At 41.2% G+C, this 84937-nt stretch carries 76 protein-coding genes (1 of these 76 running past the window's edge); 48 read left to right on the top strand and 28 right to left on the bottom strand.

The window, feature by feature from the left end; genetic code table 11:
* Window positions 1–161 precede the first annotated feature (161 nt).
* A complete protein-coding gene (locus tag FRX45_RS23780; protein WP_152268321.1) occupies window positions 162–3587 on the bottom strand; it encodes a leucine--tRNA ligase in 3426 nt (1141 codons plus the stop codon).
* A gap of 260 nt (window positions 3588–3847) precedes the next feature.
* Between FRX45_RS23780 and FRX45_RS10280 the strand changes: the two genes are divergently transcribed.
* The 4 genes from FRX45_RS10280 (at window position 3848) to FRX45_RS10265 (ending at window position 8224) form a co-directional block, all read left to right on the top strand.
* Window positions 3848–4720, top strand: coding sequence for a cell division protein FtsX (locus FRX45_RS10280; RefSeq protein WP_152268320.1), 873 nt, complete (start codon window positions 3848–3850; stop codon window positions 4718–4720).
* Window positions 4721–4747: 27 nt separating this feature from the next.
* Window positions 4748–5779, top strand: coding sequence for a phenylalanine--tRNA ligase subunit alpha (pheS, locus tag FRX45_RS10275; protein WP_152268319.1), 1032 nt, complete (start codon window positions 4748–4750; stop codon window positions 5777–5779).
* 115 nt (window positions 5780–5894) lie between these two features.
* Window positions 5895–6863, top strand: coding sequence for an NAD-dependent epimerase/dehydratase family protein (locus FRX45_RS10270; RefSeq protein WP_152268318.1), 969 nt, complete (start codon window positions 5895–5897; stop codon window positions 6861–6863).
* 134 nt (window positions 6864–6997) lie between these two features.
* On the top strand, window positions 6998–8224 hold the full coding sequence (locus FRX45_RS10265) for a carboxypeptidase-like regulatory domain-containing protein (protein ID WP_152268317.1): 1227 nt from the start codon (window positions 6998–7000) through the stop codon (window positions 8222–8224).
* Window positions 8225–8309: 85 nt separating this feature from the next.
* On the opposite strand, the gene FRX45_RS10260 is transcribed toward FRX45_RS10265, so the two are convergent.
* Window positions 8310–9260 carry a UDP-3-O-(3-hydroxymyristoyl)glucosamine N-acyltransferase gene (locus tag FRX45_RS10260; RefSeq protein ID WP_152268316.1) on the bottom strand — a complete coding sequence of 317 codons (951 nt, stop codon included), beginning with the start codon at window positions 9258–9260 and terminating at the stop codon, window positions 8310–8312.
* A gap of 403 nt (window positions 9261–9663) precedes the next feature.
* Here FRX45_RS10260 and FRX45_RS10255 point away from each other — a divergent pair, with 403 nt between their 5' ends.
* From FRX45_RS10255 to FRX45_RS10235, 5 genes are read left to right on the top strand one after another with little or no spacing between them, the layout of a single operon-like run.
* A complete protein-coding gene (locus FRX45_RS10255) occupies window positions 9664–10293 on the top strand; it encodes a pseudouridine synthase (protein WP_226805200.1) in 630 nt (209 codons plus the stop codon).
* Window positions 10294–10322: 29 nt separating this feature from the next.
* Window positions 10323–11198 (top strand): YicC/YloC family endoribonuclease, encoded by an 876-nt coding sequence (locus FRX45_RS10250; protein ID WP_152268315.1) that lies wholly within the window; start codon window positions 10323–10325, stop codon window positions 11196–11198.
* A 15-nt stretch (window positions 11199–11213) separates the two neighbouring features.
* A complete protein-coding gene (locus FRX45_RS10245) occupies window positions 11214–11705 on the top strand; it encodes a gliding motility lipoprotein GldH (protein ID WP_193311655.1) in 492 nt (163 codons plus the stop codon).
* Entirely contained in the window at window positions 11705–12688 is a 984-nt protein-coding gene (locus tag FRX45_RS10240) for a sensor histidine kinase (RefSeq protein WP_152268313.1), read from the top strand. Before FRX45_RS10245 ends, FRX45_RS10240 begins: the two co-directional genes overlap by 1 nt.
* A gap of 6 nt (window positions 12689–12694) precedes the next feature.
* On the top strand, window positions 12695–13405 hold the full coding sequence (locus tag FRX45_RS10235) for a response regulator transcription factor (protein ID WP_152268312.1): 711 nt from the start codon (window positions 12695–12697) through the stop codon (window positions 13403–13405).
* A 269-nt stretch (window positions 13406–13674) separates the two neighbouring features.
* Here the strand turns inward: FRX45_RS10235 and FRX45_RS10230 are convergent, their stop codons facing one another.
* Window positions 13675–14532, bottom strand: coding sequence for a TlpA family protein disulfide reductase (locus FRX45_RS10230; protein ID WP_152268311.1), 858 nt, complete (start codon window positions 14530–14532; stop codon window positions 13675–13677).
* A gap of 330 nt (window positions 14533–14862) precedes the next feature.
* Between FRX45_RS10230 and FRX45_RS23270 the strand changes: the two genes are divergently transcribed.
* Window positions 14863–15012, top strand: a complete 150-nt coding sequence (locus tag FRX45_RS23270; protein ID WP_193311654.1) for a hypothetical protein — start codon at window positions 14863–14865, stop codon at window positions 15010–15012.
* Here FRX45_RS23270 and FRX45_RS10225 read toward each other — a convergent pair.
* The 3 genes from FRX45_RS10225 to FRX45_RS10215 all read right to left on the bottom strand — a co-directional run bounded on the left by FRX45_RS10225 (window position 14989) and on the right by FRX45_RS10215 (window position 16484).
* Complete coding sequence (locus FRX45_RS10225) at window positions 14989–15498, bottom strand: SRPBCC family protein (protein ID WP_152268310.1); 510 nt, start codon at window positions 15496–15498, stop codon at window positions 14989–14991. The genes FRX45_RS23270 and FRX45_RS10225 overlap by 24 nt on opposite strands.
* A 63-nt stretch (window positions 15499–15561) precedes the next feature.
* Window positions 15562–15951 (bottom strand): VOC family protein, encoded by a 390-nt coding sequence (locus FRX45_RS10220; RefSeq protein ID WP_152268309.1) that lies wholly within the window; start codon window positions 15949–15951, stop codon window positions 15562–15564.
* Window positions 15952–16055: 104 nt separating this feature from the next.
* The gene (locus FRX45_RS10215; RefSeq protein WP_152268308.1) at window positions 16056–16484 is read right to left on the bottom strand and encodes a DUF1761 domain-containing protein; all 429 of its coding nucleotides are present in this window, start codon (window positions 16482–16484) and stop codon (window positions 16056–16058) included.
* 83 nt (window positions 16485–16567) lie between these two features.
* Between FRX45_RS10215 and FRX45_RS10210 the strand changes: the two genes are divergently transcribed.
* The 6 genes from FRX45_RS10210 (at window position 16568) to FRX45_RS10185 (ending at window position 23970) form a co-directional block, all read left to right on the top strand.
* A complete protein-coding gene (locus FRX45_RS10210) occupies window positions 16568–17647 on the top strand; it encodes a sensor histidine kinase (RefSeq protein WP_226805198.1) in 1080 nt (359 codons plus the stop codon).
* 1 nt (window position 17648) lies between these two features.
* Window positions 17649–18398, top strand: a complete 750-nt coding sequence (locus FRX45_RS10205) for a LytR/AlgR family response regulator transcription factor (RefSeq protein WP_152268307.1) — start codon at window positions 17649–17651, stop codon at window positions 18396–18398.
* A gap of 201 nt (window positions 18399–18599) precedes the next feature.
* The gene (locus FRX45_RS10200; protein ID WP_152268306.1) at window positions 18600–20999 is read left to right on the top strand and encodes a hypothetical protein; all 2400 of its coding nucleotides are present in this window, start codon (window positions 18600–18602) and stop codon (window positions 20997–20999) included.
* Window positions 21000–21166: 167 nt separating this feature from the next.
* Window positions 21167–22033, top strand: a complete 867-nt coding sequence (locus FRX45_RS10195; RefSeq protein ID WP_152268305.1) for an OmpA family protein — start codon at window positions 21167–21169, stop codon at window positions 22031–22033.
* Window positions 22034–22230: 197 nt separating this feature from the next.
* Window positions 22231–22791, top strand: coding sequence for a hypothetical protein (locus FRX45_RS10190; protein ID WP_152268304.1), 561 nt, complete (start codon window positions 22231–22233; stop codon window positions 22789–22791).
* 87 nt (window positions 22792–22878) lie between these two features.
* Window positions 22879–23970 (top strand): hypothetical protein, encoded by a 1092-nt coding sequence (locus tag FRX45_RS10185; RefSeq protein ID WP_152268303.1) that lies wholly within the window; start codon window positions 22879–22881, stop codon window positions 23968–23970.
* 168 nt (window positions 23971–24138) lie between these two features.
* Here the strand turns inward: FRX45_RS10185 and FRX45_RS10180 are convergent, their stop codons facing one another.
* Window positions 24139–24708 (bottom strand): DUF1579 domain-containing protein, encoded by a 570-nt coding sequence (locus FRX45_RS10180; protein ID WP_152268302.1) that lies wholly within the window; start codon window positions 24706–24708, stop codon window positions 24139–24141.
* A 136-nt stretch (window positions 24709–24844) separates the two neighbouring features.
* Here FRX45_RS10180 and FRX45_RS10175 point away from each other — a divergent pair, with 136 nt between their 5' ends.
* Entirely contained in the window at window positions 24845–25879 is a 1035-nt protein-coding gene (locus tag FRX45_RS10175; protein WP_152268301.1) for a ThuA domain-containing protein, read from the top strand.
* Between the two features lie 40 nt (window positions 25880–25919).
* Here FRX45_RS10175 and FRX45_RS10170 read toward each other — a convergent pair whose 3' ends face one another.
* Window positions 25920–26903, bottom strand: coding sequence for an ABC transporter ATP-binding protein (locus tag FRX45_RS10170; protein ID WP_152268300.1), 984 nt, complete (start codon window positions 26901–26903; stop codon window positions 25920–25922).
* A 276-nt stretch (window positions 26904–27179) separates the two neighbouring features.
* Between FRX45_RS10170 and FRX45_RS10165 the strand changes: the two genes are divergently transcribed.
* A complete protein-coding gene (locus FRX45_RS10165; protein ID WP_193311653.1) occupies window positions 27180–28331 on the top strand; it encodes a serine hydrolase domain-containing protein in 1152 nt (383 codons plus the stop codon).
* Between the two features lie 213 nt (window positions 28332–28544).
* Window positions 28545–29519, top strand: coding sequence for a magnesium/cobalt transporter CorA (corA, locus tag FRX45_RS10160; protein ID WP_152268298.1), 975 nt, complete (start codon window positions 28545–28547; stop codon window positions 29517–29519).
* Between the two features lie 208 nt (window positions 29520–29727).
* Here the strand turns inward: corA and lysS are convergent, their stop codons facing one another.
* The 3 genes from lysS to FRX45_RS10145 all read right to left on the bottom strand — a co-directional run bounded on the left by lysS (window position 29728) and on the right by FRX45_RS10145 (window position 34994).
* On the bottom strand, window positions 29728–31272 hold the full coding sequence (lysS, locus tag FRX45_RS10155; protein ID WP_152268297.1) for a lysine--tRNA ligase: 1545 nt from the start codon (window positions 31270–31272) through the stop codon (window positions 29728–29730).
* A gap of 61 nt (window positions 31273–31333) precedes the next feature.
* Window positions 31334–32254 carry an NAD(P)H-binding protein gene (locus FRX45_RS10150; protein WP_152268296.1) on the bottom strand — a complete coding sequence of 307 codons (921 nt, stop codon included), beginning with the start codon at window positions 32252–32254 and terminating at the stop codon, window positions 31334–31336.
* Window positions 32255–32315: 61 nt separating this feature from the next.
* A complete protein-coding gene (locus tag FRX45_RS10145) occupies window positions 32316–34994 on the bottom strand; it encodes an MGH1-like glycoside hydrolase domain-containing protein (RefSeq protein WP_226805196.1) in 2679 nt (892 codons plus the stop codon).
* A gap of 248 nt (window positions 34995–35242) precedes the next feature.
* Here FRX45_RS10145 and FRX45_RS10140 point away from each other — a divergent pair, with 248 nt between their 5' ends.
* The 3 genes from FRX45_RS10140 to lptC are packed head-to-tail and all read left to right on the top strand — an operon-like array spanning window position 35243 to window position 37930.
* On the top strand, window positions 35243–35971 hold the full coding sequence (locus FRX45_RS10140; RefSeq protein ID WP_226805194.1) for a type III pantothenate kinase: 729 nt from the start codon (window positions 35243–35245) through the stop codon (window positions 35969–35971).
* 16 nt (window positions 35972–35987) lie between these two features.
* Window positions 35988–37259 (top strand): hypothetical protein, encoded by a 1272-nt coding sequence (locus tag FRX45_RS10135; protein WP_152268295.1) that lies wholly within the window; start codon window positions 35988–35990, stop codon window positions 37257–37259.
* The gene (lptC, locus tag FRX45_RS10130; protein WP_193311652.1) at window positions 37259–37930 is read left to right on the top strand and encodes an LPS export ABC transporter periplasmic protein LptC; all 672 of its coding nucleotides are present in this window, start codon (window positions 37259–37261) and stop codon (window positions 37928–37930) included. Before FRX45_RS10135 ends, lptC begins: the two co-directional genes overlap by 1 nt.
* A 17-nt stretch (window positions 37931–37947) precedes the next feature.
* Here lptC and FRX45_RS10125 read toward each other — a convergent pair whose 3' ends face one another.
* The 4 genes from FRX45_RS10125 to FRX45_RS10110 form a co-directional block, all read right to left on the bottom strand.
* A complete protein-coding gene (locus tag FRX45_RS10125) occupies window positions 37948–38493 on the bottom strand; it encodes a CvpA family protein (RefSeq protein WP_152268293.1) in 546 nt (181 codons plus the stop codon).
* Window positions 38494–38519: 26 nt separating this feature from the next.
* Window positions 38520–38972, bottom strand: coding sequence for a GatB/YqeY domain-containing protein (locus FRX45_RS10120; RefSeq protein ID WP_152268292.1), 453 nt, complete (start codon window positions 38970–38972; stop codon window positions 38520–38522).
* 133 nt (window positions 38973–39105) lie between these two features.
* Complete coding sequence (gldC, locus tag FRX45_RS10115) at window positions 39106–39444, bottom strand: gliding motility protein GldC (protein WP_152268291.1); 339 nt, start codon at window positions 39442–39444, stop codon at window positions 39106–39108.
* A gap of 37 nt (window positions 39445–39481) precedes the next feature.
* Window positions 39482–40567: a glycosyltransferase gene (locus FRX45_RS10110; RefSeq protein WP_152268290.1), complete on the bottom strand. Its 1086-nt coding sequence runs from the start codon at window positions 40565–40567 to the stop codon at window positions 39482–39484.
* A gap of 219 nt (window positions 40568–40786) precedes the next feature.
* Between FRX45_RS10110 and FRX45_RS10105 the strand changes: the two genes are divergently transcribed.
* The 5 genes from FRX45_RS10105 (at window position 40787) to FRX45_RS10085 (ending at window position 46479) form a co-directional block, all read left to right on the top strand.
* Window positions 40787–42055: a T9SS type A sorting domain-containing protein gene (locus FRX45_RS10105; protein ID WP_152268289.1), complete on the top strand. Its 1269-nt coding sequence runs from the start codon at window positions 40787–40789 to the stop codon at window positions 42053–42055.
* 98 nt (window positions 42056–42153) lie between these two features.
* The gene (locus tag FRX45_RS10100) at window positions 42154–42840 is read left to right on the top strand and encodes a DUF4290 domain-containing protein (protein ID WP_152268288.1); all 687 of its coding nucleotides are present in this window, start codon (window positions 42154–42156) and stop codon (window positions 42838–42840) included.
* Between the two features lie 85 nt (window positions 42841–42925).
* Window positions 42926–44230 (top strand): UDP-N-acetylglucosamine 1-carboxyvinyltransferase, encoded by a 1305-nt coding sequence (gene murA / locus FRX45_RS10095; RefSeq protein ID WP_152268287.1) that lies wholly within the window; start codon window positions 42926–42928, stop codon window positions 44228–44230.
* A 59-nt stretch (window positions 44231–44289) separates the two neighbouring features.
* Complete coding sequence (gene gmk, locus FRX45_RS10090; protein ID WP_152268286.1) at window positions 44290–44862, top strand: guanylate kinase; 573 nt, start codon at window positions 44290–44292, stop codon at window positions 44860–44862.
* A 324-nt stretch (window positions 44863–45186) separates the two neighbouring features.
* Window positions 45187–46479, top strand: coding sequence for a hemolysin family protein (locus FRX45_RS10085; RefSeq protein ID WP_152268285.1), 1293 nt, complete (start codon window positions 45187–45189; stop codon window positions 46477–46479).
* 12 nt (window positions 46480–46491) lie between these two features.
* On the opposite strand, the gene FRX45_RS10080 is transcribed toward FRX45_RS10085, so the two are convergent.
* The gene (locus FRX45_RS10080; protein ID WP_152268284.1) at window positions 46492–48078 is read right to left on the bottom strand and encodes an FMN-binding glutamate synthase family protein; all 1587 of its coding nucleotides are present in this window, start codon (window positions 48076–48078) and stop codon (window positions 46492–46494) included.
* A 419-nt stretch (window positions 48079–48497) separates the two neighbouring features.
* On the opposite strand from FRX45_RS10080, the gene FRX45_RS10075 reads away from it, so the two are divergent.
* On the top strand, window positions 48498–49505 hold the full coding sequence (locus FRX45_RS10075; protein ID WP_152268283.1) for an aspartate-semialdehyde dehydrogenase: 1008 nt from the start codon (window positions 48498–48500) through the stop codon (window positions 49503–49505).
* Between the two features lie 61 nt (window positions 49506–49566).
* Here FRX45_RS10075 and FRX45_RS10070 read toward each other — a convergent pair whose 3' ends face one another.
* The 3 genes from FRX45_RS10070 to ligA form a co-directional block, all read right to left on the bottom strand.
* Window positions 49567–50235, bottom strand: a complete 669-nt coding sequence (locus FRX45_RS10070) for a DUF2461 domain-containing protein (protein ID WP_152268282.1) — start codon at window positions 50233–50235, stop codon at window positions 49567–49569.
* Window positions 50236–50368: 133 nt separating this feature from the next.
* Window positions 50369–50932, bottom strand: a complete 564-nt coding sequence (locus FRX45_RS10065; protein ID WP_152268281.1) for an NUMOD4 domain-containing protein — start codon at window positions 50930–50932, stop codon at window positions 50369–50371.
* Between the two features lie 102 nt (window positions 50933–51034).
* Window positions 51035–53143: an NAD-dependent DNA ligase LigA gene (ligA, locus tag FRX45_RS10060; protein WP_152268280.1), complete on the bottom strand. Its 2109-nt coding sequence runs from the start codon at window positions 53141–53143 to the stop codon at window positions 51035–51037.
* Between the two features lie 187 nt (window positions 53144–53330).
* Between ligA and FRX45_RS10055 the strand changes: the two genes are divergently transcribed.
* On the top strand, window positions 53331–54971 hold the full coding sequence (locus FRX45_RS10055; RefSeq protein WP_152268279.1) for an amidohydrolase: 1641 nt from the start codon (window positions 53331–53333) through the stop codon (window positions 54969–54971).
* A 19-nt stretch (window positions 54972–54990) separates the two neighbouring features.
* On the opposite strand, the gene FRX45_RS10050 is transcribed toward FRX45_RS10055, so the two are convergent.
* The 3 genes from FRX45_RS10050 to apaG all read right to left on the bottom strand — a co-directional run bounded on the left by FRX45_RS10050 (window position 54991) and on the right by apaG (window position 57586).
* Entirely contained in the window at window positions 54991–55851 is an 861-nt protein-coding gene (locus FRX45_RS10050; protein ID WP_152268278.1) for a DNA adenine methylase, read from the bottom strand.
* 110 nt (window positions 55852–55961) lie between these two features.
* On the bottom strand, window positions 55962–57032 hold the full coding sequence (locus FRX45_RS10045; RefSeq protein WP_152268277.1) for a fatty acid desaturase family protein: 1071 nt from the start codon (window positions 57030–57032) through the stop codon (window positions 55962–55964).
* Between the two features lie 167 nt (window positions 57033–57199).
* Window positions 57200–57586, bottom strand: a complete 387-nt coding sequence (gene apaG, locus FRX45_RS10040) for a Co2+/Mg2+ efflux protein ApaG (RefSeq protein WP_152268276.1) — start codon at window positions 57584–57586, stop codon at window positions 57200–57202.
* Between the two features lie 162 nt (window positions 57587–57748).
* Here apaG and FRX45_RS10035 point away from each other — a divergent pair, with 162 nt between their 5' ends.
* Both FRX45_RS10035 and FRX45_RS10030 read left to right on the top strand, forming a co-directional pair.
* The gene (locus tag FRX45_RS10035; protein ID WP_152268275.1) at window positions 57749–59200 is read left to right on the top strand and encodes an isocitrate/isopropylmalate family dehydrogenase; all 1452 of its coding nucleotides are present in this window, start codon (window positions 57749–57751) and stop codon (window positions 59198–59200) included.
* 222 nt (window positions 59201–59422) lie between these two features.
* A complete protein-coding gene (locus FRX45_RS10030; RefSeq protein WP_152268274.1) occupies window positions 59423–60076 on the top strand; it encodes a hypothetical protein in 654 nt (217 codons plus the stop codon).
* A gap of 113 nt (window positions 60077–60189) precedes the next feature.
* On the opposite strand, the gene FRX45_RS10025 is transcribed toward FRX45_RS10030, so the two are convergent.
* Window positions 60190–61836 carry a peptide MFS transporter gene (locus FRX45_RS10025; RefSeq protein WP_152268273.1) on the bottom strand — a complete coding sequence of 549 codons (1647 nt, stop codon included), beginning with the start codon at window positions 61834–61836 and terminating at the stop codon, window positions 60190–60192.
* 204 nt (window positions 61837–62040) lie between these two features.
* On the bottom strand, window positions 62041–63549 hold the full coding sequence (locus FRX45_RS10020; protein ID WP_152268272.1) for a peptide MFS transporter: 1509 nt from the start codon (window positions 63547–63549) through the stop codon (window positions 62041–62043).
* A 159-nt stretch (window positions 63550–63708) separates the two neighbouring features.
* On the opposite strand from FRX45_RS10020, the gene purD reads away from it, so the two are divergent.
* The 7 genes from purD (at window position 63709) to FRX45_RS09985 (ending at window position 72028) form a co-directional block, all read left to right on the top strand.
* On the top strand, window positions 63709–64989 hold the full coding sequence (gene purD / locus FRX45_RS10015) for a phosphoribosylamine--glycine ligase (RefSeq protein ID WP_152268271.1): 1281 nt from the start codon (window positions 63709–63711) through the stop codon (window positions 64987–64989).
* Between the two features lie 213 nt (window positions 64990–65202).
* Complete coding sequence (locus FRX45_RS10010; RefSeq protein ID WP_152268270.1) at window positions 65203–66228, top strand: rod shape-determining protein; 1026 nt, start codon at window positions 65203–65205, stop codon at window positions 66226–66228.
* A gap of 87 nt (window positions 66229–66315) precedes the next feature.
* A complete protein-coding gene (gene mreC, locus FRX45_RS10005) occupies window positions 66316–67164 on the top strand; it encodes a rod shape-determining protein MreC (RefSeq protein ID WP_152268269.1) in 849 nt (282 codons plus the stop codon).
* A gap of 2 nt (window positions 67165–67166) precedes the next feature.
* Window positions 67167–67697 carry a rod shape-determining protein MreD gene (locus FRX45_RS10000; protein WP_152268268.1) on the top strand — a complete coding sequence of 177 codons (531 nt, stop codon included), beginning with the start codon at window positions 67167–67169 and terminating at the stop codon, window positions 67695–67697.
* Window positions 67698–67707: 10 nt separating this feature from the next.
* Window positions 67708–69891, top strand: a complete 2184-nt coding sequence (gene mrdA, locus FRX45_RS09995; protein WP_152268267.1) for a penicillin-binding protein 2 — start codon at window positions 67708–67710, stop codon at window positions 69889–69891.
* On the top strand, window positions 69891–71234 hold the full coding sequence (gene rodA / locus FRX45_RS09990; protein WP_152268266.1) for a rod shape-determining protein RodA: 1344 nt from the start codon (window positions 69891–69893) through the stop codon (window positions 71232–71234). Before mrdA ends, rodA begins: the two co-directional genes overlap by 1 nt.
* Before the next feature lie 47 nt (window positions 71235–71281).
* Window positions 71282–72028 (top strand): MBL fold metallo-hydrolase, encoded by a 747-nt coding sequence (locus FRX45_RS09985; RefSeq protein WP_152268265.1) that lies wholly within the window; start codon window positions 71282–71284, stop codon window positions 72026–72028.
* A gap of 57 nt (window positions 72029–72085) precedes the next feature.
* On the opposite strand, the gene FRX45_RS09980 is transcribed toward FRX45_RS09985, so the two are convergent.
* Entirely contained in the window at window positions 72086–72769 is a 684-nt protein-coding gene (locus FRX45_RS09980) for a zinc metallopeptidase (protein WP_152268264.1), read from the bottom strand.
* A 599-nt stretch (window positions 72770–73368) separates the two neighbouring features.
* Here FRX45_RS09980 and radA point away from each other — a divergent pair.
* The 5 genes from radA (at window position 73369) to FRX45_RS09955 (ending at window position 78495) form a co-directional block, all read left to right on the top strand.
* Window positions 73369–74739 carry a DNA repair protein RadA gene (gene radA / locus FRX45_RS09975; RefSeq protein ID WP_152268263.1) on the top strand — a complete coding sequence of 457 codons (1371 nt, stop codon included), beginning with the start codon at window positions 73369–73371 and terminating at the stop codon, window positions 74737–74739.
* 12 nt (window positions 74740–74751) lie between these two features.
* Complete coding sequence (locus FRX45_RS09970; protein WP_152268262.1) at window positions 74752–75450, top strand: ComF family protein; 699 nt, start codon at window positions 74752–74754, stop codon at window positions 75448–75450.
* A 17-nt stretch (window positions 75451–75467) separates the two neighbouring features.
* On the top strand, window positions 75468–76856 hold the full coding sequence (locus FRX45_RS09965) for a hypothetical protein (RefSeq protein WP_152268261.1): 1389 nt from the start codon (window positions 75468–75470) through the stop codon (window positions 76854–76856).
* 53 nt (window positions 76857–76909) lie between these two features.
* Window positions 76910–77422 (top strand): glutathione peroxidase, encoded by a 513-nt coding sequence (locus FRX45_RS09960; protein ID WP_152268260.1) that lies wholly within the window; start codon window positions 76910–76912, stop codon window positions 77420–77422.
* Between the two features lie 122 nt (window positions 77423–77544).
* The gene (locus FRX45_RS09955; RefSeq protein WP_152268259.1) at window positions 77545–78495 is read left to right on the top strand and encodes an aldose 1-epimerase; all 951 of its coding nucleotides are present in this window, start codon (window positions 77545–77547) and stop codon (window positions 78493–78495) included.
* A gap of 114 nt (window positions 78496–78609) precedes the next feature.
* On the opposite strand, the gene FRX45_RS09950 is transcribed toward FRX45_RS09955, so the two are convergent.
* Window positions 78610–79044: a LexA family protein gene (locus FRX45_RS09950; RefSeq protein WP_152268258.1), complete on the bottom strand. Its 435-nt coding sequence runs from the start codon at window positions 79042–79044 to the stop codon at window positions 78610–78612.
* Window positions 79045–79117: 73 nt separating this feature from the next.
* Here FRX45_RS09950 and FRX45_RS09945 point away from each other — a divergent pair, with 73 nt between their 5' ends.
* The 4 genes from FRX45_RS09945 to FRX45_RS09930 all read left to right on the top strand — a co-directional run bounded on the left by FRX45_RS09945 (window position 79118) and on the right by FRX45_RS09930 (window position 82522).
* On the top strand, window positions 79118–79732 hold the full coding sequence (locus FRX45_RS09945) for a 2'-5' RNA ligase family protein (RefSeq protein WP_152268257.1): 615 nt from the start codon (window positions 79118–79120) through the stop codon (window positions 79730–79732).
* 176 nt (window positions 79733–79908) lie between these two features.
* Window positions 79909–80205, top strand: a complete 297-nt coding sequence (locus FRX45_RS09940) for a GxxExxY protein (protein WP_152268256.1) — start codon at window positions 79909–79911, stop codon at window positions 80203–80205.
* 259 nt (window positions 80206–80464) lie between these two features.
* Complete coding sequence (locus FRX45_RS09935) at window positions 80465–81574, top strand: PA0069 family radical SAM protein (protein ID WP_152268255.1); 1110 nt, start codon at window positions 80465–80467, stop codon at window positions 81572–81574.
* A gap of 114 nt (window positions 81575–81688) precedes the next feature.
* Window positions 81689–82522, top strand: a complete 834-nt coding sequence (locus tag FRX45_RS09930; protein WP_152268254.1) for a Fic family protein — start codon at window positions 81689–81691, stop codon at window positions 82520–82522.
* 26 nt (window positions 82523–82548) lie between these two features.
* Here the strand turns inward: FRX45_RS09930 and FRX45_RS09925 are convergent, their stop codons facing one another.
* Window positions 82549–84108 carry a glycoside hydrolase family 10 protein gene (locus FRX45_RS09925; protein WP_152268253.1) on the bottom strand — a complete coding sequence of 520 codons (1560 nt, stop codon included), beginning with the start codon at window positions 84106–84108 and terminating at the stop codon, window positions 82549–82551.
* A gap of 38 nt (window positions 84109–84146) precedes the next feature.
* Window positions 84147–84602: a MarR family winged helix-turn-helix transcriptional regulator gene (locus tag FRX45_RS09920; RefSeq protein ID WP_152268252.1), complete on the bottom strand. Its 456-nt coding sequence runs from the start codon at window positions 84600–84602 to the stop codon at window positions 84147–84149.
* Window positions 84603–84842: 240 nt separating this feature from the next.
* On the opposite strand from FRX45_RS09920, the gene msrB reads away from it, so the two are divergent.
* Window positions 84843–84937: the 5' end (the start) of a peptide-methionine (R)-S-oxide reductase MsrB gene (msrB, locus tag FRX45_RS09915; protein ID WP_152268251.1), read on the top strand. Its footprint extends 385 nt past the window's final position; 95 of the gene's 480 nt are visible here — the first part of the coding sequence; the start codon lies at window positions 84843–84845; the stop codon falls past the right edge of the window.

Here is an 84937-nt window from a genome sequence, read left to right as displayed (position 1 = left end):
TTACTAATTCCTTAATCGCTTTCTTTTTTAATTCCTCAGAGAAAATCCGATGCTCACGGATTTCTAATTTTGAGTTAACTTGCCGCATAAGTGACTGTTTTTTGTCAACCTATTTTAGGCATACACAACTTGTAACCTGTAACTTGTAACTTGTAACCTACCTACACCACCACGTTAATCATCCTGTTCTTTACGTAAATAATTCTTTTGGGTGATTTGCCTTCCAGCCATTTTTGTACTACAACATTTGCAAGTATCATTTCTTCCACCTGCTGCTGGGTGGCATCCAACGCAATAGTGATATCTGTACGGGTTTTGCCATTAATAGCTACCGGGTACGATTTAGATGATTCTATTATATACTTTTCTTCAAACACCGGATAAGGAGCATCCAGCACATTGCCACTATTGCCCAACCGTTGCCACAGCTCCTCTGCAATATGCGGCGCATAAGGTGTTAACAACACCAGTATATTTTCCAGTATCTCTTTTTTATGGCATTGCAAATCGGACAGTTCGTTTACCGCGATCATAAACGCGCTCACGGCCGTATTGAAAGAAAAACGTTCGGTGTCTTCTTCTACTTTTTTTATGGTGCGGTGCAGTGTCTTCAATTCTTCAGTAGTAGGTTGTTCTTCTGTCCAAACTTTCCCCTTCTGCTCATCATAAAACAAGCGCCATAATTTTTTCAGGAAACGGTGTACGCCTTCAATACCCTTGGTATCCCAGGGCTTGCTTTGCTCTACCGGGCCCAGGAACATTTCATACATGCGGAAAGTGTCGGCGCCGTATTTTAAAACCAGCTCATCGGGATTAACCGTGTTAAACTTGGATTTGGACATTTTTTCTACTTCCGCTCCACAGATATACTTGCCATCTTCTAAAATAAATTTAGCATTGGCATATTCACCATTGCGCCATTTTTTAAAAGCTTCAATATTTAGTTCAAGGCCATCGACAATGTTTACATCAACATGAATAGGTGCCGGAATTAGATCTATTTTTTGCGCTATATCTGAAAAATCCATGTCATTATATATATCAGGAAATTTAAGCCTGATTAAATCCTTAATTGAGTTTCCTGGGCTTTCAGATTGCTCAGCTTCTGTTAGAACATTTCTAGAAATAAATATTTGTTCGGATTTGCCAGAAGTATTGCTTTTCAAATCCACCCTATACACAAACCTGCTGCTTCCCTGTATCATTCCCTGGTTCAGCAATTTTTTAAAAGGTTCATTAAAACCGATATAGCCCAGGTCGTATAAAACTTTTGTCCACATGCGGCTGTAGAGCAAATGCCCAACGGCATGCTCGGTGCCTCCGATGTACAGGTCTACCTGGTTCCAGTAGTCGGAGACTTTCCTGTCACAAAAAACCTCGTTATTATGCGGATCCATATACCGCAAAAAATACCAACTGCTGCCCGCGTAGCCGGGCATGGTATTGGTTTCAAGATGCTGCGCTGTCCACGTTTCAATATTGGCCAAAGGGCCCTCACCTTCCGCCCCGGGCTTATACGATTCCACATGCGGCAGTTCTAACGGCAGCTCACTTTCATCCAAAGGATAAGCAATGCCCTGCCCGACTGCGTCATTCAGGCTGGCACCCTTCCACACTATGGGAAACGGCTCGCCCCAGTAACGCTGGCGGCTGAACGCAGCATCCCGCATTTTGTAATTCACCTTTCTTACCCCTTCTTCATTGTCTTCTAACCATTGTATCACTACTTCAGCGGCATCCTTCATTACAATTCCATCCAAAAAACCGCTGTTTTGCAATATCGCTTCTTTGGTAGGATTGGCTTCTTCTCCATTATAATAATCACCTATAATATTGGTAACGGGTATATTAAAATGCTTTGCGAATTTATGGTCGCGTTCATCACCGCATGGCACGGCCATAATAGCGCCGGTACCATAGCCGGCTAATACATATTCACTGATCCATACCGGAATGTGTTTCCCGCTCAACGGATTAACAGCATAGGCGCCTGTAAAACAACCGGTGACCTTTTTTTCGGACATGCGTTCCCGCTCGCTGCGGCTTTTTACATAGGCCACATATTCCTCCACCGCCGCTTTTTGCTCTGCCGTGGTTATTTGCCCCACCAGTTCGTGCTCCGGCGCCAGCACCATAAAATCCACCCCAAATATGGTGTCGGGGCGGGTAGTGTAGACCTTCACCCCCGCCTCTCTTTTTGCCTCATCCCCTAACCCCTTCTCCTTACTGAGAAGGGGAAGCCCGGCATGAGTACTGCTATTTTTCTTTTGAACTTGTATTTCATCTTTTATTTTTCCAATTACACTGTGGATATCGTTCAACACTTCATCATTACTAAATCTTATGAGATTTAAACCAAATTCCTTTAAATAACCTGTTCTTGCTTCATCATATATTTTTTGTTGCTCCACATTATGGTATTCACCATCTACTTCAATAATTAATTTTACTTCCAGCAAAGCAAAGTCAACGATATATCCCTGAACAGCATGTTGCCTCCGGACTTTTACACCCAATTTATTGTTGCGTATATTCTGCCATAATGCATCTTCGGCTGCTGTCGGATTTTGCCGGTTCAGCCGTCCGTATTCTTTTAAAATATGCCAGTTTGTATCTGCCGTTTTGAGAAACCTGCCTGTACGGGGGGAATCAGCATCGCCCCTCTCCGGGAGGAGAGGGGATGGGGGTGAAGCGAGAGAAAATTTAATCTCCGCTCCGCTGCTTTTGCCAATCCAGTTGGTCTGCATTTCTTTCATGGCATCGCTCCATTCCAGGGTATCAAGGTCACCCTGCAGGCGGTCGGCATATTCCGTTATCCGCAAATACCATTGCCGCAATTTTTTCTTCACCACCGGGTAACCTCCGCGTTCACTTACTCCATTTATTACTTCATCATTGGCCAGTACGGTTCCCAGGGCTTCGCACCAGTTCACTTCACCATAGCCGCAGTAAGCCAACCGATATTCCATCAGGATGGCCTGCTGTGTTGCCTCATCAAACCCCTTCCAGTCGGAAGCAGAAAAGATTTGAGATTTGAGATTTGGAATTTGAGATTTAGGATTAGGTATGGGATGATTGCCATTCCCTTCCGTTTCAAGAATTTTAATCAGCCCATCTATGCTTTCAGCCTTTTTTGTATCCCTGTTGTACCAGCTTTTAAACAATTGCAAAAAAATCCATTGTGTCCATTTGTAATATGAGGGATCGCTGGTACGGATCTCCCGGCTCCAGTCGTAACAAAATCCAATATTATCTAACTGCTTTCTGAACGTATTAATATTATTTTCGGTTGATACAGCGGGGTGAATGCCATGATCAATGGCGTATTGCTCAGCAGGCAGGCCAAATGCATCATAACCCATTGGGTGCAATACATTAAAGCCTTTCAGGCGTTTGTAGCGTGCAAAAATATCACTGGCAATATAGCCCAAAGGATGACCTACATGTAAGCCCGCACCACTCGGATACGGAAACATATCCAATACATAGTATTTAGGTTTGGAAGCATTATTGCTTACCTTATATACACCTTCCACTTTCCATTTCTGCTGCCAGCGTTGCTCTATTGTTTTGAAATTGTATTCCATAATGTTAAAAATCCCTTATCGTACAAAGTAAATGGCTGTTGTAAAAAATATTCAATTCACTCAGCCGTTAAGTGGGGGGCAAATTTACGGAATGCAGCTATAAAACCGTTATTTTTGCCCAACCCTGACCGTACCTTCACTACGTTTGTAGTAATAAAAATGGAAAGTTGCATTATGTTTGAAAGATGAAAGGCGAAAGTTGCTTTTTCTCTTTTTAAACAAAATGCTATCATTTACAGAACTTATTTAATCCTGTTTCAATGATTGAAATCAGTAAAACTTCCATGAGAAGGAGTAAACCTTCTTATTTCTTTAGTATTCTTGGTGTAGCTTCTTTGCTCATCCTTGTAGGCATCTTAGGCTGGTTTGTAATTAATGGAAGTAAACTCGAACGTTATTTCCGCGGAAGTGTGCAGGTACAGGTATACCTGCGTGAAAATGCCCCCCAGGCAGATATAGACAGTTTAATCTCTTATATCAGGTCGAAACCATATGCCTCAGCAGCCGAGCATGTTACCAAAGAGATGGCTAAGGATAAATTTATAAAAGACGGTAATGAGGACTGGAATAAAGTGCTGGATTATAACCCACTGCCCGCAAGTATTGATTTTAATCTTAAGTCGGAATACGTTAATAAAGACACCCTTACCAATATAACGGCAGATCTTTCACAAAACATTATTGTTAGCGAGATCAGGTACCCCAATGAAGTGGTGAGCAACCTTAATAATGTAGTGCGCAAGGTAGGATGGGTTTTAATAGGTGCGGTAACATTACTGGGCATACTGGTACTCATACTTATTGATAATACGATTAAACTGGCTATGTTCAGCAATCGCTTTTTAATTAAAACCATGCAAATGGTAGGGGCTACCCGCTGGTTTATTTCCAAGCCTTTTGATTTAAAAGCAGTGGTGAACGGCTTTGTAAGCGCCCTTATAGCCATAGTGGTGGTGCTCATCTTTATTTTTAGTGTTGAAAAATGGCTGCCCGAAATTAAAGCACTGCGCGATTATACCCTGCTGGCCATTTTATTCCTGGGACTCATTATTATAGGGATCGTTATTACCTTCATCAGCACCCATCGGAGCGTAACCAAATACCTGAAGATGAAACTGGATGACCTGTATTAAAGATTTTCCTTTTCTTATCTTCGCGCAATGGAAGCGTTGTTACAAAAAATTGAGGCATACCGCCAGGAAATAAACGACTATGCCGGTACCGGTGCAGAAGCTGCAGAACAGTTTCGCATTACTTATCTGGGTACCAAAGGTTTGATAAAAAACCTGATGGGTGAGATGAAGCATTTGCCTGCAGACCGCAAAAAGGAATTTGGCCAGATATTAAACGACTTTAAACAATTTACAGAAGCCAGGTATAGCGCTCTTAAAGAAACAGGGTCGAACGGGCAGCAATCATCTGCTGCCGCTATTGATCTGAGCCTGCCGGGTGATACTATTCCTGTGGGTAGCCGCCACCCCATCAGCATGATGCGTAATCGTATCGTTTCCATCTTCCAGCGGCTGGGATTTTCAGTTGCCGAAGGTCCTGAAATTGAAGACGACTGGCACAATTTTACCGCGCTCAATTTACCCGAATATCATCCAGCCCGCGATATGCAGGATACTTTTTATATTTCAACCGATCCTGCGTGGCTTTTGCGTACACACACCAGCAATATCCAGATCAGGGAAATGGAAAAAGGTATTTTGCCTTTGCGCATTATCTGCCCGGGAAGAGTGTACCGCAATGAAACCATCAGCGCCCGGAGTCACTGCTTTTTTCACCAGGTAGAAGGCTTATACATTGATGAAAATGTTTCCTTCGCCGACCTGAAGCAAACCCTTTACTTTTTTGTAAAGGAAATGTATGGCAATGATGTAAGCGTACGTTTCCGTCCAAGTTATTTCCCTTTTACCGAACCAAGCGCCGAAATGGATATCAGTTGCCAGTTGTGTAAAGGCAAGGGCTGTAATGTATGCAAATACACCGGCTGGCTGGAAATACTGGGATGCGGTATGGTGCACCCTAAAGTACTGGAACACTGCAATATTGACCCTGCTAAATATACCGGTTTTGCATTTGGAATGGGTGTAGAACGCCCCGCTCTTTTAAAATACGGCATTAATGATATCCGCCTGTTCAGTGAAAATGATGTGCGTTTTTTGAAACAGTTTACCGGAGTGGTGTAGAAATTAATGGGAAATGTGAAAATTTTGGAATGTGAGCATCTCAAAGCTGCCCGCCGCGGCAGATCAATAAATCTCAAACTTGTCCGCCGTGGCGGATCATAAATCTCAAATCCAAATGGTTTTTGTTACGGGTGGCACAGGATTATTGGGTAGCTATCTTCTGCGCGAGCTCGTTGCCCGTGGAAAAAAAGTAAGCGCATTATACAGAAAAGAAATTCCTCAAACCAGTTACTCAAATCAGGTGCATTGGATACAGGGCGATATTCATGATATCGTATTGCTTGAGGAAATAATGCTGCAGGTAAAACAGGTATATCATTGTGCAGCTACAGTATCTTTTAATCCTAAAAAAAAATACGAACTGCTTAAAGTAAATGCAGAAGGTACTGCCAATATTGTAAATGCAGCGCTTAAGGCGGGCATACAAAAACTAGTGCATGTAAGTTCCGTATCGGCAATGGGGCGTAAACGTGACGGCATGCTGGTAACGGAAGAAACGAAATGGGAGGAAGAAAGCAACAATTCCAACTATGGCCGCAGCAAGTATTTTGCTGAACTGGAAGTTTGGCGGGGTATAAGCGAAGGATTGAATGCAGTAATTGTAAACCCTACTTTTATTTTGGGTGCAGGAAACTGGGAAACAGGGTCATCGGCCATTTTTAAAAAAGCCTGGAAACAATTTCCCTGGTACACCGAAGGTATCAGTGGTTTTGTGGATGCCGCTGATGTTGCAAAAGCCATGATATCGCTCATGGAAAGTGGTATTACCAATGAAAGATTTATCATTAGTGCGGAAAACTGGCCCTTTAAAAAAGTATTCACAGAAATGGCACTCGCTTTTCACAAAAGACCACCTCATAAAAAAGCAGTGCCTTACATGGCCGATTTATTATGGCGTATAGAAAAATTTCGTGGCTTTTTTACAGGAAGTGAGCCCCTGCTTACCAAAGAGGCGGCGGATACTGCGCGGCGGAAGGTTTACTTTGATAGCAGTAAACTCCTGGGCGTATTGCCCAATTTTAGCTACAAACCATTGCAGCAAACCATTGAAGAATACTGTGATGCGTATAAAACCATGCAATAATTGCAGCGCGTTAATGTTATTATATATTTTACATAAACCGTAAAATGGCAGGGCATTTGTCATTTGAACGACTACGGTGAGCAATTGAACAGCCGCTGTATCATACATTATAAGCACTTAATAATTATTACCTAATGATAAGAATAGTAAAATTATTACCCATACTGTTTTTCCCTATTGTTGTTTTTGCGCAAAATAACTTTCGGGTTGCGGGAAGAGTAATAGACTCCACCACACAGCAACCTTTGCAGGGCGCTTCGGTATTTTGCCAGAATACCACCATAGGAACAGTGACCAATGCGAACGGAGAATTTCATCTTACCTTAAGTAACGGTGGTTACGACCTTGTGGTTTCTTTTATGGGACTTGAAACACAGTCTATACGCATCAGCAATACCATGCCTGAAGCTACGGATCTTATCATAGCACTACAACAAAAAGAAAAGAGCCTCGAAGAAGTGGCCATTGTGGCAACCAATGAAGTAGCCAACGGTTGGGAAAAATATGGACAATTCCTCACGGACAATTTTATAGGTAAAACAATCAACAGCAAAGAATGTGAGATTGAAAACCCGGAAGTACTTCGTTTTTTTTATAGTAGAAAAAGAAAGCGGCTGAAGGTTACCAGTGATTCTGTTCTTGTCATCAATAATAAAGCACTGGGCTATACCATTAAATATCAACTGGATTCCTTTGTGCATGAGTACGACAATGGAAAAACACTATATGCCGGCTACCCTTTTTACGAGCAAATGGAAGGCAGTGAAGAGGAAATGCTGGTGTGGAAGGAAAAAAGAAAGATGGCATACAATGGTTCGGTGCTCCAGTTTCTTCGTGCATACCACGACAGTACATTGAATGGCGATGGTTATAAAGTTGAGCTCATAGATGATGGATCCACCCAGCCGTCTCCCATATACAATCCTTATGATACTGTTTACTACGACACATTAGATTTTAAAAGAGTAGGACTCTATTTTCCAGGGAAACTGAGGGTAGTATATTCAAAAGAAAAACCTGATCCTGCTTACCTGGCAGCAAATAAATTACCCATGAGCACTCCCATCCAGATATCCATACTGGATTTGGCCAATGGAATTATCATTGAAGAAAACGGGTATTTCTTTGATCAGAAAGATGTGCTTACATTGGGTTACTGGGCCTGGGAAAAAATGGCGGATTTTCTTCCCTATGATTATCACCCGGACAGAGATACCATTGAGGAGATGAGAGCAAGGATTAAGGAGAGGAGAGCAAGGATGGAGGAGATGCGGGCTAAGATGAACAGTGAGCCCGAGCCTGAAAAAGAAAAAGAAGAACCAGTGGAAGAAACCGTTCCTGAGAACAATATTCAGTGGTGAGAGAAACGTGAGAGATGAATAGTCGTGTTACGTTTATCATCTCACAAGGTGAATAATGAATTTTCCATTGCCCATTCACTATTGCCTATTCACTATTATTCATCACCTTCTTCCATATTTCCGGTATGCGTTTTATCCAAACCAGTTCGCGTTTTTTTATCCCTGCGTCATCCGCGGGGGAGCCAAAGTAGGTTTTTCCTTTTTCTAATAAACCTCCAACACCGCTTTGTGCAAGTACCGTTACATAATCTTGTATAACTAATGTTTTGCTTACACCCACCTGCCCCCATAATGTTACGCCATTCCCGATTTCAACACCGCCCGCTATACCTACCTGCGCCGCCAGTAAACAATTTTTACCGATAATGGTATCGTGGCCTACATGCACCATATTATCCATTTTGGTGCCGCGGCCAATTACAGTATCATTGGTTACACCACGATCAATGGTACATCCAGCTCCAATTTCCACATCATCTTCTATTACCACACGTCCGCAACTCTCCATTTTCTTATACCACACTTCCCGGTTTTTTTTGCTGTTATAATAAAAAGCATCAGAGCCAATGACCGTGCCCGGCTGTATGATTACATTATTACCAATTACACAATGATCCAAAACGCTAACATTGGGATGAATGATGCAATCGCTGCCAATAGTCACATGGTTACCAACAACTGCGCCTGGTGCAATGATCGTTCTTTCTCCAATGAGCGCTGAATCGCTTATTGCTTTTACGGCAGGCGTGTATGGCCTGAAATGGCGGACGATTGTAAGATATGCCTCAAAGGGCTGTTCTGTTACCAGTAATGTTTTGTGTTCCGGAAAGTCGGCTACACTATTAATAATAATGCAGGTTGCGGGTGAGTTAATGCACTTAGCGTAATACTTTGGATGATCTACAAATACAATATCGCCGGGTTCTACCCTGTGAATTTCATTTATGCCCGTTACAGAACCGTTAATATTACCTAAGGGTTTTGCGTTTATTAACGCTGCAATCCATTGAACGGAAACCGGAGATGGAAATTTCATGCGGGAAGTTTTGGCAAAAGTAAAGCAGCTTAAACAACTTCAGTAAAGTAAATTAGAGAACAGCTTTGGTTCCTTTAGCAAAATGACAAAATAAATGAATCGCTGCTGATGCAGTGGTACCAACAGTTTACAAAAAGAATCGCGCTTCTGCATTCAGCCGGTGATTTTATAAAGGAGATGAAAATCTTTTTTGAGCCGTATCATACTAACTGTAACACCATGCCGTCAAAAATTTAAAACCAGGGTTTTTTATTGACGTCTTTTTTAAAAACCGGTGATATCCACAAGCCGGTGAATGAAAATGTGTATAAAAATTAATCGAAAATTTTTCTTGTTAGAAAAAATTATTTTTAATATTGTGTAGGGAAATTTATTTCCCGGTACTTACTAACCCATCCATATAATGAAGTCTCCCGCAAAACGGGAGGCTTTTTTATTTGTCATGCAATACAAATACTACATCATTTACAAACCTTACCTGGTACTATCGCAGTTTACTTCTGCCGGTGGTAAACCATGTCTGAAAGATTTTTTTCAGGTAGAAAAAGATATATACCCAGTGGGAAGATTAGATTACGACAGCGAAGGTTTGTTGATTTTAACCAATGACCCTTCGTTAAATCATCGTTTGTTACATCCGCAGTTCGTGCACGAAAGAGAATACCTGGCGCAGTGTGAAGGATTGATAACAACCGAAGCAGTTCAACAATTAATTCCAGGTGTGCCTGTTAATATCAATGGCGCCGACTATCGCACCAAACCATGCAAAGCAATCCTTTTAAAGGAAGCACCACAGCTACCAGATCGCAATCCTCCCATACGTTTTCGCAAAAACATTCCAACTTCATGGATAAGACTTACCCTCACAGAAGGGAAAAACAGGCAGGTAAGGAAAATGATGGCCTACACGGGCTTCCCTGTGCTCCGGCTCATTCGTTGCCGCATTGAAAACATCCTGTTAATGGACATGCAGCCGGGGGATATGAAATCCTTGTCGCAACGCACAATCTATCGCCAACTCTTCGGAAAATAAATTACCTTGCCACCTAAACATTTGCAGATATGCTAAAGTCAATGACGGGTTTTGGCCGTGCGGAACAAACCATTGGGAAAAAAACTTTCCTGGTAGAGATCAAATCGCTGAACGGAAAACAATTTGAGATTTCACTGAAGCTGCCATCTTTACTGAGACCTTATGAATTTGATATCCGTAATATGCTTTCGGAAAATTTGCTCAGGGGCAGCATTGATTGTTTGATAACGCTTAAGCAAAATGGCGCCGCCAAGCCTGTTGTGATCAATACCGAACTGGCAAAATCATATTATCATTCATTAGCAGAGCTGGCCGAAAACCTTAACTTAGACACAGGCTCCATTTTAAGTTCACTGCTTAAATTGCCCGAAGTGGTAGTCCCTTCTACCGAAGTATTGGATGAGGACGACTGGAAGGGTTTTCAGCAGGTTATGCTCAGCGCAATAAAAAATATTAATGATCACAGGATAAATGAAGGCGCTGTTCTTGAAAAAGATCTCACGCAGCGCATTAACAATATCCGGGATCAGCAGAAAAAAGTGATTGAATTAGAACCCTTGCGCCAGCAAAAGATACGTGAAGGACTGGAAAAGTTGTTGGAAGAAAATGTAGGAAAGGATAATTTTGACAGCAACCGCCTGGAGCAGGAAATGATATACTATATTGAAAAGATTGACATTAGTGAAGAACAGGTGAGATTACAGAATCATTGCGACTATTTTCAATCATTGCTAAAGGAAAATGGCGAAGCCAAAGGAAAAAAGCTTTCTTTTATTTTACAGGAAATAGGAAGGGAAATAAATACAACAGGGGCCAAAGCATACGATGCTACCATTCAAAAATGCGTGGTACTAATGAAAGATGAACTGGAAAAGGCCAAAGAGCAGGTTTTAAATGTTTTGTAAGTAAAAAATATGTGCTTGAAAAACAGGTTTGTTTCAGCAGTGTTATCCGCTGTAATTGTTTCGGGTTTGGTTTTGTGTGGTACAGCATGCAAAACCATTGATGTTTTTGAAAAGAATGTCAGCATCCCGCAGCAGCAATGGGAGCGTTCCTTTCAACCCGTTATTGTATTTAATATCAGCGATACCACCGCTTTGTATAATATATATGTAACCTTACGCCATACACATGCCTATAATTATAACAATATCTGGCTAAACGTTAATTACCAGCTTCCGGGCGATACATTAAAACAACAAAGAGTTGATATACCCCTTGCTGATAACAATAAAGGATGGCTGGGTACAGGTATGGATGATATTTATGAAGTGAGGAGACTGATTACCCCGCAGCCTTACCGGTTTAAAAACTCCGGCGAATGTACTTTCACACTTGAACAGATCATGCGCGAAAGCCCGCTGAAGTATGTTATGAATGCGGGTATACGCGTTGAAAAAGTGAACCGGTAATGGCAAGCTTATACAAAAGAAAAAAACTTACGGTTATTACCATTGTATACTGGTTCCTGCTCACCTATATTGTTACCGCACTCATATTCTGGTTTCTGTCGCTTGTAAGACAAAGTACACAGATGTCGGAATACAAGTTGCTGCAGTTAAAAAAGGATGCGCCCGACTACAGCACCAGGGTAAATGAAATTGAGGATGAAGAAAGAAGGAAAATAGCACAATACATTGGCGAAGGTTCTACTTTTTTACTGCTGATACTGGTGGGAGCGGTTTTTGTTTACCAGGCCACACGAAGGCAGATCTTGCTTAATACGCAGCAGCAAAATTTTATGATGGCCATCACCCATGAATTAAAAACGCCAATTGCCATAACAAAGCTCAATATCGAAACACTGCTCAAAAGAAAATTAGAAGAGTCTCAGCAGGAAAAGCTTTTAAACAACGCATTGCAGGAATCTAACCGGCTTAACGATTTGTGCGATAATATTTTACTCGCCTCTCAAATAGATGCGGGTGATTACCTGCCGGATAAAGAAATGATAAACCTGGGTGAGTTGGTGCAGGAAAGTGCGGCTTATTTTAAAACCCGGTTCCCGTACCAGCTCATTGAAGAAACCATAGAAGAGAACATATATGTAAAAGGCGATCGTTTGTTGCTTCAGTTAGCGGTGAATAATTTAATTGAAAACGCCATTAAGTATTCAGGAAAACAAAAACCGGTAACCATTCTTCTGCAGAAAAGCAATACGGAAACACAATTGCTGGTAAAAGACCTGGGCAAAGGCATAGCCAGACAGGAAAAGAAAAAAGTATTTGAGAAATTTTACCGTGCGGGTGATGAAAATACGAGGAATACAAAAGGCACAGGGCTGGGATTATATCTTACTAAGAAGATCATCAAAGATCATAACGGAAATATAACGGTGCAGGATAATACGCCTTCCGGCTGTATTTTTGCAATATCATTACACACAACATCCTGATGGATTATGGGCACAACTACCGAAGAGGGATATATTTTACTGGTAGAAGATGAAGAAAATTTGCAGGAAGCGCTAAAACTTAACCTGGAACTGGAAGGATACGAAGTTACCTGCGCTGGCGATGGGGCCGAAGCTTTGAAAAGGATCGGAGAAGAATATTTTGACCTGATCATTATGGATGTGATGTTGCCGGAAATAGACGGGATTGCAGTTACCGAGAATGTACGCCTGAATAATAACGATGTTCCCATACTAATGGTTAGCGCTAAAGGCAGCAGCGCCGAAAAAGTGCTGGGTTTAAAAAAGGGAGCGGATGATTATATTACCAAGCCCTTTAACTTAGAAGAGCTTTTGTTACGGGTAAAAAAACTGATCAACAAAAACAAAAGGTTACAGGATAAGGAAACAATAGGAGACCACTACCAGTTTGGGAAGAATACAATAGACTTTAAAGCGCAGTCGGCCACCAATTACCGGGGTAAGGTTATTGAGTTGAGCCGTAAAGAAGCCATGCTGCTGAAGCTGTTGCTCGAAAACAAAAACGATGTGGTGCCCCGCGAAAAAATATTACAGGCTGTTTGGGGTTACAATGTATATCCCACTACCCGTACGGTTGATAATTTTATACTAAGCTTCCGGAAATACTTTGAAGAAGACAGCCGTAACCCGCGCTATTTTCATTCTATAAGAGGTGTGGGGTATAAGTTTACGAATTAGTGTCGTGCCGGGGTTTTCATCTAAAGCCATGCGGGCAGCTATGAAACCCTGGCACTGAAATGCTATATTTTTCAAACAACACAATCGCATTGTGCCTGTAGCTTAACCTAATGCACATGGCCAACACCGTGAATATGTGTTGTGCCGGTGTTTTATGTAAAGCCATGTGGGTTGCTATGAAACCCTGGCACTGCGATACAATATTTTTTCAAACAACTTAATCGCATTGCGGCAGAGAAATTGTAGTTTCTTCATGGGAGACTAAAAAATCAATTCACCTTATTTTTAAGTTTCTCCAACGCCGGTATTAAATCATGAACATCGTTAACATAGGTTACTACTTTGCCTTTTTTATCTAACAGAATATGGGTAGGATAGGTATCTACATGCAAAGCGTCTGATATAAAATCTTCTGCATCGGGGATCACTAAATAATCAAATCTTCTCTCTGAGAGAAACGATTTAAGTCTCTCTTTCGAATCAAAAGCAAAACTTATAAAAACAATATCATCTTTATACGGTTTATTCTGCTCAACAAGTTTGTTCAACTCCGGAAACTCTTTAATGCAGGCTACACAACTTATAAACCAGCATTTTATCACAACTATTTTTCCTTCAAAAAAAGCATTGTCGTATAGGTCTCCATTGATGTCTTTGAAAGTAAATGCTGGCATTGGCTTGCCTTCCATTCCCATATAAAATGATGTTTTCCCCGCATAATTTTTAATATCCCTGATGATTTCCGGATTGGTATCACCGGGCATTTTGAAAAGCATATAAGTAGGCACAGTGTCAATCTTCACAGGCATAAATTCTCCTGTTACTAACAAACGCAAAAATGAGTCTTTGTCTATAGCTGTAAAAGAACTATCTAACCCAATAAAGTCCCTGGATAATTTTATATTATAATACCTGTACGTATAATATGAACGAAAGTCTTTTGAAAGCCCTTTTACTTTTACATTAAAAGAGGACTTAGAAACATGTTTTTTTTCATATACAGAGCCGCTGTTGCATTGAGTAAGGGCTACAATTAAACACAGTAAAATATTCGTTTTTAAAAATGAACCCTTTGTAAATTCAGTACGGGCGATCCTTTTAAAAAAAGCATGTTGATTACATTTCATTGCCACTGAAATTTTAATTTTCTTAGCTCATTCGTTTGACAATCTATGCCTTGTTCATCTTTCTCTTTATACTAACAAGGCTCAGTATTGTTCATTTCATTGGTGGGGATGCTTAAAGTTAATAAAATAATTGCTGCCTGTAGTTTTTGTCATCAACGGATTTTGGACTACCCGGCAGAGGGTGTGCAGTCCGGAAGCTGAATGCTTCTCTTTAGTGTCGTGCCGGGGTTTTCATATAAAGCCATGTGGGCGGCCATGAAACCCTGGCACTGAAATGCTATATTTTTTTAAACAGCACAATCGCACTGCGCCGGGGGTAACTCAATGCACATGAAAGCAAGGGAATCTATTCCAAAAGGAATGTTGTACATTATTAATCGTATAAGTGGCATGGAATTGGCGCCCGTTAATGAAATGGTTGGTGTAAATATTATGCCCATCGTAATGCAGCAAGCATCACGAATTCATCATCCGTTGTAATTTTTCATTCTTATTTCTCAAATCAATACCAGCTTCCATCAACGATTTCAGGTTGGCAAGATAGAAAGTCCATCCCTGCATACAACCCACATGAAAATTGGATTTGCTCCTGTCGTCCACCGCGATATTATATTGTGTAAGTTCCACTATTGTTTCTCCTTCCTCTGTGCGAAAGGCAACGCTTACATGCATTGGCGATCCTGCTGGTCCGCCGAAAGTAAATTCGAAGAAATCTTTTCCATTGGCCTGTAGTACTTTGCCATATTCCACCACGCTATCGGGATAGCCAAACCATTGCCATTTATAGCTATCACCCTGCTGCACCGGCTCATCTGCCTCAAGCAGCACATTGCTCCTGCTGTATTCACTCAACCGCAGGAACCAGCTTTCAATACCTCTCCGGGTAGCCCATGCCTTGTACAATGCTTCAGGGCTGGCGCTTACATTAATGCGTAATGTAAAGCGTGTCCAGTCGTAATCTGCCATTATTTATTTTTTTGTTTCTTTTTTTCTCTCCTTTCACTTCTCACTATTCACTATTCACAATTCTTATTGAGGGCTGGAATGTAAACCAATCCGGTTCCCTTCAGTATCAAGAAATAAGGCCATATAGCCATATTCTGGCGTAATTTCGGTTTTGGGCATCAGCACTTTGCCTCCCGCCGCTTCTACCCGATCTAAAACGATCTGCAGATCTGGGCTTCCGTTTAAATAGATCAGTGGTCCATCGGTAGCGGAAGGCTTATGAGAGCCGCCACTATCTACCACGGCGCCGCCCACTCCCGACATCATATCCGTTAATGCAAACATGCGCATTTTTATTTCAGGCATATCCATGGGAATAAGCTGCGTATCGAATATCGTTTCATAAAACTTTGTTGCCCGGTTTAAATCAGTTGCAGGAATTTCAAACCAACTGATTGCATTTGTAAATGTCATAATAGAAATGTTTTAGTTATAGTTTATGCGTATCCGCCGTAGTTAATAACAGCAGCCTGGCACAGCCTCTCACTTCTCACCTTTCACAACTCACTACTACCATCTCACCTCCATGCGCCTATTATTGCGCCCATTAAGGTAAGCGCCACCACGCTGTAAAATCCATTGATCAGTATCAGCCGCCAGCGTTTCAGCTCAAACAGACTATGAATGGCAATGGCGCAGAAAGTCCATACGCCTGCCAGAAAACCAGCAGTCGCTCCCCAGGCAACATCCGTTTTTTGACCACAATCTGCCGGACAGTTACCGGGTGTATCGGCAAGAAACATACCGAGATTGGCGGCCATCAGCAGGGAAAAGATAAGCGTCCAGCCGAAAATCTTTCCTTTATTACCCCGCTTTATCTGTTCTTCCGAGAGGTTATTTGCTTTCATCCATGCTTTTCCAAACAGGTTGGGCGAATACCATATCCCGCCTACAACAAACGAAGAAATGCCGGCAACCAATACCGCCAGCCAGTTAACTGATCCCATACAGCGTAAGATTTATTGTTCGAAATGTTATTCTATCGAATCTAATGTTGATTTTTACAGCATAAAAGCAAACCCGGACGAAATTGGAAAAGAGGCAGACCAATATCAGCGTTTCACCGACAAAGCCAATCCCTCATCCGTTAAAGATCAATGATATCGGATTCAGACTTGTTCTTGCTCCTGTTTTTGGTATTGCGATACCATTGATAAGTGGGATGATTAATGTGAACAATTTCACCCACTGGCAGGTTAAATTCAGTTTCCTGTATACCATTCTTATCGCTTTTGTTATATGGGAAGGCAACCGTTACCTGCATTTTTCATTGCGGAGCTATTTTAACTGGTACAATAAACCCATACATAAAATTGCAGTGGTATTAATCGCTATATCCTTCTACACCGTTCCGGTTTCGGTGCTGCTGCTATTGGGATGGTATACCCTTTTTGGAAATGGCCAGCCAAACCGCCAGGTAATTGTTATTTCAACACTCATCATTATGATCTGCGTTATTTTTATCGCGCATGTATATGAAACGGTTTTCCTGGTAAAAGAATCAGAAAATGAAATACTCCGCAACGAGCAATTGGAAAGAGCAAAAGCAGAAGCGGAACTGGAAACATTAAAAAGCCAGATAGATCCGCATTTTATTTTTAATTCTTTAAATACGCTTTCGCATCTTATAGAAGAAAAACCTGCTAAGGCCAAACTGTTTAATGATCATTTGGCTGACGTATACCGCTACATCCTGCAGCATAAGGGTCAGGAACTGGTACTGCTACGGGATGAAATGCATTTTTTGCATGATTATTTTTCTTTGCTGTGTATTCGTTTTGAAAACGCTGTTCAGTTAAAATCAGAAATAGATGAATCGCAATATGAAGCCTGGCTTATTCCTCCTATCTCTTTACAGCTCCTGGCCGAAAACGCGATCAAGCACAATGAGTTTTCAGACAGCAGCCCTTTGGTAATTCATGTACAATGGAAAGAAGAAAGTTTAATGGTGAGCAATAGGCTGCATAAAAAAGAGCTGCGAAAAGAATCTTCAAAAACAGGTTTGAGCAATTTAAATGAGCGGTATAAATTAATCGCACGAAAAGAAATTACAGTTACAACCACTGCAGATTTTTTTGTTGTTCAGTTACCCCTGCTCAAAATGATATAATATGAGAGTTATCATTATTGAAGACGAAAAGCCGGCCGCACAAAAATTACAAAAAGCCATTATAAAATGTAATGGCAATATTGAAGTTTCCGCCATTTTAAGCAGTACAAAAGATGCCACGGCATGGCTTCGGGAAAACGCATTACCGGAACTGATCTTTATGGATATTGAGTTATCCGATGGACTGTCTTTCAGTATATTTGAGGAAGTAACCATTACCTGTCCGGTGATATTTACTACCGCTTATGATGAATACTGGCAGGAAGCTTTTGAGCATAACAGCATTGACTACCTGCTAAAACCCATACGACAGGATAAGCTGGAAACAGCATTGAAAAAATACGAAACACTGAAAAAGTATTTTACGCTCAATTATCAAAAACTAAAACACTGGCAGTCTGAAAGCAATGAATATAAAAAACGATTCCTCGTGAAAAAGGGGCAGGATTATATAAGTATTAAAACAGAAGACATTCCTTACTTTTATGCTACGCACAAGCTGGTGTGTATGGTAGATAACAAAAGTCAAAAATTTATCCTTGATCAATCGCTTGCCGACATTGAAAAGCGATTAGACCCTTCACAATTTTACCGGGTTAACCGCAAATACCTCGTTAATATGACTGCTATAAAATTGATGAAAACATATCCCAAAGGCAAATTAAAACTGGAGGTAGCACCCCCGGTTAATGAAGATATTATAGTAGCACAGGAAAATGTAAGCGCCTTTAAAGAATGGATAGGCCGCTAATGCAGGCCCTGCTCTAAGATGTAACATTTTACTGTGCAACGCGTTATGCTATATTGCTGTCTGTTACTTGCATATTTGCCATTATAGTATGGCAAAATATTAACAAAACACACTATAAAAACAATCCTCTATTCGGTAATTTTAAATTAAACTAACAGTTATAAGTTTAGTCATAACAGCACACAATTAAATGTTCACAATATGAAAGCATTATACACCCTGATAACCGCCCTGCTTTTTGGACTGGTATTACCAGTTGCCGCTACCGCTCAAAATGAGTGGCCAAAAACCATTACCGGTCCCAATGGCAGCCTCATTAAAGTGTATCAATGGCAGCCTGAATCCTTTTCAAACGGAACACTGGAGGCTAATGCAGCCATATCCGTTGCCGAAAACGGAAAAGATGAACCGGCATTCGGAATGATCTGGCTAACCGCTTCAACAAATGATAATGGCCAACAGGTAATTATCCGTTCAGTTGAGGTGAATGCTATCAAACTTCCTGATGAAACGGACGAAAATAAATTGGCAGCCTTGCAAACATCCATTGCCAATGGAATGTCAAACCAAAATTTTTCCATTCCGGCAAGTGAGATAAATAATGCTTTACAAACCAATCAGGAGCAGGAAAAAATTTCAGGTAACCTGAATAATAATCCTCCAAAAATTATGTATTCCGATAAACCTTCACTGCTCGTTGTAATAGATGGAGCACCCAGGCTACAGCAAAACAGCAAATGGGGAGTGGAAACGGTAATCAATACACCATTTATCATTGTAAAAAATAATAATAACAAATTTTACCTGTATGGCGGAAAGCATTGGTATGCTGCTCCATCGGCTACAGGCCCTTATGCTATAACTACAAGTGTTCCGGCTAATCTCGAAAAGATCCAATCCGAAATTACACAGGCCAATAAGGACAATAAAGTACAACAGGAAGAGAACGATTATACTATTTCAAACATTATAGTAAGTACGGAACCTGCTGAATTATTACAATCTAATGGGGAGCCTAATTTTACTCCCGTACAACAAACCAACCTGCTGTATGTAAAAAATTCCAACAATGATATTTTCATGGATGTCAGCAGCCAGCAATATTATGTATTGCTTTCGGGCAGGTGGTATAAATCACAAACATTAAGCGGTAAATGGAATTATGTTGCTTCGGATAAATTACCTGCCGATTTTGAAAAAATACCTGAAGGGTCGCCAAAAGACAATGTGCTGGCCAGCGTGGCGGGTACCATTGCAGCCAAAGATGCAGTAATGAATGCACAGGTTCCGCAAACAGCTAAAGTTGACCGTAACAACGCCAATGCTGATATACAGTATGACGGTAATCCTCAATTTGATGATATTGATGGTACGGATATGGCGTATGCCGTGAATACGCCGGATTATGTGATACGCTGGAGAGGCACTTATTATGCTGTGGACAATGGCGTATGGTTCCAGTCTTACAGCGCAAACGGACCATGGGCCGTAAGTGCCGACCGCCCTTATGCAGTTTCGCTTATCCCGCCACGTTACCCTGTATATGCCATGAAGTATGTATATATATATGATGTAACGCCGGATTATATTTATATGGGCTATACCCCCGGCTACCTGAATACCTTTGTTTACGGACCCACTGTTGTATATGGAACAGGATATTATTATCGCCCCTGGTATGGCAGTCATTATTATGCCCGTCCCTACACCTGGGGTTTTAACATGCATTACAATCCATGGACTGGATGGGGTTTTGGATTCAATTATAATATGGGATGGTTTCATATGAGCGCAGGTAATTATAGCCCATGGGGTTGGGGCGGATGGTGGGGACCATCAATATACCGCCCTTCTTATTGCTGGACACCCTACTACGGTGGGTACAGGCACGGCTATTACGGCAATAGTTATTACAGGAGCAGAAACACTGTTATTATAAATAATGTTTATCACAACAATAATATTTACAACCGGCGCAGAGATGTGGTTACAAGAGATAACCGCAGAGCCGTATCATATAACAGAAATGCGCAGTCTGCACCGGTAAGAAGATTTAATAATGCAAGGCCTTCGGAAAGGAATGTAACCAGGAGTGCAAATACATCTTCGCGCCCTTCAGTAATAAGAGATAATGGCTCCGGTTCACCGCGCAATTCATCCGGCCGTATTTCGGGCAATAACAACAGGGCTACATCAAGACCTTCCAGAACCTTTACTGAACGTTCCGCTTCAGGCAACAATGACCGTGCTACCACGCAACGGCCTTCCGCAAGAACCAATGCCGGAAGTAACAATGGTGTTAACAGGCAATTGGCTGAACGAAGAGATAATACAAGTACACAGCCTTCTACTGTTGCCAGGCCGGGAACAGTTCGTACACAAACACAGCAGCAACCTGCTGTACGTTCTTCGCAAAGAAGAGCACCCAATACAATCAGCGAAAGATCGCAGCCCGTTCGCAGAAATGTTGAACAGGCACCACGCTCTTCCGCCCCGCAAAGAGTACAAAGACCTGCTACCAGCAGCCCTTCCAACAGGAGCGAGGGTACCCGCAGCAGCAGATCATCCGGTAACGGTGAGCCAAGAGCAAGAAGAGGATAATTTACTTTAATATACAAGTGATAAGGTAAAAAGAGAAAGAATATTAGCTCATTCTTTCTCTTTTTTATTAAAAATGATAGCTTTGTGCGATATTTTCAACCTTTGAAACGATTTTAATCATCTTGATAACATATCTTTACCAATAACATCTCAAAAAACAATTCAAAATGAAATTGAAGTATTTTTTACTCTTGGCCATTGCCCCGGCTTTTCTATTTTCCTGTGTAAGCAGTAAAAAATTTAAAGCGGCACAGGCTCAATTAGATTCTCTGAATCAGGCCCACACTAAGCTACAAGGCGATTTCAAAATTTGCGAAGACGACAAAGCAGAAAATGCCCGCAAAAGCGCAGCTTACCAAAGTGAAATTGAAGCGCTGAATAAGCAACTTGCATTTCTTAAAGAGAACAGCACTACAACGTTAAAGCAACTGGAAGATCTTTCTGTTATCTCCAGTGCCCAGGCCGAAAGCATAAAGAAATCGCTCGAAAATATCGGCGCAAAAGATGCTTATATCCAGGATCTGCAATCGGCTATGGCCCGCAAAGATTCGCTGAATATGGCATTGGTAATGAACCTGAAGGGTGCCATAGGCAATTTAGATGATCAGGATATTAATGTTAAAGTAGATAAAGGCGTTGTGTTCATTGATATTTCTGATAAATTATTATTCAGAAGCGGCAGCTATGTTATTACCGACAAGGCAAAAGAAGTATTGGGTAAAGTAGCGCAGGTTTTGAAAAATCAGCCAGACCTTGAATATATGGTTGAAGGTCATACCGATGATCTTTCATACAGTAAAGGTGTATTGTTAGACAACTGGGATCTGAGTGTTAAACGTGCTACTTCAGTAGTAAGAGTATTACAGAAACAATACGGCATTGCTCCTGCCCAGTTAACTGCAGCCGGACGCAGCGAATATGTTCCTGTTGCTGATAACAATACCGCAGAAGGAAGAGCAGCCAACCGCAGAACAAGGATCGTTGTACTTCCGCAATTAGACCAGTTCTTTAAACTGCTTGAACCCAAACAATAAGCTATTATAATGTTTTTTAAAAAGCCATCCGATGCCCGGATGGCTTTTTGCTTTTAGCCTTTAAATTAGCAGTAAACTGCTTTAGAAAGACAATTGTCAGGCTACATCATTTTCTCTGTGGAAATAAAATTATAGAAACAGCGAATCGTTCTTGCCATTTGTCTTACTTTGTATCACCAAAACCTATACTGACAAGATTGAAAAAAGCTGCCGCTATACTACTCTCTGCTTTATTATGCTTCAACTGGTACGGTTACCGGCTTGTAACAGATTACCTGCAATACCAGGCAGACCTGCAATTAGAAGTAAGGCTGGATAATAATGATTATGACGAGTCACAACTTATAGAATTGAGAATACCACTACATCTTCCTTATCATAACGACTGGAATTATTATGAACGATACGATGGTGAGATTGAGTTCAAAGGCATCCATTATAAGTACGTAAAAAGAAAGATAGAAAGAGGCGACCTGGTATTATTGTGCCTTCCGGATAATGCAAAGCAACGCATCCAGTCTGCAAAGGAAGCATTTTTTAAGCTCGTAAACGATTTGCAACAGGATACAACAGGTAAAACAACGAATCCGGGTAAATCATCAGTTCAGAAAAATTTCTTCAGCGACTATCACCAGGAAAAAAACAACTGGACAATTCCGGCGTTGCAGACGGGCAGCGCTGAATATAATGATACAAAATTTTATTTCCTTTCTGCCGTCAATAAGCTTAAGCCCGAACAACCTCCCGAGTGTTTATGACGAATAAAAATAGTCGGATATTTTCTTTCTTTACCATTTACTGTCCCTTTAAATATTCATCTGTTTATTGTTGTAAAATTATTCTGTATGAAAAAGATAGTTGCGCTGGTCGCATCCTTTATATTTTTTGCTTCATTGAAAGTTCAATCGCAGGGCTGCGTGGCTGTACGCAGCACAGGCGGCGTTTGTATGCTGGACGGATCCCACGATACGGTTAGAACCAACTGGGAATTATACGCCAATAACCGGTATTTCCGGTCATTCAGACATTTTCGCGGATCTGAAGAAGAAGAGAACCGTGTGAAAGAAGGCACGGAAGTAATCAACCACAGCTATAGTCTCGACCTCACGCTGATCAGGAAACTGCACAATGGCTGGTCAGTAGGTTTCAATCTGCCCATTAACTCCAATGCCCGCTCTTCCATGTATGAACATGGTGGCAATGGCGGAGGCGCCGATGGAAGACACAAAACCCATTCTTTTGGAATAGGGGATATCCGGCTGACCGTGTATAAATGGTTACTGGATCCTGCTGTTGCCAAAGCCAATGTGCAGATCGGCGTTGGTATTAAACTACCTACCGGCGATTATAAATATCAGGACTATTTTATTAAGAACGACAGTACCAGGTTGTTGGGACCGGTAGATCAGTCCATTCAATTGGGTGATGGCGGAACCGGCTTTACAACAGAATTAAATGCCTATTATAATATCAGTCATAGAATTGGGTTGTACGGAAATGTATACTACCTGTTTAATCCACGGGAGCAAAATGGTGTATCTACCTCAAGAGGCGGAGCCACAGCGGCGAGCAGTATATTGTACCGCAGCGATGTAATGAGTGTGCCCGATCAGTATATGCTTAGAGCAGGCATCAATGTTAACTTCAACAGGCTCACCTTGTCGGCCGGCGTGCGTGATGAATGCGTACCTGCCCGCGATGCTATAGGTGGCAGCGATGGTTTTCGCAGACCGGGATATATTGTTTCTGTAGAACCAGGCTTACAATACCACATCAAAGGAGGCATGCTGTATGCTTTTGTTCCTGTTGCTGTTGTACGCAACCGTACGCAAAGTGTGCCGGATAAAATCCGCACGGCTGAAACCGGAACCTATACAATTGGGGATGCCGCTTTCGCAGATTACCTGGTGAATATTGGTTTGGCAATACAGTTTTAACCTGTTGCTATTCATCATGTATGTGGCTACAGTATTCTGCTTTCCCTGAGAATATAAAGCCAGGATTATCCGGCAATGGGGTGAAAATGCGAATGCACAGGAAAAATATACCAACAAACCCTGAAGTATTTATATGCTTCAGGGCTTGTTGATAATGGTCATTGGTCCTTATTTTCGGGTAAACTTAATTTCCATACTCTTAAATTCTTTACCATCCTGCTGCATAAACATCTCCATCAGTTGCGTATTGTCGTCTATCCATTTAAATGTTTCCCTAACCTGCATTTCTTTACCGGTAGAGGGATCAACCGAAGTGCCTGTAAAATTGATGATTTTCATTTGCGGGTCCCATTTGCCTTCCATATGCATAATACCGGTACCCATGTTATCTACCCAGGAACTTTGAAAAATTTTCTTTGCATTATCGTAACCCACCAAACTATATCCTTCAAATGGCTGACCCATAAAACTACCGCTGTGTTTTGATTCCTGGTAACGCCCTCCCATTATCATTTTATTTACCGCTGTAGCCGTGCTTTTAGATGGAGGCGCCCCGGGAGCCATCCACGTGGTTATTTCTTCATTCCACTCTCCGTCATCTTTTGCAAGCATCTGGTGCATTTCACCAGGCGTCATATAGGCCATCCAGGCCTTTGAGGCAGCATCATCCTGGGCCATTAACTGACCGCACATGATGAGCAAAAAAATTGCGCAGCAACTGGTAGTTATCTGTTTCATAAAATGTGTTTTCTTAAAGTTACAAAATCACTTTTTCATTTTTTGGGGGAAATAACCCGGAATTAAAAACACTTGTTCGGGTACCAGTATGATTTGGTTAAAAACCCGTAATTTGCCGAAGCGCTAAATTTATAACATGAAACAAATCTTCTCCTTAAGCTCCTGCATTTCCCGCATATTTGCCGTAATTATTTTCTGCACTTCCTGCACACTGGCGCAACAGCCTAAACAATGGGTTACTTATGCAGGCGGCGAAGGCCCGGGTAAAGGAAAACATATCGTACTGATAAGTGGTGATGAAGAATACCGCTCCGAAGAAGCATTGCCCATGCTGGGAAAAATACTCGCCAGCAGGTATGGATTTAAGTGCACGGTATTGTTCGCTGTTGATCCAAAAACAGGCCATATTAACGTGGAGACACTTGATAATATCCCGGGACTTGAAAATCTGCAAACCGCCGACCTGATGGTGATCTTTACCCGGTTCAGAGAATTGCCCGACCAACAAATGAAATACATTGATAACTATATACGGCAGGGTAAACCGGTTATGGGATTACGTACTGCAACACATGCTTTTTACTATAAAAAGAATCCCAGTAATCAATATGCAAAGTATTCATTTAATAGTAAGGTAAAGGGCTGGGAAGATGGTTTTGGAAGAAGAATTTTGGGCGAGACCTGGATCAATCATCATGGAAAACATGGAAGTGAAGGCACACGCGGGCTGATTAATGGTATAGTAAAAGATGAAAAAAATCCTATTCTCAATGGAGTTTCAGATTTATGGGGACCAACAGATGTATATACGGTAAGAGAATTGCCGGGTGATACCAGAGTTCTGGTATATGGGCAATCCACCAATGGATTATCGCCAGACAGTAGTGTCAATCTAAACAAATCCATTATGCCGGTGTCGTGGATCAGGACTTACAAGGGGGAGAATGGCCAAACAGGAAGGGTTTTTGCCAGCACGATAGGTTCTTCTATTGACTTTAAAAGTGAAGATCTTCGCAGATTGTTTGTCAATGCAGCTTTTTGGTGTATGGGTATGGAAAGTAAAATACCCGAAAAAACTGATGTAAATGTTATAGGAGAATACAATCCTACTATGTTTGGCTATGATCTGTTTAAAAAAGGAGTATTCCCTTCTGCGCATGAGTTAAAATAATTTTAGCTTGAATGAAAGCTTTCATCATTTGCAATTATAGCTAAACATACCAAATTGCCCTGGTATTTAAAGAAATATATACCGTATCGCCAATGGGTGGAGGATAACCCTCCGCTTTTACTGTAATTTTATCTCCTGAAAGCAATATTTCTATTTCATAATGACTTCCAAAAAAGTATACGGCATTTACTGTTCCTTTGAGTGACCGCTTCCCTTCTGCAACTATTTTAAAATGCTCTGGCCGCACAAATATATTTTTCCCATCAGCTTCAATTGGAGCAGCTTCTAAAAGGGGTTTTGCCTGTTCAGGGTCAATGACATAGTATTTCCCAAATAAGGCCGCCGCATATTCAGTAACAGGACGCTGGTATATCTCTGCGGGTGAACCTTTCTGAATAATTTGTCCGTCTTTCATTATAAAAATTTCGGCTGCCCAGGGAAGTGTATCGCCGGGATCATGTGAAACCAGTGTACAGGTAATATTCAATCTTTCACCAATATCGCTGATAACGGATTTCAGTATGTTTTTATGAATCAGGTCAAGATTTGAAAATGGTTCATCTAATAATAAAAGTTTGGGTGAAGTGGTAAGTAACCTGGCCAATGCAATTCTTTGTTTCTCTCCGCCTGATAATTCATCCGTTTTTCTTTTCAGTAAATTGCTGATCCTGCATACTTCGTATAAAGTTTCGGCTTCACCGGGCAATAATGTGTTTGCATAACTCAGTATCTCTTCTACCCTGTAGTTATTGCGCAATTCAAATTGCTGTGATAAATAAGCGATTCCGGGATGTCCCGGTATTAATTTTTCATAAGGCCCTTTTACTCTTTCATTTTCAAATAATACCTCACCTGCATCAGCCTGAATCAATCCTGCTATAATTTTCAGCAATGTGCTCTTGCCTGATCCCGAGGCGCCTGCAATAGCAATTTTTTGCAAATGTTGTTGGCTAAAACTAATGTCGCGCAATACAAAATCATCTCCTTCCTGCTTGCGGATTTCCGATATTTTTAATAAAACCATATAACCAGAACCATGTTTTTAAATGCAGCACTAATTTTTGTGTCAGGATTTTTTATGCTACGCTGTATATGCATATGGAATTTACTATTTCGGTGCAAAGATAGCATTTGCCTTTAGTGTGCGGCTATTTGAGCAATGGCACTTATAACTATTCGTAATATCAATCATAAATTGCCAGGCTTCCTATTTTGCATGACGAAGCAATACTTGTTAATCACCTTTACGTGGTATAGGAACCAAAAAGAGATACGCGTACTTTACAGGAAACCATTCTTCATGAAATCTTACACTATCCTGCTAATGGGCTGGCTCTGGCTGTTTAATGGCGCCACCTGCAAAAACGCCAATACGCCTTATCCATTAGGCGGTCGTTTCTGTAAAGGAGATAGCTGCATTATTCTGGATACACTTTCTAAAAATATACAGGCAGAACTGGATGGAAAAGTTGTGAAATATGCATTTGTGCTTCGGCACGGCCTTGGATCTGTTGCTCATGCTGCCGGTAAAAAAAGAACTACCACTGATCCTCCCGAGCAGGAATTTACCGTAGATGACCGGTTTAATCCGGCCAGCGTTACCAAAACAATAACCGCTGTTGCCGTATTGCAGTTATTAGAAAAGAAAAATCTGTCTATCCAGGATAAAATTTGGAATTACCTGCCGGCATCATGGACCATCCCTAATACAATAAAGGAAATTACTTTCAGACAGATACTACGGCATACCGGGGGCATAAGAACAGATGTTGGAAATAGCCTTGCCAATGTAAAAACAGTAGTTGAAAGCGGCATTAAACTTTCTGATACTACCGGATGCGATGGTGGCGCAAGCTGCTACCGAAATGTTAATTATGCCATTTGCCGGGTATTGATCGCTTACCTTGATGGTTATGTTCCGGTTTCATCGCCTTATAATAGCAGTATAGAGGAAGCAGAGATCAGTAAACGCTTTACAACATATCTGCAGAAAAATATTTTTGATAAGATTGGTATCAGCAATATTACTTTTACTCCTGCCACTAAAAGCACTTTATTTTACCCGTTTCCATCAGGCTCATTTAACGGAACGGATTATGGAGACTGGAACCTGACTGGCGGGCCTGCTGGCATTCAATTATCCACCAACGAAATATCTACCTTTTTAATGCAATTACGCCTGTCAACCATTTTACTGTCAGAAAAAATGAGAACTGCGATGGATGACAATTCACTGGGATGGGATGTACCCTGGACGAACTGGAATATAGATGGCGATGTATTTTATGGCAAGGGTGGCTTTTTTCCCGGCGATGCCACTCATGGCCAATTGAGCAGTGAGATTATGGATTTTAAAAATGGATTGCAGGTTACCATCGTTCTTAACGGAACACTCAGCGCTCCGGAAGTTGTGGCAATCGCTTACAAAAAATCATGGACCAAAAAGATATGATAACAATATAGTTGCATTCTGAAAACGGTTTCCTTACACGGGAAATCCGGCACAATTGTTTTCTTTTGCTATGCAGGATTTCAACACTCCAACAATTTCAGTCTGCTGCTCCTCTCCACATTTACCAGCGAATCCTGTTATAATTTATTCAATCTGTTTATTTTTCCCGAACTTTCTATAATTAATAATATTGGTCCTTTCAACTGAAAATATATGAAAGAGATTATTAATTGCGCTGCTTATGCAGGTGGTCGAAGACTTGCCGATATTGAATTAAATAATGTACATGATATCCTTAAAGAAAAGGATAAGTTCGTATGGATAGGATTATATGAACCATCAGAAGAAATACTCAGCAAAGTGCAGGATGAATTTAATTTACACGACCTGGCTATTGAAGATGCACACCGGGCACACCAGCGCCCTAAAATAGAATTATACGGCGATTCTATTTTTGTGGTGCTCCGAACAGGACAAATGAACCAGGAGCGTCATATTGAATTTGGCGAAACGCATTTTTTTGTTGGAATGAATTTCATTGTCAGCATCCGGCATGGCTCCTCAATTCCTTATACCGAAGTGAGGTCGCGTTGTGAAAAAATGCCTGATTTATTGGGTAAAGGACAGGGGTTTGTATTGTACGCGATTATGGATTTTATTGTTGACAGGTATTTTCCTGTTGTAGATGAGTTGGAACAGGAGTTGGAAGTAATTGAGGACAAAATATTTAAAGGAAAGCCCAGCCGGGAAACCACAGAACAGATATACGAGTTAAAGCGGGAATTGCTGGAAGTAAAAAGAGCGGTGTCTCCGTTGATAGATATTTGCAACCGCCTGATGCAGTTTGATATCAAAAGCATATCAAATGAAACACAACCTTATTTCCGCGACATCTATGACCACGCTGTACGTATTAATGAAATGATAGATAATACAAGGGAGTTATTAAATACTGCGCTGGAAGCAAATTTTTCTTTAATATCCATATCTCAAAATGATACATCAAAAAAATTTGCGGGATGGGCTGCAATCATTGCTATGCCAACAATGATCGCCGGATTTTATGGCATGAATTTTAAATTTATGCCTGAGCTCGACTGGCATTATGGATACTACGCTGTAATTATTATAACTATTGCAGTCTGCAGCTTGCTCTATTATTTTTTCAGAAGGTCGGGATGGTTATAGCGAGAAAATACAGGCATTTAGCGCGTAGAATACAAAGCACCAAAACCCAGATAACAAGAACCAAATGAAAATACAGATGCTTCGTCCCTCAGCATGGCAGGAAAATCCGAAGCATTAAATCCGAAATCCGAAACGATAAGCCCGGATTGAAACGGATACTCCCTGCACCTTGCAACCTGTACCCTGCAACCTGAACCAATCTCAAATCTTAAATCTCAAATCTCAGATCCTCTCCCTCCCTTTTCTCGGGCCGCATCTGCGGAAAGAAAAGCACATCCTGTATAGAAGGTTGATTGGTTAACAACATGCACAAACGATCTATGCCTATACCTATGCCCGCAGTGGGAGGCATGCCGTATTCCAGTGCTCTCAAAAAATCGTGATCAATAAACATGGCTTCCTCATCGCCACGTTCCATCAGTTTTACCTGTTCTTCAAAACGTTCGCGCTGATCAACAGGATCGTTAAGCTCGCTATAGGCATTGGCTATTTCCTTTCCGTTGATCATGAGCTCAAAACGCTCTACCAGTCCCGCTTTACTGCGATGCTTTTTAGTGAGCGGACTCATCTCCACCGGGTAATCAATAATAAATGTGGGCTGTATATAATGCTTCTCGCATTTTTCACCAAAGATGTTGTCAATGAGCTTTCCGCGCCCCATGCCCGGCGTAGTTTCTATATGAAGCTTTTTACAGGTATCTCTTAATGCTGCTTCATCCATTTCACTAATGTCAATGCCGGTATGTTCTTTTACGGCTTCATAAATGGAAACCCTTTTAAAAGGCGCTTTAAAATTCAGCATTTTATCACCCACTGGTACATCGGTAGTATTATGCAAGGTAATCGCTACCTGTTCCAGTAAGTTTTCGGTGGTATTCATCATCCAGAAATAGTCCTTATATGCCACATAAAATTCAAGGATAGTAAACTCCGGATTATGGGTCCGGTCCATTCCTTCATTACGGAAGTTTCGGCTGAACTCATATACCCAGTCGAAGCCACCCACGATCAATCTTTTTAAATACAGCTCATTGGCAATACGCAGGTACAGTGGAATATCTAATGCATTGTGGTGTGTAATAAAAGGACGTGCGGCGGCGCCTCCGGGAATGCTTTGCAATACAGGTGTATCTACTTCAAGCGCTCCATGCTCATTCAAAAAATCACGGATGGTATTGATCATGGTGGTGCGCTTAATGAAAGTATCTTTCAATTGCGGATTAATGACCAGGTGGGCATAGCGCTGACGGTACCTGAATTCCGGATCGGTAACCGCGTCAAAACTTTGTCCTTCCGCTTCCTTTACTACCGGCAAAGGTTTGAGTGATTTGGAAAGTATAATGAAAGCGGTAACATGAATAGAGGTTTCTCCGGTTTTGGTAATAAAGCCATATCCTTTTACACCAATGATATCACCTATGTCTAATAACTTTTTCCATATCGTATTATACAGTGTTTTGTCTTCGCCGGTGCATATATCATCACGCTTTACATAAATCTGTATCCTGCCCGAATGATCCTGTAGTACGGCAAAAGAGGCTTTTCCCATATCGCGTATGCTCATAATGCGGCCGGCGAAACTAATATCGGTAAACCTGTCCTTATTTTCTTCGGAAAAATTATTTTTTATATCTGTTGCCGTGTGGGTAACAGGAAAAGCTTCGGCGGGATAAGGATCAATACCCAGCTTTTCCAGCTCCTGTCTCTTTTCTCTCCTGATGATCTCCTGTTCAGATAAATGTGCTATACTCATTGCATTTCCTTTTTTCAAAAGTGCAGCAAAGGTACTGGTTAAGCGGAAGCCCGCAAAGATTTTAGCGTTGCAACTCCTGCAACAGTAACCGTACCGCTTCTTTAGGTATAACCGGTGTGTAAGAAAAGCGTTGATTAAACTTGCTGCTGTCAAAAAAATAATCACGGTCATACTGGTACACCATCTCCTTAATTTCCTTTAATACCGGCATAAAAACACCCAGCAATCCCAGCATGGTTTTAGATAAAATACTATAGCGGGGTTTCGCATTCATTTCTGCTGCCAGCAGTTCAATCCATTGCCGGCCGGTTAGTTTAGTGGCGTCTGTAGGCAAATGCCACACCTGGTTAAAGGCATCGGGCGTATTACCCAATATAGCTGTACCTTTTGCCGCATCAGATACAAAAGTAAAATTGTGTATTTTATCTGCATTTACCAGCCAGTTTGCTTTTTTGCCCTTTAGCAGGTTGTCTGTAACCAATTGATGCAATACGCTGGATTTACCATTGGTGAAATCTGCCGACCGGGCAATAAGTGCAGTAAGATTTCCCTGCTTTACCTCATTCATCAGCATGTCTGCTACCTGTTGCCGGATTGCTCCCTTTTTACTGGTGGGGCGAACAGGTGTTTCTTCCGTCATGTGCTGCAAATGATCCCTGTCGTACATATATACATTATCAAAGAAAACCAGCCGGGTATTGTGCTTTTTGCAGGAATCAATTACATTGCGCATGGTAGCAGGCCATCGTTCTTCCCATATTTTTAAGCGGTACGGAAATCCTACAGTAAGATAAACTACTTCGGAGCCTTTTACAGCTTTATCTACCTGGGCTGCATTGGTAATGTCGGCCGGGAATAACTCGTCGCCGGAATTAATTTTTTGTGGTGTACGGCTCACCAACCGGATGGCATCTGTATAAGCGGGAAGGAATTTTGCGAGTTCAACACCTATGGAACCTCCTGCACCTAAAATAGTTTGCATGATATATCGTTATGAATAAAATGAAAAATAAACGATCCTTCGTTGCATTTCATCAGCCGGCCTAAGGCTTTGATTGTTCTTCTGCAATAGCGGCTTCAGATGCCAGGTCGGTTTTATGTTTTCCACTGCTGTGATGCAGTTCATTGATTAGTTCGGCTACCAGCGAAGTCCATCCGGTTTGGTGGGAAGCGCCCAGCCCGTTGCCCTCATCGCCATGAAAATATTCGTAAAAGAGCACCAGGTGTTCATTGCCCGGCTTTTGATAAAACCAGTTGTGCTGTCCGAATAATTTCCTTTTTCCGGCATCATCCTTTTTAAAAATACTTATTACCCTTTTTGTGAGCTCATCCGCCACTTCACCCAGCGATAATTGTATACCAGAACCTACTGGACATTCCACTTTTAAATCGCTGCCGTAAAAAGCGCCGTACTTGCGAATGGATTGTATGATCAAATAATTAATAGGCATCCACACTGGTCCGCGCCAGTTTGAGTTACCACCATAAAAATCGGAAGTAGAATCTCCGGGATCGTATTGTGCAGTATAATTAATGCCATTGATCGTAATACTGTATGGATCTTTTTCGTGATGCTTTGACAGCGCCCGGATGCCTCCTTCGGAAAGAAATTCATCTTCATTGAGCAAATGTTGCAGCAAATACACAAGGCGCTCCCTTGGTACTAATGACAACAGCATGGCTTCTCCATCGCTTTTCTCCTCATTGGGCCAAAATTTCCCGTTTTTTTTCCGGTAGTTTTCAAACCAGCCGATTCGTTTTTTAAAGTCTTTTAATTTATCAAATACTTTTTTTTCTATGGTGGATACGGCAAATAAGGTGGTGAGCCCAACAATTGATTGTATGCGCAACTGCAAAGGCTCGGATCCGGCTATGGACAATATATCATAAAAAAACTTGTCTTCTTCATTCCACAATCCATGTTCATTAATGGCTTCCGCAATCAGCACAAACTGTTCAAAAAACTTGGTCGCTGTATCTTCAAAAGCAATATCATGCACGGCAATCTCCAGGGCCATATCCAGCATATTCAGCGCATACATGCCCATCCAGCTTGTGCCATCGGCCTGCTCCAACTGCATGTTGCTGCCCAATTGCGAACTGCGGTTAAATACGCCAATATTGTCCAGTCCCAAAAAGCCGCCTTCAAAAAGATTATTACCGCTCATATCTTTGCGATTCATCCACCAGGTAAAGTTGATCAGCAGTTTTTGAAAAACTTTCTTCAAAAAATCAATATCTCCTTTACCATCATTTTTCTTTTCAATATAATATACCTGCATGGCTGCCCATCCCTGCACAGGAGGATTAACATCACTAAAATTCCACTCATAGGCGGGCAACTGTCCGTCTGGCTTCATATACCATTCCCGCATGATCAGCAATAACTGGTTTTTAGCGAAACAGGGATCAGCTACTGCCATCGAAATACAATGAAAAGCCAGGTCCCATGCCGCGTACCACGGATATTCCCATTTATCGGGCATAGATATTACATCCTGGTTTTTAAGATGCTTCCAATCGTGATTGCGCCCGTTTTGCTTGCCGGCACTTACAGGAGTTATTCCGTCACTTGTGGTAAGCCATCGTTCCACATCGAAATGATAATACTGCTTGCTCCACAACAAACCCGCAAGTGCCTGCCGCTGTATTTTGGCCATGTCTTCATCCATCTCCGCAGGTAATATTACTCCGTAAAAATCATTGGCTTCATTCTTACGCGTTGCAAATACTTTTTCAAAACCCCTTGCAAAAGCATTATCCAGCAGTTGGTTGGTGAATCTGCAATAAATGGTTTTTGTTGCACCTGCGGGAATTTTTAATTTATATACAGGAGAAAATTTAGTTCCTGATTTTTTATCACGCAATGCCTGAATATTTTTCCCATCAATAATGGCATCATGAAAAGCATCTTTTACAAAAACCGTTGCATTAGGTGTTTCATTGACTTTCTCCGTATTGGTTTCGTTTTCAGTAAACAGGCAATCCTGCGGATTTTGAAAATAGAAGTAATAGTTTCCCAGTTTATAATGGGAGGCCTGCACTGCATTTTTATTTAAATATTTTATCGCAGGTTTTACATCCGCACCGGCATAGGCCCAGCGATTATAAAACCAAAGCGTTGGCAATACGGCTATAGCGCAAGGCTTATCAGCACGGTTCGTAACTTCAATTTTAATAAAAATATCCTGCGCGTTTTGCTTTGCATAAGTAACCAGTATATCAAAATATTCATTGTTGTCAAATACACCAGTGTCTAAAATTTCATATTCGGTTTCCTGCTTTGATCTTTTGGCGTTTTGTTCCAATAAATCGTCATAAGGAAAAGCCTGCTGGGGATATTTGTATAAATATTCCATATAGTAGTGAGTAGGAATATTATCTAAGTAATAGTACAGCTCTTTTACATCTTCGCCGTGGTTCCCTTCACTATTACCTAACCCAAAGAGTCTTTCCTTCAAAATTTTATCCTTGCCATTCCATAAAGCAATGCCAAAACAAAGGTTACCGAAAAAATCGCAAATGCCGGCCAGTCCATCTTCTCCCCAGCGGTAAGCACGGGTGTGCGAATGGCTAAAAGGAAAATAATTCCAGGCATCGCCGGTAGTACTGTAATCTTCGCGCACGGTTCCCCATTGGCGTTCGCTCAAATAAGGGCCCCATTGTTCGAGCGGAATAGGTTTTTTAGCATTAACGGAAAGACGTTGATGTTCTGCTGTCATAGCCTTTTTTTATAAGATATTAGCCTGACTGATCACCATTTTAATGGATGCAGTGCAGTATTACACGGTTAAAAACCAGTTACCGGCAAACAATTTTTAAAAATAATTCAAAACGCAAAATTAATGGTTATGCCGCATAAGGAGGCGCACCAGTTAAAAGCTTCAAAGCTGGGGTTTAAATCAATTTATTATTTTAAAATATTTTATCAGACTTTTGGTGCTATCGTTGCTTCCCTAACCTAATATTTATGATGCGAATGATAACAGTTTGTTTTGATTTTGGCAATACAAGGCTTAAATACGCTGTATTCAAGGAACGCGAACTGCAATTTGTAGAAGTGTTGAATGATGCGGAACCTGGTACTATTGCCCGCTTGCTCCAGCAAATTCAGCCCCAGAAAACTATTTTATCTTCAGTAATCAATCACAATATTGAAATAGAAAATATTCTATCTGAACATTCCCGGTTCCACCTGCTTTCAAGTTTTACACGGCTACCCTTTACAGCACCGGTTACAAAACCTGAAACCATTGGTGCCGACCGGCTGGCTTTATCTGCAGGAGCCGTTTCTTTTTTCCCCGGAAAACATAATCTTGTGATAGGTTTAGGCACCTGTATCACCTATAATTTTATCAGCAAATACAACCAGTTTTTGGGAGGAGGCATCTCTCCGGGTATGGAAATGAGGCTTAAATCGCTTAGGGATTATACAGCCAAATTACCCTTAGTAAAGGCAGATTGGAATTTTCCTTTGGTGGGATATGATACAAAAACCAATATAACCAGCGGAGTAATACTGGGTATGGCAAAAGAAATTGATGGTATAATTGACGCATATTCAGAGCGGTATAACAACTTTAACGTGCTTTTAACCGGGGGCGATTCACCCTATTTTGCTCAAGTGCTGAAAAATAAGATATTTGCAGACCCTCATTTAATTTATAAAGGCTTGTATGCGATCAGTGAGTATAACTAACTGCAGAAAACTTTTTTTGTTCAGTTCAATTTTCCTTCTAAAATATGGTGCTGCTTCCGCGCAGGAAAATTCGCCCTATTCACGGTTTGGGCTGGGAGATATTGTGCCAGGCCAGAATATTGTAAACCGTGCAATGGGGGGCGTTGCGGCTTCGTATTATGATCCGGTAACCGTAAACTTTGTTAATCCGGCATCATATGCCCGCTTAAAATATACCACATTTGATGTGGGTCTCGATTATACAGGGCGCACCCTTAAAGCCACCAACCCGGTTCGTACGCTCAACTCGGGTTATCTTATACCCTCATATATCCAGGTGGGGTTTCCATTGTCAAAAAAGAGAAACTGGGGAATGAATATCGGGATGAGGCCACTAACCCGTATCAATTACGAGTTACAGCAAACTACCCGTTTGCCCGGTATAGACAGTGTGCTTACCTCATTTAGCGGACAGGGTGGTTCTTACCAGGCTTACTTGGGAACCGGTATTGGCAGTAAACATTTTACCGTTGGCGTAAACGCGGGGTATACATTTGGCAGTAAAAACTACGTTACAGAACGTATTTTAATAAATGACAGCGTTTTGTATGAAAAAGGGAAATGGGCCGACAGTACTTTTTTTGGTGGCTTTTTTGTACATGCTGGAGCGCAGTATTCAACCCGCATTGGTAAGAACCTGACACTCAAGTTGGGCGCCTATGCACAGTTTAAAAATTCATTGAACGCCTCAAGGAAAATCATCCGCGAAAGCTTCGAGTATACAGCTTCCTCCGGTGAAATACAAAAAGACAGTGTATATATTTCAGATGACAACAGAGGCAAAATTATAGTGCCCGCTACTTATGGAGCAGGCATTACCATTGAAAAAGATCTTACCTGGTCGGTAAGTGCTGAATATAGTTTGTCGCAGTGGTCGGATTACCGGTATTACGATCAAAAAGACCAGGTAAAAAATAGCTGGCTGTTCAGGCTGGGCGGATCGGTGATACCGAATTATAAAAGCACCAGCTACTGGGCGCAGGTCCAATACCGCGCAGGTTTTTATATGGGACCAGATTATATAGCAGTAGACAAGAACCTGCCTGTATATGCCATAACATTCGGCGCTTCCTTCCCAGTACGTAAGTATGGCTATAGTTTATATTCCGGTCAGTATACCAGCATCAATACCGCTTTTGAAATTGGCGCCCGCGGTAATAAAAGCAACTCACTCCGCGAAAACTTTTACAGGATTTCCATCGGGTTATCTTTGAGCGATATATGGTTTATCAAACGCACATACCAATAATGCGTATCGCAACCGGGCGTAAAAATTTTTATATTTGGATATGCCTTTGTTTACCGCTTCTTTTTTTGCCTGGCTGCGAAAACAGTGAGCAGGAGATAAGGGAACTTACACAAAAAAAGATTGGGGTTGACGAGGCAAGAACGATTGAAACTTATTTTAGCCAGGCAGGCAAGATGCGGGCCAAGCTTACTGCTCCTTTAATGTACCGTTACCAGGATACTTTGCCAAGGGTAGAATTCCCAAAAAGTTTACATGTTGATTTTTATAATGACTCTCTGGAGGTAGAAAGCGTGCTGGATGCTCTATATGGACGCTATATTGAAGGACAAAAGAAAATGTACCTTAAAGATAGCGTGGTGGTGATCCAAAAATTTAACCAGGACACCCTGCGTTGCCAGGAATTGTGGTGGGATCAGAATAAAGAAATATTTTATACCGATAAACCGGTAAAGATCACAAAAAAAGATGGCACCGTTCTTCCGGGCCAAGGATTAGAAGCTTCGCAGGATTTCAGGAATATAAAAATCATTAATCCTTCACAGGGCATACTTCCTGTTCCGGAGTCGGAGTTTACAGGTGTTGCTACAGGAGATAGCACCGTTGTACCCGATAGCACTTTTGTACGGGATAGCATACGGCCTGTTACAGATACGGCAAAAAAACAGCCTTAATAAAGAACACCTTCCTTTTATTTATTGCCTGAAAACGCTTTTTCAATCTTGTCAAAAAAGGTTTGCAGTTCGTGGAAAGTATTTTTAAATGTGGGTATTATTGCGCCCAACCCTTCTATTAAAGCCGGAGCTATTCCTGCAGTAAGCGCATAAGCATGGCTGTTTGATAATGTTTCGGGATTGATTAAATGCATTTTGTCTGCATAAAACAACAGTATGCTGCCCAGTAGTATGTACATGCCGGTATACAACAAAGCGCCACCTAAACGATTCACCCAGCCTAACAAAGTAAAATCAAATATATTTTCTATCGCTTTGCCTGCCCACTGTACCAGTAACACTACTATTACAAATACAAGTATAAAAGAAATCAGGGGCAGCCATTTGGCGTTGATGCCCGTATGTTCCTGCATATATACCGCAACTACTGCTGATAATTTTAGCGCTGCTGCCAGTCCGATGAACCACCCGGCAAATGAAAACAATGCCATTACAATGCCCCGCATAGCACCTTTAACTACTGCTATGATTAATGCAACCACAAATACAATATCAATCCACATGTATAGTTGTATTATTCATGACAATATCATTTTGCCAATAAGCTTTTTACAGCGGCGCTAATACTTTTGCCATCTGCCTGCCCGGCCAGTTGTTTGGTTGCCGCAGCCATCACTTTACCCATATCTGCAGGAGAAGCCGCGCCCGTGTCGGCAATAATTTTAATCAATGCTTCCTTTAATGCTTCTTCACTTAATTGTTTCGGAAGGAAGGCTTCTATCACATCAATTTCTTCCTGCTCTGTTTGGGCAAGGTCTGCACGATTTTGTTGCTGGTAAATTTCTAATGAATCTTTGCGTTGCTTTACCAGCTTCTGTAATAATTTAGTTTCATCCGTTTCTGCCAACTGTCCTCCCGCACCTTCGGCTGTTTTAGCAATAATAATAGCGGCTTTTATGGCCCTCAGCCCCCGCAATTTATTCGCGTCTTTTGCCAGCATGGCCGTTTTGATCTGGTCGTTTACAATTTGTTCCAATGCCATATTTATGTTTTTATATTGTTAGTACTGTATCAGATGTGAAACGTGAGAAGATAGAGGGGAACAGGCAATAGTGAATTCCACCCTTCTCACCTTTCACTTCTTACCTCTCACTGCCATTCACCACCTCTGTCACCTAACTTTTTTCCAGCAGTTCCCGGGATCTTTTATAAAAATCGTCTGCGAATAATTTTATCGCTTCCACCAGTTCGGTTTGACCCGTAGCCCGCCGGTAAGTATCTGCCATGGTCATCAGCGTTTGGTGAAAAAAATCACCCATTTCATCTACCATCATATCTTTGGTCCAGAGGTCAATACGTAATGCGGATTTTTCCTGCCCGTCCCAAAAAGCCAGCATCATGGCTTTGGATTGCTGCGGATCTGCTGCGCTGCTACTACTGGCCTTCCATGAAATCTGCTGCGGGATCTTATGCGGGTCGAGGGTAACGTCAATAGTAATTGTTGATTTTTGCATGGCTACTTTTATAAAAATGATGCAAAGGTAAGTGGATTTATGTGGTAACTACCTGCTGAATATAATTCCAAAGCCTCTCCATTGCAATTGCTTCGTTAAGCGGCAAAACCTGCTCCCGTCCTTTGCTGACAAGTGTATGTCTTAATTTTTCATCTTTGTATAAGTTCATCATATTAGCGGCAAGCTCTTTAATAATATCCGCGGGGTTATAATACAACACGGCATCACCACCTGTTTTGGCAAGAGCTTCTGTTTTGGCAGCAATAACAGGTGTACCGCATTGCAGCGCCTCCGCCAGTATAACCCCTGTTTCATCAACGCCAGGCAAACAGATCATCGTCATGCACGATGCCAATACATCTGCATAACCGGCATCATTAAGCGTATTTCCTATGAGCTTTATATCATCCCGGTATTTATATGTTTGCAGCAGATCCTGTATTCTTTTATCATGCAAAAGGTTTCCCCATAAAATGAGTTGCATATTACTTTGCTGCCATTTTTTGAATTGGGAGAAAGCCTTTAATGTAGCGATGATATGATGATGGGGGGTGGATAATACAGGCATCAAAAAGTATTCCCTGCCATCTGTATACTTATTCTTCACTGCTTCTCTTCTCTCCCAGTCAACAGGTTGATACATTAAACCAGGCGCCTGTGGCAATATAAAAACAGCCGGTTCCGGTACGGTTTCTTTAACCAGCTTTTCTTTCATGAAAACCGATGAAGTAACGATACTGCACCGTTTACCGCTACGCAAATACCTGGCTGCGGCTTTAATTGTTTTGATATCAGTAGCATCGGATATGATAAGGATTTGATGTATACGCGTTGGCAACAGGCAACCGTTGAGTGAGATCAGTATATCTGCTCCGTTTTTTTTAATTACCGATATCACTTTATGATTGCACCATATATTACTTACAGGTCTTGCAAAAAAAGGAACCGGCACAGAAACAAATAACCCATTACCAGGTAATGACAGTTCGTTACCACAAGATAAAAAAACAAAAGAATCAGAAACATGCTGCCGGCAAAGCGCACAAATGATATTGTGAATAAACCCCTCAAAATTTTTCTCCTTTGGTAAAAAGCCAACACCCCCGTATATGGTCACTTTCATGATTCTCAATTGATTAAAATAAACACATTTTTAAATATCATTCCATATGAGTTTGCAAGGTAATTATCAGGCCTGCGCGGCGTTATTATTAGTGTATTATTGCAAAGGTAATCCGCTTGCTTATTCCCGGTAAAATATCCTTGATGGAGATATGATACCGGGTAATATCCAAAAGAATTTCCTTTATATCCAAACCTATCGTAAACTAAATCCATACCTATGAGGCTTAGAATTCTACGCATTTGCTTAGTTATAGTATATGCTTTGCTGAACTGGAATAAGGTATCCCACGCACAATGTCCTAATGGAGAACCGTTTCAAACTGTAACTTACACCTATACTACAAACCTTGCCAGTTTAACGGATTCCCTTTATTACCCTTACAAATTCAATCCCTCAATGGGCACTCTCATGGGTGCAGATCTCACTATATCAACCTTGGGAAATGCTATACTTGAAGTAGTGAATGATGTGGGGGCGCCGATAACATATAAAATTACTTACTACAGAACTGATTATATAAGAGGTCCGGGATTAGGGGCGGGAATCATGCTTGATACCACCATAGTATATAACAATATCAACATTGGCGCCAGTGATAATCCTGCCGTAGAAACCAGTACGCCGCCATGGGCAAGCAATGGACCAAATGATGATTATAGTAATGCATGGGGAAAAATACAGGCAGCGCCAACTGAACCTTTATCCAGCCCCTCTACGCCGCGCGTTTTTACTCAATCCATTGCTCCCGAAGATTTTGGGGCATTTACCGGAACAGGATCAATCAAATTCAAATACGATGTGCTGGCATCCCTTTTGGCGCAGGGCTTTGGAGGAAGATATACGCAAAGAATTGTTACCCTCAATACACAGGTATCTATCAGCACTACCTATACCTATTGCCCCATGAGCGTACTTCCTGAAGGAAAGCTTACATTTTTGGCGCGTAAAATCAATAACAGCAATATTGAATTAAACTGGATAAAGGAAAGGGAGGAGAACAATATCATATATACGCCTGAGGTAAGCATTAATGGTTACGACTTTAGCAGTATCGGCACCATGCAAAGCCAAATGCCGGCTTCACACAGCACTGTTGTGAAATATGAGTTTGATTATGCTGTTCCGGCATCAGCTAACGGCAAAATTTATTTCCGCTTAAAGCAAACAGATGCACGGGGCAAAGTACAGTATTCTGCTATTACTTCGGTTAATGTAGAAACCCTGCAACAATCAGCATTCAGCATCTTTCCCAACCCTGCAGAAAAGGAAATTACCCTGCAGTTCAATAGTATACAAAAACATAACCTGCAGGTTGAGTTGGTAAACAGTACGGGGCAGATAGTGGAAAAAAGCAATATGGCTCCAAATGGCGGGCGGCAACATAAACTCACATTAATGAAAAAATACCAGTCCGGACTATATTTTGTACTTGTAACCAATACCGCTACAAGAAGTCAGCATATAAGCCGTTTGCTAATCAGGTAAAGCTATATACCGGTATAATCGTATAATCCTCACAAAAGAGTTGGTAAGCCCCGAAAGTTGCCAACTCTTTTGTATTTTTGTCAACATTGAATTTACACATGGAATATAATACTACAAGGAATCATCTTATTATGAAGGAATATGGCCGTCATATTCAGAAGATGATTGATTATGTGATAACGATTGAGGACAGGGATAAAAGGCAAAAAAATGCCCATTCGCTTATTGAACTGATGGGATTTCTAAACCCGCATCTTAAAAATGTAGAAGATTTCCGGCATAAGCTATGGGATCATCTTTTTTTAATATCCGATTTTAAGCTGGATGTTGATAGTCCGTATCCTATTCCCACACGGGAAACTTTAAAACCCAGGCCCCAGGTATTACCTTATCCTAAAAAATACCCCAGGTATTCACATCTGGGAAAGAATCTGGAGTTGGTCATTAACAAAGCGCTGAAAGAAGAAAACCCGGAAAAGCGCTCGGGTTTTGCGAATTCTATCGCTTATTATATGAAACTTGCCTACAACACATGGCATAAGGAACTGGTGCATGATGATGCTATCCGCAGTGAATTAAACGCCATTACCGATGGGCAGCTTGAATTTACCACTACTCCATTTGTAAAGGCTTATCGGGAAAGAGACAGCAGGGAAAGCAACCGCTTTCAGCGCGGAGGAGGCAAAGGTGGTTACCAGCAACGCAATAATGGAGGCGGAGGTCGTAATGAACGTAACGACCGTAATGGCAAGCCGGGAAAACATTATAAGAAAAGATTTAAATAAACCAAACTGGTAATCTCAAAAATAAAAGAACCCCGGCGCATGAACACAATGCCGGGGTTTTATATTTGCATTCATTCTATTTAATATGCATTCATTTGAAGTAACAGGTGGAAAAAAACTTAAGGGTGAAATAATCCCGCAAGGCGCTAAAAACGAAGCGCTCCAAATTATTAGCGCCGTATTGCTTACCCCTGAAAAAATAACCGTACATAACATACCTGATATATTAGATGTGAACCTGCTGATAGAGCTACTCGGGGAAATGAATGTAAAAATCGAACGTCACAACAGGCATTCCTGTTCTTTTACTGCGGATAATGTAAATATTGATTACCTGCATAGCGAAACTTACCGTAAAAAAAGCGGCAGGCTGCGCGGTTCTGTTATGCTGGCTGGTCCCCTGCTTGCCCGGTTTAAAAAAGCGTTTATTCCAAAGCCGGGAGGCGATAAAATTGGAAGAAGGCGTTTGGATACTCATATTATTGGTTTTGAAAAATTAGGCGTACAATTCGATTATCATCAACAAGACGGATTCTTTCACCTCAAAGCGCCTTCTTTGAAAGGCACGGATATGCTGCTTGATGAGCCTTCCGTAACAGGAACAGCCAATATTGTGATGGCCGCCGTACTGGCAAAAGGCACTACTACTATTTACAATGCCGCCTGCGAACCCTATGTTCAACAACTGTGCAAAATGCTAAACCGGATGGGAGCCCGCATCAGCGGTGTAAGTTCCAATTTACTGACGATTGAAGGCGTAGATCATTTGGAAGGAACAACCCATACTATGCTGCCGGATATGATTGAAGTGGGTTCTTTTATTGGGTTGGCGGCCATGACACAAAGCGAGATTACCATAAAAAACGCGGGTATAGCGCATTTAGGACAAATACCCGAAAAATTCCGGCAGTTGGGTATTCAATTGGAATGTAAAAACGATGATATCTATATTCCTGAACAGGAGCTTTATGAGATACAAACATTTTTAGATGGCTCGGTAATGACCATTTATGATCACCCCTGGCCTGGTTTTACACCCGATTTGCTAAGTATAGTATTAGTGGTGGCTGCCCAGGCCAAAGGTTCGGTACTGGTGCATCAGAAAATGTTCGAGAGCCGTTTGTTTTTTGTTGACAAACTTATTGATATGGGTGCACAAATTATTCTTTGCGATCCGCACCGGGCCGCAGTAATAGGGCTGGGGCGGCAACACCATCTGCGGGGTATTACTATGAGCAGTCCGGATATACGCGCCGGCGTTGCATTGCTTATTGCAGCGCTCAGCGCCGAAGGCAAAAGCACCATCCAGAATATTGAACAAATAGACAGGGGATATCAATACATTGATAAACGACTACAACAGTTGGGTGCGCGAATACAGCGCATTTAAAAGCAGTGTTGAATTTTGGATCCTGGAATTTCACCGATATAAACCGGTTTTTAATAGACATGAATCAAAATAAGATCATTATTATTACAGCTCCTTCGGGTGCAGGTAAAACCACTATTGTACATTACCTGCTGCAAAAATATCCTCATCAACTTTCATTTTCTGTATCTGCCACTACCCGACCGCCAAGAGAGAATGAACAAAACGGTAAAGATTATTATTTTTTGAATAAGGAAATATTTCAACAAAAAATACAACAGAACCAATTTGTAGAATGGGAAATGGTATATGAAGGGAAATATTATGGCACTTTACAGGCTGAGCTGGAACGCATCTGGAAAACAGGAAAGATACCTGTACTGGACATTGATGTAAAAGGCGCATTGCATATACAACGCCGTTATCCCGAATCTTCGTATTCTGTTTTCATTCAGCCACCTTCGGTAAAGGAATTAAAAAACAGGCTCGAAAGCAGGGGAACGGAAACCCTGGAATCGCTCGAGGCAAGAATAAATAAAGCATCCTACGAATTATCCTTTAAGGATCATTTTAATTATACTATTGTAAATAACAATCTTGAAGATGCCTGCCGGGAAGCAGAAAAGATAATCACAGCTATCGTTAGAGGATAAAGGTGAATAGGCAATGGCGAATTTTAACCCTCACTATTGACCCTCGTGAAACGATAAACGTGAGACGATAAAAAAACTACTTATCTCTCATCATTCAATTCATCTCTCACGTTTCACATTTCAGGTTTGACACAGCAATACAATAAGTTTCCTGATTTTAGTACTATAATTCTGCTTTTTCTAAACACTATATATCTTCCGGTTCCGTTTTGTTTATGCTATAAAAAAGATGTCATATTGCAATTATATACAATATACCCCTTGTGAGATTTACATTTCCTCTTATTAAACAATTATTAATCAATTTATTATATTTGAAGATATATGGCCGATGTTGATATATTAAAATTAGTGGGTATTATTCTAACCTTACTGCTGGTTGGCTTTTTTGCCGGTATTGAAGTAGCATTTGTATCGGCCAATAAGTTTTCTTTTGAACTCAAAAGAAAGCAAGGATTACGCAGCGGCAGAATATTATCGCAATTACTGGAACAACCTGTGAAGTTTATAGGAACAACTTTAGTAGGGCTTAGCATGGTAGTTGTGATATATGGTTTGCTGGTAGGTGAATTTCTTTCGCCTTTGTGGGATTGGATTGAAAAGCATCTTGCCACATCATTTTCCGCCTATGTAAAATACCTCAGGCTTATTTTTGAAACCCTGCTTTCCACTTTAATTCTTCTCATTGTTCAATTTTCTTTTAAGGCTTTATTCAGGGCAAAGAATGATTCTGTATTATCCATTTTTGCCCAGTTGGGCATACTCGATTTTTTTCATGGCATTCTCTATCCTGTCGCATCTTTTTTTATCAGCATCTCGGAATGGATACTTACCTATTTATTCAATATCAGGATATCAGATCAGAAAAAAGCCGCTATTTCGCCCGTTGACCTGGAACATTTTATTCAACAGCACAAAGATCAGTCCGATGGTACCCATGACATGAATACCCAGCTTTTTGAGAACGCACTACAGCTTCCTTCCGTTAAAATACGTCAATGCCTGATACCACGCAAAGAGATAGAATCTGTTGAGATGAATACCTCAATGGATACCGTAAAGCAAAAATTCATTGACACCAAATTAAGCAGGCTGGTAGTATATGAAAACAATATTGATAATATCCGCGGATATATTCACCAGATTGAACTTTTTAAAAATCCTTCCGGTATACAATCTATTTTATTGCCCATTCCGGCGGTTCCGGAAAGCATGAGTGCCATGGACCTGATCAGCAAATTCACTAAAGAACAAAAAAGCATTGCATGGGTAGTAGATGAATTTGGAGGTACCGCAGGCATTATTACTATGGAAGATTTGCTGGAGGAAATTTTTGGTGAAATACGCGACGAATATGACACAGATAAATTTGTTGAAAAACAAATAGCTGAAAATGAATTCATTTTTTCAGGAAGGCTTGAGCTTGATTATTTAAATAAAAAATATCATCTCTACTTTGGCGAAACAGAGTCGGAAACCCTTTCAGGCTATATCATTCATCACCACGAAATGATACCAAAAATTAAGGAAAGAATCATTATTGACAGTTACGAATTTGATATCATTAATGTTAGCGACACCCGCATTGAGATGGTGAAAATAAAAAGACTAAAGTAATCCTCCGGCAGTTTATTGCCACGTATCCGCTTTTGCCATTTCCAGGTCCTGTTTATACTTTTCAGGTATATTGCCATTCAGGAGGCAACCGGGTTGCAGCGATGGAAAGATATCTTCAAACGTTCTTACCTCATTCATAAATACACGGCGGTAAATATGTGAGCGGGTCAGTTGTTTGTAATCGTCCAGACCTGCGGCCCCGGTAAGTTCTATAAAAGAGTTTACGGTATCTTCATGATAATTGGCAACCCTGTGTTTTTTATCGTCTACTACCAATCCAATGGTTAACTGTGGATCCTGCGTGGCAACCCCTGTAGGACACTTATTTGTATTACATACCAGGGCCTGTATACAACCCAATGCCATCATCATAGCCCTTGCGCTGTTGCAACCATCTGCGCCCAGGGCAATAGCCCTTAATATATGAAAACCCGATAAAATTTTTCCTGAAGCAACTATTTTGATATGCTGCCTTATCCCAAAACCTACCAGCATATTGTGTACAAAGGCCAAACCATCCATTAACGGAGCTCCTACATAATTGGAAAATTCCTGGGGCGCAGCGCCGGTGCCACCTTCACCACCATCTACAGTAATAAAATCCGGATAGATATCCAATTCAACCATTGCTTTACAGACACCTGCAAACTCACTCTTTTTTCCAACGCATAACTTGAACCCTGTGGGCTTTCCGCCGGATAGCTCCCTGAGCTGCTGTATAAATAATATAAGCGCTTTCGGAGAGTTAAAGGCACTGTGGTAAGGTGGTGAATAAACCGTTGTACCTGGCTGCACATGACGAATAGTGGCTATTTCAAGCGTATTCTTTTTTGCCGGCAAAATGCCGCCATGCCCCGGTTTTGCACCTTGCGAAAGTTTGAGCTCTACCATTTTAATTTGCGGCCTGTCAACATTTTTTTTGAATACTTCTGCTGAAAACCGGCCATCTTCATCCCTGCAACCAAAATATCCTGTTCCTATCTGCCATATAATATCACCCTCATGTTTGAGATGATAGGAACTGATGCCTCCTTCACCTGTATTGTGCGCAAACCCTCCTATTTTGGCCCCGGCATTTAAAGCTTCAATAGCATTAGAACTAAGGGATCCAAAACTCATAGCCGACACATTTAAAATGCTGCATGAATAAGGCTGCCGGCAATCTTTATTACCAATAAGTATTCTTGGATCGTGATCCAATGTATTAAAATCTTTGGGCGCTATAGAATGACTCAGCCATTCATATCCTTCTTCGTACACATTGAGCTGCGTACCAAAAGGCATGGTATCCATTTGCTGTTTGGCCCGCTGATATATAGTTGAACGGTCAATGCGGTTAATAGGCCGCCCGTCAATATCCGACTCTATAAAATATTGATACATTTTAGGCCGGATATCCTCCATCCAGTAGCGCAACCGCCCCACTACAGGATAGTTACGCATAATAGAATGCCTGGTCTGCACCATATCATAAATGCCCATTACAACGAGCAGAACCACCATAACAAAAACAATCAGCCACCATTGACTTACCGCATAAGATAAATAACCTGTTACCAGCATACAGATCAAAGCGGTAATAATAAACCCTTTTCGCATGCTTTTTAAAAAATTTGATTAAGGCAAATGTATCGAAATAAAGAGCCCTAAAAAAGCCATCCTCTTTTAACAGCATGCTGGCAGAGAAACAACAGATAAAGAGCATGGAAAGAGTGAAAAAAGCATTTTGCAGTAATGAAACCGGGTACAGCCCAAACAACAAATGAATAGCGGGAGTGCACTTGCTATACGCTACAGAATACTTATGTTTATATTTTTGGAAGAATCGTAACTGCTGATTACCTTTGCTGCCACTATGTTACAATTAAAGAAGCATACCAAACGCACAAAGAAACAGTTCCTGCAAAGGAAGGGTTAAAGAGTGTATGGTATGACCGAATATATTCAAGGCCTTTCCGGAACAGGAAAGGCTTTTTTAATGCGATGTATCAAAACTAAAACCATAAAATAAACCAAAAATGAAAGTTGCAGTAGTAGGCGCCACAGGATTAGTAGGCACTAAAATGTTACAGGTTCTGGCAGAAAGGAATTTCCCGGTAACAGAATTGATTCCTGTTGCCTCGGAAAAATCTATTGGCAAGGAAGTAGCGTTTAAAGGCAAAAAATATAAGGTGGTAAGCGCTGGCGATGCCATTGCGGCAAAACCCGATGTGGCCTTGTTTTCAGCGGGTGGAACCACTTCCCTTGCATTAGCGCCGCAATTTGCGGCGGCAGGCATTACCGTTATTGACAACTCTTCTGCGTGGCGTATGGATCCCTCTAAAAAATTAGTAGTGCCCGAAATCAATGCCGACGCCTTAACGAAAGAAGATAAGATCATTGCCAACCCGAATTGCTCTACCATACAAATGGTAGTGGCACTCAATCCCCTGCATAAAAAATACAACATACAAAGAATTATAGTAAGTACTTACCAGAGTGTTACCGGCACTGGTGTAAAAGCCGTGGAACAAATGCTGGGTGAAAGAAATCATGCGGTTAAAGGGGATAACAACGAATACCCGATGGCGTATAAATACCCAATTGATTTGAACGTAATACCTCAAATTGATGTGTTCCTTGACAACGGATACACCAAGGAAGAAATGAAAATGGTGAATGAAACCCGAAAGATATTAAGAGATGACAGCATTCGGGTAACCGCAACAACGGTTCGCATCCCGGTTATGGGCGGACACAGCGAAAGCGTAAACATAGAATTTGAACATGATTTTGATCTGGCAGAAGTAAAAGAAATACTTAGCAAAGCACCCGGCGTAGTAGTGGTTGATGATCCTTCCAATGCGCTGTACCCCATGCCTAAAGATGCACATGAAAAAGATGATGTATTTGTGGGAAGATTAAGAAGGGATGAATCGCAGCCCAACACGCTTAACATGTGGATCGTTAGCGATAATCTGCGCAAAGGCGCAGCTACCAATGCGGTGCAGATTGCGGAATACCTGGTGGAAAATAATTTATTATAATTGTGTAACTCCGGTTAAGGGCTGTTTTAAAAAGGCTTTATAAGCCGATTTAAAACAGTCTTTATTCTTCTATAGTACGATTCAAAAACCAGATCAGTGGCTGTATGGCGCTGAAGGCCTGCACAGTTTGCTTTAGCAGGTTTTTAGAACTGAGGGCCGCATCATCAATTGCCTGCATTGCAATCCAGCTTTTTAGCTTAAGGTATTGTGCCGCGGGATTATCTTTAGCATATCCCTTAGGTACATTCACCAAAGTGATTTCCGGTTCATTATCCAGATCACTGTAAATGGTTTTGAATTTTTTTGCTGTAATTATTTTTTTAAACTCCGGCCAGCAATAATCAATTTCCTGCCTTATTTTTTGCGTTTCAGCCGGCATGGGCATCCAAATACCGCCGCCCACAAAACTATTACCAGGTTCCAGGTGAAAATAATAACCTCCAAAAATGGATTTTTTACCCCCCCGGTTAATACTGGCTGCAAAATTTTTTTTGTAGGGTGTTTTATTTTTGCTGAAGCGGATATCCCTGTTAATACGGAATAAGCATTGCTTTGCAATTAAAGGTGCTATAGAAGGATCGGTTTTGCCAAATGCATTAATAACCGATTGAATAAAATCTTCGTAATCTTTGCGGGCAACTTCGTATTCCTTTCTGTGTAAATCGAACCAGGGTTTATTATTGTTTTTGGAAAGATTTTTAAGAAACCGCACTGTAGCTGGTTGTATCATTGGGGTACGATTAGTGAATCTCAATTAAAGCAAAGATAAGGAAGGTTAAATAACTCAACGGCAAAAACGCCGGAAGATAGACCTGGCAAAATGACAAGACACCCACTACTCACCATTCACTACTGACTACTCACTATTTCACCCGCGCCCAGTTTTCACCACTCTTAATTCTATACAGCGTCATTTCGCTCACATCGTACTTTTCGGCCAGTTGTTTATAGGTAAGCTTGCGTTTGGGATCGGCAATGGTTTTTTTGATAGCGCTTACCTGGTTGGTATTGAGTTTTAAACCGGATGACCGGTTTGCCTGTATTTTTTTATAAGCGATCTTAGCAGGGCTTTTTTGCTGGTGATGGCTTACTTCGCTTAAAGTTGCCCATTTCAGGTTGGAGGATTTATTATCCGTTTTATTGTAGTTAAGATGGATGACAAACTGGTGCTTGGGCGAAGGCTTTTTACAAAACAAACGTGCAATCTCACGATGAATATATAGGGTGCCCTTATTGTTGGGGCGATGGAGATTCAGGCTCCTGTAACCCGTGGTGAGCGATCCGCTGAGCAACTGGCCATCAGCATAAATGTCGTCAGTATAGCTGGCTACTTTACCATGGTTGGAGACGGCATATTTTTTACGAAGCTGCTTCCATCCGGAGAACTGCAATGGCTTCCATGTTTCCCCGGGAATTTTCTTTATCATGAGGAGATGTTTTTAGGTATTATAAATTTACTAAATTAGAATGGCTTCGCATATTTATTTTTATACCCCTACTTTCTGCCATGGTTACCCTACAAAAAGCCGTTATTTAGCCGCCCCGTTGATCATCCTCAAAAACTCATCTTCGCTAATGATTTTTATAGTAGCTATCTTTTTTGCCTTTTCGAACTTGGAGCCCGCATCCTCACCCACAACAAGGTAATTTAATTTACTGCTTACACCGCTAAGAATAGTGCCGCCATTTTCTTCCACTGTTGCTTCAGCTTCGCTTCTTTTAAGTTTATTGAGTGTACCTGTAAAAAGAAAGGTTTGCCCGCTAAGCGTGCTGCTGGTGTGCAGCTCTTTCTTTTCATTTTTAAGCTGCAATCCTATATCTTCTAACCGTTGCAGCAATTGTATGTTTTGATCGTTATGAAAAAAACGGTATACGCTATCCGCAACTTTGGGACCAACATCTTCCATTTCCTGTAATTGCTCAACACTAAAATGGGTATAATCCAATAAATGGTTTACCTCCTGTGCCAGTACTTTGGCTGTAGTTTCGCCTATATAACGGATGCCAAGCCCGTATATCAAACGGTGAAGCGGTTGTTTTTTTGATGCTTCTATGGCTGCCTGCATATTGGTTACACTCTTTTCCCCAAAGCCTTCTAACTTCCTGATCGCCTCGAATGGCAGGTGATAAATGCCGGGAATATCTTTGAGGTAGTCCAGGGCATAAAATTTTCTTACAATCGCATCACCCAAACCACGGATGTCCATCGCATCCTTGCTGTTGAAATGAATGATGCGCTCTACAATCTGAGCCGGGCAATTATTGCTGTTGTTGCACCGCCATACGGCTTCATCCTGTGGTTTCTCCAGGGGATAAGCGCATACAGGGCAGGATACCGGAAAATGAATAATCGCTTCGCTTCCCGTTCGGAGTTCCGGAAAAGATTTAACCACCTGCGGAATCACATCACCTGAGCGTTCTATTAAAATGGTATCTCCCAACTGCAAATTCTTTTCCTTAATATATTCTTCATTATGCAGTGAAATACTGGTTACGGTAACGCCACCTACCTGCACAGGATCAATTTTTGCAACAGGCGTAACAGCACCTGTTCTGCCTACCTGAAACTCTACTGCCTTCAGCTTACTTGTACCCTGCCGGGCTTTAAATTTATAGGCAATGGCCCAACGGGGGTGGTGTGTGGTCATTCCTAATTTTTCCTGCATTTCAAGCTGGTTTACTTTAATTACCATACCGTCAATTTCATAGGGCAACCCGTCTCTTTGCTGTTCAAATGCTTCGCAATATTCAACTACGGCAGCTATCCCTTTAAACACTTTCTTTTCTTTTTCGGGACTCCGGAAGCCCAGTTCCCATAACATTTTTAATGAACCGCTGTGCGTTTGTAATGCAGGAGGGGCCTCGTGCTTTGACAAAAGACTTACATCACTTATATGATAGAGGAATGCTTCTAAGTTTCTGCGGCTTACTTCTTTAGGATCTTTAATACGCAATGAACCGGCGGCAGCATTTCGTGGATTGGCCAGCCTGGCTACGCCCTGGTCCTCCAACATATCATTATAGGCCTTAAAATGATTTTTATTCATCAGTACCTCACCCCGTACTTCAATTTGCTGTATTCCAAAGGAAGAAAAGCTCGCCGATAATGGCACTGACCTGATCTGCCGGATATTGGTCGTAATATCGTCTCCCACTACTCCATCACCACGGGTGGCGCCGCGTACCAGTAAATCGTTTTCGTATATCAATGAAATGCTGGCTCCATCAAATTTAGGTTCAACACAATACTCCATTACCTCCAACCGGCTTAGCTCCCGTGCTTTGCGGTCAAAATCAACCAGGTCTGCTGCATCGTACGAATTATCAAGCGATAACATGGGTACCAGGTGCTGCACTTTGGGAAAATCTTTTATCAATCCTTTTGATACCCGTTGAGTAGGCGACCCGGCTATGATCAATCCGGGATTTTCAGTTTCTATTTTTTCCAGGGCCTTGTATAACTGATCATATTCCGTATCAGCAATTAAAGGATCATTCATCACATAATAGCGGTATTCGTGAAAACGCAGCACGCTGCGCAATTCATCAATTGCCGGTGCATCAATTCCCTTATTCATATGTTTCAAAAAAGAAATGGTTTGTTGCTGCAATTGCTGCGTTTGTTCTTTATTATACATAGCGTATATTTTTCTACTGTAAAAGTATGGCAAAGGAGTTAAGCGAAATAAGATTTGAAATTTGTTTTTTCCCTTCCCCTGACGGCGTGGGCTTGTTGCTAACACAATCTCCTTTGGCTCGCAATTCCGTGTATGCAGTTTCTGTTTGTTTTTATATTGTACTATTTTTATCAGATCAATCCTTTTTATGAAATTGCTTTATATCCTCATTGCATTATGCAGTATACTATCCTGTAACACCAAAACCAGGGTTGATCTGATTGTGCACAATGCAGTAGTATATACGGTTGACAGTAACTTCAACATAGCAGAGGCTTTGTCTGTAAGCGGGGGAAAAATAGTAGCTACAGGCAGCAATGAAAATATTCTTAACCACTATACTTCAGATCATATAACAAATGCGCGGGGGAAATCCATCTACCCTGGATTTATTGATGCCCATGCTCACTTTTATGGATATGCGCTGAGCTTGCAGGAAGTGGATCTTACAGGAACAAAAAGCTGGGATGAATGTATAGAGCGGGTAAAGAATTTTGTAAAAACGAAAGCAATTCAACCTGACCAATGGATCATTGGCAGGGGTTGGGACCAGAACGACTGGCTGGATAGATCTTTCCCGGTAAAAGACAGGCTGGATGAAATATTCCCGCAGAACCCCGTCCTTTTAAGCCGTATTGACGGTCACGCGGCTATTGCAAATCAGGTAGCGCTTAACAAAGCAGGCGTACAACCCGGCGATACCATTGCAGGCGGACTCGTTGAAGTAAATAAAGGCCAGCTAACCGGTGTTTTAATTGACAATGCAATAAACAGGATAAGTACTATTATTCCTGAACCTGGCATGCCGTTTTTAAGAACGGCTTTTACGCAGGCAGAAGATAATTGTTTTGCCAGCGGATTAACCACTATTGTTGATTGTGGCTTATTGCGCAGGCAGGTTATTCAGATAGATACCCTGCAAAGGAGCGGGACGCTCCGCATGAAGCTGGTAGCTTTGCTATCGGACAGTCCTGAAAATTTTGATTATTACCTGCGTGAAGGTCCTTATAAAACAGACCGGCTGAACGTAAACGGATTTAAGTTATACGCAGACGGTGCATTGGGCTCAAGAGGAGCATGCTTATTGCAGCCGTATCATGATAAACCTGGCTGGAGTGGTTTTTTGCTTGGTAATGCTGATCATTATGAGCAGGTGCTAAAAAAAATATATAACTCATCCTTTCAGGCATGCACACACGCCATTGGCGATTCGGCCAACCGTACCATTCTTAAATTGTATGCAGGTATTTTAAAAAATAAGAACGACCGCCGCTGGCGTATTGAACATGCACAGGTTATTGACAGCAACGATTTTAAGTGGTTTGGGCGGTATAGTATAATTCCTTCCGTTCAACCCACGCATGCTACTTCGGATATGTATTGGGCAGCAGATCGTTTGGGCGGCGAACGCATAAAAGGGGCTTATGCCTACCGGCTGTTGTTGCAGCAAAACGATTGGGTAGCGCTTGGAACAGATTTCCCGGTGGAAGATATCAGCCCGTTTAAAACATTTTATGCGGCAGTAGTAAGAAAAGATGCCCAACATTTTCCACCCGATGGCTTTCAAATTGAAAACGCATTAACGAAAGAAGAAGCTTTGAAGGGCATGACGATATGGGCAGCCAAAGGCAGTTTTGAAGAAAAAGAAAAAGGAAGTCTTGAAAAAGGAAAATGGGCCGATTTTATTATTACCGATACCGACATCATGCATTGTGATCCGTCAGATATTTTAAAAATCAAGGTGCAATACACTTATGTGAATGGAGAAAAGGTATATGAGAGAGAATAAGAATTGAGGTTGCTAATAATTAATAAACAGGCTGTCCCTCAATTTTAAAATTCTTACTGAAGATCAATATCTCTTTAGAGCTTTTATCATTGCTCATACCGTATTTCCAGTTGGGTGTAAGAATATGAAACCCTTCATACATTTCCCTGATCGGCTCACAATCATTATACGATAATATCCAATTTTCTCTTTGTGTTAGTATCTTCGCCAATGCTTCATGATCAAAACCCTTATGCGCATCGCCTTTCCTGCCATACAAAGAATTCCCGATCAGGTATGGCGGATCAAGGTAGGCGAATGTATGCGGATGATTTACGAGCGATTGTTTAAAATCACCTTTTGTAACGCTAACATTCGGATTATAAAAATTCCTGAGCCTTTCAATTGCCGTTTCAGTAAACCTCGGATGATCCGGCGACATGCCTCCTGAAAGCGTTGAGCCCGAAAAAGAAGAACGGTTTAATACATAATATACTGCTGCCCTTTGCAATTTGGTTCTGAAACGGGTTTGTGTTTTCTGCAGTTCATAAAAGCTGTGTTTGGGAAGCGGGAAATATTTTTCAACCTCCCCGGCCAATTCCAGGGGTTTCGCAATAAGACATTGCCAGAATTCTACCAGCGGAGAGAAAACATCATATCCGTATACTTTTGTTCCCTTTGACGCGGCAGCCAGTTCAATGGAACCACCGCCAAAAAAGGGAGATAAGAGTTTGTCAAGCCGTTGAGGAAAAAACTGTGTAATGAAATCTACACCCCTTGTTTTTCCACCCGGATAACGTAATAGTGAACGGGAACTGTAATTATTTTTAACATCCGCTGCGCAATTACCAGGCAATTCAGATGCATTCAAAACCGTATCCTCAATTTTTACAGTGTTCATCCCAATTCAAATATTCATCGAATATAGGAAAGTTCGTTTCAAATTTAAACAGCAAAGGTGACAACTTTACGTGTCACCTTTCTATATATTACCATTTAGGAATAATCAAATTATGGCTTTTGCCCCAGTTGTTTCATGAATCGGTAGTGCGATGCCACCGCGGAGCCCAATGTTGGAAAATAAATATATTGCAAATCAAATTGCTTGCAGGTTTGTTCAACAATTTTACTAATGGCAGGGTAATGCACATGACTGATGCGCGGAAACAAATGATGTTCTATCTGGAAATTCAATCCACCTACAAGCCATGAAAGGAATTTATTGTTCGCTGCAAAATTGGCTGTGGTTTTTACCTGGTGAATGGCCCACTCGTTCTCAATTTTTTTAGGTTCAATACCAGCCACTTCAAATTCTGCATGCTCTACCACGTGCGCCAGTTGAAATACCACTGCAAGGGTTAATCCCAAAACAAAATGCATCACCAGGAACCCTAACAGCCACGGTTGCCAGCCTACTACTATTATAGGAATAACTATGGTAATGGCGATATACAACAACTTGGATATCCAGAACGTAAGATGCTCTCTCATATCCATCGGCTTTAAGGGCGTTGTATATACTTTACGTGTAACATATTTAATATAGTCGGTTATAAACAACAGAAAAAGAGAAGTAAACCCGTAAAGAAAAAACATATAAAACTGCTGATATCGGTGAATGGGTTTCCAGGTTTGTGTGGAACATTCACGCATAAAAGGCATATTATTGATGTCATCGTCAATACCATCAATATTGGTATAGGTATGATGTACAATATTATGCTTCAGTTTCCACAAAAATGCATTCCCGCCCAGGGCATTCATACTAAGTCCGAACAGGTCGTTTACCCACTTGCGGGTTGAATAGCTGCCATGGCAGGCATCGTGCATGATATTAAAGCCAATACTGGCAAGTGTAAATCCGAATAAGCCACTCAGCAAAATCCCTGTAAAAAGGTTAAGCGGAAGCAATAACAGCGAAAGATATATTAATATAGCAGCCGGTATAAGCACCGCCGATTTTAAATACAACTTCCAGTTACCGGTTTTTTGGATATTATTGTCAGTAAAGTACTGATCCACGTTTGCCTTTAGCGCATTGAAGAACACTTTGTTCTTATTATTGAAAGTAACCTTGTACATTTATTTAATTTTTCCTGATATGAATGGTATTGTACCGTGCAATTAATGAATAACGTTTGTTGGGGGAATAAATTTCAAAATCTATCTCACCTTTTCTCCTCTTGCTCAATAAATATTGATTTTACAGGCGGATGGGCAAAGATACGGCTTTTATAGTGAAAAAGATGCTAATTCATCTTAAAAGGAACGATCATGTCAAACACCGGTATTTTAACATCGAACTGCTTTTTGGAGGCTATATTTTCCATTACATAGGTACCATACATTTTACCCATTTCTGTGCGCAGGTTGCAGCCACTAACATATTGATATTGCTCACCCGGATTAATTTGAGGTTGTACACCCACAACACCTTCCCCTTCTACTTCCCGCTGAGTGCCATTGCTGTCAAAAATATACCAATGTCTCCGCAACAACTTTACAGGAAACGCATTATTATTCTGCAATGTAATGCGGTAGGCAAACATAAACTCACCACTTACGGGATTACTGTAATCCGGCTGGTAGAATGTTTCAACCGTTACTGTCACCCCTTCCGTTACTTTTGATGCCATTGCCTTACCAAAGTTTGCCTTAAAAGTAGCAAAAAACAATGACAGGCTGGGGAATTAGTGAGAATTTTCTGTAGTAATTCAAAACCCGTTTACCTTTGCCGGGCAAATCAAATGCACTTTTTACCCCATATATTTTTTTTTTAATATAAAACACCTTTAATTATGAAAATTGCCGTAGCCAAAGGAGATGGAATAGGCCCAGAAATAATGGACGCCACTTTAAGCATATTTGCCGCCAATAAAGTTCCTCTTGAGTATGGGTTTGTAGATATGGGGAAATGGGTTTTTGATAAAGGCTTTTCTAATGGAATGACTCCTGAAGCCAAGCTTACTATTGAAGATCTTGGACTTTTGTTTAAAGGCCCAATGGAAACACCTAAAGGCAAAGGGGTAAAAAGCATAAATGTAACTGCCCGAAAAACCTGGAACACCTTTGCGAACAAGAGAGTATTTCAAACCTTACACGGAGTAGATACCGTTTTTTCGAAGGCGGGAATACCTATTGATATTACTGTAGTAAGAGAAAACATTGAGGATACATATGGCGGTATTGAACATATGCTTACACATGATGTAGCTTTAAGCCGGCGCTTTATTACCCGTCCGGGAAGTGAACAGGTGATAAGGTACGCTTTTGAAATGGCAAGATTAAAAAAAGCCAGGCGCGTTAGCTGCGGGCATAAGGCCAACATTATGAAAATAACAGATGGCTTATTTTTAGAGTGTTTTTACGAGGTGGCAAAAGCGTATCCCGATCTGAAAGCAGATGATATTATTGTAGATGATCTGTGCATGAAGTTGGTAACCAAACCAGATACTTTTGATGTGGTGGTGCTCACTAATTTACAGGGAGATATTGTATCGGATTTATGTGCTGGATTGGTAGGAGGATTGGGTTTTGCACCCTCAGCCAATATCGGCGACCATATTTCTATTTTTGAAGCGGTGCATGGTACTGCACCGGATATTGCAGGTAAAAACATAGCAAACCCTACAGCTTTAATACTAAGTGGCGTATCCATGCTGTTGCACCTGGGGCTAACGGAAAATGCAGGACTAATAGAAAATGCCCTGTTGTATACTTTAGAAAGCGGCGTACATACCGGCGATTTCGGGGATAAATCAACGCCGGCTGTAAATACTACGGAATTTGCTAATGCGATCATAAACAATCTCGGTAAAAAGCCTGAATTCAATGCCAAGCCTGTTGTACCCAACAAACCTGGTACACCTGCTCCGTTTAAGCTACAGCAAAATGCCATGATGGTGTCAAAAGAAATAGGAGATGAAAATATTGTGGGTGTTGATCTTTTTATAGAAAGTGATGAACAGCCACAGGCAATCGCTACCAAATGCGAACGGCATGCCGGCGTTAAATTCAAATTAGTGAACATCAGCAACCGGGGCACACAGGTATGGCCTACCGGCTCTGTGTATACCAACCTGGTGAATTTATACAATGTGCGATTTGAAAGCCTTGATGACGAACCTCTTACCCAGCAGGATGTATTGGGGCTATATGTGAGCCTGAGCGGCAACTTTAAAATATGCTCCTCCGAGTTACTGAATATGTGGGGAGATAAGAAGGCATACAGCCTGGCGCAGGGACAATAAGAAACTGAGCCATGAGCCCTGAGCTTTCAGTTCAAGGCTCATGGCTTTACACCAATACCTTATACCTTACACCTCATACCTTACTCCTCTTTACGTTAAATAAGGTTAATGGTTTTCTCAGCCATACGCAGTAAACCAGGCATTTTATACAACCGGCCGTTTTACGGTTAAACTTTGAAAAAAGTATGAGGTCTACCATGTATCAATAAAAACTATTCATACATGAAAAAAATCACGCTAAGTATACTGGCACTTTCATTGGTGCTCACAGCCATCCAGGCACAGGAAAAAACAAATGAAGCTGGTAAGAAAGAAGCTAAGGAATATCGGCATCACCCCGGTAAACACAGAAAACAGCACCATGCTGATTTTAAAAAATTAAACCTCTCCCAGGAACAACAGGATAAATTAATAAACATTAATAAGGACTACCGTGCAGGTGTAGCCGATCTTAAAAAGCAAGAAGCTACTACTACCGTAAAAGATTATAAAGCACAGATGCAGACTTTAAACAAAAAACGGCGTAGCGAGGTGGATAATGTATTCACAAAAGAACAGAAAGATCAGTTGCAGCAAATGAGAACGGAACGAAAAAGAAAATTTGATACGGCAGATAAAGGAAGAACAGAGAAAATGAAATCTGCCTTAGGATTATCAGATGACCAGTCTGCAAAACTAAAAGCACTGAGAGCAGGTACCCAGGAAAAAATTAAAGAAATACGTGCCAACAAAGCTTTATCAGATACTCAGAAAAAAGAGCAGGTTGTAGCAGCTTTTAAAAAACAGCACGAGGATATGAAATCCATTCTTACCCCCGAACAGATAAAAAAGATGGAGCATTTCAAATCCAGGCGTATCAACAGAATGTCTAAATAAAAATAAGTAACAGGGGCGGTGTATAGTAACCGGCGCCAAAAGTGCCGGTTACTTTTATTATGGAGCTGAACCGGGATTATTTCGCTACTTCAAATCAAAAAATATTATCCTTTTTAATTTACTCCTTTTTCCTTTAAAACGGCGTTTAGCCAGCGAAGCATAGCAAAACAAACCAGGGCAGCCACCATAAGCAATGCAAAATTGAGCCAGAAATAATTGGCTTTATGATCATACTCGTCCCACAAGGTTGCCAGCACACCCGATAGTTTATTGCCTATGGAAGTAGAGAGAAACCACCCTCCCATCATTAATGCAGTTATGCGTGAAGGGCTCAGTTTGGATACAATGGATAATCCCATAGGGCTCAAAAACAACTCGCCAACCGTAATCACGCCATAGCTTACAATCAACCACCACGTGCTGGCTTTCTCCACGCCGTTATTACCTGCATACACTGCTCCAACCATTACCAGGGCCGATAACCCTGAAATAAAAAGACCCCATGCAATTTTTGTAGCTGTTGTAGGTTCGCGGTTCCTTCTTCTAAGCCAGGTAAAAAAAGCAACAATCAGCGGCGTAAAAATAATAACCCAGCCGGGATTAATGGACTGGCTGAGATTGGTAGCCCATACGCTGATACTGCCGCGGGGCTCAGGTATTGATTCCGGTTTCATATTTTTAAAATAGGAAGGATAATCAAAGGTTCTGGGGATCTTTCCATCTTCCTTTTGCAAACGAAACTGTTCATCATATAATGGCACAGAATCCTTTGTGTAAACCAGGGTTTGTGAAAGTCTTAATGTTTCAAAAACCTTCTGCGGAGTACCTTTTACCTCGCGGTTGGTATACCGGTCGGCCCATGTATTGAGTGCAGAACCGTTTTGTTTAAATACCGCCCAAAACAATATCACTACTGTAAAAATGGCCAGCAAAGCGAGTATGGGCCGCTTCTCCTCTTTTGCGGCTTTGGCATATAATGATGTATAAAAATAAATAACCGGTGTACAGGCGAAAATGAATGCATCGGTAGAAGGTGAACCGAATAAAGTAGCATTCCAAATCAATCCCGGCAATACCCATCCGGCGGCGCCGGCAACAACCGATGGCACAAGAATCAGCAAAACAATGCGGGTAAAAGACATATCGCTTTGCTGAACCCCTTTTTTTATATCAAATGCGGCATAATGCTTTGTACCTGTTAAAAACACCACTACGCCTATAAACATTCCAATCCCGGCTGCAATAAAAGCATAGCTCCATCCCATCATAACATAGAGTGCAGCTCCAAAGAAATTGCAGATAAATGCACCTACATTTATGCCCATATAAAAGATGTTATACCCTTCATCTTTTTGTGCTTTATAGGCCGGAGTTGAATATACATTACCCAGAAGTGTAGAAATATTGGGTTTAAAAAATCCGTTGCCCACAATTACAAGTGTCATGGAAACATACAGCATCACAAGATTATGAACCGACATCAAACAGTACCCAACGCCCATCATTAACCCCCCGATAATAATAGATTTTCTATAGCCAAGATAGCGGTCGGCGATCAATCCGCCCAGAAATGGTGTAAAAAAAACAAGCGCGATAAATGTACCGTACAAATCGGCGGACTCGGCTTCCGTCATACCATATCCTGTTTTTACATCTTTCAGGTACAATGTAAAAATGCCGATCATCAGGTAATAGCCAAAACGTTCCCACATTTCTGAAAAAAATAAAAAGGGAAGCGCTTTGGGATGTTTTTTCCACATATGCCAGTGTTGAAGTTTATAGTGTTTTGTCAATCGTGAAACGTGAGAAGCGACACCTCTTTCACCTTTCCCCCATCCGAATGGCATTCCGCCCCGCCTGAATGGCTCAGTCGCCAGGCGGGCGGGCTATCATTCTTCACCATAAAATACAGACATTATTTGTTTGACTTAATATATAGTATTGCGTACAAAAAAAGGACTTAATTATTTGTCCTGGTGCATCATATACTGCAACTTTTTAGTAAGGAGGAATAATAGCAAAGAGGCAATCCCCGCCATAAATACAAACAACATGAAGAACTCATGCATATTATGCATTTTATAGCCTAAAAAAGAGGTGGTTTTTCCGGCTTCAGGATACAATGCACTTAATACACCTGCAAGTTTATTGGCAGCGGCATTGGCAAGAAACCAGACGGCCATTAACAGAGAGGCGAATTTAAAAGGCGCTAATTTATTAACGAGGGACAAGCCGATAGGCGACAGGCACAATTCGCCCCAGGTATGTAGCATATACATCCCCGTTAGCCATATCATACTCACTTTAATACCCGGCTGCACATCTTTTACACCAAATGCTATCCATAAATATCCTATAGCCAGCAGCAATAAACCCAATGCCATTTTTGTAGGAGAAGCGGGTTCCTTCTTGCCCAGTTTGATCCATAACCACGCGAACAACGGTGCAAATGCCACTACAAAAAGGGAATTCAGGGATTGAAAAAAACTGGCAGGTACAACAAAGAAGCCCATATCCCTTTTTGTTTGCTCCTCTGCAAAAAAAGTTAGTGAAGCCCCGGCCTGCTCAAATGCGCTCCAAAAAAAGATAACAAAAAAAGCCACGATAAAAATGACGCCTATCTGCTGTTTTTCAATGCCATTTAATGTTTTATCGGAAAAAATAAGAAATGCAATAAACAACACCGCAGCTAAAAGTAAATAGGTGAGATAATTTACCACTTTGGCATCTATATAAAGCAGCCCAATCATTAAAAAAGACATTAAAATCAATCCGCCAACCACCACCACAGGCCTGGTTGCTATTTTGGGTGCGTCCTTAGGCACCAGCCCAAGCACTTCTCCCTTCGGGTTTAATACATATTTATGATGAAACAATTTCTGAACCACCACACTTAACAGCATGCCAATGCCGGCAGCCAGGAAAGCCCATTTAAAATCGGCAGGGTTGCCGGTATCGCCAACCAAACCACAGATAAAAGGACCGATAGCTCCGCCCACATTAATGCCCATGTAAAAAATGGTATACGCCGCGTCAATTCTGCGATCGCCTTTAGGATACAACTGTCCTACAAGAGAAGAAATATTGGGTTTGAAGAAACCATTGCCCGCTATCATAAAGCCAAGCCCCGAAAAAAACAATAAAGACGATAATTGTGGCGAGCTTTCATACAGGTGCCCGCAAAAAAATAAAATAAATTCACCAATAGCCATTACCAGTCCGCCTGCAATAATAGACATCCGGTTGCCCCAGTAACGATCTGCAATATAGCCACCCAGTAAGGGCGTTAAATAAACAAGACTGGTATAACTTCCATACAGGTTGGAAGCGAAAACTTTATCAAACAAAAGCGCTTTGGTCATAAAAAGCACTAAAATGGCCCGCATACCATAATAGTTAAAGCGCTCCCACATTTCAGTTGCAAACAAAACGTATAATCCTTTAGGGTGTCCCTTTGAAGCTGTTTGATTCATTCATCAATGGTTTTATGGATGTAATGTTCCTGATCTGCACCTCAATATAATGCTTATTTTGGGACAGCTATTACTTAGAATACTTCCGCTTGTAAAAAAAATGAAGTTTTAAAACAACATCGTTCTATTTTCGCAACTCTTTACTATAAGTTTATTGCTATGAATATTTTATTATTAGGCTCCGGTGGACGCGAACATGCTTTTGCCTGGAAAATGAGTCAGAGCAGCCGATGCACAAAATTATTTATCGCCCCGGGTAATGCAGGCACCAGCCTTTGTGGTACCAATGTGGAGCTGGCAGTCACAGATTTTGATGGAATAAAACAATTTTGTATTGAACATACCATTGAAATGGTAGTAGTGGGTCCGGAAGAACCCTTAGTGAAGGGCATTTATGATTATTTTAAAAATGATCCTGCTATTCAGCATATTTCTGTAATCGGACCCTCAAAAGCAGGCGCAAATTTAGAAGGCAGCAAAGCCTTCGCCAAAGCATTTATGCAGCGGCATAAAATCCCTTCTGCCGCTTATAGGGAATTTAATGCAGATAATTATGAAGACGGCATTGCCTACCTGCAATCACATGCCACGCCAATTGTATTAAAGGCCGATGGACTGGCGGCAGGCAAAGGCGTGATCATTTGCCAGAATCATGTAGAAGCAATGGCTGAATTTGAACTGATGATCCAGCAGGCCAAATTTGGGGATGCCAGTAAAAAGGTAGTAGTTGAGGATTTTCTTTCCGGAATAGAATTAAGCGTATTTGTACTAACAGACGGAGAACATTATGTACTACTGCCGGAAGCCAAAGATTACAAACGGATTGATGAAGGAGATAAAGGGCTGAACACCGGTGGCATGGGTGCTATTAGCCCTGTACCCTTTGCCACAGAAACATTTATGCAAAAGATAACCAGCACCATCATTGATCCTACGATCAGCGGGTTAAAAAAAGAGCAGATTGAATATGCGGGATTTATCTTTTTTGGGATAATAAAGGTAGGAGACGACCCCTATGTTATTGAATATAACTGTCGTATGGGCGATCCCGAAACGGAAGCCGTGTTGCCCAGGTTAAAAAATGACCTGGTAGAATTGTTTGAGGCTACGGCCGCAAAAAAGCTGCATGAAATAAAGCTGGAAACAGATAACAGGCAAACGGCAACGATAGTAGCCGTAAGCGGGGGCTACCCGGGTGAATATGAAAAGGGACTGCTCATTGATGGGCTGGATTTGCTCCAGGAAGATGATGCTATTGTATTTCATGCCGGCACCAAACAGGAAGATGATAAAACAGTTACCAACGGGGGAAGAGTATTGGCTGTAACCTCTTTTGGAAATACTTTGCAAAAAGCTGTTGAAAAATCAAGAGCTATCCTTGATATTGTTGAATTCGATGGCATGCATTTCCGTTCGGATATAGGATACGAATTTTATTAAAATGCGATAGCCCACTGACAATCGCGTACATAAGCAGCCACCGGCAACAATCACAGCCGGGAAAATAGCAATCATTAAGCGGTAGCCCGCAGATATGAAAAAAAATTATTTCCCTCAAAGTCAATAAAAATCAAGGTTTTGCCGTTGTATTTCAAATTATTTACAACAACTTTGCAAACATTATTTTAGAACCACATTTCTCCAATATCAATTATGGGTCTTTTCAACTGGTTTACACAGGAAATTGCTATAGATCTGGGAACGGCTAATACCCTTATTATTCATAACGATGAGATAGTAGTAAATGAACCTTCTATTATAGCATTAGACAGGAATAATCCTAAAAATGTACTTGCGGTGGGCAAAAAGGCATTGATGATGCATGAAAAAACCCATGAAAGTATACGCACAATACGTCCTTTAAAAGATGGGGTGATAGCCGATTTTAACGCGGCCGAACTAATGATAAGGGAACTGATCAAAATGATCTATCCCAAAAAGCCCCTGTTTCCCCCAAGCTGGCGGATGATGATCTGTATTCCTTCGAGCATTACCGAAGTGGAAAAACGTGCGGTAAGAGACAGTTCGGAGCAGGCAGGCGCCAAAGAAGTATATTTATTGCATGAGCCCATGGCGGCAGCCCTGGGAATAGGTATAGATGTGGAAGAACCGGTGGGGAATATGATTGTAGATATTGGCGGCGGAACTACGGGTATTACGGTTATTGCGCTGGCAGGCATTGTTTGCGATCAGTCCATTAGAATTGCCGGCGATGAATTTACCGCAGATATTATGGAAGCGCTGCGTCGCTACCACAGTTTGTTGATTGGAGAAAGAACAGCAGAACAGATAAAAATACAGATAGGAGCTGCAATGAAAGACTTAGACAATCCTCCCGATGACCTTCCGGTTAATGGGCGCGACCTGGTAACAGGTATACCCAAGCAAATTATGGTGAGCTACCAGGAGGTTGCTGAAGCTTTGGATAAAAGTATTTTCAAAATTGAAGAAGCTATTCTTAAAGCATTGGAAACCACTCCTCCTGAACTGGCTTCCGATATTTATCGCAGGGGAATTTACATTACAGGTGGTGGTGCGCTCCTTCGCGGTTTAGATAAAAGATTAAGCCAAAAAATTAAATTACCCGTACATGTAGCCGATGATCCTTTAAAAAGCGTGGTAAGAGGAACGGGCATTGCGCTTAAAAATTATCAACGCTATCCCTTTGTAATGAGATAATAACACTATTGCTGATTCTACACCTCCCTCTGTGAAAACATTTTTACCGGCGGTATTCAAACTGTAGAATTGTAAAAACACAACCAAGTGCGAAATGTTTTTCTTTTTGTCAGGCGTTATTTTAATTTCCTCATCTTTATTATAATGCAGGCGGTTGCCCTGTATATGCTGTTTCATTATAACAGGTTTCATGAAGCGGCATTTATGGGTGTTGCAGGCGAAGTAACCGGCAAAATAAGCAAACAATACAACACCGTTGAGTACTATTTTCAACTCCAAAAAACCAATGCATTACTTGTTGAAGAAAATCAAAAGCTTCGTAATTTATTAAAAGATGATTTTCTCCCCGCAGACACTACTACCAAAATTGTAGTGGATTCTATAAAAGTAGATTCGCTTGAACAATACCGGCGATACTTGTATTTTCCTGCCAAGGTCATTAACAATTCTGTTACTTCACAAACCAATTATTTAACTATAAGCCGTGGAACCAACCAGGGAATCACCAAAGATATGGCTGTAGTTAGCCCCGCGGGAGTTGTTGGAACCGTAGTAAACGTAAGCCCGAATATGGCTACAGTAATGAGCCTATTACACCGGCAAAGCCGCATAAGCGCCAGCCTGTTAAAAACAGGTGAAACGGGCAGTGTGGAATGGGATGGCAAAAATCCCCAGCTTCTTACCTTCAGAAATATTCCCAAATCGGCCCAGGCAAAGAAAGGCGATACCGTTGTAACCAGCAGGTACTCTACTTTCCCTCCCGGGCAGCCTATAGGTGTTATTGTTGAAATTGTAAGCCAGGCAGGCAGTAACTTTTATTTGATGAATATAAAACCATCCACTAATTTTTTTAATATTCAATTTGTATATGCCGTAAAAAATTTGCAAAAGGAGGAACAGGACGCCTTAGAAAAAGCAACACGCAAACAGGAGTAAAGATGAGTGAACTATTGAAAAATATTATCCGTTTTATAATTTTTATATTATTCCAGGTATTTATCCTGAATAAAATACCACCTCTTCACCAGTTTATTACACCTTACCTGTATTTCCTTTTTATACTATGGCTGCCTTTTAAAATACCAAGGCTTTCATTAACCTTAGCAGGCTTTTTGTTTGGGCTTAGTCTTGATTTTTTTACTAAAACACCCGGGCTTCATGCCGCTGCCTGCACCTTAGTAGCTTACCTTCGTCCTTTTATGATCAATATTCTTATTTCAAAAGAAGATTCAGACTTTAATTATATTGCTCCCGCACCTTCCAGCATGGGATGGTCTCCATATATTGTGTATGTGCTGGTATTGTCTTTTATTCATAATGTTTACCTTGTTTTTTTAGAATGGCTGCAATTTGCAAATTTTTGGTACTTCTTAGGCAAGGTTATAGCTACTACAGGCGTTAGCTTTTTATTGATCATGATCACGGAAATACTATTTTACAGGAAACAGAAGTTCAGGACAAACATATAGGGGGATATTTATGCCTGCGTTTAATCAATCACGACAAACTATTATAAGGCTCATTTTTGCGGCCACTTTTTTAATTATTGCGGGACGCTTGTTTATACTTCAGGTGGTTTCTGATAAGTACAAGTTATTGGCGCTCGATAATGCAGTATACAAGAAAGTGGTATATCCCGACAGGGGAATTATTTTTGACCGGAATAACAAAGCCATCCTGAACAATACTATCATTTATGATCTTACTGTTACTCCTTACGAAGTAAGAAAGGTAGACACCTTTTTTTTATGTAAACTTTTAAGTATAGATACAGCCGAATTCAGGGAAAGGATAATTACAGCTATCATCAAAAACGGGCGCTACCGGCCTTCTGTTTTTGAAGGGTTGCTTTCACTTGATCTGCAGGCCAAATTAGAGGAGAATATCTGGCGGTTCCCCGGATTTACACTGATTGAACGACCAATAAGAAATTATCTGTATAATGCCGGCGCCCATTTGCTGGGCGATATTGGCGAGGTAGACACAGCCATTATCCGGCGAAGCAATTATTTTTACCAGATGGGTGATTTTGTAGGCAGGTCGGGGCTGGAGCAATATTATGAAAGTGTGCTGATGGGACAAAGAGGTATTCAAAACCTGATTAAGGATAACAGAAACCGTTTACAGGGATCGTGGGAAAACGGTAAATACGATACCGCTGCATCGGCCGGCCGCAACCTGTACACTTACTTAGATATTGAACTACAGCAGTTAGCCGAAAAACTAATGGCCAATAAAGTAGGCAGCATAGTAGCTATTGATCCCCAAACAGGGGGCATTCTCACTATGGTGTCGGGACCTTCATTCGATCCGAATGACCTTACAGGGAGTACACGCCAGAAAAAATACGCAAACTTAGCATTAGATGTATCTGCACCACTTATGAACCGTGCAACAAGAGGTATGTATGAGCCGGGCTCTACATTTAAACCTATTGGCGGACTGGTTGCGCTTGATATGGGGGTTATCACTGCCGACTATGGTGTAGCATGTAACGGCGCCTATCATGGATGTGCAAGATTAGTAAGATGCGAACACCATAATCCAGGACATGCGGCCAATATGCGCCTGGCATTAGCCAATTCATGCAACTCTTATTTCTGCCAGATATACAGGCTAACACTGGATAATTCCAAAGACAGAAGTGTAAAAAAAGGGTATGCCCGCTGGGAAGAATATATGAATGCATTTGGCTGGGGTAAAAAATTAGGTATAGATCTCCCCAATGAATTGCCTGGCAATATTCCGGATACCACTGAATATGATAAAGACTACAGGGGATCATGGAATTCATGCACCAATGTTACCCTGGGTATAGGGCAGGATAAAATGCAGGTAACTCCTGTTCAATTGGCCAATGCCATGTGCATCATTGCCAATAAAGGCTATTATTACACCCCGCATTTTGTTGAAAAAATTGAAAACGAAACCGCAAAGGATTCTATACTTAATAAATTCAGGGAAAAACATGCAGCGCTCACGCATATACCAAATGAAGCATACGAAGCCATTCATGCCGGCATGCAGGATGTGGTGGAAAGCGGAACGGCCAGAAGTGCAAAGGTTCCGGGCATAAGTATTTGCGCTAAAACGGGAACTGCTGAAAAATATACTATTCTGGATGGTAAACGCATCAAACTTCCCAATAACTCAATGTTTGTTTGTTTCGCGCCACGTGAAAATCCCAAAATTGCCATTGCCGTAGCAGTTGAAAATGCAGGGTTTGGTTCTACATGGGCATCTCCCATCGCCTCCTTTTTGATAGAAAAATATCTTACAGATTCTATACGAACCGACCGGATGAAAGAGGTAGAAAGAATATCCAATACCAACCTTATGCCTTCCTACCTTAAACGCAAACAATTCATTGCGGATTCTACAAGAGCTTATTTTTATTTTAACCTGAGGAAAGACAGCAGTTACATCAAAAAATATCTAAGGGGATATACAATCAAAGAAAAAAAACCTGTAAAAGCAGCTCAGCCTGTAAAAGTAAAAGCATCTGAAGAAACCGTGAACAACAGGAAGGCACAAAGACCTGCCGACACTTCTTCAGCACATGCTTTTCCGGATAACAAGATCATACATATTAAAAGACCGCCCCGTAAGGCAGATACAATATGGATCAATGATGAGAAACACCTGAAAAACCAAGCGTCCTGATGAGAACCAACAACAATGAAATATCGAAGGGTATAGACGGCTTGCTGCTATTGCTGTATATATTATTATGCCTTGTAGGCATTGTAAGCATTTTTGCCGCCACTTATAATGAAGGTGAAAATATAGTGGATAGTTTCATTTCTTTTAGAACCGATTATGGAAAACAAACTATGTTTTTTTTGTTTTCCCTTTTTGCAGGCGTTGTAATACTATTAACAGACAGCAAGTTTTTTACGGCAACAGCCAATTTATGGTATACGGCAGGTATATTTTTATTATTGCTGGTTTTTCCATTCCACTCAAACATTAAAGGAACCGAATCCATCATTAAATTCGGTAATGCCTTTCAGCTACAACCCATACAGCTATGCATAGTGTTTGCCAATCTTGCCCTGTCAAAATATATGTCGCGCATTGAAACCGATTTCACCAAACTCCGGTCGCAGTTAATCGCTGCATCTATTGTAGTGGCGCCGGCTTTGCTGGCTATATTGCAACAAGAAACCGGGCTGGCACTGGTATATTTTTCATTTTTCCTGGTAATGTTTCGCGAAGGCTTACCTGCTATTGTGCTGGTAATAGGATTTTCATTTGCTATACTGGTAGTAGCTACCTTATTAATGGATCCCAATATACTTGCGCTCATTCTTACCGGCATTGGGCTGCTTGCCGCTTATTTTATGCGCCGGCAAATTAAACGCTACAAATCTGTATTGTTCTGGATCATTACCATCTGGGCCATTTGTGTAAGCATACAGCGCTTTGCTGTACCTTTTATTTTTGATCATGTATTACAACCATACCAGGTAAAACGCATATACGATACCATTGGAAAGGATTATATTCCTAAAGACGCTGCTGCGCTTGCCGATATTGAAAAGAATACCCCCCAAAAAAGAGATGCCGGAAACTATAACGTAAAGCAAAGTAAAATTGCAATAGGCAGTGGCGGTTTGTTGGGAAAAGGACTTTTAAAAGGCACTCAAACCCGTTATGCTTTTGTACCTGAACAAAGAACAGATTTTATTTTCTGTACCATTGGAGAAGGCTTTGGGTTTGTGGGCAGCATGATATTCTTATCCATTTACGTTATTTTGCTTTTCCGCATTGTTACTATTGCAGAAAGGCAGCGAAGTGCGTTTAGCCGGTGTTATGCTTACGGAGTGGCTTCTGTACTTTTCTTTCACATCGCTATCAATCTTTGCATGACAATGGGCCTGGCGCCTGTAATTGGTATCCCGCTTCCTTTTGTAAGTTACGGGGGTTTATCTCTGGTAACTTTCAGCATTATGATATTCATACTGCTTCGTTTGGATAAAGACAGGCAGATGGTGCTCAGGTAATTTCAATTTGAAATCTCAAATTTGAGATTCGTTAATACATTTGCCTTATGAAAATTATTCCACTAAGCGAAGGCAGTTTTACCATTGACCAGTCTAAATTATTTGTTCCCTTCAATCTTACTAATGATGATCTTCAGCAAAGACCTGCGGGAAGCCTGCTCGTGGAAATTCAACCCTTTGTCGTAGTTACTTCAAAAGATATTTTATTAATAGATGCGGGATTGGGGTTTTTAAGTGCCGGCGACACGCTTCAAATTCATCAAAACCTCATTAACAATGATATTAATCCATCAGATATCACCAAAGTACTGATGAGCCACCTGCACAAAGATCACGCGGGTGGAGTGAGCTTAAATGATACAATGCTTAACCAGCGTTTCCTGAGTTTTCCTAATGCCACCTATTATGTACAACAGGAGGAATTATCGTTTGCATTGCAAAAAGGATTGCCATCGTATATACCCGGCGAAATCGAAATACTGCAGCATGCAGGCAATGTACATTTTTTACAGGGAGATGGCGTTATTGATGATTATATCCGTTACGAGGTTACCGGCGCTCACAGTCCCTGGCACCAGGTATTTTGGATAGAAGAAAACGGGGAAACTATTTTTTTCGGGGGTGATGACGCCCCCCAGTTGCACCAGATGAAAAGCAGGTTTGTAGCCAAATACGATTATGATGGGAAAAAATGCATGGAGCTGCGGCAACAATGGTGGCAGCAGGGCCAACGGGAAAAATGGACCTTTCTTTTTTATCACGATGTAAAAAACCCGGTGTGGAGCTTTAAATAAAGACAAAAGCACTCCCGGTTGCCGTGCCGGGAGTACATATAATAAAATAAAAATTATTTAACTTCTCCTGTTGCCAGCGTATATAAGTATATATTGAGCAAGGGTAACTATAGAAGCTATCGCCGCAACTACATAAGTCATGGCAGCCCACTTTAAAGCATCTTTCGCCATGGGAAATTCCTGCCCATTGGTAACATTGGTTCTTTGCAGCCAGGCTAAGGCCCGTTTGCTGGCATCAAACTCTACCGGAAGGGTTATAACAGAAAAGATGGTAGTAAGCGCAAATAAAACAATTCCTATCAATAATAGCGAGGGAAACACCTTGATGAGGAGTATGCCACCAATTAAAACCCACTGTACCAGCACAGAGCTGTATTGCACTGCAGGCACCAGGCGGCTTCTTAACATTAGCCACCTGTAGGAAGTAGCATGCTGAACGGCATGACCGCATTCATGGGCGGCCACCGCTGCGGCTGCCACAGACACCCCATTATACACATCCGGACTAAGGTTTACGGTTTTATTCAATGGATTATAATGGTCGGTTAAAAAGCCATTTGAGGCGTTAACGGCAACATCATATATTCCATTTTCTTTTAACATCTTTTCTGCCACTTGCCTGCCACTTAAGCCACTTGTAAGTCCTACTTTACTGTAACCGGCAAATTTTCCTTTTAAGCGCATGCTTACCAGCATACTGATACCCACAAAAATGAGCGATACCACCCAAATTGATCCCATAGTTTTTGAATATTTATTATGCGTTAAATACAGCAAACTACCTACCATTTAAGATTATTGACATTAAATCCGGGAAACAAATGTGTATGAAGTCTTTTTGTCAGTTGCATTAGTTTAAAAAAAATATAACTGCCAACTTGACGAAATTTACTAAGCTTCGGGCAATTTAAAAAAAACCATAACATACTGATTAACATATAATTATAATGCGCAAACAGGCTGTCCTGTGGTATGAAAAGTTATTCACAGGGGCCAAAATTAATTTTGTTATGTTTAAGCAATTTGTAATTTAGTGCAAGAATTTAATGGGTTAGTAAGTACTAAAGGGTCGGCGAAAGCTGACCCTTTAACTTTAAAATACTTTTCGTTTTTATCTGCATGTTTTCTTTGTAAAATATTTTCTGCGATCTTTTTAAAAATTTTACCCGTCTTTAAATTTTAATTGCTGTAATTCTCATTTGCATATTCATCAATGATCTTTTCTTCAGCATAAAGTCAAATTTTAATGATTGACCAAAGCCCATTTTTTACTTTACCTATACTACGATACAATCAAACATATCCATTTCCGGTTTCTTCCCTCTCCGTATCTTTAGCACATGAGCAAAATAAAAACTGCTTTCTTTTGTAGTAATTGCGGCTATGAATCTGCTAGATGGACAGGAAGATGTCCTTCATGCAGCGAGTGGAATACTTTTGTGGAAGAGCTTATTGAAAAACCTTCTAAAAATAATAAGGGATGGAAAGGATACAGTGAGAATGGAAGCGAAGTAAAAACAATTGCGCTGCACGAAATATCAGCGGCGGAAGAGAAAAGGATTATTACACCGGATGCAGAGCTGAACAGGGTTTTAGGCGATGGCATTGTAACAGGAAGTCTTGTGCTGGTAGCAGGTGAACCGGGCATTGGTAAATCTACGCTGTTTCTGCAAAACGCATTATTGCTGAAAGACGTGATTACTTTATACATCAGTGGAGAAGAAAGTGAACAGCAAATTAAAATGCGGGCCGATCGCCTGAATATCAAAAATGAAAACTTTTACCTGCTTACCGAAACATCAACACAAATTATATTCCAGGAAATAAAAAAACTAAAGCCGCAGTTGGTAATTGTTGATTCCATTCAAACTTTACATTCTCCATACATTGAATCTTCCGCAGGAAGCGTATCGCAGATCAGGGAAAGCGCTTCCGAATTTCAACGCTTTGCAAAAGAAACCAACACACCTGTTTTTTTGATTGGACACATTACCAAGGAAGGAAGTATTGCCGGCCCTAAAATTTTGGAGCATATGGTTGACACTGTACTTCAGTTTGAAGGCGATCAGCATTATGCTTACCGGATTTTACGTACGCTCAAAAACCGTTTTGGCTCCACTTCCGAATTAGGCATTTACGAAATGACAGGAACCGGTATGCGCCCGGTATCTAACCCTTCCGAAATACTGATTACCCAAAAAGAAGAACAATTAAGCGGTATAGCCATTGCAGCTACGCTTGAAGGGCAACGGCCTTTATTGATAGAAGTACAGGCGCTTGTTACCCAATCGGTGTATGGCACCCCTCAACGAACAAGCAGCGGGTTCGATCTGCGCAGACTTCAGCTTTTGCTGGCTGTTTTGGAAAAAAGAGGCGGATTTCATTTTGGAATGAAGGATGTATTTGTGAATATTGCAGGCGGACTAAAAGTAGAAGACCCTTCCATAGACCTGTCCATGGTAAGCGCTTTGCTGAGCTCTTATGAAGATATTTCCCTTCCGCATCAGATTGCTTTTGCCGGCGAAGTTGGGCTGAGTGGTGAAATAAGGGCGGTAAACCGGATAGAGCAGCGCATTGCAGAAGCCGAAAAACTGGGTTTTGAAAAAATGATCATCAGCAAATACAATCAAAAGGGCTTAAGCAAACAACATTTTGGCATTGAACTGGTAACGCTGGGCAGGGTTGACGAACTGTATAAATACCTGTTTTAAAATGAATTGCACTTGATAAAAACTGCTTTCAATAGCGTTTCTCACCTTCTCTTTCCGCAATTGTGCAATGGCTGCGGAAGCGACCTGGTTAACGGGCATCACCTCATTTGCCTGAAATGTTATCAGCACCTGCACGAAACCGGCTTCGCATCGCTCGCCAATAACCCGGTTGAAAAAACATTTTGGGGAAGACTGATCTGCAGCAGTGCCATGAGCCAGTATTACTTTGCTAAAGATTCATTGCTGCAACAGCTTATTCACCAGTTTAAATACAAAGACAATAAAGAACTGGCCCATTACTTTGGAACGCTGATGGGCGAAACATTACAAACATCCTCAAGGTTTCAACTGCCGGATGCGATTGTTCCTTTACCGCTTTTCCCTGATAAGGAATATAAAAGAGGTTATAACCAGGCGGCTTTATTAGGCGAAGGCATTGCTGCAGTTTTACAGGTTCCGGTATTATACAATGCAGTGCTCCGCACAAGGTATACTACTACTCAAACCCATAAAACACGTATGGAGCGCTGGCAAAATGTAGAAGGTGTTTTTACAACAGCAGCCAATACGGAACTCCGTCAAAAGAATATATTGCTGGTAGATGATGTGATTACCACAGGCGCTACCATTGAAGCCTGTGGTAATGCTATCCTGGAAGATGTGCCGGATGTAAAATTAAGCATTGCCACTTTGGCCTTTGCTGCTGCTTAAAAGAATTATACGTGCAAATGAAAAGACTCATTTATTTTTTGCTGCTATTGTTTTTGCTGAAAGGTATTGTGTCCTGTAAAAAACAAACATTCATTACCGATAAAAATGCGGTATTGTCTTTTACCGCCGACACTTTGCGATTCGATACCGTATTCACATCCACCGGATCGGTTACACAATATTTTACCATCATCAACAGCAACACACAAAAACTCAAACTAAGCAGTATAAAACTAATGGGAGGCAATGGCTCCGGCTATAAAATAAATGTGGATGGCAACGCTTCGCCGGAGATAAACAATATTGAAATAGAGGCAGGAGACAGCATTTATATATTCGTTTCGGTTACTATTGATCCTTCATCAACCGATCTTCCTTTTATTGTGCAGGATAGTATACAGGTTAATTACAATGGCAATCAAAAATATATTCAATTAGAAGCGTATGGACAAAACGCACATTTCCTGCGCAATCATTTTATTGATACAGATATTACCTGGAACAATGATCTCCCCTATGTTATTTCGGGTGGCATACAGGTTGCGCAAAATGCCACACTCACCATTGAAAAAGGCTGCCGTATTTATTTGCATGCCGATGCGCCATTTATTGTAGACGGCACATTGACCGTTAACGGAACAAACACGGAGGGTGTAAGTTTCCAGGGCGACAGGTTAGATAACGTATACCGCGATCTTCCGGCATCCTGGCCAGGTATATATTTCAGGCAAACCAGTGTTAATAATATAATTCATTACGGCACTATCAAAAACGCGTACCGGGGCATTATAGCCTTTGGAGACGCCGCTAATGCATTACCCAAACTACAACTGCGACAATGTACTATAGATAATATATACGATGCCGGCATACAGGCGCTGGGCTCTGGTATTGATGCTGTGAACTGCCTTATCAGCAATTGCGGATCCAATATAGTGCTCAGCGAAGGTGGAGAATATAATTTCACCTATTGTACAATAGTAGGTTATGATAACAGCTATATCAGTCATAAAAAACCGCTATTGACCTTAAGCAATGCCGATGAGGCAGGCAACAGCTATAATCTCAATGCACTGTTCCGCAACTGTATCATATGGGCTGGCGGCGAAAATGTTGAAAATGAAGTGTTAGCAGATAAAAAAGGCAACACTGCTTTTAATGCAAACTTTGATCATGTTTTATACAAGGCTAAAAATATATCGCCGGATATTAATGTAATGAATAGTATCGCCAACCAGGACCCTGCATTTGACAGTGTTAATGCCGATCGCCATTATTTTGATTATCATATTGATAAAAATCAATCTCCTGCTGTTAACGCGGGCACAGCCACTCCGGTAAGCAATGATCTTGATGGAAAAACAAGAACAGGTGAGCCCGACCTGGGCTGTTATACAAAAGATTAACGCCGGATTCGGATTTTTTGTAGCAAATTTGTACTTTAATTAAACTCTTCGTTATGATACGTTTATTATTTGTAGCACTTGCTGTAATGATCGCCTCTTCTGTTTACGATTTTAAAGTAGAAGGACTGGAAGGCGGAACAATTGATCTTTCCCAATATAAAGGGAAAAAAATATTAATAGTAAACACCGCATCTAAATGTGGATTTACTCCTCAATACAAAGACCTGGAGGCATTATATGAGCAATATAAAGGAAAGCTGGTGGTTATTGGATTTCCGGCAAACAATTTCATGCGGCAGGAGCCCGGCACCAATGCAGAGATAAAGGAGTTTTGTGAAAAAAATTATGGGGTTACATTTCCCATGGCGGCTAAGATTTCTGTAAAAGGAGATGATATACATCCATTGTTCAAATACCTTGATGACGAAGCGGAGAAATTGGGGATCAAAGATCCGGTTAAATGGAATTTCACCAAGTTTTTGATAGATGAAAAAGGAAAGCTGGTTACTGTTTTTCCAAGCAAAGTAAAACCAATGAGCGAAGAGGTTTTAAAATACCTGAACTGATCCTGAGTTTGATATAATTAAAATGCCCGCGTGAGTAAATCATGCGGGCATTTTAATTTACGCAACCGGTTGAGCGGCGTTTTGTCGTTGCGTTATATTATCTTGGAGATAAATCACCGTCAATGTTCGCAATAGAGAAACTTCAGCATAATGGATTTGATAAGATCCTGTTAACAGACAATGCTTCACAAAGTAAAGTAGAAATTGTACCTGGCTGCGGCGCCATGTTGCATGCATTTACTGTGCGGTACAAAAAAGATTCAATAAATATTATTGACAGTTACGATAGCAAAAAAGAGTTTGATGAAAATGCCGAAGCCAATGGATTTAAGGGGTTAAAGCTATCGCCCTTCCCGTGCAGGATCCCCGATGCAGTATACAGGTTTAACAACCAGCAGTATCATTTTAATAATTTTTTGCTAAACGGATCTGCCATACACGGTTTATTATACAAACAACCGTTCCGGTTAGTGCAGGAACAGGCAACCGAAAATTTCGCCGGCATAAGTCTATTGCATGAATATAAAGGCGGTGATGCAGGTTATCCTTTTCCGTATAACTGCATTATTGATTATCGTTTGGAAAAAGAAAATGCATTAAGCATCACCACCACGGTAAAAAACACAGGTGATTCTGCCCTGCCAATAGCCGATGGCTGGCACCCTTATTTTACCTTTGGCAGTAAGGTTGATGATCTCGAATTGCAATTTCAATCGCAGGAAATGATGGAATTCATCAATCTTATTCCTTCCGGAAAAATATTGCCTTATACTGCATTCACTTCACCAGCACGCATTGGTGAAACAGCATTGGACAATTCATTTGTGCTGGATTTCAGCAAAACGCAACCCATGTGTATTTTACGCGCCCCTTCCATAGGATGGCAATTGGAAATACGACCGGATAAAAGCTATCCTTATTTGCAAATTTACATTCCTCCGCACCGCAAGAGCATTGCTATTGAAAACCTCAGCGCCCCGCCCGATTCATTCAATAATGGTATTGGTCTTATTACACTCGCAGCAGGCAACAGCACCACTTTCACCACACAATATACCATAAGGAAGGTATGAGTTTATGGTTTATTGTTTGTACATCTTCGGAATTTAAAATTTATTTGTCTTCTGCATTTTGGTTCTTGCTGCTTTGTATTCCCTCAATTTCCGGCTTCGGATTTGTACACTCCATCATACTGCATGAATACAATAAGTAACCACACCCCATATTGAAAAATCTGCAGCAGCCAGGTCTATATCTATAGGCGACAGCTTGCGTGTTTCCGGTATCAGTCTCGTTTTATTAAAAGTTTTCTCCAGCCTGCGGATCAGCATTTCCCCATTGAGTATGGCAATTACTATTTTACCGTTAGCGGCTTTTACCGACCGGTCAACAATTACAATATCACCGTTGAATATGCCCGCATCAATCATTGCATCCCCGCTTACTTTCATTAAAAAAGTTGAGGGCTTGTTGCGGATCAGTTGCTCATTCAAATCGATGCCTCTTTCCATATAATCATCCGCGGCAGCGCCGAAACCTGTGGCGTTGGCATGATCCACATTCCATTGTGTAAAGCGTTTTGAACCATTGTAAGCAGTATTGAGCACCATTTCGCCGTCCATATATCATTTTTTGGAATTACTAATATTTTTAGTAAATTTATACTAAATATTTGATCATTCAAAATGGTTTTTTATGGAACATAATATTCAAATGCTGCCCGGCTATCGCATTAATGAATACCTGCTGGTGCTGAGCCCGCCGGAAGAAGTATGGAATAAGATTGTAAAAGTAAAAGAAGAATTTGCTGAAACATACCAGAGTGCGCAAGCCAGGTGGGGCAAGCCGCACATTACGCTGGCAACTTTTGTGCAATACGAAATGATGGAAGCACGGATTGTGAACCGGCTCAAAGCGGTAGGCATGGGGCAGTATCCGTTTAAGGCGGAACTGCGCGACTATGGCAGCTTTCCTTCGCACACCATATATATTAATGTGGTAACAAAAGTGCCGGTGCAAAACCTTATTAAACAGGTGCGCAGTGAAACGCAACGGCTAATGAAATTAAATGAGGAGAACAAGCCGCATTTTATTATGGAACCGCATGTAACGGTTGCGCGCAAGCTGCAGCCCTGGCAATATGAAAAAGCATGGCTGGCATACAGCAACAAACACTTTACCGGGCGCTTTATTGCGGATGGCATGCTGCTGCTGAAACGGGCACAAAACACAAAAGCATACCAGATCGTACAACGGTTTGCGTTCCAGAACTTACCGGTAGCCACAATACAGGGAGAATTGTTTGGATAATTGCCCGGACATGCCGCCCTATTGTAACAACATGAGCTGATTTAAAATAGAAGACGTCAATGGTAAATAGTAGTGAGCAAAAAGATTTCGATCCACTTACAGCAAGAGAGCAGTGGTTAGCTAACCAGATAATAGATATCGCAATCTGCATTCATAGGGCATTTGGCCCCGGATGAATGGAAGGTGTATATGAAAAGTGTTTCTGCTATGAATTGGGTAAAAGAAATATTCCTTTTGAAAGGCAAAAGACTGTCCGGTTACAATATGATGGACTGGTAATTGATGAAGGCCTGCGGATTGATCTACTTGTAGATGGATTGGTTGTTGTAGAATTAAAAGCACAAGAGTATTACCATCCTGTATGGGACGCACAGGTATTGAGTTATTTGAAACTAAGTGGAAAACGTTTAGGCTATATATTAAATTTTAATGTACCCCTGATGAAAAAGGGAATTAAAAGAATGATTATGTAATGAACGCGCAAATTGGTTTTGGAACAAAGGGACACGGAGACACTATGGCACAGAGAAAACAAAGGCATTTCCCGCGCCTTGCGCGCGGGTGTTTCAAAAAAATAAGAATAGTAAAGACAAAACATCCTCCGTGTCTTTATGTCTCTGTGACACCGTGTTTCAAAACAAAAAGTATGTAATTTTTCAGATTATCTGATCGTACGCAAAGAAGATGAGTTCGACATTAATCCCATTTTATTAACAAGTTTGAATCAATTTTATGTCAGAAAAACTTAAGCAGGATCATTATAAAGTTTCCGCCAAAGAAAAAGAGGAGGCAGAGCAATATTTACAGGGTCGCGGCGCCCAGTTCAATACCAAGAACCGTTTTCTTAAAGACGAAAGAACGAGGGAACACGTGGAAGCCATTGACGACTGGTCGGAAGACAACACGCCCACACAATACCTGGAACAACTTTCAAAAACCATTGTAAATAAAGTAGAGAGCCCGGATGTGGGCATGGCTTACAGCATGAATGCGTATGCCGGCTGTGAGCATGGCTGCATTTACTGCTATGCCCGCAACGTACATGAATACTGGGGCTATAGTGCAGGATTGGATTTTGAACGAAAGATCATCGTTAAAAAAAATGCGCCACAGTTGTTGCGAAAGCAACTTATGCATCCCAGGTGGGAGGTAATGCCCATTATGCTGAGTGGCAATACCGATTGTTACCAGCCCGCCGAACAAAAATACCGGTTAACCAGGGGGCTGCTTGAAGTATGCAATGAATTCAACCAGCCGGTAGGAATCCTTACCAAAAACGCATGGATCATTAAAGACAAGGATGTACTGCAGGAGTTGGCCAAAAAGCGACTGGTATCGGCAATGGTTTCCATCACTTCCTTTAATGAAGATTTGCGCAGGGTAATGGAACCCCGCACCACTACTGCCAAACAGCGACTAAAAGTAATTGAAGAGCTAAGCAGTGCCGGCATTCGCATGGGTGTGATGATGGGCCCTATGATCCCGGGGCTCAATGATCACGAAATGCAGCGCATCATGAAAGCCGCCGCAGATGTGGGCGCTGTATTTACCGCCTATACTTTCATCCGTTTAAATGGCGCTATCAAGTTTTTGTTTCACGACTGGCTGTATAAAAACTTCCCCGACAGAGCCGATAAAGTATGGCATTTAATTGAGCAAAGTCACGATGGCAAAGTGAACGATACCCGCTGGGGACTGCGTATGCGGGGAGAAGGCGCCATAGCGGAGATTATAACGCAACAATATAAAAAATACGGCAAAATGTATCACATGAATGAAGACCGTTTTGAATTGGATACTACCATTTTCAGAAGACCGGGACAACAGGGGAGATTGTTTTAGCATAAATCCTTACTATGACTGCTAAACATAACATTCATAATTGCCTAACTTTGCATCAAAACAAATCTTTGAAAATCACGTTTTTATTGTACATTAATAGTATACCGTCACATAATGAGTAATGATCATACAATAGAAAAGCTCTTAACTGAGTATCAATCAACGCTTGAACAATACAAACGAGTAACATCCACATTTTCCAAAGAAACCCTTTTTGAATACAATGAAATCCTCCTTTCAGCTCATTCATGCGCGATAGAAGGCAACAGCTTTTCTGTCAACGACACAAAGGAACTGAAAGAGCATGGGCTTAATCTGAAGCTTCAGAATAAATCCATGCTTGAAGCCTATGAAATCTTAGACCACTTTAAAGCTTTTGAATACCTGTTTACTAACCTGGAATTACCTCTGACAGAACAATTGCTGGTAGATACGCATAAGCTGCTTACTAATAATACGATTCAATATACCAAAGGTTATGCACCGGGAGAATATACCAAATCAAGGATGGCAGCAGGCGACACCATATTTCCTGATCATGAAACCAGCATCGCCAACGTGCCGGCTTTAATGGAGCAGACACAAGCAGCATTAGAAAAAAAAACAGTCCATCCAATTGAAATAGCTGCCAAATTCCACAAATATTTTATCTATCTCCATCCATTTCCTGATGGTAACGGCAGACTTGGACGACTCTTGTCAAATTTTATTCTGGCTAAAGCCGGCCACCCATATGTTATCATCGAAGCAAAACAAAAAGAGGAGTATATTAATGCACTTAAGTTTTCACATAAGCACAATGATTTAAATGTAATATCATCTTTTTTTATTCAGACCTCTATCAACAGGATGAAACAGGAAATGCATCAGACTTCGCAAAATCCTGTACAAAATAATTCGCAAAAAGTTGCCAATAACAAATCAGGGGGAATGAAGTTTATTTTTTAATTGTAGCTTTTTTCAAACTTTCACGCTCACCTCACTATTTCCCAATCGGATTTTTCATTTGCCCTTTCCAATTTTTGCAGTATGCTGATCTCACTTTCCACATTGTTAATATCTACCGCGGTAATACCAATGTATAATTCCTTACCTGAAGAAAGCGGCTGTGGCAACAACGATAATGTCAACACGCAATCTGCTGAATCTGTAGTAGATGGAATGATCTGCAATGGCGCTTTATTGGAGATATCGGTATTTTCCAAAGAAGGAAAAACATATAAAGCAAATTGACGCAGCCTTTTGTCTGTATCAATATATGCCGTATTGATCCTGACCTGTTGTTCAGATCCTTTTCCTTCGCTGCTGATGGTATTGATTACCGGGGGTTTGGGCGGTATGCTGTCTATCCACGGCATGGGAGGAATTAAAGCAGGATATTTATAGTAATGCTGCTGCAAACTGTCGTTCCACCCGTTAGGGTTTTTCAAAAAAGATTTACTGCTGAAATAAACCTGCCCCTGTATGGTGCTGTATGATCTTGCATCGCGTATTTGCATGGGAATGATATTCCTGTCGCGCCAGCGTACATTGCTCCCTGCTTTATAAATACCTAATCCTATATAACAATGTTTGCCATAGCTGTGCCGGCTCCACCAGTCTACCAGCACTTCATACGGCGCCGCTCTGTGGCCATGCTCCCAGTACAACTGGGGCACTACGTAATCAATGTATCCTTCCCGCAACCACAATAATATGTCGGCATACAGGTCATCGTAATTGGTTTGCCCGGCTTTGGTATCACTTCCCAGGCTGTCCCTGTCTTTGTTGCGCCATACCCCAAAAGGACTGATACCAAATTTGCAATGCGGATTTTCCTGCCTTATCCCGCGGTGCAGTTTAACAATGATAGAATCTACATTACCCCTTCGCCAGTCGCCCCTGTCCATACCCGAACCATATTGGGCGTAGGTTTTATCATCCGGGAATTCCTGTCCGGCAATCCTGTAAGGGTAAAAATAATCGTCAAAGTGAAGGGCATCCACATCATAACGGCTAACAATATCGCGGATCACATTCACCACAAATTCCTGCGCCTCCTTGTTACCCGGATCAAAATACCTTTTCCCTCCATAAGCCACAAACCATTCGGGATGCACTTTGGTAATATGGGTGGGTGAAATAGAGGATTTGCCGATCTGTAATTCCGCCCTGTAAGGATTGCACCAGGCATGAAATTCGAGTCCTCTTTTATGGGCTTCTTCAATCATAAACTGCAGTGGATCATAATAGGGCACGGGAGGGCGGCCCTGCTTACCCGTAAGCCATTCGCTCCAGGGTTCATAAGGCGAAGGATAGAAAGCATCTGTTGCGGGACGGATCTGCACAATAACCGCATTCATGCCATTTTGTACATGCATATCCAGCAGTTTCTTATACTCCGCTTTCTGGCTGTCGGAATTGTAATTTCCCTTTGACGGCCAATCAATATTGTCTACAGTAGCGATCCATGCGGCACGAAACTCATATTTAGGTTGTGCAGCGCAAAAAACAAAAGGACAAACAGCAGCCCAGAAAATAAGCAGAACTTTCATGCAGCAATTATAAAGGAATAAATAAAGCGGAAGATACATCAATCCGGCTTCCTGATCTTATCTAACAGTTGGTTCAGTATTTTTACTTCATGCTCCGAGAGCGCTTGTAAAAGGGAATCCATTTCTTCATTTTTTCGATCCAAACGTTCCAGCATAGCAATGCCCTTTGAGGTAATGGCAATGTCTACAAGGCGTTTATCGGTGAGGGAGGGTTTTTTAGTTGCCAGGTCTTTTATAACCAGCCGGTCTACAATACGGCTGGTGTCGCTCATTTTATCCAGCATTCTTTCCCTGATCTGAAGTGTAGAAATAGGCTTTGGATAAGAACCCCTGAGTATGCGCAGAATATTGAATTGCTGAAGCGTAATATTTTCCTGATCGAAAAAATTTTTCTGCCGCGCCATGATCCAGTTACAGGTATAGATCATGTTGATAATGCCTTTTTGGTGCTCATTGCGGAACGAAGGTTGGCGGATATCATCTTCTAAGGACATGCTGATGGTTTTGCTGCAAAAATATATTTTTAAACCATTTTTAACATTATATTAAAAAAGAGGTTGATTTTTTTTGGTCAAACATCGTACATAACGTAGTTGATATTGTTTCGTAAATTTGTTTTAAAGTCAAAATCACAGATCATGCATATAAAACCTCTTTTTACGTTGTTATTCGCGCCCATGATCTTTTGCCAGTGTAGTTTTTCGCAACCACCTCAAAAAAAATCATCAGCACATATGGATAATACAAATAATAAAAACAAAGTGTACTCCCGCTCCGACAAGTCGAAGGTTGTGTTAAGTGATGAAGAGTGGAAAAAAGTTTTGCCCGA

The sequence above is a fragment of the Agriterribacter humi genome, from assembly GCF_009192765.1.
Lineage (GTDB): Bacteria > Bacteroidota > Bacteroidia > Chitinophagales > Chitinophagaceae > Agriterribacter > Agriterribacter humi.
This window is presented reverse-complemented; position numbering and strand designations above follow the sequence as displayed.

Coding starts and splice junctions, on each gene's coding strand:
- lysS (WP_152268297.1), bottom strand. CDS start 31,272: ATGAGTATAGCACATTTATCTGAACAGGAGATCATCAGGAGAGAAAAG.
- corA (WP_152268298.1), top strand. CDS start 28,545: ATGAAAGAGATTATTAATTGCGCTGCTTATGCAGGTGGTCGAAGACTT.
- FRX45_RS10085 (WP_152268285.1), top strand. CDS start 45,187: ATGGCCGATGTTGATATATTAAAATTAGTGGGTATTATTCTAACCTTA.
- FRX45_RS10185 (WP_152268303.1), top strand. CDS start 22,879: ATGAAAAAGATAGTTGCGCTGGTCGCATCCTTTATATTTTTTGCTTCA.
- FRX45_RS10230 (WP_152268311.1), bottom strand. CDS start 14,532: ATGAAATGTAATCAACATGCTTTTTTTAAAAGGATCGCCCGTACTGAA.
- FRX45_RS09960 (WP_152268260.1), top strand. CDS start 76,910: ATGATACGTTTATTATTTGTAGCACTTGCTGTAATGATCGCCTCTTCT.
- FRX45_RS10265 (WP_152268317.1), top strand. CDS start 6,998: ATGATAAGAATAGTAAAATTATTACCCATACTGTTTTTCCCTATTGTT.
- FRX45_RS10240 (WP_152268313.1), top strand. CDS start 11,705: ATGGCAAGCTTATACAAAAGAAAAAAACTTACGGTTATTACCATTGTA.
- gmk (WP_152268286.1), top strand. CDS start 44,290: ATGAATCAAAATAAGATCATTATTATTACAGCTCCTTCGGGTGCAGGT.
- pheS (WP_152268319.1), top strand. CDS start 4,748: ATGGAAGCGTTGTTACAAAAAATTGAGGCATACCGCCAGGAAATAAAC.
- FRX45_RS10200 (WP_152268306.1), top strand. CDS start 18,600: ATGAAAGCATTATACACCCTGATAACCGCCCTGCTTTTTGGACTGGTA.
- ligA (WP_152268280.1), bottom strand. CDS start 53,143: ATGTATAATAAAGAACAAACGCAGCAATTGCAGCAACAAACCATTTCT.
- FRX45_RS10020 (WP_152268272.1), bottom strand. CDS start 63,549: ATGAATCAAACAGCTTCAAAGGGACACCCTAAAGGATTATACGTTTTG.
- FRX45_RS10235 (WP_152268312.1), top strand. CDS start 12,695: ATGGGCACAACTACCGAAGAGGGATATATTTTACTGGTAGAAGATGAA.
- mrdA (WP_152268267.1), top strand. CDS start 67,708: ATGCCTGCGTTTAATCAATCACGACAAACTATTATAAGGCTCATTTTT.
- FRX45_RS10140 (WP_226805194.1), top strand. CDS start 35,243: ATGATGCGAATGATAACAGTTTGTTTTGATTTTGGCAATACAAGGCTT.
- FRX45_RS10215 (WP_152268308.1), bottom strand. CDS start 16,484: ATGGGATCAGTTAACTGGCTGGCGGTATTGGTTGCCGGCATTTCTTCG.
- FRX45_RS09980 (WP_152268264.1), bottom strand. CDS start 72,769: ATGGGATCAATTTGGGTGGTATCGCTCATTTTTGTGGGTATCAGTATG.
- purD (WP_152268271.1), top strand. CDS start 63,709: ATGAATATTTTATTATTAGGCTCCGGTGGACGCGAACATGCTTTTGCC.
- FRX45_RS10260 (WP_152268316.1), bottom strand. CDS start 9,260: ATGAAATTTCCATCTCCGGTTTCCGTTCAATGGATTGCAGCGTTAATA.
- FRX45_RS10145 (WP_226805196.1), bottom strand. CDS start 34,994: ATGACAGCAGAACATCAACGTCTTTCCGTTAATGCTAAAAAACCTATT.
- rodA (WP_152268266.1), top strand. CDS start 69,891: ATGAGAACCAACAACAATGAAATATCGAAGGGTATAGACGGCTTGCTG.
- FRX45_RS10205 (WP_152268307.1), top strand. CDS start 17,649: ATGAGAGTTATCATTATTGAAGACGAAAAGCCGGCCGCACAAAAATTA.
- FRX45_RS10080 (WP_152268284.1), bottom strand. CDS start 48,078: ATGCGAAAAGGGTTTATTATTACCGCTTTGATCTGTATGCTGGTAACA.
- lptC (WP_193311652.1), top strand. CDS start 37,259: ATGCGTATCGCAACCGGGCGTAAAAATTTTTATATTTGGATATGCCTT.
- FRX45_RS23270 (WP_193311654.1), top strand. CDS start 14,863: ATGAAAGCAAGGGAATCTATTCCAAAAGGAATGTTGTACATTATTAAT.
- FRX45_RS10035 (WP_152268275.1), top strand. CDS start 57,749: ATGAAAATTGCCGTAGCCAAAGGAGATGGAATAGGCCCAGAAATAATG.
- FRX45_RS09930 (WP_152268254.1), top strand. CDS start 81,689: ATGAGTAATGATCATACAATAGAAAAGCTCTTAACTGAGTATCAATCA.
- FRX45_RS10170 (WP_152268300.1), bottom strand. CDS start 26,903: ATGGTTTTATTAAAAATATCGGAAATCCGCAAGCAGGAAGGAGATGAT.
- FRX45_RS10165 (WP_193311653.1), top strand. CDS start 27,180: ATGAAATCTTACACTATCCTGCTAATGGGCTGGCTCTGGCTGTTTAAT.
- FRX45_RS10025 (WP_152268273.1), bottom strand. CDS start 61,836: ATGTGGAAAAAACATCCCAAAGCGCTTCCCTTTTTATTTTTTTCAGAA.
- FRX45_RS10105 (WP_152268289.1), top strand. CDS start 40,787: ATGAGGCTTAGAATTCTACGCATTTGCTTAGTTATAGTATATGCTTTG.
- FRX45_RS10270 (WP_152268318.1), top strand. CDS start 5,895: ATGGTTTTTGTTACGGGTGGCACAGGATTATTGGGTAGCTATCTTCTG.
- FRX45_RS10120 (WP_152268292.1), bottom strand. CDS start 38,972: ATGGCATTGGAACAAATTGTAAACGACCAGATCAAAACGGCCATGCTG.
- FRX45_RS09925 (WP_152268253.1), bottom strand. CDS start 84,108: ATGAAAGTTCTGCTTATTTTCTGGGCTGCTGTTTGTCCTTTTGTTTTT.
- FRX45_RS10050 (WP_152268278.1), bottom strand. CDS start 55,851: ATGAACACTGTAAAAATTGAGGATACGGTTTTGAATGCATCTGAATTG.
- FRX45_RS10070 (WP_152268282.1), bottom strand. CDS start 50,235: ATGATACAACCAGCTACAGTGCGGTTTCTTAAAAATCTTTCCAAAAAC.
- FRX45_RS10220 (WP_152268309.1), bottom strand. CDS start 15,951: ATGACATTTACAAATGCAATCAGTTGGTTTGAAATTCCTGCAACTGAT.
- FRX45_RS09935 (WP_152268255.1), top strand. CDS start 80,465: ATGTCAGAAAAACTTAAGCAGGATCATTATAAAGTTTCCGCCAAAGAA.
- FRX45_RS09955 (WP_152268259.1), top strand. CDS start 77,545: ATGTTCGCAATAGAGAAACTTCAGCATAATGGATTTGATAAGATCCTG.
- FRX45_RS10030 (WP_152268274.1), top strand. CDS start 59,423: ATGAAAAAAATCACGCTAAGTATACTGGCACTTTCATTGGTGCTCACA.
- FRX45_RS09985 (WP_152268265.1), top strand. CDS start 71,282: ATGAAAATTATTCCACTAAGCGAAGGCAGTTTTACCATTGACCAGTCT.
- gldC (WP_152268291.1), bottom strand. CDS start 39,444: ATGCAAAAATCAACAATTACTATTGACGTTACCCTCGACCCGCATAAG.
- murA (WP_152268287.1), top strand. CDS start 42,926: ATGCATTCATTTGAAGTAACAGGTGGAAAAAAACTTAAGGGTGAAATA.
- FRX45_RS10175 (WP_152268301.1), top strand. CDS start 24,845: ATGAAACAAATCTTCTCCTTAAGCTCCTGCATTTCCCGCATATTTGCC.
- FRX45_RS09920 (WP_152268252.1), bottom strand. CDS start 84,602: ATGTCCTTAGAAGATGATATCCGCCAACCTTCGTTCCGCAATGAGCAC.
- FRX45_RS10195 (WP_152268305.1), top strand. CDS start 21,167: ATGAAATTGAAGTATTTTTTACTCTTGGCCATTGCCCCGGCTTTTCTA.
- FRX45_RS23780 (WP_152268321.1), bottom strand. CDS start 3,587: ATGGAATACAATTTCAAAACAATAGAGCAACGCTGGCAGCAGAAATGG.
- FRX45_RS10010 (WP_152268270.1), top strand. CDS start 65,203: ATGGGTCTTTTCAACTGGTTTACACAGGAAATTGCTATAGATCTGGGA.
- radA (WP_152268263.1), top strand. CDS start 73,369: ATGAGCAAAATAAAAACTGCTTTCTTTTGTAGTAATTGCGGCTATGAA.
- FRX45_RS10000 (WP_152268268.1), top strand. CDS start 67,167: ATGAGTGAACTATTGAAAAATATTATCCGTTTTATAATTTTTATATTA.
- FRX45_RS09950 (WP_152268258.1), bottom strand. CDS start 79,044: ATGGACGGCGAAATGGTGCTCAATACTGCTTACAATGGTTCAAAACGC.
- FRX45_RS10125 (WP_152268293.1), bottom strand. CDS start 38,493: ATGTGGATTGATATTGTATTTGTGGTTGCATTAATCATAGCAGTAGTT.
- FRX45_RS10250 (WP_152268315.1), top strand. CDS start 10,323: ATGCTAAAGTCAATGACGGGTTTTGGCCGTGCGGAACAAACCATTGGG.
- FRX45_RS09940 (WP_152268256.1), top strand. CDS start 79,909: ATGGAAGGTGTATATGAAAAGTGTTTCTGCTATGAATTGGGTAAAAGA.
- FRX45_RS09945 (WP_152268257.1), top strand. CDS start 79,118: ATGGAACATAATATTCAAATGCTGCCCGGCTATCGCATTAATGAATAC.
- FRX45_RS10255 (WP_226805200.1), top strand. CDS start 9,664: ATGAAGTCTCCCGCAAAACGGGAGGCTTTTTTATTTGTCATGCAATAC.
- FRX45_RS10075 (WP_152268283.1), top strand. CDS start 48,498: ATGAAAGTTGCAGTAGTAGGCGCCACAGGATTAGTAGGCACTAAAATG.
- FRX45_RS10100 (WP_152268288.1), top strand. CDS start 42,154: ATGGAATATAATACTACAAGGAATCATCTTATTATGAAGGAATATGGC.
- FRX45_RS10225 (WP_152268310.1), bottom strand. CDS start 15,498: ATGGCAGATTACGACTGGACACGCTTTACATTACGCATTAATGTAAGC.
- FRX45_RS09965 (WP_152268261.1), top strand. CDS start 75,468: ATGAAAAGACTCATTTATTTTTTGCTGCTATTGTTTTTGCTGAAAGGT.
- FRX45_RS10045 (WP_152268277.1), bottom strand. CDS start 57,032: ATGTACAAGGTTACTTTCAATAATAAGAACAAAGTGTTCTTCAATGCG.
- FRX45_RS10180 (WP_152268302.1), bottom strand. CDS start 24,708: ATGAAACAGATAACTACCAGTTGCTGCGCAATTTTTTTGCTCATCATG.
- FRX45_RS10110 (WP_152268290.1), bottom strand. CDS start 40,567: ATGAAAGTGACCATATACGGGGGTGTTGGCTTTTTACCAAAGGAGAAA.
- FRX45_RS10055 (WP_152268279.1), top strand. CDS start 53,331: ATGAAATTGCTTTATATCCTCATTGCATTATGCAGTATACTATCCTGT.
- FRX45_RS10150 (WP_152268296.1), bottom strand. CDS start 32,254: ATGCAAACTATTTTAGGTGCAGGAGGTTCCATAGGTGTTGAACTCGCA.
- FRX45_RS10065 (WP_152268281.1), bottom strand. CDS start 50,932: ATGATAAAGAAAATTCCCGGGGAAACATGGAAGCCATTGCAGTTCTCC.
- apaG (WP_152268276.1), bottom strand. CDS start 57,586: ATGGCATCAAAAGTAACGGAAGGGGTGACAGTAACGGTTGAAACATTC.
- FRX45_RS10280 (WP_152268320.1), top strand. CDS start 3,848: ATGATTGAAATCAGTAAAACTTCCATGAGAAGGAGTAAACCTTCTTAT.